Annotated in this window: 80 protein-coding genes; 64 read left to right on the top strand and 16 right to left on the bottom strand. The window is 61.5% G+C overall.

The window, feature by feature from the left end:
• Nucleotides 1-268 precede the first annotated feature (268 nt).
• The 5 genes from E6C55_RS34280 to pqqE all read left to right on the top strand — a co-directional run bounded on the left by E6C55_RS34280 (nt 269) and on the right by pqqE (nt 4,097).
• Nucleotides 269-760 carry a WGxxGxxG family protein gene (locus E6C55_RS34280; protein WP_136372524.1) on the top strand — a complete coding sequence of 164 codons (492 nt, stop codon included), beginning with the start codon at nt 269-271 and terminating at the stop codon, nt 758-760.
• Between the two features lie 303 nt (nt 761-1,063).
• Nucleotides 1,064-1,987, top strand: coding sequence for a pyrroloquinoline quinone biosynthesis protein PqqB (gene pqqB, locus E6C55_RS24845; protein WP_168735870.1), 924 nt, complete (start codon nt 1,064-1,066; stop codon nt 1,985-1,987).
• Between the two features lie 3 nt (nt 1,988-1,990).
• Complete coding sequence (gene pqqC / locus E6C55_RS24840; protein ID WP_230986843.1) at nt 1,991-2,716, top strand: pyrroloquinoline-quinone synthase PqqC; 726 nt, start codon at nt 1,991-1,993, stop codon at nt 2,714-2,716.
• Entirely contained in the window at nt 2,713-2,982 is a 270-nt protein-coding gene (gene pqqD, locus E6C55_RS24835) for a pyrroloquinoline quinone biosynthesis peptide chaperone PqqD (RefSeq protein WP_168735869.1), read from the top strand. Before pqqC ends, pqqD begins: the two co-directional genes overlap by 4 nt.
• Complete coding sequence (gene pqqE / locus E6C55_RS24830) at nt 2,979-4,097, top strand: pyrroloquinoline quinone biosynthesis protein PqqE (RefSeq protein ID WP_136372521.1); 1,119 nt, start codon at nt 2,979-2,981, stop codon at nt 4,095-4,097. Before pqqD ends, pqqE begins: the two co-directional genes overlap by 4 nt.
• Nucleotides 4,098-4,116: 19 nt before the next feature.
• Here the strand turns inward: pqqE and E6C55_RS24825 are convergent, their stop codons facing one another.
• The 6 genes from E6C55_RS24825 to E6C55_RS24805 all read right to left on the bottom strand — a co-directional run bounded on the left by E6C55_RS24825 (nt 4,117) and on the right by E6C55_RS24805 (nt 8,874).
• Complete coding sequence (locus E6C55_RS24825) at nt 4,117-5,256, bottom strand: hypothetical protein (protein WP_136372520.1); 1,140 nt, start codon at nt 5,254-5,256, stop codon at nt 4,117-4,119.
• Nucleotides 5,257-5,348: 92 nt separating this feature from the next.
• Nucleotides 5,349-7,085 carry a pyrroloquinoline quinone-dependent dehydrogenase gene (locus E6C55_RS24820; RefSeq protein ID WP_168735868.1) on the bottom strand — a complete coding sequence of 579 codons (1,737 nt, stop codon included), beginning with the start codon at nt 7,083-7,085 and terminating at the stop codon, nt 5,349-5,351.
• 316 nt (nt 7,086-7,401) lie between these two features.
• Entirely contained in the window at nt 7,402-7,563 is a 162-nt protein-coding gene (locus tag E6C55_RS33935) for a hypothetical protein (RefSeq protein WP_168735867.1), read from the bottom strand.
• A gap of 128 nt (nt 7,564-7,691) precedes the next feature.
• Nucleotides 7,692-7,949: a hypothetical protein gene (locus tag E6C55_RS24815; RefSeq protein ID WP_136372518.1), complete on the bottom strand. Its 258-nt coding sequence runs from the start codon at nt 7,947-7,949 to the stop codon at nt 7,692-7,694.
• Between the two features lie 187 nt (nt 7,950-8,136).
• Nucleotides 8,137-8,418, bottom strand: a complete 282-nt coding sequence (locus E6C55_RS24810) for a DUF2653 family protein (protein ID WP_136372517.1) — start codon at nt 8,416-8,418, stop codon at nt 8,137-8,139.
• A gap of 12 nt (nt 8,419-8,430) precedes the next feature.
• The gene (locus E6C55_RS24805) at nt 8,431-8,874 is read right to left on the bottom strand and encodes a hypothetical protein (protein WP_136372516.1); all 444 of its coding nucleotides are present in this window, start codon (nt 8,872-8,874) and stop codon (nt 8,431-8,433) included.
• A 170-nt stretch (nt 8,875-9,044) separates the two neighbouring features.
• Here E6C55_RS24805 and E6C55_RS24800 point away from each other — a divergent pair, with 170 nt between their 5' ends.
• Nucleotides 9,045-9,614 carry a DUF309 domain-containing protein gene (locus E6C55_RS24800; RefSeq protein WP_168735866.1) on the top strand — a complete coding sequence of 190 codons (570 nt, stop codon included), beginning with the start codon at nt 9,045-9,047 and terminating at the stop codon, nt 9,612-9,614.
• On the top strand, nt 9,611-10,252 hold the full coding sequence (locus E6C55_RS24795) for a DNA-3-methyladenine glycosylase family protein (protein ID WP_136372514.1): 642 nt from the start codon (nt 9,611-9,613) through the stop codon (nt 10,250-10,252). Before E6C55_RS24800 ends, E6C55_RS24795 begins: the two co-directional genes overlap by 4 nt.
• Before the next feature lie 7 nt (nt 10,253-10,259).
• Here E6C55_RS24795 and E6C55_RS24790 read toward each other — a convergent pair whose 3' ends face one another.
• The 3 genes from E6C55_RS24790 to E6C55_RS24780 all read right to left on the bottom strand — a co-directional run bounded on the left by E6C55_RS24790 (nt 10,260) and on the right by E6C55_RS24780 (nt 12,192).
• On the bottom strand, nt 10,260-11,105 hold the full coding sequence (locus E6C55_RS24790) for an SPL family radical SAM protein (RefSeq protein WP_136372513.1): 846 nt from the start codon (nt 11,103-11,105) through the stop codon (nt 10,260-10,262).
• A gap of 104 nt (nt 11,106-11,209) precedes the next feature.
• Nucleotides 11,210-11,803, bottom strand: coding sequence for a beta-class carbonic anhydrase (locus E6C55_RS24785; protein WP_211093644.1), 594 nt, complete (start codon nt 11,801-11,803; stop codon nt 11,210-11,212).
• Nucleotides 11,804-11,865: 62 nt separating this feature from the next.
• Entirely contained in the window at nt 11,866-12,192 is a 327-nt protein-coding gene (locus tag E6C55_RS24780; RefSeq protein ID WP_136372512.1) for an iron-sulfur cluster biosynthesis family protein, read from the bottom strand.
• Between the two features lie 95 nt (nt 12,193-12,287).
• Here E6C55_RS24780 and E6C55_RS24775 point away from each other — a divergent pair, with 95 nt between their 5' ends.
• The gene (locus E6C55_RS24775) at nt 12,288-13,844 is read left to right on the top strand and encodes a carboxypeptidase M32 (RefSeq protein ID WP_330999661.1); all 1,557 of its coding nucleotides are present in this window, start codon (nt 12,288-12,290) and stop codon (nt 13,842-13,844) included.
• A 43-nt stretch (nt 13,845-13,887) separates the two neighbouring features.
• Here the strand turns inward: E6C55_RS24775 and E6C55_RS24770 are convergent, their stop codons facing one another.
• Nucleotides 13,888-14,796, bottom strand: coding sequence for a helix-turn-helix transcriptional regulator (locus E6C55_RS24770; protein WP_136372511.1), 909 nt, complete (start codon nt 14,794-14,796; stop codon nt 13,888-13,890).
• A 127-nt stretch (nt 14,797-14,923) separates the two neighbouring features.
• Here E6C55_RS24770 and E6C55_RS24765 point away from each other — a divergent pair, with 127 nt between their 5' ends.
• The 19 genes from E6C55_RS24765 to glnA all read left to right on the top strand — a co-directional run bounded on the left by E6C55_RS24765 (nt 14,924) and on the right by glnA (nt 38,625).
• Nucleotides 14,924-15,697 (top strand): phytanoyl-CoA dioxygenase family protein, encoded by a 774-nt coding sequence (locus tag E6C55_RS24765; RefSeq protein WP_136372531.1) that lies wholly within the window; start codon nt 14,924-14,926, stop codon nt 15,695-15,697.
• Between the two features lie 183 nt (nt 15,698-15,880).
• Entirely contained in the window at nt 15,881-16,441 is a 561-nt protein-coding gene (locus E6C55_RS24760) for an outer spore coat protein CotE (protein ID WP_136372510.1), read from the top strand.
• Nucleotides 16,442-16,656: 215 nt separating this feature from the next.
• A complete protein-coding gene (locus E6C55_RS24755) occupies nt 16,657-18,138 on the top strand; it encodes a putative amidoligase domain-containing protein (protein ID WP_136372509.1) in 1,482 nt (493 codons plus the stop codon).
• Nucleotides 18,139-18,815: 677 nt separating this feature from the next.
• Nucleotides 18,816-19,886 (top strand): type 2 isopentenyl-diphosphate Delta-isomerase, encoded by a 1,071-nt coding sequence (gene fni, locus E6C55_RS24750; protein WP_136372530.1) that lies wholly within the window; start codon nt 18,816-18,818, stop codon nt 19,884-19,886.
• Between the two features lie 162 nt (nt 19,887-20,048).
• The gene (gene mutS / locus E6C55_RS24745) at nt 20,049-22,841 is read left to right on the top strand and encodes a DNA mismatch repair protein MutS (RefSeq protein WP_136372508.1); all 2,793 of its coding nucleotides are present in this window, start codon (nt 20,049-20,051) and stop codon (nt 22,839-22,841) included.
• Nucleotides 22,838-24,271 (top strand): S41 family peptidase, encoded by a 1,434-nt coding sequence (locus tag E6C55_RS24740; RefSeq protein ID WP_136372507.1) that lies wholly within the window; start codon nt 22,838-22,840, stop codon nt 24,269-24,271. The genes mutS and E6C55_RS24740 overlap by 4 nt, the downstream gene beginning before the upstream one ends.
• A gap of 35 nt (nt 24,272-24,306) precedes the next feature.
• Nucleotides 24,307-26,283 (top strand): DNA mismatch repair endonuclease MutL, encoded by a 1,977-nt coding sequence (mutL, locus tag E6C55_RS24735; RefSeq protein ID WP_136372506.1) that lies wholly within the window; start codon nt 24,307-24,309, stop codon nt 26,281-26,283.
• Nucleotides 26,283-27,074, top strand: a complete 792-nt coding sequence (locus tag E6C55_RS24730; protein ID WP_136372505.1) for a class I SAM-dependent methyltransferase — start codon at nt 26,283-26,285, stop codon at nt 27,072-27,074. The genes mutL and E6C55_RS24730 overlap by 1 nt, the downstream gene beginning before the upstream one ends.
• Nucleotides 27,061-28,077: a tRNA (adenosine(37)-N6)-dimethylallyltransferase MiaA gene (gene miaA / locus E6C55_RS24725; RefSeq protein WP_136372504.1), complete on the top strand. Its 1,017-nt coding sequence runs from the start codon at nt 27,061-27,063 to the stop codon at nt 28,075-28,077. The genes E6C55_RS24730 and miaA overlap by 14 nt, the downstream gene beginning before the upstream one ends.
• Before the next feature lie 27 nt (nt 28,078-28,104).
• Nucleotides 28,105-28,347 carry an RNA chaperone Hfq gene (hfq, locus tag E6C55_RS24720; protein WP_136372503.1) on the top strand — a complete coding sequence of 81 codons (243 nt, stop codon included), beginning with the start codon at nt 28,105-28,107 and terminating at the stop codon, nt 28,345-28,347.
• 158 nt (nt 28,348-28,505) lie between these two features.
• On the top strand, nt 28,506-31,082 hold the full coding sequence (locus E6C55_RS24715) for a PBP1A family penicillin-binding protein (RefSeq protein ID WP_136372502.1): 2,577 nt from the start codon (nt 28,506-28,508) through the stop codon (nt 31,080-31,082).
• Between the two features lie 78 nt (nt 31,083-31,160).
• Nucleotides 31,161-31,607 (top strand): GNAT family N-acetyltransferase, encoded by a 447-nt coding sequence (locus E6C55_RS24710; protein ID WP_136372501.1) that lies wholly within the window; start codon nt 31,161-31,163, stop codon nt 31,605-31,607.
• A 116-nt stretch (nt 31,608-31,723) separates the two neighbouring features.
• Nucleotides 31,724-32,290 (top strand): DUF402 domain-containing protein, encoded by a 567-nt coding sequence (locus tag E6C55_RS24705; protein WP_136372500.1) that lies wholly within the window; start codon nt 31,724-31,726, stop codon nt 32,288-32,290.
• A complete protein-coding gene (locus E6C55_RS24700; protein ID WP_136372499.1) occupies nt 32,263-32,949 on the top strand; it encodes a SanA/YdcF family protein in 687 nt (228 codons plus the stop codon). Before E6C55_RS24705 ends, E6C55_RS24700 begins: the two co-directional genes overlap by 28 nt.
• Before the next feature lie 52 nt (nt 32,950-33,001).
• Entirely contained in the window at nt 33,002-33,988 is a 987-nt protein-coding gene (locus E6C55_RS24695) for an AAA family ATPase (RefSeq protein WP_136372498.1), read from the top strand.
• A gap of 60 nt (nt 33,989-34,048) precedes the next feature.
• Complete coding sequence (gene hflX / locus E6C55_RS24690) at nt 34,049-35,416, top strand: GTPase HflX (protein ID WP_136372497.1); 1,368 nt, start codon at nt 34,049-34,051, stop codon at nt 35,414-35,416.
• Nucleotides 35,417-35,452: 36 nt separating this feature from the next.
• Nucleotides 35,453-36,706, top strand: a complete 1,254-nt coding sequence (locus E6C55_RS24685) for a methionine gamma-lyase family protein (RefSeq protein ID WP_136372496.1) — start codon at nt 35,453-35,455, stop codon at nt 36,704-36,706.
• 136 nt (nt 36,707-36,842) lie between these two features.
• A complete protein-coding gene (locus E6C55_RS24680) occupies nt 36,843-37,262 on the top strand; it encodes a MerR family transcriptional regulator (RefSeq protein WP_136372495.1) in 420 nt (139 codons plus the stop codon).
• Between the two features lie 31 nt (nt 37,263-37,293).
• Entirely contained in the window at nt 37,294-38,625 is a 1,332-nt protein-coding gene (gene glnA / locus E6C55_RS24675; protein ID WP_136372494.1) for a type I glutamate--ammonia ligase, read from the top strand.
• Nucleotides 38,626-39,381: 756 nt separating this feature from the next.
• Here glnA and lexA read toward each other — a convergent pair.
• Nucleotides 39,382-40,005, bottom strand: a complete 624-nt coding sequence (gene lexA / locus E6C55_RS24670) for a transcriptional repressor LexA (protein ID WP_136372493.1) — start codon at nt 40,003-40,005, stop codon at nt 39,382-39,384.
• 227 nt (nt 40,006-40,232) lie between these two features.
• Here lexA and E6C55_RS24665 point away from each other — a divergent pair, with 227 nt between their 5' ends.
• The 4 genes from E6C55_RS24665 to E6C55_RS24650 all read left to right on the top strand — a co-directional run bounded on the left by E6C55_RS24665 (nt 40,233) and on the right by E6C55_RS24650 (nt 42,569).
• Nucleotides 40,233-40,613 carry a LysM peptidoglycan-binding domain-containing protein gene (locus tag E6C55_RS24665; RefSeq protein ID WP_168735865.1) on the top strand — a complete coding sequence of 127 codons (381 nt, stop codon included), beginning with the start codon at nt 40,233-40,235 and terminating at the stop codon, nt 40,611-40,613.
• A 376-nt stretch (nt 40,614-40,989) separates the two neighbouring features.
• Nucleotides 40,990-41,181, top strand: coding sequence for a DUF896 domain-containing protein (locus E6C55_RS24660; protein ID WP_136372491.1), 192 nt, complete (start codon nt 40,990-40,992; stop codon nt 41,179-41,181).
• 37 nt (nt 41,182-41,218) lie between these two features.
• Nucleotides 41,219-41,737, top strand: coding sequence for a hypothetical protein (locus E6C55_RS24655; protein WP_136372490.1), 519 nt, complete (start codon nt 41,219-41,221; stop codon nt 41,735-41,737).
• Nucleotides 41,738-41,771: 34 nt separating this feature from the next.
• Complete coding sequence (locus tag E6C55_RS24650; RefSeq protein ID WP_136372489.1) at nt 41,772-42,569, top strand: HAD family hydrolase; 798 nt, start codon at nt 41,772-41,774, stop codon at nt 42,567-42,569.
• 81 nt (nt 42,570-42,650) lie between these two features.
• Here E6C55_RS24650 and E6C55_RS24645 read toward each other — a convergent pair whose 3' ends face one another.
• Nucleotides 42,651-43,190: a 1,2-dihydroxy-3-keto-5-methylthiopentene dioxygenase gene (locus E6C55_RS24645; RefSeq protein WP_136372488.1), complete on the bottom strand. Its 540-nt coding sequence runs from the start codon at nt 43,188-43,190 to the stop codon at nt 42,651-42,653.
• A 158-nt stretch (nt 43,191-43,348) separates the two neighbouring features.
• Between E6C55_RS24645 and metH the strand changes: the two genes are divergently transcribed.
• The 4 genes from metH (at nt 43,349) to E6C55_RS24630 (ending at nt 51,044) form a co-directional block, all read left to right on the top strand.
• Nucleotides 43,349-46,801 (top strand): methionine synthase, encoded by a 3,453-nt coding sequence (metH, locus tag E6C55_RS24640; RefSeq protein ID WP_136372487.1) that lies wholly within the window; start codon nt 43,349-43,351, stop codon nt 46,799-46,801.
• A gap of 80 nt (nt 46,802-46,881) precedes the next feature.
• Entirely contained in the window at nt 46,882-47,004 is a 123-nt protein-coding gene (locus E6C55_RS35110; RefSeq protein WP_269145559.1) for a hypothetical protein, read from the top strand.
• A 387-nt stretch (nt 47,005-47,391) separates the two neighbouring features.
• Nucleotides 47,392-49,677: a DEAD/DEAH box helicase gene (locus E6C55_RS24635; RefSeq protein WP_136372486.1), complete on the top strand. Its 2,286-nt coding sequence runs from the start codon at nt 47,392-47,394 to the stop codon at nt 49,675-49,677.
• Entirely contained in the window at nt 49,674-51,044 is a 1,371-nt protein-coding gene (locus E6C55_RS24630) for a ribonuclease H-like domain-containing protein (protein WP_136372485.1), read from the top strand. The genes E6C55_RS24635 and E6C55_RS24630 overlap by 4 nt, the downstream gene beginning before the upstream one ends.
• A 275-nt stretch (nt 51,045-51,319) precedes the next feature.
• Here E6C55_RS24630 and E6C55_RS24625 read toward each other — a convergent pair whose 3' ends face one another.
• Nucleotides 51,320-52,153: a carbohydrate-binding family 9-like protein gene (locus tag E6C55_RS24625; RefSeq protein WP_136372484.1), complete on the bottom strand. Its 834-nt coding sequence runs from the start codon at nt 52,151-52,153 to the stop codon at nt 51,320-51,322.
• On the opposite strand from E6C55_RS24625, the gene E6C55_RS24620 reads away from it, so the two are divergent.
• The 17 genes from E6C55_RS24620 (at nt 52,122) to E6C55_RS24540 (ending at nt 68,502) form a co-directional block, all read left to right on the top strand.
• Complete coding sequence (locus E6C55_RS24620; protein ID WP_136372483.1) at nt 52,122-53,804, top strand: helix-turn-helix domain-containing protein; 1,683 nt, start codon at nt 52,122-52,124, stop codon at nt 53,802-53,804. The genes E6C55_RS24625 and E6C55_RS24620 overlap by 32 nt on opposite strands.
• A gap of 136 nt (nt 53,805-53,940) precedes the next feature.
• Complete coding sequence (locus tag E6C55_RS24615; RefSeq protein WP_168735864.1) at nt 53,941-54,900, top strand: ABC transporter substrate-binding protein; 960 nt, start codon at nt 53,941-53,943, stop codon at nt 54,898-54,900.
• Entirely contained in the window at nt 54,897-55,499 is a 603-nt protein-coding gene (locus E6C55_RS24610; RefSeq protein WP_136372481.1) for a nitroreductase family protein, read from the top strand. The genes E6C55_RS24615 and E6C55_RS24610 overlap by 4 nt, the downstream gene beginning before the upstream one ends.
• A gap of 192 nt (nt 55,500-55,691) precedes the next feature.
• Nucleotides 55,692-56,516 carry an HAD-IIA family hydrolase gene (locus tag E6C55_RS24605; protein WP_230986842.1) on the top strand — a complete coding sequence of 275 codons (825 nt, stop codon included), beginning with the start codon at nt 55,692-55,694 and terminating at the stop codon, nt 56,514-56,516.
• Between the two features lie 46 nt (nt 56,517-56,562).
• Nucleotides 56,563-57,330: an Fpg/Nei family DNA glycosylase gene (locus tag E6C55_RS24600; RefSeq protein ID WP_136372480.1), complete on the top strand. Its 768-nt coding sequence runs from the start codon at nt 56,563-56,565 to the stop codon at nt 57,328-57,330.
• Nucleotides 57,331-57,335: 5 nt separating this feature from the next.
• On the top strand, nt 57,336-58,223 hold the full coding sequence (locus tag E6C55_RS24595) for a deoxyribonuclease IV (RefSeq protein WP_136372528.1): 888 nt from the start codon (nt 57,336-57,338) through the stop codon (nt 58,221-58,223).
• Entirely contained in the window at nt 58,220-58,573 is a 354-nt protein-coding gene (locus tag E6C55_RS24590) for a cyclic-phosphate processing receiver domain-containing protein (RefSeq protein WP_136372479.1), read from the top strand. Before E6C55_RS24595 ends, E6C55_RS24590 begins: the two co-directional genes overlap by 4 nt.
• Nucleotides 58,574-58,586: 13 nt before the next feature.
• Nucleotides 58,587-58,898, top strand: coding sequence for a thioredoxin family protein (locus E6C55_RS24585; RefSeq protein ID WP_230986841.1), 312 nt, complete (start codon nt 58,587-58,589; stop codon nt 58,896-58,898).
• 46 nt (nt 58,899-58,944) lie between these two features.
• Nucleotides 58,945-59,721 carry an ABC transporter ATP-binding protein gene (locus tag E6C55_RS24580; RefSeq protein WP_136372478.1) on the top strand — a complete coding sequence of 259 codons (777 nt, stop codon included), beginning with the start codon at nt 58,945-58,947 and terminating at the stop codon, nt 59,719-59,721.
• Nucleotides 59,722-59,727: 6 nt separating this feature from the next.
• Nucleotides 59,728-60,753, top strand: a complete 1,026-nt coding sequence (locus tag E6C55_RS24575; RefSeq protein WP_136372477.1) for an SAM-dependent methyltransferase — start codon at nt 59,728-59,730, stop codon at nt 60,751-60,753.
• 192 nt (nt 60,754-60,945) lie between these two features.
• Nucleotides 60,946-62,580, top strand: coding sequence for a serine/threonine-protein kinase (locus tag E6C55_RS24570; protein WP_136372476.1), 1,635 nt, complete (start codon nt 60,946-60,948; stop codon nt 62,578-62,580).
• 259 nt (nt 62,581-62,839) lie between these two features.
• Entirely contained in the window at nt 62,840-63,535 is a 696-nt protein-coding gene (locus tag E6C55_RS24565) for a response regulator transcription factor (RefSeq protein WP_136372475.1), read from the top strand.
• Nucleotides 63,532-64,893: a HAMP domain-containing sensor histidine kinase gene (locus E6C55_RS24560; RefSeq protein WP_136372474.1), complete on the top strand. Its 1,362-nt coding sequence runs from the start codon at nt 63,532-63,534 to the stop codon at nt 64,891-64,893. The genes E6C55_RS24565 and E6C55_RS24560 overlap by 4 nt, the downstream gene beginning before the upstream one ends.
• A 145-nt stretch (nt 64,894-65,038) precedes the next feature.
• Nucleotides 65,039-65,896: a carbon-nitrogen hydrolase family protein gene (locus tag E6C55_RS24555; RefSeq protein ID WP_211093643.1), complete on the top strand. Its 858-nt coding sequence runs from the start codon at nt 65,039-65,041 to the stop codon at nt 65,894-65,896.
• Nucleotides 65,897-65,933: 37 nt separating this feature from the next.
• Nucleotides 65,934-66,590: a GNAT family N-acetyltransferase gene (locus E6C55_RS24550; RefSeq protein WP_136372472.1), complete on the top strand. Its 657-nt coding sequence runs from the start codon at nt 65,934-65,936 to the stop codon at nt 66,588-66,590.
• Between the two features lie 429 nt (nt 66,591-67,019).
• Entirely contained in the window at nt 67,020-67,697 is a 678-nt protein-coding gene (locus E6C55_RS24545; protein ID WP_136372526.1) for a GNAT family N-acetyltransferase, read from the top strand.
• 28 nt (nt 67,698-67,725) lie between these two features.
• Nucleotides 67,726-68,502, top strand: coding sequence for an MBL fold metallo-hydrolase (locus E6C55_RS24540; RefSeq protein ID WP_136372471.1), 777 nt, complete (start codon nt 67,726-67,728; stop codon nt 68,500-68,502).
• Between the two features lie 41 nt (nt 68,503-68,543).
• Here the strand turns inward: E6C55_RS24540 and E6C55_RS24535 are convergent, their stop codons facing one another.
• Nucleotides 68,544-69,203 carry a thiamine diphosphokinase gene (locus E6C55_RS24535; RefSeq protein WP_407923766.1) on the bottom strand — a complete coding sequence of 220 codons (660 nt, stop codon included), beginning with the start codon at nt 69,201-69,203 and terminating at the stop codon, nt 68,544-68,546.
• A 113-nt stretch (nt 69,204-69,316) separates the two neighbouring features.
• On the opposite strand from E6C55_RS24535, the gene E6C55_RS24530 reads away from it, so the two are divergent.
• Complete coding sequence (locus tag E6C55_RS24530; RefSeq protein WP_136372469.1) at nt 69,317-69,781, top strand: low molecular weight protein-tyrosine-phosphatase; 465 nt, start codon at nt 69,317-69,319, stop codon at nt 69,779-69,781.
• Between the two features lie 73 nt (nt 69,782-69,854).
• Here the strand turns inward: E6C55_RS24530 and E6C55_RS24525 are convergent, their stop codons facing one another.
• On the bottom strand, nt 69,855-70,601 hold the full coding sequence (locus E6C55_RS24525; RefSeq protein ID WP_136372468.1) for an alpha/beta hydrolase: 747 nt from the start codon (nt 70,599-70,601) through the stop codon (nt 69,855-69,857).
• 381 nt (nt 70,602-70,982) lie between these two features.
• Between E6C55_RS24525 and pdhA the strand changes: the two genes are divergently transcribed.
• The 4 genes from pdhA to lpdA are packed head-to-tail and all read left to right on the top strand — an operon-like array spanning nt 70,983 to nt 75,902.
• Complete coding sequence (gene pdhA, locus E6C55_RS24520; protein WP_136372467.1) at nt 70,983-72,086, top strand: pyruvate dehydrogenase (acetyl-transferring) E1 component subunit alpha; 1,104 nt, start codon at nt 70,983-70,985, stop codon at nt 72,084-72,086.
• Between the two features lie 41 nt (nt 72,087-72,127).
• Nucleotides 72,128-73,105, top strand: a complete 978-nt coding sequence (locus tag E6C55_RS24515; RefSeq protein WP_136372466.1) for an alpha-ketoacid dehydrogenase subunit beta — start codon at nt 72,128-72,130, stop codon at nt 73,103-73,105.
• A 28-nt stretch (nt 73,106-73,133) separates the two neighbouring features.
• Nucleotides 73,134-74,477 (top strand): dihydrolipoamide acetyltransferase family protein, encoded by a 1,344-nt coding sequence (locus E6C55_RS24510; protein WP_136372465.1) that lies wholly within the window; start codon nt 73,134-73,136, stop codon nt 74,475-74,477.
• Nucleotides 74,478-74,480: 3 nt separating this feature from the next.
• Nucleotides 74,481-75,902, top strand: coding sequence for a dihydrolipoyl dehydrogenase (lpdA, locus tag E6C55_RS24505; RefSeq protein WP_136372464.1), 1,422 nt, complete (start codon nt 74,481-74,483; stop codon nt 75,900-75,902).
• Between the two features lie 101 nt (nt 75,903-76,003).
• Here the strand turns inward: lpdA and E6C55_RS24500 are convergent, their stop codons facing one another.
• Nucleotides 76,004-77,815 carry an ABC transporter substrate-binding protein gene (locus E6C55_RS24500; protein ID WP_168735863.1) on the bottom strand — a complete coding sequence of 604 codons (1,812 nt, stop codon included), beginning with the start codon at nt 77,813-77,815 and terminating at the stop codon, nt 76,004-76,006.
• A gap of 121 nt (nt 77,816-77,936) precedes the next feature.
• On the opposite strand from E6C55_RS24500, the gene E6C55_RS24495 reads away from it, so the two are divergent.
• The 7 genes from E6C55_RS24495 to E6C55_RS24465 all read left to right on the top strand — a co-directional run bounded on the left by E6C55_RS24495 (nt 77,937) and on the right by E6C55_RS24465 (nt 83,665).
• Complete coding sequence (locus E6C55_RS24495; protein ID WP_136372462.1) at nt 77,937-78,134, top strand: hypothetical protein; 198 nt, start codon at nt 77,937-77,939, stop codon at nt 78,132-78,134.
• A 131-nt stretch (nt 78,135-78,265) separates the two neighbouring features.
• Entirely contained in the window at nt 78,266-78,757 is a 492-nt protein-coding gene (locus tag E6C55_RS24490; RefSeq protein WP_136372461.1) for an acyl-CoA thioesterase, read from the top strand.
• 131 nt (nt 78,758-78,888) lie between these two features.
• Nucleotides 78,889-79,683 carry a thymidylate synthase gene (gene thyA, locus E6C55_RS24485; RefSeq protein WP_136372460.1) on the top strand — a complete coding sequence of 265 codons (795 nt, stop codon included), beginning with the start codon at nt 78,889-78,891 and terminating at the stop codon, nt 79,681-79,683.
• A 99-nt stretch (nt 79,684-79,782) separates the two neighbouring features.
• Nucleotides 79,783-80,271, top strand: coding sequence for a dihydrofolate reductase (locus E6C55_RS24480; protein ID WP_136372459.1), 489 nt, complete (start codon nt 79,783-79,785; stop codon nt 80,269-80,271).
• A gap of 184 nt (nt 80,272-80,455) precedes the next feature.
• Nucleotides 80,456-81,946, top strand: coding sequence for a glutamate synthase subunit beta (locus tag E6C55_RS24475; RefSeq protein WP_136372458.1), 1,491 nt, complete (start codon nt 80,456-80,458; stop codon nt 81,944-81,946).
• 115 nt (nt 81,947-82,061) lie between these two features.
• Nucleotides 82,062-82,373 carry a hypothetical protein gene (locus E6C55_RS24470; protein WP_136372457.1) on the top strand — a complete coding sequence of 104 codons (312 nt, stop codon included), beginning with the start codon at nt 82,062-82,064 and terminating at the stop codon, nt 82,371-82,373.
• A 146-nt stretch (nt 82,374-82,519) separates the two neighbouring features.
• Nucleotides 82,520-83,665 carry a glucosaminidase domain-containing protein gene (locus E6C55_RS24465; RefSeq protein ID WP_211093642.1) on the top strand — a complete coding sequence of 382 codons (1,146 nt, stop codon included), beginning with the start codon at nt 82,520-82,522 and terminating at the stop codon, nt 83,663-83,665.
• Nucleotides 83,666-84,250: the final 585 nt, after the last annotated feature.

The raw sequence follows: 84,250 nt of genomic DNA, 5'->3' as shown, positions 1-84,250 counted from the left end.
CTGGTAGATAACTCGATTTTCGACTGGGTTTGATTTGATGTGCCCTTTTTCTTGACTCATCCGCCTCATGGCCAAAAAAATTTCCAATTCTCATGAATCAGGGGCTTGACATCATACCGCTGGACTTTTTGCCCCCCGGTTAATCTTCTCTCTCTTGCCAATATATACGTCCGGGCGAATTCGTAGTACAAGCATGGTATAGGATCGCCGGAAGCGTGAGACCCTAGCCGCAAGATTGCAATTCACACTTGAAGGCGAGGGTAATCAAATGAAGAAGAAAATCGTCGGAGCGGCATCGGTCGCCCTCTTGTCGTTGACGCTTGCAGTGCCGGCGTATGCCAACCACAACGGTGCTCATAACGAGGGCTACGGCGGGGCCAATGGCGGGAACGGCGGGCTCGGCAACGGAATGGGAACGACCAGCACCGGCATGGCGGACGGAACCCGGGTTCACAGTCAGTCGTTCGATCTGCGCGACCGTTCGAACGTGAACGGCAATCGGGATGTGAGCATCTACGGAACGGGAACGGGCAATCAATTCCTGAACGGGACGGGGAATAATGCGAATACTCCCGGCACGGCGGGGCGGTATACGGGCTACAGCACGGATGATAATCGAAGGGTGACGCGGACGGACGGAACGTACCGGGCTGCGGCCACGACGGGCACCGGCAAATCCTCGAATTGGGGATGGCTCGGCTTGTTCGGTCTGCTCGGCCTGATCGGACTGCGGAGCCGCAGCCCGCAGGGCGAACGCTAAGCAGGGTAATCGGGGCGGCAACCGGTCGCCGGTCGCTTCAAGGCAAGAACCGGAGCAACGATGCGAATCCTCATCTTCACGGATGGGAGAACGCATCGTTTTTTGTGTGTCTTGGACATCCCCGTTGCGACATACAATGAATCAGGCAATCCGCCGAGATCCGGCACGGAGGGAGGTGCGCCTATGTGGGTGAAGCCGGAGTTCAAGATCATCGAGATCTGCGCCGAAGTGACGGCCTACTCTCATCGGAAGTAACCCCCCATGCCGGAGCAATCCGGCATCTTGTTTATTAGGGGGGAATCCATGTTCATCAAGGTGCTGGGCTCCGCCGCGGGAGGCGGCTGTCCGCAATGGAATTGCGGCTGTTCCAATTGTCGTCGCATCAGGGACCAAGACCCGGCCGTCAGCGCCAGAAGGAACGACTCGCTCGCGATCAGTCCGGACGGCGCTCGTTGGGCGCTGCTGAACGCCGGTCCGGACGTGTGCCTGCAGACGGAGTCGCACGCGGCTCTCCGCCCGAACCCGGCGACGCTTCGCGGCTCTCCCGTCGAAGCCGTCCTGTTGACCGATGCGGAGCTGGATCATACGACCGGCCTGCTTCAGCTCCGTCAAGGCTCGGCGATCGCCGTCTATGCGACTTCGCCCGTTCTCGGCGCGCTTGAAGGCGACTTCCCGGTACGCCGAATCGTGGAGCCGTTCGCAAGCTTTGCGTGGCAGGAGACGCGGGTCGAGGAATCTTTTCCACTATTTGGGGGACAATTATCGGTATGTCCGTTTCTGCTGGGCGACAAGCCTCCCCGGTATGTCGATTCCGGCAACGGCCGGCCCTCGTACAAGGAGTCGGCGGCATGGGTTGTCGGCTATCGCGTGACGGACCGGAGGACGGGCGGAACGATCGTCTACGCTCCGGGAATCGAGATCTGGACCCGGACGCTGGAGCGCCATCTGGCGGATGCCGATTGCGTGCTTGTGGACGGCACGTTCTGGCGGGGCGACGAGCTCATCTTGCTTGGCGTCTCCGAGCTGGATGCGGCCGACATGGGCCATCTTCCCGCAGGCGGACCGAATGGCAGCGCCGAACGTCTGTCGCTTGTTCGCGCGCGCCGCAAAGTGTATATCCACATCAACAATACGAATCCGATGCTGGCGCAAGATTCGCCCGAACGCCAAGCGGTTGAGCGGCTGGGCATCGAGATCGGGGTTGACGGAATGGAAATGGAGGTCTGAGGGTTGGAATCGTATTTGCTGTCGAACGAACAATTCACATCGCGGCTCCGGCAGGTCGGCGAGGAGCGCTATCACGACAAGCATCCGTATCATATCGCCATGCACGAAGGGAAGCTGTCGCAGGCGCAGGTCAGGGCGTGGATCGCCAATCGCTTCTATTACCAGAAGAACATTCCGGTCAAGGATGCGCTGATCCTGTCCAAGCTGCCGTCCCGGGAAGAACGCCGGGAATGGCTTCAGCGGGTCATCGACCATGACGGGCGGCAAGGCGACGAGGGAGGAATCGAAGCGTGGATTCGGCTTGGCGAAGCCGCGGGCATTCCCCGCGAGGAGATGCAGGATGAGCGTCATGTCCTGCCGTCCGTCCGGTTCGCCGTCGATGCGTACGTGAACTTCTGCCGCCTGGAGCCGTGGCCGATCGCCGTCGCCTCCTCCTTGACAGAGCTGTTCGCGCCTACGCTCGTCTCCAAGCGAATCGGCGTCTTCGAGCAGTTGTATCCATGGATTAAGCCGGAAGGGCTGGCGTACTTCGAAGCCCGGCTTACGCAGGCGCCGCGCGACGCGGATCACGGTCTGCGCCTCGTTCTGCGCGAATGCAGGGATCGGAGGGAGCAGGAGCAGGCGATCGCCGCGCTGCGGTTCAAGTGCGATGTGCTGTGGGCGCTCCTCGATGCGCTGAGCCTGGCGTACCCGGACCCGGCGAACCCGGGCGAAGAGGGACGGCGATGAGCTCCCGGGCGCTGTCGGAACGGCCGAGGCTGCGAAGTCCGGGCCGCATGAAGTACGACAAGGCCCGGAAGACGGATATGCTCCTGCTGCCGGAGCGGGTGGTTGAACTGAACGAGGCCGCCGGAGCGATTCTCTGGCTCTGCGACGGCCGGCGTTCGGTGGAGCAGATGATAGGGGAGCTTGAGGAGAGATACGGGCAGACCGGTCTGAAGGACGATATCGTCGAATTCCTTGATTCGGCGGCGGAGAGAGGGTGGCTCGAATGAAGAAGGCGGCAGATCTGCCGTACGCGCTGACGGCGGAAGTAACGCATCGTTGTCCGCTTCATTGTCCTTATTGCTCCAACCCGGTTGAGCTGCAGCGAAGAGAGAGCGAGCTGTCGACAGACGAGTGGTGCCGCGTGCTGGATCAAGCCGGCGAGCTCGGAGTCGCCCAGGTGCACTTCACGGGAGGGGAGCCGCTGCTGCGGCCCGATCTGGAGCGGCTTGTCGGCCGCGCCCGGGAGAACGGGCTCTACGTCAATCTGATCACGAGCGGCGTCGGCTTGACGGAGGAACGCGTTCGGCAATTGAAGGAGGCGGGGGTCGACAGCGTTCAACTGAGCGTGCAAGCTCCGAATGCGGAGCTGTCCGACTCGATCGCCGGCTTCCGCGCCCACGAGCTGAAGCGGCAGGCCGCGGCCCGAATTCGCGCGAGCGGCCTGCCGCTACATATGAACGTTGTGCTGCATCGCGCCAATCTGCCGCTCCTCGAGGAGATGATCGAGCTGTGCGAGGAATGGGGGGCGGAGAGGCTGGAGCTGGCCAATGCGCAATATTACGGGTGGGCCCTTCGCAACATCTCGCAACTGCTCCCGACCCGGGAACAGCTTGAAGAGGCGGAAGCCGTCTATGCTCGGGCGAAGGAGCGCATCGGGGACCGCATCGAACTGTTATGGATTCTGCCGGACTATTACGAACAATATCCGAAGCCCTGCATGGGCGGATGGGGACGATTGTCGCTGACGGTCGCTCCCGACGGGCGGGTGCTGCCCTGCACCGCTTCGTCCGACATCCGCACGCTCGTCTTCGAGAACGTGAAGGAGCGCGAGCTGGCTTGGATCTGGCACGAGTCTCCTTCTTTTAACGCTTATCGGGGGTATGATTGGATGCCGGAGCCTTGCCGAAGCTGCGAACGGAAGGAGCACGACTACGGAGGCTGCCGCTGTCAAGCCTTCCTGCTGACCGGCGATGCGCGGGCAACGGACCCCGTCTGCGTCCGTTCTCCGCATCGCTCGGCCGTCGCGGAACGGGTTCGTTCCGCCGCCGGAGCCGATGCGGCAACAGCGGACTATATTTATCGCGGGCTCGAACCGGTGGAGCTCCGCCGCTCGAGAGCTTAGTCGCCAAGAGCCTATTCGCTTACGAAGCGGAAGCGGTCACCCGCGGGTCCTTGTCTTGCGCCAGCACGAAGCCGACGGGAAGCGCGTCCCCGCCCTTCAGGAGCTTCTCTTCGCCGATGAACTTCGTGTAGCGGGTCTCGAAGAAGCGCGGCTGCTGCTCCCACGTCGTCTTCCCAACCGTAAGGACGAACCTGCCGTCGCTGTCCGGGATCGTTACGGTATAAGGAGTTGCCGGCGGAACGTCGAGTCCGGCCAGCAAGCCGGTATAAGTCGCCCCCTTCGCCGTCGTGCAGACGAGCGACGGGGGCTGGTCGTCGAGCGTCGTTCCTTCCTTCGGCAGCCGGATCTTGATGTCGACGCTCGTCTTCTGCGGAAGCTTCAGCATCTTGCCCTCCGGAAGCTCATACTTGCGCGTGCCGACGATGACGGTCAGATTCGCCGTCTCGTCCTCGGGCCAATAATACATCTCGTAGCTTCCGTCGCTGCCGGTCGGAGTCGACTTGGCGAAGCCTTCGCCTTCGTCGCGATCGATCCAGACGATGGCATCCTTCACCGGATTGCCGTCGGCGTCCGCGACCTGCCCCGAGACGCGGTACTTGTCGGCGCGGAAGTAGGAGATCTGGTCGCCTTCCCCAATCTTGAAGCGGGCGAACACCTTGACCTGATCCGGGTTATCCGCGGAAGGCTCGACGCGGGTAACCTCGATCGGGTGATAGATGCTGATAGCGGGGGAGGAGGCGGCAAGAAGGGCTGCGGCCTGACGGTCGCCGACCGGCTTGCCGGCGATCGTCGCCTCTTGGGCGGAGACGACACGGATGGTCTTCTTGGCGATCAGGCTGCGATCGACGGACAGCTTGAAGGCGCCGTCATCGTCGGTGCGAATTCTCCTTCCGTTCGAATCCGCCTGCACCTCGGCGTTCGAGACAGGCTTATCTCCCATCGTCAGCCTGCCCTTGACGAGTGCGAGATGGGAGCCGTCGAACCGCCATGCCTTGGCGTCCAGCTCCGTTCGATCCAGTTCGATTCTCACCTCCGGGACCTCCGCGGAAGTTCGAACGGCCGATCCGGACAATCTATCGAACGCGACTCCTATCGCCGTTCCTGCGAGCGCCGCCACGCCTAACAACACGAATAATCCCTTGCGGGTCCAATTGGCCACGTATGTACACTCCTTTAAATAAGGCGGTCAAGCCAGGGCGTCAACCGCTCTGTCTTGACCGCATGACTTGATCTTGCGCGACCTGGCCGCGGTCAGCCGGAATGCGCGCTGCCCGTCTCGGCTTGTCCGGCTTCGCCTTGCGTCTTGTCGCCGCCGAGCCCGAATACGTGCACCTTCGGCTTCGTTCCTCCGGTCGTGAACACGACATACTCCTTGCCGTCGACCGTGAACACCGCCGGAGCGGCCTGGATGTTGTCTCCGCTCGTCTGGAACGTCCAGATTACTTTGCCTGCCTTAATATCGAGCGCATTGATCTTGCCGTCCAGCTCTCCGAAGAAGGCCAGTCCCGACTCCGTGCTCGTCAAGCCGCCGCGCTGCGCGTCCGTCGTCTTGATCTGGTAAGCTTGCTTGCCCGTATTGACGTCGATAGCGGTAACGGTTCCGTACCCCGGCTCGCTCTCGACCGCTTCATAGATCGTGCCGAAGGCGGCGGCGCCCGGGAAGTCCGGCGTAGCGGCCTCGTCTTCGTTCGTCGCCGACTTGAACTTGGAAGGCTGCTCGATACCCGGAATCAGGACATAGTTCGTCGCGGGATCGTAAGCCTCCGGCGCGTAGTTCTCTCCGCCGAGCACGCCGGGATAGCTGACCGTGCCTTCGGGGGTCGGGTCCTTCTTGTCGATCTTGGCGAACGGAACGGCATCCCAGACGACATCGCCGGTGGCGGCATCCCAGGCGAACCATAAGCCCGACTTCCCGCCTTGAACGACCAGCTTCTTCTTCTCGTCCTTGACCGTTGCGTTGATCAGCATCGGGGAGGCCGCGGCGTCATAGTCCCACATGTCATGGCTGACTTCCTGCTTCGACCAGACGAGTTCGCCCGTCATCGCATTGACCGCCACCACCGAGTCGGTGTGCGGGTTGTCGCCGGGCCGACCGGCTCCGTAGAAGTCGGGCGACGGGTTGCCTACCGCGAAGTACATGATGTCGGTCTCTTCGTCGATCGCGGCGGGGTCCCACACCGCTCCGCCCCCCTGGAACTTGCTGTTCGCGAGCCAATCCTCGCCCTTCGGCGGGACGGTCCAGAACGGCGAATCCCAAGCCGGGGTCAGATCGCTCGCCTTGAATGCGGCGACGAAGCCGCGCACGCCGTTGTCGCTGCCGCTGCTGCCGATATAGACGTTGCCCTTGTAATATTGCGGAGCGGTCGTCTCGTAGTATCCGTTCTCAATCGTGACCCCGTCGATGTAGTCGGATAGCTTGATCATCTTGATCAGCTCGCCGGTCTTCTGGTCGAGCGCAATCAGCGAATTGTCGACCGCCAGCGTGAACACCTTGCCTTCGCCGACTGCCACGCCTCTATTCGCAATAATTCCCGCCTTGGAGAAGCCTGCGGCTTGCTCCGCATCCGGCTTCCAATGCCAGATCGTGTTGCCGGTTACGGCATCGAAGGCGAATACCTGATTGCCCGACGTCGTCAAGTAGATAACCCCGTCGACGACGACCGGATACGATTGGTTCCCGTTCTTGACATCGGCATCGAGCGTCTTCAGGTCATGGCTCCAGATGACGCCCAGCTCGTTGATGTTGTCGGCGGTAATCTCCGTGTACGGGGCATGCCGGTTGTTGGCGAGCGTGAACCCGTAGGAGCCCCAGTTCTCGAAGGAAGTGCCGGTAACGCCGGTCGCGACCGGCGAATTCGACGCGGACGGGGTGACCGACTCGGATGCGGACGGGGAAGCGTTGTTGCCGTTGTTGTTATTCCCGGAACAGTTGCTCAGAACGAGCAGCAAGGCAACGGCCGCTCCGATTTTGGCATATGGTTTTCTCACGTGCGGTAACCTCCAAGGGATGTGAATACGCGCTGATAATGGTATTTCCAAAAAGGCGCAATTTATGACAACGCAACCGCAAATCGGGGAAGGGGAAGCGGGGAAGGGGAATCTCGACGCATCGCTATCCGGCGTATCTCTATCCGGCGCATCGCTATCCGCCTCATTGGTCCTCTCTGATCGTCCTGGTTCTAGGACTTTTGCGATTTTATATGATTTTTCACATTCGTCGGCCTGGATAGGGAGGGAAACGAGGTGTTTTATGCGGTTTTTAGCATACATTCGGCAGCTTAAGCCGCAATTCTCTCCATGTATGCTATTTTTCACATAGAATCGCCCAAATCGCCTGCCATCGAGCCGCACCAATGTGATTTTTCATATAAAATCGGCAACCATGGGCAGCGACATCACCATCAACAGCCGCATCGCCACCACCGACAACAGCCGCATCGCCATCACCATCGGCAACAGCAATCATGATCGGAGGCTTCACCGGCCTTATCGCCGGCTTCCTTCGCTGCAAGACAAATAAAGCCCTTCCGACTTCCCGGCGGGAAGCGAAAGGGCTGAAGAGCAAACGGTCTGCGAGCTGCACAAGGGGCTGGGTCAGCCTTTGGGAGCTGCCGCATGGGGAAGCGCCGCGTTCTGGGGGGCCGGGTCTTGGGCCGCGGCCTTGGCTTCTTGTTGGTCGAACATCTTGCCGAGCTTCCAACCGATTCCGACGTTCACGACCGCCATGGCCGAGAACAGGACGACGTCGCCCCACGGCTCCGGAAGCAGCAGATCGGCCACCAGCCAACCGCCTGTCATCGTAACCCCGAGCAACGCGCCTTTGACGGACGATCTCAACATGGATTTCGCCATTATCGCACATCCTCCCAACGAATAATCTTGACTCTCCTATATCGATTGTATGTCGGGGAGAAGGAAGATTATGCCGCAGAGAGAGAAGGAAGGAGCGGACAGGGATCGGGCAGCAGCCTGCGATAGGAGAAACGGAGCGGCGAGCCGGTTATTCGTTCGAGAAGAGACGCTTACTCATTCGAGACGGTTACTCGTCCGAGACGCTCGCCCAGATCTCGTCGTCCACCTCCAGCGTGATCTGCGAAGGGTAGACGCGGGCCTGGTACTCGCTCATGACGTATCTTACGATCGCTTCCTTCAGGTTCGCTTCAACGAGGAAGCGGCTTCGTCCCTGCACCCACACCTCGGCGGAGAAGCCTCGCTCTTCGTCCCAGAGCAGCTCGACCTCGACGGCGGAGACGGGAACCTCATGCCTCTCGGCGAGATGCAGGCAGACGGCGTTGACGATCTCGTCCATCGTTATTCGCATCGGAGCTATCCGTTACCAGCGGCGCGAGTCGTTCGGACGTTGCTGCTCCCGCCTGCGCTTGAAGGAGGCGAAGACGGCCCGAATGACGGCGATCAGCGCGACGATGGCGAGCAAGTTCACGATAAAGCCGAGGAAGTTGCCCATGAAGCCCATTCCGCTGAACATCGAGCCGAAGAGCAAACCTGCGATGCCGCCGATCATCAGTCCCTTCATCAGGCTGCCGCCGCTGAAGAAGCCGCGGTTAGCGGCGGTCGTCGTGCCTGCCGTGCTTCCTGTCTTCGTGCTCGTGCCGGTGCTGCTGTTCGACACGTTATCTTGCGCCTTGGACGGCGTTTTGGAATACGACTTTTTGCCGGAGCTGAACGACTTGCGGGCGGCGTCCGCCGAATCGGCCGGAACGTTCACCGCGACGAACAGCGTGAACAGACTGAAGATGAGCAATGCTTTTCTCCACATGATGTTTAACTCCTCCTGAATGTATCTCTGTTTGTTGTAAGCGTACGAGCTTATATACGGGGGAGCCAATGCCGGGTTTCAGGAAAAAAGATGCCGATCCCCATAGAATCGGTTATTCTGGTTATATCGTCACCGAGGGTGGCGGACGTTATTCGGGGAGTTCGATGAATGTGAAGCAACCTGTTTATCCCGAGCCGCTGATCGATTATTTGGCGGAATATTACGGCTCAAGGGATTTCTTCGAATGCCATGAGATCATGGAGCATTATTGGAAGGAAGAGAAGGGCTCTCCTCTGGAGGGAAGCTGGCTCGTTCTCATCCGCATCGCCGTGCTTCAATACCACGCGAGAAGAGGCAATCGTGCGGGAGCGGCCAAGCTGCTGCGGAAGGCCGTTCGGGAGATCGATCCGGCAAGGATGGACGAGATCGGCTTCGACGGGGCGCGGCTCAAGGCCGAGCTGGAGGCGCTCGAACGGCGTTGGAACAGGGAAGACGACATCGCTTACGCCGAGCTGGAGCTTCCCATTCGCAGCCCCTCGCTCCTGCGGCTTGCGCAGGAACGTTGCGCGGCGCAGGGATGGACCTGGGGAACGCCGCTGGAGCGACTTAACGACGGGATCGTGAACCGTCACTTGCTTCGCGATCGAACCGAAGTGATCGAGGAACGCGAGAACGCGGCAAGAAGCAAGGCCGAGCTTAGGGATCGGACTAACGAGGAGAAGGGGACGAGCAGCCAATGACCACAATTTACGTCTACGGGCAGGAAGAGATCGATTATCTTAGCGCGGCGGACCCGGTTCTCGGAGCGGCGATTCGCGCGGTCGGCAAGGTGGAGCGGAAGGTGACGCCCGATCCGTTCGTCGCCTTGGTCGATTCGATCGTGTCCCAGCTTATCTCGAACAAGGCGGCGGAGGCGATCTGGAACCGGCTGATCGCGAAGTTCGGGGAGCTTACTCCCGAGAAGCTTGCCGCGGCGGCGCCAGAGGAAGTCAAGTCGTGCGGAACGACGATGAAGAAGGCGGAGGCGATCGTCGAGCTCGCGCGGAAAATAACGGCCGGGGAGCTGGGGGTCGAGCGGCTGCAGGAGATGGAGGACGAGCAGGTCGTCGACTATTTAATGGCGTTAAAAGGTGTCGGAAGATGGACGGCGGAGATGGTGCTTATCTTCTCGCTGCAGCGTCCGGATGTCGTCAGTTGGGGCGATGTCGCCATTCGGCGCGGCGTGATGAAGCTGCATGGGTTGGAGTCGCTGACGAAGGAACGGTTCGACGAGCTGACGAAGCCGTATTCGCCGCACGGAACGGTAGCTTCGCTCTATCTCTGGGCAATTGCCCATCTTCCGGAGGCGGCGTTCCGTCCGGAAGCGATGGGGGAGTAGCCTTCCGTCACGGCTCGAAGCCGCTCCGGCTGATCCGCACCGCCTCGGCGGGGTAAGCTTGAAGCAGGCGATCCCGCACAAGAATATAGGCGTCCGAGCGGTACCATTCGAGCAGCCCGAGCTCGCGATAGCGCTCTTCGATGCCCAGCCGCCCGGTTCTGCGTCCGCCGCTGCCGTCTCCCATGAAGTAATCGTCGAGGCAGACGCGGTCCGTGACCGGGCGCAGGAGCGAAGGGAAGCTCTCGCTGCTCGGAAGCAGGGGAGCGATGGCGGCCTGGGTCGGAATACCGGCCTCTGTCAGTTTCCGCAGCGTCGCGATGCGGGCCGCGACGGGAGGGGCGGACGGCGTGAACGCCTTGCGAATATCCTCGCGGTCGGTCTCGACGGTGACGCTGACCCTCACCCGGTCCCCGAGCTGCCGCAGCAAGTCGATGTCCCGCGTCACGAGCGGGCTTCGGGTCTGAACGAGCAGGAATTCCGGGGGCTGCTTCGTCATGGCTTCGAGCAGCGAGCGCGTGATCTGTTCCCGATGCTCGATAGGCTGATACGGATCGGTGCTGGAGGACATGAAGATCGTGACCGGCCCGCGGGCACGAGCCCTGCGGTAATCCTTCTCGAAGACCGCCGCCGCTTCTTCCTTGATGTCAACCCATTTTCCCCACTCCAGGCCCCGGAACGAAGCGACCGGTATTCCCCGCACGTAGCAGTAGGAGCAAGCGAAGGAACACCCGGCATACGGGTTCAGCGAATGGGTGTATCCCGAGAGGAAGCCCGTCCCCGCGTTCAGCATGGACTTGGGCGTCCGCCGCCGATAGATGGCGTGCTCGTCTCCGGTATCGGGCGTACTTGGCATAGGCGGCATTCTCCCTTCTTAATGAAGCAAGACCGTCCGCGCAGAAGGCGAACGGTCTTGCTCGGCGTCATGAACCCTTCCCGGGCATTGCTGCAGCAGGGGCGTTACGCTTGCTCCTCGGCCGCTTCCCGTTCCAAATATTCGTAGCCGTCGACAACCCACTCCAGGGCGCCCGTCTTCGGATCGATGATCATGCCGTGAACCGGCGTATTCGGAGGAAGCAGCGGATGATTGCGCACGATGTCGACGCTCTTCGTGACGCTCGATTGCACGTTCTCGAAGCCGGTAAGCCACTTGTCGAAGTCGACGCCGGAATGGTGCAGCGTCTTGATCGTCTGGGCCGGCACGCCGCGCTCCACCATGTGGCCGACGACCGTCTGCGGGTCGATCCCCGTCATGCCGCAGTCGTGGTGGCCGCAGATGACGACTTCATTCCCGTTCAGCTCGTAGAGAGCGACAAGCACGCTCCGCATGATGTTGCCGAACGGAGCGGTGATGATGGCGCCGGCGTTCTTGATCAGCTTGGCGTCCCCGTCGTGGATGTTGAACGCCTTGGGCAGCAGCTCCGTCAGCCGGGCGTCCATGCAGGACACGATGACGAGCCGCTTGTTCCCCGACCGCTTCGGCCAATACTTCTCGTACTCCTCGTTCTCCACGAAGGCCTGGTTATGGGCCATAATCTCTTCCAATCTTCTCATCGCGATCTCCCCCAATCCCGTTCTCGGGGCCGTTAGACGGCCCTCGTTCGACCGACGAGCGCCTATTCCCGCAGATCGCGAACCGCCAGGCGATTCGTGTAGATCTGGCTGTCGCTCGCCAGCGTGAATGTCCGGTAGTCCTGGTTGTAGGCGATGCGCATGCGTTCATCGAAGAAGATCGCATGCCGGGGCTCGTACCAGACGGGGAACGGCTCGCTGGCCGCCTGCAGATCGCCTTGTCCCGGCGCTTCCACCGCCCACAATGCGGGAACTCCGCTGACCGAACAGCCGCAGCCCTCGGAATCGGACACGAGCTTCAGCGCCGCGCCGGAGCCGCCGAACTTCTCTTGCAGCGCCTGGACGGCTTCTGCGCTCCATTCGATGATCACCCTAGCACATCCTCTCCGCGAACAGGCGCTTCGCCCGTTCGTCCATTATGTTGATTATAGATATCATGGGAGGTATGATCAAGAGGAATCGGAAGATGGCAAGGGAAGGATGGGATGGCATGGGCGAGCTTCAAGCCTCGTTCGCAGCGGAGCTGGAACGATTCCGCGAGCTGACGAGACAGATCAAGCAATACGAGGAGATTCTGGCGACGATCTATTGGGACATGAGAACGGGAGCGCCGCGCAAGGGGATCGAGCTTCGTTCCGAAGCGTACGGGACCTTGTCCGCCGAGACGTTCCGCCTGTCGACGTCGCCCGAGATGGGCGACCTGCTGGAGCGGCTCACGCAGCCGGACGTCCTCGCCGCGCTGGGAGCGGTGGATCGCAAGCAGGCGGAGGAATTCCATAAGGATTACGAGCGCAACCGCAAGCTCCCTCCGGAGCTGTACCGCGAATATGTCGTGCTGACCTCCCAGGCGGAATCGGCTTGGGAAGAGGCCAAGGCGAACAACGACTACCCCGGATTCGCGCCCTATCTGGAGAAGATTATCGAATATAACCGCAAGTTCATCGAGCTGTGGGGAATCAAGGGGTCTCCGTACGATACGCTGCTCGATATGTACGAGCCGGGAATGACAACCTCCGAGCTGGATCGCTTGTTCGGCGAACTCCGGAAGCGGCTCGTCCCGCTGGCGGACGCGATCGCGGCTCGCGGCGACAAGCCGGACACGGCATTCCTTCAAGGTACGTTCGATGTCGTCTCGCAGAAGAGCTTCAGCAAGTTCATTCTGCAGCAGATGGGATTCGACTTCGACGCGGGGCGCCTCGACGAGAGCGTTCATCCGTTCGCGACGGGGCTGAGTCCCGGCGACGTGCGCATCACGACCCGTTACTTGCCGCACGATCTGACAAGCGCCTTGTTCGGCTCCATCCATGAAGGCGGCCACGCGCTGTACGAGCAGAACATCGCTCCGGAGCTGGCGGGAACGCCGCTGTGCACCGGCACGTCGATGGGCATCCACGAATCCCAATCCCGCCTGTGGGAGAATATGGTCGGTCGCAGCCTCGGCTTCTGGAAGCGATACTTCCCCGACCTGCAGAAGCAGTTCCCCGGCCAGCTCGACGGCGTGACGGCCGAGCAGTTCTACCGGGGAATCAATGTCGTCGAGCCTTCGCTTATCCGGATCGAGGCGGACGAATTGACGTACAACCTGCACATTATGATTCGCTACGAGATCGAGAAGATGATTTTCAACGACGGGTTGACCGCCGCCGAGCTGCCTGCAGTGTGGAATGCCAAGTACAAGGAAGCGCTGGGCATCGAGCCGGGCTCCGACGCGGAAGGCGTGCTGCAGGACGTTCACTGGTCGGGCGGCTCGTTCGGCTACTTCCCGTCGTATTCGCTCGGCAATATGTATGCGGCCCAGATCATGAACAAGGCGAAGGCGCTGCGCCCCGATCTCGAGGAGCGGATCGCGGACGGCGAGCTGGCGCCGCTCAAGGAATGGCTGACCGAAGGCGTCTACAGGCACGGCAAGATGAAGAATCCGTCCGAGATTATCGAAGACATCACCGGCGAGCCGCTGAAGTCGTCGTATCTGTGCGATTATCTGGAGCGGAAGTACCGCGAGATTTATCGGTTGGGCGAATAAGCGGTTGGATGAATATGAAGAGGGGATGGGCGGCAAGCGCTGCTCATCCCTTTTGCTTCTGGCTGCGGTAGGCGGCGGGCGGTATGCCGTAGCGGTCGGAGAACACGCGGGTAAAGTAATGCACGGACTGGTAGCCCGCAAAGTCCGCAATCTCCTTGACGCTGTGGAGCGTCGTCTTCAATAGGCTCTCTGCGGCGAGCATCCGTTGCTCAGTGACATAGTCCACGAACGACTGACCGAGCTCCTCCTTAAAAATTCGGGACAAATGCCGGACGGATACGCACAAATACGCGGAGACATCCTCGAGGCGCAAAGAAGAGGACAGGTTATCGCGGATATACCGTTTGGCCAGTTGGATCAGATGAGAGCGCGAACGGGAACCGGAGTGCGAAGACGCTTTGGCTTTAAGCGCGGATCTGTCTTCGCGAAGGCCGAAGTTGCCGGGAAACGAATGCAGCAGCATGGCGCACAAGCCGCTCGTCCGCGGGTCGCCGTCCTCCGCCGGATGCTTGAGGACATGGCTGTAGAGCGCCCGCCACAGAAGCGCGGTTACCTCCTCGGGTGCAACGATGACCGGAGAGCTGATGCCGAGCAGATCGGATTCATATTGCCGCGCCTTGGGCGAGGCTTCGTCCGCAAGAACTTCGAAAGCGACAAAAAACAGCCGCAAGCCGGTCCGGCTGCGAATCTGATGCCAATGGCCGGGGAGCGAGGCGAACAAGGTACCGCCGGTCAGCGGATGGGTCACTTCGTCGTCCTCGTATTCCCCCTCTCCTTCAAGCACGTAACAAATCTCATAGAAAGAATGCCGATGCACCGGATTGTCGTAATGCTTCCAAGTCATGCCCCAGTTGTATATGAGAAAAGCCACGCCTTCTTCGCCGATGCCTCTTCTGTAGTTTGCGTTAAGCGTCTGGGTTGCGAAGAGGAAGCTCTCTTCTGTCATTGTCATCTTTGTCGCTCCTTGGCGCGATTGTGCAAACGGAGGTCCGGCTTCTGCAAATACAGTCGTTCCGAAATCACTTACACTGATCGTGTTCAAAGCGATTACAAACGAGGAGGAACTTCGTGTGACAATGCTGATTAAAGCAGAAGATGTACAATTTTACAAGGATAATGGATATTTGCTCGTTCGCGGCCTGTTCTCGGCCGAAGAAGTGGAGCAGATGCGAGAAGCCGTCGCCGGCATCATCGCCCGAGCCGCGCAGACGAAGTACGACGGCAATGCGACGTGGCAGGGAGATTATCTTCCGCCGGAGGAACTGAAGAAGCTGGTGCTCAAAGGCTTCCACGACGTGCATTACCACGACGCGTCGTTCACCCGTGCAGCCGTGCACCCGAACATGGCGGCCGTCTTGTCGCAGTTGATCGGTCCCAATGTTCAGCTTCACCACAGCAAGATGCTGGTCAAGCCGCCTGAGAAAGGCGCCGCCTTCCCGCTGCATCAGGACACCCCTTACTTCCCGCATGCCGATCATTCGATGCTCGCGGCCAGCGTCCATCTCGACGATTCGGATATGGAGAACGGCTGTCTCTGCGTTATTCCGGGCTCCCACAAGCAAGGGCTGCTTCCGCATGTGGGACGTTATTACCTGGATCACCGCGAATACCCGTTATCCGCGGCGACGCCTTGTCCGGCCTCGGCGGGAGACGTCTTGTTCTTCAATTACCTCACGATACACGGCTCCGACGTCAACCGCAGCCAGCGCAACCGGCGCAACGTTCTGTTCCAGTACCGCGATCCGACGGATCTGCCCACCGAGAACGTCCATGTGAATTGGGGGCAGGGATTGATGGTCTGCGGAGAGAATCCGATCTATAAGGCGTACCAGCCCGAATATCAATTGAAGTAGCTTGGCGGGGCAGGAAGTCGTATTCGGCTGAGCTTCCGCTAAAAAGCGCAGGTCTTCCCAACCAGGGACCAGCATACAATCATCATAAAGAAGATGTGTCAGTGCATGGATACATTTTTGTCACTCTAGACGAATGTCCTGCATAGACTTAATTGACTTGATTGTATGGAGGAGGTCTACCGAATGGCTATTGCGGATAAACGGCTCGGGCGCAGGGAAATCATCACGAAAGCGGTTTGCGGCAAAGGCCGGAAGTTCTCGACGATTACCCACACCGTGACGCCGCCGCACCATCCTTCCAGCATTCTGGGAGCATGGATCATCAACCACCAATACGAAGCGGCTAAGTCGGGGGGCGGAATCGAGGTAATCGGGTCGTATGATATCAACATCTGGTACTCGTATGACAAAAATTCGCAGACCGACGTAGCCAAGGAGACGATCTCCTACGTTGAGCTCGTGCCCCTGTCCTACGTGGATCCGCGGCATCGCGCATCGACGGTGGAAGTAGCGGCGGAAGCGACGCAGGAACCGAATTGCATCGAAGCGACGATCAGCTCCGGCGGCGGTTCCGTGCTTATTCGCGTCGAACGCGAATACGCCGTCGAGATGGTTGCCGAGACGAAGGTGACGGTCATCGTCGATCCGGCCGGTTACGACGATGACGCCAAGGATGCCGACTTCGGCCTGGAGGACGGCGACTTCGAGGATCTCGATTCGGATCTGCTGGAAGACGATCTGTAAGCGGTCCGCGATGCGGCCGGTACTTAAGTCTATGCCGATTCGGGAGAACACGCGAGGGCGGGTGCCCTGTCGTCTTATCGTAAACAGCCTATTCTATGCGGTGCGGATGATTAGCCGCACCGGGGCACTAATCGGGAAGGGTCACTCGGCTTCGGCGTATAAACGCCGGCGGGACGGCCCTTCCCGTATTTTCTAGCGACGGGGAGAGGGGACTCGTGGCAGGACGCATATGGCTTATTGAAGGGATTCGGCCTCTCGATCGGCAGCTCCGCGGGGAAGATGGGGGGAGCGGCATAAGGAACGGCTTGCCCGAGCCGGGAGAGAGGCTGCGGGGAGACGTCTTGATCCGGCTCGGCAGAGACGAGGCTCCGGCGTTCGAACGATTCGGACAAGCGCAAGGGGCATGGCTGTGGAACGGCAGGGCGGAGCAGGTATTGCAGCTCGGTCAGGCGGAGACGGCCCGGAGATTGCGTCGCGAAGGCTTCGTGACGGCGTTCTCTGCGGAGCGGGACGTCCGGCGGGCAACAGGCGGGAGACCGGCGGCGGGTCCCCGCCCATGGAAGGGGCCGACGGACGGCTTCGCCGCCGGTGGCGGGGCGAGCACGTTCCGGGTGTTCGTCTTCGGACTTGATACGGCCCATGTCGAACCGTATCCGCTGGAGTTCCGCAGGGCGAGGGAACTGGAGCGCAGGCTTGCGCGGGCATCGGCCCGAGCGCTGTATGTGCTGGGCCTGGACAGCGGCACGGTCGTCTGGCGCGTCGGCCGCGACGGCCGGCTCGGGGCGATCTCGTCGCTGAGCCCTTGGCTGGAGGACGAAGGGGAAGAGTGGCGGGAGAAGCTCGGGGAGGGGCTGGCTTCGTTCGCGAACGATTGGGCGGTAGAGCACCGGATGCCGGTCCGCGTGACGCTTGGCGCCGACCCCGAGTTCGCGCTGCTGTCCGCCGAAGGGAAGATCGTGCCGGCATCGCGGTACTTGCCGAAGCGAGGGGCCGCAGGCTGCGACTCCATGCGGGTCGGCGGGACGATCCGCTGGCCGCTCGGCGAGCTGCGGCCGACGCCGTCCGCGGACCCGAAGGAGCTGGCGGAGGCGCTCCGTCGCCTGCTCGCGCGGTCCGCCGCGCTGACGGCCGGCGCGGCCGTCAGCTTCCGGGCCGGCGCGGCGCCGGTTCGCGGGCTGCCGCTCGGCGGCCATCTGCATGTGAGCGGCGCCGCGCTCACCGGCGAGCGGCTGCGCGCGCTCGACAATGCGGTTGCGCTGCCGCTGCGGCTGCTCGAGCCGCCGGAAGCGAACCGGCGGCGGCCGCGCTACGGCTCGCTCGGGGACTACCGCCCGAAGAGCCACGGAGGCTTCGAGTACCGGACGCCGCCAAGCTGGCTCGTCTCGCCGCGGCTCGCCCGCGGCACGCTGGCGTTGGCCAAGGTGGCCGCCGAGCATTCGCGGCTGCTTGCGGACGACCGTCCCCTCGACGACGATCGGATGCGGGACGCCTTCTATGGAGGAGATCGGAGGCGACTGATGGAGGGAGCGGAGCGAATCTATCAAGCTGTGAGAGAGACGCCGGGTTACGCCGCTTACCGCGAGGAGATCGACCCGCTCTTCCGCGCGATCGGCGAAGGCCGGCATTGGGACGAGACGGTCGATCTGCGGAGAAAGTGGCGCATCCCGATCCCGTACTCCCCGCCAACTAGAAACTAACTAAAGGGATTGGCGAGCCAACAACCAGCGAGCAAACGACCAACGAATCAACGAACCAACTCCAAACCAACAAACCAACCAACAAACCAACAAACCAACAAACCAACGCCCCGTTAAACTGCCTGCCTCGCCCCCGCACGCCGCAGTTCCCCCCCGAAGAAGGTAGTTTAAATGCGTACAGATGCGGACTGCGGCGTGGAGGCGAGCGAGAGAGTAACCAATCTGACCGCCCTTCGCTGCAATAGATGTGAAATTTCACATTGGCGCCGCTCGATATCGGGCAGTTTGAGCGATTCTATGTGAAAAATAGCATAAATAGAGAAATTCCCAGCTCGAATCTCCGCATATATGCTAAAAACCGCACAAAACGCCCCGATTCCCTCCTCTGCCACGCTGACGAATGCGAAAAACCGCATAAAACCCCAAAAGGCAGCGTACCCGGGCGCGAACAGCATGGCGGTCGGGGGAGAAATTGCGGGCGGGAGAAGGAGATCACTCCCGCCCGCCCCCTTGGAGATGCTCGGGTCCATATGGTACTCTTATTCCACGATAGCACAAACGCGGGAGCGCCATGCGGCGCTTGAGGCGGCAGAGAACAGGCGGGCGAGCGGGAGATGCAGAGCAACCGGCAAGGCGAGACGCGAGACGATGATCGATTCGACACAGGTTCGGCGGCCATGGACGTGGACACGATGGAGGCAGCGACAGAGACAGCAACAGAGACAGAGACGGAGAAGCGCAAGAACGAGCACATCGATATCTGTCTGCGGGAGGATGTCGCGGGCAAGCCGGCCGGCGGCGGCTTCGGGCGGTATCGGTTCCGCCACCTGGCGCTGCCGGAGCTCGACTTTGGCAGCATCGACACCGCCGCCTCCTTCCTCGGCAGGGAGCTGCGGGTTCCGCTGCTTATCGCCTCGATGACGGGAGGCACGGAGGAAGCGGGCCGCATCAATCGCCATCTCGCCGAAGCCGCCGAGCGACGGGGCTGGGCGCTGGCGCTCGGCTCCGGAAGGGCGGCGCTCGAGCGGGAGTCGGCGGCCGCGTCGTTCCGCGTGCGGAGCCTGGCGCCGAACGTTCCGATTATCGCGAACCTGGGGGCCGTGCAGCTTAATCGCGGATACGGGCCGGACGATTGCCGCCGATTGGTCGAGCTGACCGAAGCGGACGGCCTCGTTCTTCATTTGAACGGTCTTCAAGAGGTTTTCCAGCCGGAAGGGGATACGGACTTCTCCGGCTTGCTGCGGAAGATAGAAGCGTTATGCCGCGAAGCCGAGTTCCCGGTCGGCGTCAAGGAGGTCGGCTGGGGCATCGACGGCCGAACGGCGAAGCGGCTGCTGGATGCCGGCGCCGGCTTCGTCGACGTGGCGGGAGCGGGCGGCACGTCGTGGAGCGAGGTGGAACGGAGGCGGCAGCGCGATGAGCGGAGCAGGCTGGCGGCCGAAGCGTTCGCGGACTGGGGCATCCCGACGGCGGAGTGCTTGCTGGAAGCCCGGAGGGAGGCGCCGTCCGGCTTCCTCATCGGCAGCGGGGGCGTGTCTTCCGGCGTCGACGCGGCGAAGGCGATTGCGCTTGGCGCCGACCTGGCCGGCTTCGGCCGGTCGCTGCTCGCCCCCGCGGTCCGATCCGCGGAAGCGCTGGAGCTGCGCCTCTCGGTCATCGAGCACGAGCTGAAGGCGGCGATGTTCGGCATCGGCGCCAAGGACATCGAAGCGCTCGGGACGACCGACCGAATCGCAGCGTGGGGCTGACGCTGCCGCGCACTTCACCCAGGCTCCGAATCTCCACCCGAGAAATGGCACGAGGCGCAGCATGAGCTTTTTTGCTATAATAGACAGATAGATTACGAATTCTGGGCGTTATCGCGAAGCTGTATGCGAGACGCGGCAAGAGACAGCTCTAGGAGGATCGGAATGGCCGGGTATACACCGATGATGCAGCAGTACCTCTCCGTCAAGGCGGATGCGCAGGATGCGCTGCTTTTTTTTCGTTTAGGCGATTTCTATGAGATGTTCTTCGAGGATGCCGTCACGGCGGCGCGGGAGCTGGAGATTACGTTGACCGGCCGGGGAGCGGGGCAGGAGGAGCGCATTCCGATGTGCGGGGTGCCCTATCATTCCGCGGAAGGATACATAGCAAGATTGGTAGAAAAGGGCTACAAAGTCGCGATCTGCGAGCAAGTGGAGGACCCGGCTACAGCGAAGGGCGTCGTTCGGCGCGAGATCGTCCGGATTGTGACGCCGGGCACCGTGATGGAGACGAAGAGCCTCGGCGAAGGGACGAACAACTTTATCGTCTCCGCCGCCGAGCTGAGCGGCCGCTTCGGCCTCGCGGCGTGCGACCTGACGACCGGCGAGCTGTACGCGACATCGTTCGCGTTCGCGAAGGAGACGCTGCTGAACGAATTGAACGTCTACCGTCCGGCCGAAGCGGTCGGCGATGCGGCGTCCCTCGTTCGTCTGAGGGAAGAGGCCGCCCGAACCGGAGCGGCTCTGCTGACGACGGAGCGCGGCCCGCTTGCGAACGCGGAGGCGCTGCTCAAGGAGCAATTCCCGAAGGAGAACTGGGATGCCCAGGAGCCGGTCCGCCGGGCGGCGGTCGCTCGCCTCGTCGCTTACTTGGGCGAGACGCAGAAGCGATCGCTCGGCCACCTGCAGGCGGTCAAGTTCTACGACCCGAAGCAGTATATGGCGCTCGACGCGTTCACCCGCCGCAACCTGGAGCTGACGGAGACCGTCCGCGACCGCTCGCGCAAGGGTTCGCTGCTCTGGCTGCTCGACAAGACGAAGACGGCAATGGGAACGCGCCTATTGAAGCGGTGGATCGATCAGCCGCTGCTCGACCGCGCCTCCATCGAGGAGCGGCTTGACGCGGTCGAAGCGCTTCACGGCAGATGGCTTGAGCGCGAGGAGCTGCGCGAAGAGCTGAAGGAAGTGTACGACCTCGAGCGCCTCGTCGGCCGCATCGCTTACGGGACCGCGAACGCGCGCGACCTGAACGCGCTGAAGGTGTCGCTTGACCGCATTCCGGCGATCCGGGCGATCTGCGAGCGGCTCGCCTCCGCCCCTCTCGCGAAGCTTGCGGGCGGGCTGGACGGCTGCGCCGACCTGGCCGCCGAGATCGCGGCGGCTATCGCGGACGAGCCGCCCGTGTCGGTGCGCGAGGGCGGAATTATCCGCGAAGGCTTCAACGCGAAGCTGGACGAGCTTCGCGTGGCGAGCCGAAGCGGCAAGACGTGGATTGCGGAGCTGGAGCGGCAGGAGCGCGAAGCGACGGGCATCAAGTCGCTGAAGATCGGCTTCAACAAGGTGTTCGGCTACTATATCGAAGTGACCCGGGCGAACATCGCTTCGCTTCCGGAAGCGCGCTACGAGCGCAAGCAGACGCTGGCGAACGCGGAGCGGTTCGTCACTCCCGAGCTGAAGGAGAAGGAGGCGCTTATTCTCGAGGCCGAGGATCGGATGGTCGACCTCGAATATTCGCTGTTCGCCGCGCTGCGGGACGACATCGCCGCGCAGATCCCGCGGCTGCAGGCGCTCGCGGAGCAGGTCGCTTCGCTCGATGTGCTGCAGTCGTTCGCCGAGGTCGGCTCGGAGAAGCGCTACACGCGCCCGAGGTTCGAAGGGGGCTTCGGCCTCGCGGTGAAGGAAGGGCGCCACCCGGTCGTCGAGGCCGTGTCGGAAGGCGTCGCCTTTATTCATAACGATACGTCCCTCACGAGGGACGACGGCTCCATCCTGCTCATTACCGGACCGAACATGGCCGGCAAGAGCACGTACATGCGCCAGGTAGCCATGATCTCGATCATGGCGCAGATCGGCTGCTTCGTTCCCGCGAAGCTGGCGGAGCTGCCGCTGATCGACCGCATCTTCACGCGTATAGGCGCGGCGGACGACCTGGTCGGCGGCCAGAGCACGTTCATGGTCGAGATGAAGGATATCCAGGTCATGACGGAGCAGGCGACCGACCGGAGCCTGATCATCATCGACGAGCTCGGACGCGGGACGTCGACGGACGAAGGGATGGCGATCGCCCAGGCGGTCATCGAATACGTCCACGACGTCATCGGCTGCAAGGCGCTCGTGTCCACGCACTTCCATGAGCTGGCGCATCTCGAGGAGACGCTGCCGCGCCTGCGCAACGGCTGCATGGCCGTGAAGGAGAGCGCGGACGGCGTCACGTTCCTGCGCAAGCTGGTGGCGGGAGCGGCGGATTCCAGCTACGGCATCTATTGCGCCCAGCTTGCGGGCTTGCCGCAGTCGATCGTCTCGAGGGCGTACAGCCTGCTCGAGAGCTCCGCCTCGCTTGAAGCGGCGGCGACCTCCATCGCCGCGCCTGCGAGAGAGCGTCCGGCTGCGCAGGAACTGGCCCGAAGCGTTCTCGAAGCTTCGCCGCAAGGGGGCGAGCCCGAGACGGGGCAATCGGCCGAACGCGAACAGCCCGAGAAGCCGCTGCACAACGAGCCGCCGCAGCAGGAGACGGCACCGCCGACGCGGCCGGAGGACGCCGGCATCGTGCAACTGTCGATCTTCGCGGAGCCGCCGAAGCCGGAGAAGCCGGAGAAGCCGAAGAAGGCGTCTCCCGCCGCGGAGAAGCTGGCCGACAAGCTGCTTAAGCTCGATGTGATGAGAATGACCCCCCTGCAAGCGCTGGAATGGCTTAACGATGCCCGCAATCATCTAATGGAGAACGGAGACCGTACATGAGAACAAGACGACGCAAGCTTCGCCCCGCCCTTATCCTGTTGACGCTGACCGCCATGCTGGCCGGTTCGGCTCCGGCCGCGACCGCCGCGACCGCCGAGCAGGTTCAAGACGTCAAGCAGATGCTCGAGAGCTATCATCTGACTTCCCCATCGGAGGAAGCGTTGAACGATGCGGCCATTCAAGGCATGATCGAATCGCTGCAGGACCCGTATACGGAGTACTTCACGGAGGAAGAGTGGCAGTCGTTCACCGGCAGCCTCGAGCAGCAATACGTCGGAATCGGCGTTGTGCTGACGGAGGACCAGGGCCAGGTGTACATCGAGAACGTCATCGAGGGAAGCCCGGCTTCGAAGGCCGGGCTGCAGCCGGGAGACACTCTGCTCTCGGTCAACAATGTCTCCGTTCGCGGCAGCGCGCTTGACGATGTTCTAAGCAAGCTGACGGGGGCGGAGGGCACGACGGTTCGGGTTGTGGTCGGCCGGAACGGGGCGTCCGTCACCGCGGTGCTGACGCGCAGCGGCTTCCAATATCCGCTTGTCCTCTCGCAATCGCTCGGAGAGAACGTCCAGTACTTGCAGCTCACGCAATTCTCGAGCGGAGCGGCGGCCAAGTTCAAGAGCGAGCTGACCAAGCTGGAGCAAGCCGGTCTGTCCGCGCTGGTCCTCGATCTTCGGAACAACGGCGGCGGCTACTTGAACGAGGCGCAGGGCATCGCGGAGAACTTCATCGAGGAAGGCGTGCTCGCGCATCTGACGGACAGCCAGGGAGAAGACGTGCCGATCGAGATCACGGGAACGAAGAAGAATTACCCGGTCTACATTCTGGTCAACGGGTATTCCGCGAGCGCTTCGGAGCTGTTGTCCGGGGCCTTGAGGGATTATGGCGTCGCGAAGCTGATCGGCACCCGAACGTACGGCAAGGGCGTTGTGCAGCAACTGCTTCAAGTACCTTCCGGCGGCTACCTGAAGGTCACGAGCGAGCAATACTTCACGCCGAAGGGAGTCCAGGTCGACAAGAAGGGACTTAGCCCGGACATCGCGGTCGACGGAGAGCTTCAGCAACTGCTCGCCGCCATCCGGGAGGCGGGGGGAACGAAGCTGACGATGACGGCGGGCAAGGGCTCGGTCGTCTTGAACGGGGTTCGCTCCGCGTATTCCGATTCGGTCGTACGCCAGAACGGCACGGCTTACATCAATCTGAAGCTGGCCGCCGTCTTCGTCGGAGCGACGGTCGGTTACGACAAGTCGACCTCTTCGATCGTCTTCACGCGGAACGGGCAATCCATCCAGGCGAAGCCGACCAAGAGCGGTCTGTACATCGCAGACGGAACGAGTTATATCAGTCCGGCGCTTCTGGCCCAGTGGGTTCCCGGCCTGCAATCCTCCGATGCGAACGGGCTGCTGACGCTGAACACAACGGTTGGAAAATAATCCAATAGATCACGCAGAGGAAAGGAGGAGCCGAGATGGGCATTATTAAGCTTCTGGACGAGCATCTCGCGAACCAGATCGCCGCCGGCGAGGTGGTGGAGCGGCCTGCGTCCGTCTTGAAGGAGCTGATCGAGAACGCGGTCGACGCCGGAGCGACGACCGTCGACGTCACGGCCGAGGAAGGCGGACTCGCGCTGCTTCGCATCGTCGACAACGGCCGCGGCATCGAGCCGGACGACCTGCGGACCGCCTTCTTGCGCCATGCGACGAGCAAGATCTCGACCGGCAAGGATCTGTTCCAGATCGTGACGCTCGGCTTCCGCGGCGAAGCGCTGCCGAGTATCGCGGCCGTCGCGAAGGTTCGCTGCGTGAGCTCGATGACCGACGACGGCCTCGGCCGCGCTCTGGAGATCGAAGGCGGCACGGTCAAGAAGGAGGAGGACGCCTCCGCGACGAGAGGAACCGATCTGACGGTCCGCGAGCTGTTCTTCAACACGCCCGCGCGCCTGAAGTACATGCGGACGGTGCAGACCGAGCTGGGCCACCTCTCGGACGTCATGTACCGGCAGGCGCTCGCTCGTCCGGACATCGCGTTCACCTTCAGCCACAACGGCCAGACGCTTCTTCGCACGACGGGCAGCGGGGACCTGAGGCAGGTCGTGGCGGCCATCTACGGAACGGCCGCGGCCAAGGCGATGGCCGAAGTGAACGCCGAGCATCTGGACTACCGGCTGACCGGTCTTACGGCGATGCCGCTGGAGACGCGATCCAATCGCAATGCCATTACCGTGCTCGTGAACGGCCGGTTCGTGCGCAGCCCCGCGGTCGTGCAGCCATTGCTTCAAGCGTACCACACGCTGCTGCCGATCAATCGCTTCCCGCTCTCCGTGCTGAACCTTCGCATGCACCCGACGCTTGTCGACGTGAACGTGCATCCGGCCAAGCTGGAAGTGCGCTTCAGCAAGGAGACCGAGCTTCGCGCCTTCATCGAAGAAGCGGTGCGCAAGGCGCTCGGAGAGCAGGCGTACATTCCGTCAGGCGCCGCCGTCCGGGCGCCGAAGACGCCGACCTGGGTGCAGGAGCAGATTCGGTTCCAGGTGAACCCGGAGCAGGCGGAAGCGCCGTCGGCTTCGCCGGCCGCTCCGGCCGCTCTTCCGGACATGCCGAAGCCGACGCTGGAGGAGCTGGCGCTGCGCGAGACCGCCGCACCGTTCCGCTATGAGGCCGAGCCGAAGCAAGCGCCGCCTCCTTGGGAGGAGCGGCAGAACGCTTCGGCTTCGCCGGGCGCGACAAGCTCCGGCTCATCGGCTGCCGGGTCGGCGTATTCGACCTACCGGACGTCCGCCGACCGCCAGAATGCGGAGGCGCGAATTCCGGAGAAGGTATGGCAGGCGGCTTACGCGGCTCCCGAGAAGGAGCCGAAGCCGGCGGCGTTCCCCGAGCTGTATTGGGTCGGGCAGGCGCACGGCACCTACATCGTCGCGCAGAACGAGACGGGGCTGTACCTGATCGATCAGCATGCGGCGCACGAACGCATCCATTACGAATATTTCTACGACAAGTTCGGCCGTCCCGAGGAAGCCAGCCAGGAGCTGCTGCTGCCGGTGACGCTCGGCTTCGCGCCCGACGAATACGCGATCGTTCGCTCCAAGCTGAAGCTGTTCGAGCAGGTCGGCGTATATCTCGAGGAGTTCGGGGGCAATACCTTTATTGTCCGCGCCGTTCCGCACTGGCTTCCGGAAGGGGAAGAGTCGGACATCGTCCGCGAGATGGCGGAATGGGTGCTGAAGGAGCGGGCGGTCGACCTGTTCAAGATTCGCGAGAAAGCGTCCATTCTGTGCTCGTGCAAAGCTTCGATCAAGGCGAACCAGGCGCTCTCCCGCGAAGCCGGCGAGATTCTGCTGAAGCGGCTCGGCGCTTGCCGCCAGCCGTTCACGTGCCCGCACGGCCGGCCGATCGTCATCAGCTTCAGCACGTACGAGCTCGAGAAGATGTTCAAGCGGGTGATGTAATGATCGTTACGACGATGGAGAAGCCGCCGGCGGAGACGATCGAGAGGGCGAAGGCGCTTGCCGCGGAGCTCGGCGTTCGCTGCGTGAACCGCAGGCGCGAGACGCTTCGCGGGCTCGAGCGGGCGAAGCCGGACGCGCACGACGGCATCCTCGTCGTCGGGCCGAAGGAGCTTCGCTTCGTGAACGGCGACGCTCCTCCTTTGTTTTTCCACCCGAGCATGGCGTTGATCCGGGTGAAGCGGCTGCGCGAAGGCGACACGGACGCGCTGCTGCGGGCGGCAAGCCCGCTGCCCGGCGATTCGGTGCTCGACTGCACGGCCGGCCTCGCTTCGGATTCGCTTGTGCTGTCGTACGCGGTCGGCGAGCAGGGGAAGGTCGTCGCGCTGGAAGCCTCGCGCGTGCTGCACACGATCGTGAGGGAAGGCTTGCAGGAGTACGACACGGGGATGGAAGACGTGAACGGGGCGATGCGGCGCATCGAAGCGGTTCATGCCGAGCATCTCGCTTACCTGAAGGGGCTGGCGGGCCGCAGCGTCGACATTGTTTTCTTCGATCCGATGTTCTCGAAGCCGGTCATGGAATCGACGTCGCTCCTTCCGCTCCGGTCGGTCGCGCTGGACGCGCGGCTGACGGAGGAAGCGGTGGCGGAGGCGCTGCGGGTCGCCCGCAAGCGGGTTGTGCTGAAGGAACACCGGGACAGCAAGGAATTCGGAAGATTGGGCTTCGCGAGGAGCCGGCGCACGGCAGCCTCGGTCGCGTACGGAGTGATAGAAGTTAATGACATTAAATAATGAGCATGAAGAGCGGATCGACAGGCAGGCGGACAATCGCCCGCCGCTGCTTGCGCTCGTCGGCCCCACGGCGGTCGGCAAGACCGCGCTCAGCCTGAAGCTGGCGAAGGCGCTCGGCGCCGAGATCATCAGCGGCGATTCGATGCAGGTCTATCGCGGCATGGACATCGGCACCGCGAAGCTCCCGTACGAAGAGAGGGAAGGCGTGCCCCATCACCTGATCGACATCTGCGACCCTTCGGATACGTTCTCGGCGGCGGACTTCCAGCTTCGGTGCGAGGAGACGATTCGGGACATTCAGGCGCGGGGGAAGCTTCCTTTTATCGTAGGAGGGACCGGCCTGTACGTCGAAGCGGTATGCTACGGCTACAAGTTCCAGGAGCATGGCGGCGACGAGCAGTTCCGCCGAAGCATGAGCGACTATGCGAAGCAATTCGGCGCGCCGGCGCTGCATGAACGGCTCGCCGCCGTCGATCCGGCCGCCGCTGCCAAGCTGCACCCGAACGACGAGCGCCGGGTTGTTCGCGCCCTCGAGGTGTTCGAGACGACCGGCAGGCCGTTCTCCGAGCTGCAGAGCCAGAGCCGGGGAGACGCCAAGCGGTCCCCGTACAATCTGTGCCTGATCGGCCTGACGATGGAGCGGGAGAAGCTGTACGAGCGGATCAACGAACGGGTCGACCAGATGCTCGGGCAAGGTCTGGTGGAGGAAGTCAGGGGACTGCTGGCCCAAGGCGTTCCCGCCTCTTCGGTCGCGCTTCAAGCTCTCGGCTACAAGGAGATCGCGATGTATCTCGCGGGCCGGCTCGATTACGATTCGGCCGTGACGCTGCTGAAGCGGGACACCCGGCACTTCGCGAAGCGGCAGTTGTCCTGGTTCCGCCACATGAAGGAGCTTCGGTGGGTCGACCTCGACACTCTTCCAAAAAACACCGAACTTTTCAAAGAGATCTGTGGTATAATAGCAGGAAAGTTTCCTTACGATCTCGAATATATTTGTTCATAATCTATATGGCGATGGGGGTTACCGGTAATGAATAAATCCATAAACATCCAGGATACGTTCCTCAATCAACTGCGCAAAGACAGTGTCCCTGTCACCGTTTACTTGACGAACGGCTTCCAAATCAGAGGCATTCTGCGCGCCTTCGATAATTTCACGATTATCGTCGACAGCGAAGGCCGCCAGCAGATGATTTATAAGCACGCGATCAGCACGTTCATGCCGCAACGCAGCATCTCCCTCCAGCAGCAGGATTCCGGCTCGGACGCTTAAGCGGCGCCGCTTCCTCGGAAGGATTTGCAACTTTTCCCCCTTGCCTGCGTCTAACAGAATAGACCGGCCACTCGAACAACCCTTCGAAGGGTTGTTCTTCTTTGTGACGGGGTAGATAGAGAGCAAAAGAGACATCCTGAGAGTAAAGGGGAGATTCCATGAAATCATCCGAACGTTCGCCGGCAGGGCGCCGCCCCTCGTCAGGGGCGCCGAAGCAAGGGAAAGGCAAGAAGAAGAAAAAGCGGGGAAAGGTCTGGCTGTGGCTCTTCTTCGTCGCGCTGCTCGGTGTCGTCTGCGCCGTTGTCGGTTATCTGCTTGTCATCCTGAACGGGGAAAGAATCTTAAGCACCAATCTCGACAAACTTAACGATATGGAACAAGCGTCGCGAATCGTCGACTCGTCCGGTACGGAGCTGTCCAAGCTGTACGTCACCGGCGGCAATCGCGAATATGTCATGATCAAGGACATTCCGGAGGAAGTGCAGCAGGCGTTCGTCGCCACGGAGGATAAGCGCTTCTACGAGCACAGCGGCGTCGACCTGTGGGGCATCGGCCGTGCGCTCGTGAAGGACATCATTGCCAGAAGCGCTGTCGAAGGGGCGAGCACGATCACCCAGCAGGTGGCGAAGAACATCTTCCTGAACTCCGACAAGACGCTGTTCCGGAAGGGGACCGAGGCCTCCATTGCGCTTGCGCTGGAGAACCACAAGTCCAAGGACGAGATTCTTGAGCTGTACCTGAACCGGATTTACTTCGGCAAGGGGCAGTGGGGAATCAAGACGGCGGCGAAGTATTACTTCGACGTCGACGATCTGAGCAAGCTCAAGCTGTGGCAGATCGCGACGCTGGCGGGTATCCCGAAGGCGCCGAACGTATACAACCCGGTCAACAACCCGGACAAATCGCTGGAGCGTCGGGGAGTCGTTCTGGCGCTGATGGAGGACCAAGGCCTGATTACCGAAGCGGAGAAGCAGGCCGCTCTGGCGGTCGAGTACGTGAAGCCGGCTTCCGCGACAACCAGCTCGGATTACACGACCTATATCGATTATGTCGTCGAAGAGGCGCAGGAAGTGACGGGCCTCGAGGAAGAGAAGCTGCTGACCGGGGGCTACACGATCGTCACGACGATCAATACGGCCGCCCAGAAGGCGATGGAGAAGGAATTCGCTGACGATTCCAACTTCGAGGAGAGCAAGGACGAGACGCAGATCCAGGGTGCGATGGTCATCATGGACCAGCACGACGGCTCGCTGATCGCGATGGTCGGCGGTCGGGATTACCAGCAGAAGGGCTGGAACCGCGTAACGAAGGGACGGCAGCCGGGCTCGTCGTTCAAGCCGATCGTCTCCTACGGGCCGGCCATCGAGTCGGGCGACTACTTCCCGTGGTCGGAGCTGCGAGACGACAAGATCTGTTATAACAACGGCAAGTATTGCCCGACCGACTCGAACTCGAAGAAGTACATCGGGGCGGTCACGATGGCCGACGCGATCAAGGAGTCGCGCAACCAGCCGGCCGTCTGGCTGCTCAACGAGATCGGCGTGAAGACGGGCGTGAACTTCGCGGCGAAGCTTGGCATCGAGCTCGGCTCGGAGGACCGCAACCTGGCGATTGCGCTGGGCGGCTTGACGAACGGCGTCTCGCCGCTGCAGATGGCGACGGCGTACAGTGCGTTCGCCAGCGGCGGCGCGTTGCCGAAGGCGCACAGCATCGCGAAGATTACGAACTCGTCCGGGGAGACGGTGTACGAATTCAAGGCGAAGCCCGAGCAGGTCATGAAGGAGACGACGGCCTATTATGTCACCGATATCCTGAAGGGCGTCGTCTCCGGAGGAACCGGCACGAAGGCGAAGATCAGCGGCCGAACGGTAGCCGGGAAGACGGGAACGACGCAGCTCGGCATCGAGGGCGTCTCCTCGAGCGGCAACCGCGACGTCTGGTTCGTCGGGTTCACGCCCGAATGGACGGCGGCCGTATGGATGGGCTACGACAAGACGGACCAAACCCATTACGTGCAGAAGAGCAGCGGTCAGGCCGCCGCCTTGTTCTCGAAGATCATGTCCGCCGGCCTTAAGAACGTGAAGAAACAGAGCTTCCCGACGCCGTCGAGCCTGCAAGAGGAAGAGCAGCCGACCGCGCCGGACGCCGTAACGGGCCTGATCGGCGAATACAACAGCCAGGACGTGTCGGTCGAGCTGACCTGGACGAGTGCCGGCGAAGGGCTCACCTACAAGGTTTACCGCAAGGACGACACGGGCGCCGGAGACTTCGCGTTGCTCGCGGAAGCCGCGGAGACGTCGTTCACCGACCTGGCGATTCTGCCGGACGTGACGTATACGTATTACGTGACGGCTTACGACGCCAAGGAGAAGCAGGAGAGCGAGCCTTCTCCGCAAGTGAAGGTCACGGTGACGACGGAGCTGGAATCGTCCCCTCCTCCGGAGGAGAGCCCGCCGCCGTCGGAAGAGCCGTCCGAGCAGCCGTCGGAAGCGCCGAGCGAATCGCCGGGAACGGGAACGAATCCGGGAGAAGGCGGCAACGGAGGCCAGCCCGGCGGATCGGAAGCGCCGAGCGAATCGCCTCCTCCATCTTCGTCGCCAAGCTCGGGGCCGTCGGTTCCGGCGGGCGCCGGAGAGAACGGGAATGCGAACGGAGGCGCGAACGGGGGTGCCAACGGGGGCACGAACGGCGCGCCCAACAACGGAGGCGTCGTCGACGTTCCGGCAGCGCCATAACACGAAGAGGGACGGCCGACTCGGCGCGTCCCTCTCGCTTATCTATCCAATATGCGAATAGGCGAAGGAGCGAAGTCCATGAACTGCAAGCGCATCACGACCGAAGATCAATTGGAGCAAGCGAGAGCCGTGCGCTTCGAGGTGTTCGTCAAGGAACAGCACGTCTCGCCGGAGCTGGAATGGGACGAGTACGACGTCTCTCCCTCGGCCTGCCGCCATTACCTCGCGACGGACGCGGACGGCACGCCGATCGGGGCGGCGCGGTGGAAGGAATATGAACCGGGCATCGCCAAGCTCCAGCGCATCGCGGTATTGAAGCCGCATCGGGGCCGTTCCGTCGGGCGGCTGCTCGTCGAAGCGATGGAGAAGGGCGCGAGGCAGGAGGGCTTCTCCGGAGCTGTCCTGGACGCTCAATGCTCGGCAGAAGCTTTTTACCGCAAGCTCGGCTACGAGACGCTCTCTCCGGATATCTTCCTCGATGCGGGTATCCCCCATGTCCGAATGGGCAAGAACTGGAAGGAGTAACCGCGGATGGAGAGGCCAACCTAACAACATCGGACGGATTCCCTGCCGTTTACTGGTGAGTTGCGGAAACTTGTGGTAAGCTTTGTGTAAATCTTTTTCCGGAGACGAACTAAGTCATGAAACGTAAATTCTCAGATAGGGCGAATTGGCGCCGAATTCTCAAGAAGAGCTATGCTTGCATTCCGTACGACGATCCCGCCTTCAAGGGCTTCGTGACCTTGTACCGAATCCATGAGCTGCGCGACCCTCTGTGGAAAGAATACAACGGGAGAAGAATGTGTCTCGCGGACAAGGGCTACCTGTGGATGCAGCACTTCCCAAGGGGCGAGCACTTCGTCGTAACGACGATGTTCGACGACAAGGGACGAGTGGTGCAGTGGTACATCGACATCTGCAAGACGCAAGGGCTTACCGACCAGCAGGTTCCCTGGTTCGACGACCTGTATCTCGACATCGTCGTGCTTCCGACCGGCGAGACGCTGCTGCTCGACGAGGACGAGCTGGAGGAGGCGCTTGACGACGGGCACATTACGGCGCGCGACTCCGCGATGGCCCAGAAGACGGCGGGCCGTCTGCTCTCCCTCATCCGGCAGAAGCGCTTCCCTTACTTCGACATGAGCCTTCAGCATCGCAAGACGCTGCTTGAGCAGCTCGGATGGGAGCAAGGAACGAGGGGCTCGTGAACATCCTGACTCCGCGTTCCCGCGCCGGCCGGCTGCTGCGCCTCGCATTCCTGCTGGTCGCGGGCGGGGCGTTGGCGCTATTGCTCTGGTGCGGGTACTGGTTGTGGGTAATCAACCGTTACGACGGCCTGCCGGCGGATGGAGACGTTCGTCCTGCTGACGTCGGCATCGTTCTCGGCGCCAAGCTATGGGAGGACGAGCCCAGCCCCGCGCTTGAGGAGCGGCTCGATCTGGCGCTTGAGCTGTACCGGTCGGGCGCCTACGATCATCTGATCCTGTCGGGCGGACTCGACGTGGAGGGCGACTCGACGCTGACGGAAGCCGAAGGCATGCGCGACTATCTCGTGCAGCAGGGCGTTCCGGCAGCGGCGATCAAGCTCGATTCGGCTTCCCACAGCACGTACGAGAATCTGCTCTACAGCGCCCGCATCATGAAGGAAGAAGGCTGGGCGCGAGCCGTCATCGTGACGCATCAGTATCACGGGGCGAGAAGCGAGGACATCGCCGACTTCCTCGGATACGAGGACGTTCAGGTTCAGGTGGCGGACAGCAAGGTGCTGAACATGGCATACCATCGGACAAGAGAAGTGCTTGCTTACACGAAGTGGCTCGGAGAGAAGTGGTTGGTGCATGGCGGCCGCAATCCCGGAATAGATTGAGGTAGCGGCCCCGCGCCTAACGGGCATCGGCCGACTTCAGCTATGCGGGGTGATGGCGTTGAACGTTGGCGCAAGGAATTCCGATCCAGGGAACCGGGCGGGGGCCCGGCCCTCCAGGCAGATTAACGTCGTGCTTCGAACAAGCGACACGGTCGGCGCTTCGGCGGCGGCCTCTTCGGAACAGGCGACAAGATCGATACCGGCCACCGGGCCGTGGCTGGAATGGCAGCGCGAGCTCGACAAGATGACGGGTCTGGACAACGTGAAGGCGCTCGTGTACGAGATTTACGCGCTTCTGCAGGTGACGCAATTCCGCAGCGATGCGGGACTGGCGTGCCAGTCGCATGTGTATCATATGATTTTCAAAGGGAATCCGGGAACGGGCAAGACGACGGTGGCGAGGCTGCTGGCGAGGCTGTTCCAGGGAATGGGGCTGCTTGCCAAGGGCCATCTCGTCGAGGTGGAGAGGGCCGATCTGGTCGGCGAGTATATCGGGCATACCGCCCAGAAGACGCGCGATCTGGTGAAGAAGGCGCTGGGCGGCGTGCTCTTCATCGATGAGGCGTACAGCCTCGCGCGCGGCGGCGAGAAGGACTTCGGCAAGGAAGCGATCGACACATTGGTGAAGGCAATGGAGGACTACAAGAACCAGTTCGTGCTCATTCTCGCCGGGTACACGATGGAGATCGACTTCTTCCTGATGACGAATCCGGGGCTTCCGTCGCGCTTCCCGATTCAGATGGAGTTCACGGATTACACGACCGATCAGCTTATCCTGATTGCCGAAGGGATGGCGAAGGATCGCGAATACACCTGGCATCCGCAGTCGCTGCAGCGAATTCGCCAGTTGATCGTGCAGGAGCGCAACGATTCGCCGTTCCACTTCAGCAACGCCCGTTACGTGCGCAACCTGCTCGAGCGGGCGATCCGCAACCAGGCGGTGCGGCTGCTGCATCAATACCCGGAAGCGTCGCCGAGCCGGCTAGAGCTCATGGCGCTGAAGCCGGAGGACCTGACGGCCGACGAGAAGAGAGGCTGAAGGGCGCGGGCAGTCCGGGGGAAAAAGACGGAGAGAGCATTGGAGGAAAGCTGGCAGACGATGAGAGGTTATACGTATGATACCGAAGCCCGGCGCGAAGAGAGGGCGTTGCTGGTCAGTCTGGTGACCGACGAGAGCCGCCGCTCGGGCGTCGATCCGAGGATTTCCTTGGAGGAGCTTGTGCAGCTCGCCGAGACGGCGGGAGTGACCGTGGCGGGGACGGCGATGCAGAATCGGGACGTCCCCGATTCGAAGTGGTTCGTCGGGAAGGGCAAGGCGCTCGAGCTGAAGGAGCTCGTGCGCGCGGAGGAGCTGTCTACGGTCATCTTCGACCAGGAGCTGTCCGGGGCGCAGGTGCGCAACCTCGAAGAGGCGCTGGACGCGAAGATCATTGATCGCACCCAGCTTATTCTCGATATTTTCGCCGGGCGGGCGAAGACGCGCGAGGGCATTCTTCAGGTCGAGCTGGCGCAGCTCACCTATCTGCTGCCGCGGCTGTCCGGGCAAGGGAAGAACCTGTCCCGGCTCGGCGGCGGCATCGGCACGAGAGGGCCGGGCGAGACGAAGCTGGAGACCGATCGCCGTCATATTCGCGGCCGGATCGGGGAGCTGAAGCGGCAGCTTGAGACCGTCCAGGCGCATCGGCAACTGCACCGGGAGAGAAGGCGGAAGAACGGAGCGGTTCAGGTCGCTCTCGTCGGTTATACGAACGCCGGCAAGTCCACGCTGCTGCGTCAGTTGACGCGCGCGGACGTGCTGGCGGAGGATAAGCTGTTCGCCACGCTCGATCCGACCTCGCGGCAGTTGCGGCTTCCGAGCGGCAAGGAAGTGCTGCTGACCGACACGGTCGGCTTCATTCAGAACCTTCCCCACGATCTCGTCGCTGCATTCCGGGCGACGCTGGAGGAGGCGAACGAAGCCGATCTGCTTCTGCATGTCATGGACGCTTCCTCGCCGATGCGCGATCGCCAGCGGGAAGTCGTCGACGAGGTGCTCGGCGAGCTCGGCGCATCCGGCAAGCCGACGCTTCTCGTCTACAACAAGATCGACCTGCTGCCGGATGCGGACGAGGAGCTGCTCGCGGGCGGCCCGGAGACGCTGCGGATCAGCGCCTTCCGCGAGGCGGATATGGAGCGGCTGCTTCGAAGCATCGAGGACAAGCTGCTCGGCGGCGTGGCCAAGCTTAAGCTGCCGGCCTCGCGCGGCGATCTTGCCGCGCTCGCCTACCGGGTGGGCGAGGTGCTCTCGCAGATGACCGAGGACGACTGGCTTGTGCTGACGATTCGCCTGAATGCGGGCGACATGGAGAAGCGCGGGCGGCCGCTCCTGCCTTACTTCGCGGAGAGCGAGAGTTCGGCGGGCGCTGGCGGTGCGGGGGCTGCGGATGGCATGGCAACCGCGAATGCGGCGAAGACAAGCGATAATTAATGAGGTTAACTAAGAGGGGAACGGGATTGGAAGACGATGAGTAGCTGGGACGGGAATTGGGCAAGCTTCGCGAGAGAAGCGGAGATGGCAGCGAGAGAACGGCTGGACGAGACGGACCGGATTGCCGAGCGGAATCAATGGAAGGTGATCAAGGCGTTCCAGAAGAGCCGCGTGAGCGACTTCCACTTCAATTCGTCGACGGGCTACGGCTACAACGATCGCGGCCGCGAGGTGCTGGACGAAGTCTATGCGGACGTCTTCGGCGCGGAGGCCGCGCTCGTGAGGCCGCACTTCGTGTCCGGCACGCACACGATCGGCATCGCGCTGTTCGGGGCGCTGCGTCCGGGAGACGAGATCGTATTCGTCACGGGCAAGCCGTACGACACGCTCCATAAAGTTCTCGGGAAGCCGGGGGACGGAACGGGATCGCTCGCCGACTGGGGCGTCGGCTTCACGTTCGTGCCTCTGCTGGCAGACGGCGGCATCGACTGGGAAGGCGTGAAGGCGGCCGTAACTCCCCGCACGAAGCTGTTCGCGCTGCAGCGCTCCCGCGGGTACGACTGGAGACCGTCGTTCACGATCGATCAGATCGAAGCGATGGTCGGCAAGCTTCGGTCGCTCAAGGAAGACGCGATTATTTTCGCCGATAATTGTTATGGAGAATTCACCGAGGAGCGGGAACCGACGGACGTCGGCGTCGATCTGATCGCGGGCTCGCTGATCAAGAACCCGGGGGGCGGCATCGCCGCCAGCGGAGGCTACATCGCGGGTCGCAAGGAGCTGGTCGAGCTGGCGGCTTACCGCTTGACGGCGCCGGGAATCGGCGGAGAGGTCGGCGCGATGCTCGGCACGACCCGATCGATCTTCCAAGGGCTGTACCTCGCTCCGCTTCTCGTCGGACAGGCTGTTAAAGGGAGTATTTTCGCCGCTTCCGCCTTCGAACGGCTCGGCTTCGAGACTCATCCCAGGCAGAATGATCCGCGCACCGACTTGATCCAGGCGATCCGCTTCCGGTCGGCGGACCATCTCATTACCTTCGTCCAGGCGATCCAGCGCGCAGCCGCGGTGGATTCGCATGTCGTGCCGGAACCATGGGACATGCCGGGGTACGAGAACCCTGTCATCATGGCGGCGGGAACGTTCATCCAGGGCGGCAGTCTGGAGCTGTCCGCGGACGCGCCGATTCGGGAACCTTACATTGCGTTCATGCAGGGAGGACTTACTTACGGCCATGTTAAATTGGCGGTACGTCAGGTGATAGAGGATATGCAGCGCAAAAATTTACTGTGACGTCCCGCACCGAAAAATCGACGAAAGTCGGCAATCAATTCCGTAATTAAACCTTACATTCATTGACACGTTTGTGGAATGAAGTTACAATGGAAGAGGTTACAAAACAAAGTGTCTTCATGGAAGGTTGATACGTATGGCTGGCGATGAGATAAGAAGGAATATGGCGTTATTCCCAATTGGAATCGTCATGAAGCTGACGGACCTGACAGCCCGGCAAATTCGATATTACGAACAGCACGAGCTTATCCAACCGGCGCGGACGGCGGGTAACCAACGGATGTTCTCTTTTAACGACGTAGAGCGACTGCTCGAGATCAAGGCTCTGATCGAGAAGGGCGTGAATATCGCCGGCATCAAGCAAGTGATGAATCCGGTCGGCGACGGCGCCGATGACGGCACGATCATTAGCGAGCAATCCGAGGTCAAGCGCCGCGAGATGACCGATTCGCAGCTCCATCGCTTGCTCAAGCAGCAACTGATGGCCGGCAACAAGCGTCCGGGCCAAGTATCCCTGATTCAAGGGGAGCTGTCGCGCTTCTTCAAGAACAAATAATCCGGGTTCCGCCTATTTCAAGGAGGATGTCATGAGCAACTACACTCGCGAAGATATTATGAGGATTGCCAAGGAGCAGAACGTTCGCTTCGTTCGGCTGCAGTTCACGGACTTGATGGGAATCATCAAGAACGTCGAGATTCCGGTCAGCCAGCTTCCGAAGGCTCTGGACAACAAGATGATGTTCGACGGCTCTTCGATCGAAGGGTACGTGCGGATCGAGGAATCGGACATGTACCTGTATCCGGACCTGGATACATGGGTCGTGTTCCCGTGGGTGACCGAGGATCGCGTCGCTCGCCTGATCTGCGACATCTACATGCCGGACGGCACGCCGTTCGCCGGCGACCCGCGCGGCATCCTCAAGCGTGCGCTGCAGGAAGCGGAAGAGATGGGCTTCAGCACGATGAACGTCGGACCGGAGCCGGAATTCTTCCTGTTCCAGACGGACGACAAGGGCAACCCGACGATGGAACTGAACGACCAGGGCGGCTACTTCGACCTGGCTCCGACGGACCTCGGAGAGAACTGCCGCCGCGATATCGTGCTGATGCTCGAAGAGATGGGCTTCGAGATCGAGGCTTCGCACCACGAAGTCGCTCCCGGCCAGCATGAGATCGACTTCAAGTATGCGGACGCGATTCGCGCCGCCGACCAGATTCAGACGTTCAAGCTTGTCGTCAAGACGATCGCAAGGCAACACGGCCTGCATGCGACGTTCATGCCGAAGCCGCTGTTCGGCGTGAACGGCTCGGGCATGCACTGCCACTTGTCGCTGTTCCGCGGCAGCGAGAACGCGTTCTTCGAGCCGAGCGACAAGCTTGGCCTCAGCGTAGTCGGACGCCAATTCATGTCCGGCATCCTGAAGCATGCGCGCGGCATGGCGGCGATCACGAACCCGACGATCAACTCGTACAAGCGTCTTGTGCCGGGCTACGAAGCTCCGGTATACGTCGCTTGGTCCGCGAGCAACCGCAGCCCGATGATCCGTATCCCGGCGTCCCGCGGGCTCAGCACGCGCGTCGAAGTCCGCAACCCGGACCCGGCCGCCAACCCGTACCTCGCTCTGGCCGTCATGCTGAAGGCCGGCCTGGACGGCATCCAGAAGAAGACTCCGCTGCCGGCTCCGGTCGACCGCAATATCTACATCATGACCGAGGAAGAGCGCGAAGAGGCTGGCATCCCGAGCCTGCCGGGCGACCTGCACGAGGCTCTCGGCGACATGCTGCGCGACGAAGTGGTCTGCGAGGCGCTCGGAGACCATGCGCTGAGCCACTTCTACGAGATGAAGGAGATCGAGTGGGATATTTATCGCACCCAGATTCATCAGTGGGAACGCGATCAGTACATGACGACCTACTAAGCTTGGAACAAGCCAACCGCCGCGGAAGCCCCTCTTGAAGGGAGCAGCCGCGGCGGTTGTGCTGTGCGCTTTGATTCGCGCGCGACGAATCCGGCGCCTTACAGGCACGGGCATGGGGGACGACGTTTTATGCGGTTTTTCACATTCATTGCGCCGCAAAGCCCCTCATCAGCACGATTGTATGCGAAATTTCACATATATACCGCGAATTCGGCTCCGCATAGACGCGTTTTATGTGGTTTTTCACATTTATTGCTTCCAAAAGCGCCTTATCGGCACCAGTGAATGTGAAAAATCACATTCATATCGAGAATTCCTCATGCCTTCGCCGCTCCGCCTGGCCTATGTGCGCAGTTTGGTTACTCTTATTCGCCATCCGCCGCTCCGTCCCGCCCAAGTGCGCAGTTCAACCACGCTCATCCCGCCTTCGCCATCCGTATAGCCTATGCCGCAGTTTGGTTACTCTCATTCGCCATCCGCCGCTCCGTCCCGCCCAAGTGCGCAGTTCAACCACGCTCATCCCGCCTTCGTCGCTCCGCCTGGCCTATGCCGCAGTTTGGTTACTCTTATTCGCCATCCGCCGCTCCGTCCCGCCCAAGTGCGCAGTTCAACCACGCTCATCCCGCCTTCGCCGCTCCGTATAGCCTATGCCGCAGTTTGGTTACTCTAATTCGCCATCCGCCGCTCCGTCCGCTCAAGTGCGCAGTTCAACAAAAAAAAGCCCCGGCAGATGGGAATCTGCGGGGCCTGCGTTCGTTACCGGATGCTGCGGATGAGACCGATGACCTTGCCGAGGATGCTGACCTTGGTGAGGCGGAGGGGCTCCATGCTGCTGTTCTCCGGTTGGAGGCGAATATGGTCGCGTTCCTTGTAGAATGTCTTGACGGTCGCTTCGTCGTCTTCCGTCATCGCGACGACGATATCGCCGTTGCTTGCCGCTTGCTGCTGGCGGACGATCACGAAGTCGCCGTTCAGGATTCCGGCTTCGACCATGCTGTCGCCCTGGACGGAGAGCATGAATACGTTCTGTTCGCCGACCATGCTGGCCGGCAACGCGTAATATTCTTCAATGTTCTCTGTCGCGGTAATCGGTACGCCGGCCGTCACCTTGCCGACGAGCGGTACCCTGCGAACGGAATAGTCGTATTGGGCGAAGTTGTCGTCCTCTTCACCGAGAATTTCGATTGCGCGAGGTTTGGTCGGGTCGCGGCGGATCAGCCCCTTCTTCTCGAGACGGTCGAGATGACCGTGGACGGTCGAGCTGGAAGCCAGGCCTACCGCTTCGCCGATCTCGCGGACGGAAGGGGGGTAGCCCTTCTCGCGCACTTCGCTCTTAATAAATTCCAGAATCGCAGTCTGGCGATTGGACATCTTGGACACGCGGCAGTCCTCCCAAATTAGGAATCATACATGATGACAAATTATAACACAGAACCGGAGTTCGTACAAACATTCGTTCTCGGGGAACGAATGTTCTAAATAATGGTTGATTCAAACGTATGTTCGTGTTATGATCGTACCAGAACAAACGTTTGGAGCGTGAGAACATGGAACATGTTGTATGGGTTTTAGGTTCGGGCACTCAATCGCAAGCGGGGCGTAGGACGATGAGAACGAAGTCTGCGGCATCCGGGCGAACACATAATGGATATTTATCTTCTCGGGAGTCGACCTCGAGCGGCGGATGGAAGCTGCTCAGGACGCTTGTCGTCGCTGCAGCATTCCTTATCCTGTTCGCAGGTTTCTCCTTCATGAGATCGTTCGCCGACGAGCCGGTCTCTTCCGTTCCGTCTGCCGGAGAGACGGTCGTTATCGTGGATACAGGCGACACGCTGTGGAGCATCGCGGCGGAGGTCAAGGCGGGCGGCATGGATACGCGGGAGGCCGTTTATTCGATCATGGAGCGCAACGGGTATCATTCGGCAAGCCTGAGCAGCGGCGATCGTCTCATCATCCCGGTAGAGGTTCTTGGCGAACCAGGGGAATGAGGCGAGAGATGCGAGGGCAGCAACGAAAGTAAGAGAAACAGGTCAAGCAAGGGAAGGGAAGTTCGCTTCCGATTATGTATGGTTACGTACTGAATTTGTTCCCGTTCGCACGGCGGCGGTACCTATATGGACTCCCATCTCAAACTCGCTGCGGCGAGTGCGAGGAGGGGGTCTTTGCGATTTGATGAACCCTTTTTGCCCTGGGAACGTATTAGGCAAGGTGAGCGGTGAGAGCAGGGCAGGCACGCGGGATGGAAGGCTTCTTGACAATGCCCGTCGCTTAATGTCAAAGTAGAAGAAGATGGGCTTAGGCCGCAGCAAAAAAGATCTTGTTGCCGAAGACGCTTTGGCTAGAGGAAGGGGAGTGAATGCAGATATGGACAAACTGGTTGAGAGAATTAATGAGCTCGCCCATAAACATAAAACCGTGGGGCTCTCCGAAGAGGAGCAGGAGGAGCGCGCGAAGCTTCGCAAGCAATATCTCGAACGGTTCCGGCAAGCCTTCCGTCAACAGCTCGACAATATCGAGATTGTGGACGAGCCGCCGCCGCCGAGCATTACGCATTAATTCAAACTTGGGACAATAATTCGAGGAGGCTCCATTCATGTCGCGTTCCTGGGAGCGTATGGTAGAGAAAAATCAAAAGCAAATCAACGCGCGCCGCAAGAAGGAAGGCAAAGGCAAGATCGCGGCTCCCGCCCAGCAGGTTGAACGATTCAAGGGACGCAGCTATATCGTGCCGATCCTTCTCGTTCTGCTGATGGTCTTCTTCGTGACCGTATCGCAGCCTTGGTCGGATGACTTCGGTCAGAATCGTTCGCTGTTCTGGGTAACTGTCGGCTGTTACTTCCTGCTGTCGATCTTCTACTACCTTCGCCGACCGTTCCTGTCGGTCTCGAAGGATACGCTGGAGACGCGCCGCTTCTCCGGCTACAAGAGATTGAAGCCGACCGAGATCCGGAAGATCACGGTTCAGCCCGGATTTGTCATGATCGAGACGGTCAAGGGAACGAATTGGGTGTTCTCCAAGCTGATGAACCTTTATCCAATCGGCACGATGGGCGAGCGCCTTCAAGCGTTCGCAACCGTCAACCACGTCGAATTTGAGAAAAAGAGCAAATAATCGAGACGCTGTACGAAGCGAAGAGGAGAACGGAATGACGATCAAGGCGGTATTGTTCGATTTGGATGACACTTTGCTGTGGGACGACCGCAGTGTTAAGGAAGCGTTCCGGAATACGTGCCAAGTGGCCGCGGAAGCGACCGGAATCAAGGAAGAGGCTCTCGAAGAGGCGGTTCGCCGCGAAGCGAGGGCGCTCTACGAGAGCTATGAGACGTTCTCGTTCACCCAGATGATCGGGATCAATCCGTTCGAGGGGCTGTGGGGCAACTTTACGAAGGGCGAACACCCGATGTTCCGCAAGATGGAAGCGATTGTGCCCGATTATCGCAAGAATGCCTGGACGAGAGGTCTTGCGGCGCTTGGCGTGGACGATCCCGAGCTCGGCGCGAGACTGGCGGAATGGTTCCCGGCGCAGCGCCGGAAGCTGCCGTTCGTCTATGACGAGACGTTCGCCGTGCTGGACGAGCTCAGCGGCTCGTACCGCCTGCTGCTGCTGACGAACGGCTCGCCCGATCTTCAGCAAGAGAAGCTAAGCGGCGTTCCGACACTTATTCCGTACTTCGACGCGATTGTCATCTCCGGCGACTTTGGCGAAGGCAAGCCGTCACCGCGGTTGTTCGCCCATGCGCTGGACCGGCTCGGCGTAGCTCCCGAAGAGGCCGTCATGGTCGGGGACAAGCTGACGACGGACATTCTGGGGGCGAACGGCGCGGGCATCGCTTCGGTCTGGGTTAATCGCCATGGGGCGGTTCGCTCGGACGAGATCGTACCGAAGCACGAGATCGCCGATCTCAAGGAGCTCATTCCTTTATTAAATAAACTCAACGGCTAACAAACCCAATGGATAGACAAATCCCCGGTTCCGACGAACGCGTTCGCGTTAGGGAACCGGGGATTTCGGTATGCGGGCCGTTTACTTGGCGAACTCAGGGTCCGAGTAAGGATGGGCGACCCAGCCTTCGGTCTCGATGAACAGGCGAACCGCAACGACCTTGCGCACATCGGTCAGCGTGAAGAAGTGCGGATTGCCTTCCGGAACGGAGATGACGTCGCCGGGGGAGAGAACGACGTCGAAGTAGCCGACTTCCTCGTTGCCCTTGATGACGAAGATGCCTTCGCCGGCCGTGATTGCCCGAACCTCGTCTTCGGAATGGGTATGCACGTTCTCGAACTTCTTCAGCAGCTCCTCGATGTTCGGAGTGGCGTCGGAGAGAACGACGATATCCCATGTCTTGTAGCCGCGGCGAGCGGCGAGATCCGTGATCTCGGCGTTATACGTATCGAGAATCTCTTGTTTGTTCTCGTCGCTGAGGCTGAAGTTCTCAACCAGGTGAGCCGGAAGCTTGCTCGTATCCCAGTGTTCGTACAGCACTTCGAATCGATCCAGGAACGAACGAACATTTTCTTCGCCGGTAATCAACTCGCCGGTATTGCGTACCCGAATTTGTGCCATTAGGTTATTCCTTCTTTCCCAATATGAATTAGTGAATTAATTATAGCCCAAATTCCGCCTTGTGTCGACCGTTCCTCGCTGGAACACCTTTTCGACCTACCGGGATTCTGGTAGTATAAAGGTTAACGATTTTGCAGACGAAAGATGAGGCCGCTAAAATGACTTTAACGTATTCGAAACCGTCTTTGCAAGAGCAGTTAGGCAAGCGCATCCTGTTCCTGGATGGCGCGATGGGCACGATGATTCAGCAAGCGGATCTGACAGCGGCCGACTTCGGCGGAGAAGAGCTGGAAGGCTGCAACGAGATGCTTGTGCTGACGCGGCCGGATGTCATTCAAGGAATTCACACCGCTTATCTGGAAGCGGGCTCCGATATTATCGAGACGAACACGTTCGGCGCGACTGCGGTTGTCCTCGCCGAATACGATATCCCGGAGAAGGCCAGGGAGATTAATCTGGCGGCGGCAAGGCTCGCGAAGGAAGCGTGCGACCTATATTCGACGCCGGAGAAGCCGCGTTATGCCGCCGGCGCGCTCGGACCGACGACGAAGACGTTGTCGGTGACCGGCGGCGTGACGTTCGATCAGCTCGTGGACGATTATTACGAGCAGACGATTGCGCTTATCGAAGGCGGCGTGGATGCGATTCTGATCGAGACATGCCAGGATACGCTGAACGTGAAGGCGGCGGGCATCGGCGTGCGCAACGCGTTCGAGAGCACGGGCCGGACGCTGCCCGTGATGATCAGCGGGACGATCGAGCCGATGGGCACAACGCTTGCCGGGCAGAACATCGAATCGTTCTATGTGTCGCTCGAGCATCTGAAGCCGATCTCGGTCGGCCTTAATTGCGCGACGGGGCCGGAATTCATGCGCGATCACATCCGTACGCTGTCCGGCATCGCGGACGTGGCGGTCAGCTGTTACCCGAATGCGGGTCTGCCGGATGAGAATGGCAAGTATCATGAGTCTCCGGAATCGCTGGCGATGAAGCTGAAGGCGTTCGCCGACCAGGGCTGGCTGAACATCGCCGGCGGCTGCTGCGGCACGACGCCCGCGCACATCAAGGCGATGGCGGAAGCGATGAAGGACGTCGCCCCCCGCAAGACGGAAGGAACGCATCCGCCGGCCGTCTCCGGCATCGATACGGTCTACATCGAGAACGATGGACGGCCGTACATGGTTGGGGAGCGGACGAACGTGCTCGGCTCGCGCAAGTTCAAGCGTCTGATCGCGGAGGGCAAGTACGAGGAAGCGGCTGAGGTTGCCCGCGCGCAGGTGAAGACGGGAGCTCACGTCATCGACGTCTGCGTGCAGGACCCGGACCGGGACGAAGCCGAGGACATGAAGCTGTTCCTCGAATTCGTGACGAAGAAGGTCAAAGTGCCGCTTGTCATCGACACGACCGATCCCTCCGTCATCGAGATGTCTCTCAAGTATATTCAGGGCAAGTCGATCATCAACTCGATCAACCTTGAGGACGGGGAAGAGAAGTTCGAGAAGGTTGTGCCGATCATTCACCGCTACGGCGCGGCGGTTGTCGTCGGCACGATCGACGAGCGCGGCCAGGCGATCTCCCGCGAGGATAAGCTCGAGGTCGCGCAGCGGTCGCACGACCTGCTCGTGAACAAGTACGGGTTGAAGTCCGAGGACATCATCTTCGATGCGCTCGTCTTCCCGGTCGGCACCGGCGATGAACAATACATCGGCTCCGCGAAGGAGACGATCGAGGGCATCCGCCTCATCAAGCAGGCGCTGCCGAAGTGCCAGCAGATTCTCGGCGTCTCGAACATCTCCTTCGGCTTGCCTCCGGCCGGCCGCGAGGTGCTTAATTCCGTCTTCCTGTACGAGTGCACGAAGGCGGGGCTCGATTATGCGATCGTCAACACCGAGAAGCTGGAGCGCTATGCTTCGATTCCTGAACACGAGCGCAAGCTGTCGGAGGAACTGCTGTACAACACGAACGACGAGACGCTCGCCGCATTCGTCGCCGCGTTCCGGGACAAGAAGGTCGAGAAGAAGGTCAAGGTCGACAATCTGACGCTCGAAGAGCGGCTGGCGAATTACGTCGTCGAGGGCAGCAAGGACGGCTTGCTGCCGGACCTGGACCTGGCGCTGGCCAAGTACGCTCCGCTCGATATTATCAATGGCCCTCTAATGGCGGGGATGACGGAAGTCGGCAGGCTTTTCAACAACAATGAGTTGATCGTCGCCGAAGTGCTGCAGAGCGCGGAAGTGATGAAGGCGTCCGTCGCCCATCTGGAGCCGCACATGGAGAAGGCGGATTCCGCGGTGAAGGGCAAGATTATGCTCGCGACCGTCAAGGGAGACGTGCACGACATCGGCAAGAACCTTGTCGAGATCATTCTCTCGAACAACGGCTACAAAATCGTGAATCTCGGCATCAAGGTGCCGCCTGATCAGCTCATCGAAGCGTATCGCAACGAGAAGCCGGATGCGATCGGCCTCTCCGGCCTGCTCGTCAAGTCCGCGCAGCAGATGGTGCTGACGGCGCAGGATCTGCGCAGTGCGGGCATCGATGCGCCGATTCTCGTCGGCGGCGCGGCGCTGACGCGCAAGTTCACGAAGACGCGCATCGCTCCGGAATACGACGGCGTCGTGCTCTACGCGAAGGATGCGATGGATGGGCTCGACCTCGCGAACAAACTGAGCGACCCGTCGCAGCGCGCGGTCATCGAACAGGAGCATCGGACGGCCCTCGCAACGCTCGAGCGGGAAGGGGACACGAAGAAGCCGCTGCCGGAGCTCACGCGCGCCCGCCGTTCGAACATCTCGCAGGATGCCCCGGTGTTCAAGGCGCCGGACTTCGACCGCCACGTGCTGCGCGATTACCCGATCGCCCATGTGATGCCGTACGTGAACATGCAGATGCTGCTCGGCCACCATCTCGGCGTGAAGGGCAAGGTAGACGAACTGATTGTCGCGGGCGACGAGAAGACCGTTCATCTGAAGACGACGGTGGAGGAGATTATGCGCGAAGCCCAGACGACGGGCTGGCTGCGCCCGCAGGCGATGTACCGCTTCTTCCCGGCGCAATCCGACGGCAACGATATTGTTATATACGACCCGGAGGACCAAGCGAAGGTGCTGAAGCGCTTCTCGTTCCCGCGCCAGCAGGTCGAGCCGTTCCTGTGCCTGGCGGACTTCCTGAAGTCCGTGGACAGCGGCATTATGGACACCGTCGGCTTCCTCGTCGTCACGGCGGGCCAAGGCGCGCGCGAGCAGGCGGACAAGTGGAAGGAGAGCGGCGACTACTTGCGCTCCCACGCGCTGCTGTCGACCGCTCTCGAGGTGGCGGAAGGAATGGCGGAGCGCGTTCACCAGATCATGCGCGACAATTGGGGCTTCCCGGACCCGGCCGAGATGACGATGAAGCAGCGGTTCGGCGCCCGTTATCAGGGCATCCGCGTCTCGTTCGGCTACCCGGCGTGTCCGGACCTCGAGGACCAGGGCCCGCTGTTCGAGCTGATGCGTCCGGAGGATATCGGGGTGGTGCTGACCGAAGGCTTCATGATGGAACCGGAGGCGTCGGTGTCGGCCATGGTATTCGCTCATCCGGAAGCGCAATACTTTAACGTGGATAAAGGTTAACGGCATTAATAATTGCAATTGGGCCGGCGGCAAAAAAGGGTGCGGGAGAAGGAAACGGACGAAGCGGACGGAAGAGGAAGTTGAAGAGGGAAGCTGCAGAGGATGTGGAGGAGAAGCGCCGCGAGCAGGCGCTTCTCTTGTTGTTCCGGCCGAGCTGCCGGGCATTGGCGGGGAGAAGGGAAGCGTCCGGACGGCGCCAGTAGAACAACTCGGATACCCCTGCCCCGTATGTTTTGCCGCGCGCCGCTCGTTATCGCCGCTATCTCTTTTGCGCAAAAGGGTGCCTTATCCCCTCTGATCAGTATCCCAATTAATGGGAATTTCGCGGGAGCCTGAACAGCAGGGATAAGGCACCCTTCTTGGAATACCGGATGGGACACATGGCAGGGGAATCGTCCGACGGGATGCGATGCCGCTTGCTGCACCAACTTGTGCTCCAACCTTGGCTTCGTATTGCGCAATAATCTTTTCCCGGGAAAGCGCAGAGGTCGACATTCGTGTCGACGGAACGACAATCGCAATCTGCCGTTGATTCAGCGAACATATATTCTGTACAATGGAAGAAACGAATGTTCGGAGGCGGTACATAAATGAATCCACTTACGGGCAAGGCGGCGACGATGGACGAGTGGCTGCAACTGCTCAAGGGGCACCCCGAGATCATGGCGAACGTCACGCACTGGCAGACGCTGCCTGCCAAGGAGGCGAGGACGGTTCCGCTGCCGGCCGAGATGGACGAGAGACTGAAGCAAGCCCTTGGGCAAAAAGGCATCAGCGAGCTCTACACCCACCAAGCGGCGTCTTACCGGGCGGTTCGCGAGGGCAGGCACGTGGTGACCGTGACCCCGACCGCATCCGGGAAGACGCTCTGCTACAATCTGCCGGTCGTCGAACATCTGCTTCGGGATGACAGCGTGCGGGCGCTCTACTTGTTCCCGACAAAGGCGCTTGCGCAGGACCAGGTGGCCGAGCTGCAAGAGCTGGCCGACCGGATGGACGCGGACATCAAGACGCACACGTACGACGGCGACACGTCGCCCGCCGTGCGGCAGGCGATCCGCAATGCCGGCCACATCGTCGTGACGAATCCGGACATGCTGCATTCCGCCATCCTTCCACATCATACGAAGTGGGTTAAGCTGTTCGAGAATATCAAGTATATCGTGATCGACGAACTGCACTCGTACCGGGGCGTCTTCGGCAGCCACGTGGCGAACGTCATTCGCCGGTTAAAGCGAATCTGCCGCTTCTATGGAAGCGAGCCGCAGTTCCTGTGCGCGTCGGCGACGATCCGCAACCCGCGCGAGCACGCGGAGCGGCTGATCGGGGAGCCGGTGCAGCTCGTGGATGACAACGGCGCGCCGTCGGGCGAGAAGCACTTCGTGTTCTACAACCCTCCGGTCGTCAACCAGCAGCTCGGCATCCGCCGCTCGAGCGTGCTGGAATCGCAAAAGCTGGCCGCGCTGCTGCTTCGCAGCGGCATCCAGACGATTGTGTTCGCCCGCAGCCGCGTGCGCGTCGAGATTCTGCTGACGTACCTGCAGGATCTCGTCAAGGGAGAGCTCGGCAAGAAGACGATCCGGGGCTACCGCGGCGGCTATCTGCCGAAGCAGCGGCGCGAGATCGAGCGGGGGCTGCGCAGCGGCGAGATTCGCGGCGTCGTCAGCACGAACGCGCTTGAGCTCGGCATCGACATCGGCCAGTTGCAGGCTTGCGTGCTCAACGGCTACCCCGGCTCGATCGCGAGCACGTGGCAGCAGTCGGGGCGGGCGGGAAGAAGGCATACGAGCTCGGTGACGTTCCTCGTGGCGAGCAGCAATCCTCTCGATCAATATTTGATCCAGAACCCGGATTATTTCTTCGGCCGGCCGCCGGAGGAGGCGAGAATCCACCCGGACAACCTGCTGATTCTGCTCGACCACGTGAAGTGCGCCGCGTACGAGCTGCCCTTCGAGGACGGCGATACGTTCGGCGAAGAGAAGCTGAGCGATCTGCTCGAATTCCTCGCGGAGGAGAAGGTGCTTCATCGGGCGGGCAGCCGCTGGTACTGGATGGAGCAGGCGTTCCCGGCCCACAACATCTCGTTGCGGTCGGCCGCGCAGGAGAACTTCGTCATCATCGACATGTCGGACGGCTTCCGGGTCATCGGCGAGGTGGATCGCTTCGGCGCGCCTACGCTGATCCACGAGGAAGCGATCTATCTGCACGAAGGTGTCCAATACCAGGTCGAGAAGCTCGATTACCCGGAGAAAAAAGCTTTTGTCCGCCAAGTGAACGTCGATTACTTCACGGACGCAAGCCTGGCGGTGGAGCTTAAGGTGCTGCATGCGGACCGGGAACGGACGACGGGGGCGATTCAGCGCGAATATGGAGACGTCAGCGTCACGGCCAAGCCGACGATCTTCAAGAAGATCCGGTTGCGGACTCACGAGAACATAGGTTCCGGTCCCATTCACCTGCCGGAGGAGGAACTGCACACGAGCGCCTACTGGTTCTCGTTCTCCGAGGAAGCGGCGGAGGGCAGAAGCGCGAACGACATGCAGATGGCGCTGCTCGGCCTTGCGAACGTGCTGATCCACCTCGCGCCGCTGCGCCTGATGTGCGACCCGCTCGATATTCGCGTTTTCCCGCAGGTGAAGTCGCCTCACACGAAGCGGCCGACGATCACGTTCTACGATCGTTATCCGGGCGGTATCGGCCTCAGCCAGCGGCTGTTCGAGCAGCATGACGAGCTGCTGGAGGAAGCGGGACGGCTCATTGTCGGCTGCGGCTGCATGAGCGGCTGTCCGGCTTGCGTCGGCCCGATCGAAGAGGTCGGCCTGCTCGGCAAGGATCTGGCGCTTGGCCTGCTGAACAAAGCGAGGGGAATGGAATGAGCGGCGGGCTGCGCGAGAGGCTGGCGCGGCTGAAGGCGCAAGCGAGTTCCGCCAAGCCAGCGGAGGACAATGGCGATGGAAGCGGGCAAGAGGGCGGCGGCGTTCCGAATTCGTTCAGTCAAAGGGAATCGGCCGGTGCCACTCGGAGCCCAGCGGACGATCATGCGCTGCACCCCGCCTTCGAACGGATCGGAGTGAGGCAGGTCGACAACTCGCACGGCAGCTTCCTGCTCCGCACGATCCCTTACCCGCTGCATTACGCTCACGGGCTGTACGAGCTTGGCGCCCTGATGCGGAGCGCGACTCGGCTTGGGCCGGTTGCGCTTAGGCAGAACAAGAAGGAGGAGGCCGATCGCGAGCCGGAGCTCGACGTCGGCAAGCTGCTGTTCCTCGATACGGAGACAACGGGGCTCGGCGTCGGGGCAGGCAACGTGCCGTTTATGATCGGCATCGGCTTCTTCGACGAGGAGGGCGAGGCATTCGTCGTCGAGCAGACGCTCATCCGTCACCCGGGCGAGGAGCGGGCGATGCTGTTCCATCTGCTGGGCCGGATGGATGGCCGGACGCATCTGGTCACGTACAATGGGCGCACGTTCGACTGGCCGGTGCTCGTCAACCGTTATATTTTGAACGGCTGGCGCTCGAACGGGAAGGAGCCGGGGCATCTCGACTTCCTGCACCCGTCGCGCGCGCTGTGGCGCAACACGCTCGAATCGTGCCGGCTTAGCCGGATCGAGGAGGATCGCCTCGGCATCGCCCGCGGAGAGGATGTGCCCGGTTCGCTTGCGCCCGAGCTGTACATGCGGTACTTAAGCGACGGCGATGCCGGCCATCTGGAAGGCGTCTACCATCACAATGAGCGGGACATTCTGACGCTTGTGTCGCTGGCGGCGCACTTCGGCGCGTTGCTCGGCGGGGATGAGCCTGCCGTCTCGCCGCCGGAAGGGGCGGAGGAGCTGTACCGGACGGCGGCATGGCTGGACGTCCACGGCCAGAGCGAACGCTCCGAGCGGCTGTTCGAGGCGCTGATCGGGCGGGAGGATGCCGCTGCATGGCGCTGGTGGCTGCCGGCGGCGGCGCGCTACAAGCGGCTGGGCCGCTATGAGACGGCGCTGCCGCTCTGGGAGCGGGCGGCTGTGCGCGCGGAACGGGCGGCGCTGCCTTCGACGGAGGCGCACGTCGAACTGGCGATGTACTATGAGCATCGCGCGAAGGATTACGGTGCCGCTCTGGGGTATGCCGAGGCGGCGCTGGACCTGGCGCTGCGGCGGCCGAGTTCGCCCCGCGAGCCCAAGCGGGTTCGCGAGGAGCGGGACGAGCTGCGCAAGCGGGTGGAACGGCTGCGGCGCAAGCTGGCGCGAGGATGATGGATAGAGGATGATGGATATATGGAGGATTCGCACCAAGACTGCACCTGGCCCTCACCAAGATTCGCACCAGGACCCGAAGCCGCGCGCCATATTCGCAATTTTATATGATTTTTCACATTCATTTGGCGCCAAGGGCCGCTTTTTCTCAAATGAATATGGTTTTTCACATAAAATCGGTCGTCGGTGAAGGCCGAGCGGCGATTTTATGCGATTTTTAGCATAGAACGGTCGCCCGAGGCGGTTTGTCGGCGAATGAATGTGGTTTTTCACATTTATGGTGGCGGAGGAGATGAACCCTCCCGATCGGCGAAGATCAGCAGCCCGAAGCGATCGGGCTTGTGGAATTGCACCTCTCCGGTCGGGGACCAGGCGGAATATTCGTCCGGCGAGCCGTCCTGCGGCCGATCGATCCGGTACAGGTTCATTCGCCATTCGTCCCCGGGATGGGGCGGACTGCGGCGGGCGGCGACGAATTCGGTGAACGGAATGGCGATCTCCGCCGTCCAGCGCCGCTGCTCCGGATCGAGCCTGACGGCCGTCGTCAGCCGGCAATCCGTTCGGGCGAACGCGAGGCTGTGTCCGTCCGGATGGTTGTGAATCGCATAGTGCAGGACGGCGTTCAGCGGGTTCACTTCGATCTCGATATACGTGCGAAGATCGTTGTCGTCGTCCACGAAGATCTCGACGACTTCCTCTTCGTACAGCTTGTCGTTGAAGCCGGTCATCGTCGCGTTGGGGGCGTCGTCCTCGCAGGCGAAGGCGACATACAGGAAGCGTTCGCTCCAGAGCAGCTTGGCCGTCGTCGGCTGCACGGGAACAGCTCCCGTAACCGTATCCAGAAGCGAAGCCCCGGGAGCAAGGAGCCACTCCGGCTTGGCCAGGTTCCCGTCGATCGCAAGCTCCGTATCGATTCTATGGCAGGTATACCGTAATATAGCGAGCACCTCTCTCGTTGGATCGTCAAGTCGTCTTGAGCATAGCGCCGTTCCGCCGGAATCGTCAAGCGGGACGGCCTTTCGAAGAACGATCGAGACGGCCGCGGGCCGGTGCTGCGGGAAGGGGAAGGAACCGGACATGCGCGACAACGGCAGCATTCGTTTTCTCATGGGGGAGATTCATTATCGGTCAACCGGCGACTGGACGACGCTGGGCGGCCTTGCAACAGGTCACAGCCTCGTATGGATCGTCGAGGGCAAAGGCTGGATCGAGGTCGACGGCTCCGCCCTGTATGCCGTTCCCGGAAGCTGCCTTGTCTTCGTGCCCGGCATGGTCTCGGATTGGCGGAATTCGGAGGCCGGCGGGCTGAAGGGCTACGAGCTTCGCTTCGACACGCTCAAGCTGTCGGAAGGGGAGTTGCCGCCCGATTCGGGAACGGGCGTGGTTGCGCAACGGGCGGAATGCCCGTTCCGCGGCGAGATCGCCTTCCGCGATACGGAAGAAGCGGAACGGCTCATTCGTCAACTGTACCGCCGGCGCTTGAAGACGGGCGCGCTGGCGCGGCTGGAGACCGAGCTGGCTTTTATGAGCCTGATCTGCCTTGTATGGAAGGAAGCCGAGCTTCCGCGGGAAGACGGGACGAGCCGAGCGGGCGGCATCGAACGCACGATTGCTTATATGAATCACCGATACCGCGAACCGATGACGCGGGAGAAGCTTGCCGCGATAGCGGGCATGAGCCTGTGGAGCTACGCAACAGCGTTCAAGAAGAGCTGCGGAGTCGGTCCGATGGAATATTTGACGGCCATTCGGATGGCTCGCGCCAAGGAGCGGCTGCTGCTCGGACGAGGCAAGCTGCGGGAGATCGCCCGCGACGTCGGGTTCAACAGCGAGTTCTACTTCAGCAGCAAGTTCAAGCAGCATGTCGGAATGCCGCCGATCGACTATGCCAATCGACACCGCGGACGCTACATCCGTTCGGGCGAGCTCGGCCGGCCGCTCGCCGCCGCCGCCGTTGAACGGCCGGCTGGCGCTGCCGCGCGAATTATCGGGCTCTATCTGGAGGACCATCTGTGTTGTCTGGGAATCCGGCCGGTTCTGCAGTTCGCGATGGACGATTATACGCAGCGTTACTTGCAGCCGTACATGGAAGCCGTCCCCGAGCTGGACGTGAAGCGGTTCGACTGCGAGGCGATTCGGGCGAGCGAGCCGGATTTGATCTTGCTGGGCATCTCCGACTTCGCGGTTCAGGGGCGTTACGACGAATGCTCCGGCATCGCTCCCACCTATGTGATGGAGGCCGGTCAAGACGGCTGGCGCTCGACGCTTCGTGCGATAGCGGGGCTGCTGGACAAGACGGAGCCGGCGGAGCGGGCCATCCGTCGCTGCGAGGAGCAGGCCGGGGAGGTGCGGCGGCACTTGCAGCGCACGGTCGGCACGCAGTCGGTCGCGCTGGTTCGCGTATGCATGCACAAGCACCTCTGGCTGTACGGGAACGGAAGCGACAACGGCTCTCTGCTATACGAAGAGCTGGGACTGCGAATGCCAACTTTTGTGCAGCAAAGGGTTCGGGGAGATACGGCGGAATGTGTGGATCTTCGGGAGTTCGAGACGCTCGACGCGGATATCGTTCTGCTGATCGTCGATCCGCTGGGGGAAGGGCGGCAGCGCGCCGACCGATTGATGAGCGATCCGCTCTGGCCCTCCGTGTCGACCGGCCGGACCGTGCGGCTTCACGAGCTGACATTCGATTGCTGGACAAGCTCCGGCGCCATCGCCCAGACCGCCAAGCTGGAGGAGCTGTCGAGGCTGCTATCCTGACGAAGCCGTTCGCTCCGCTTCGCCAACAAAGTTGCAAATGCGAGCCATCGTTTGTATATGGAATCGCCGAGAGGCATTTGCTACACTTCTCGTTGATAACAATTATCAATGTCAACGGAAGGTGGATTATCCATTCATGCACAACCGGAAGACCAGCCTGGGGCTGCTGCTCGTCTTATTATTAATGCTATGCGCAACCGCGGCCTGCGGCAACGCCTCCTCGCCCGCAGCCGGGAACAAGTCCGATGCGGCGGCGAGAACGTTCACGGACGCGTACGGAACGATCGAGGCGCCCGAGCATCCGAAGAGAGTCATCGGATTATACTTGGAAGACGCGCTCGTCGCGCTTGGCGTCAAACCGGTCATGCAGTTCGCGATGGGCAATTTTACGATCGGCTACTTGCAAGACGAGCTGAAGGATGCCGCGAAGCTCGATATTCAAGCTTACGACTTCGAAGCCGTCCTTCAGGCGAAGCCGGACTTGATTCTGCTCGGCTTCCCTTCCTTCGCGATGGATGAGCGCTACAACCTCTTCAGCAAGATCGCGCCGACCTACGTGTTCGAAGACGCCGCCTCCGATTGGCGCAAGACGCTGCGCGAGGTCGGCAGCTTGCTGAACAAGTCGGACGAAGCCGAACAAGTATTGGCCGCCTACGAGGACAAGGCCGCCCAGGCGAGAAGCCAGTTGGAGCAATCCGTCGGGCGGGAGACGGTTGCGCTGCTGCGGATCGATATGGACAAGGTGCTGCGCCTGTACGGAGGGCCGAACAACTACACCGCTCCCGTCCTCTACGACGATCTGAACCTGGAGCCTGCGCCGATCGTCAAGAAGCTGGTGTGGGGGGAAGAATCGTTCAAGGACATCTCAATGGAGCTTCTGCCGGAGATCGACGCCGATCACCTGTTCCTCGTGGTCAACGATGACGGCAAGGAGCTGGCGGAAGAGATGATGGCGACCTCGCTGTGGCACAATATTCCCGCGGTTAAGGCGGGGCATGTGCATCAAGTGAGCGAGGATGTCTGGATGACCTTCGGCGTGCTGGCCCAACAGCGGAAAATCGACGACGTGCTGAACGCGCTGGCGAAGCCGCAATGAGCGATGCGATGATTCGGGTCGTCCGCGAGCGCAGAACGGTCCATCGCTATGCGCCGCGCCCGATTGCCCGCGAGGTGCTGCTGGAGCTGCTGAACGATGCGGTATGGGCGCCGTTCCACTCCGCCAAGGAGCCTTGGCGATTCATCGTCTTCGCCGACGAAGGCCGCCGCGCATTCGCGGATGCGGTGCTGGCAACGTACCCGGACGATAAGCGGGCCAAGGTCGGAGGCCATGTCGCGCGATGCTATTGCGAGGACGTGCCGGTGCATCTCCTTGTCGTGATGGCGGAGGAGCCGAGGCCGCATCAATGGGAAGAAGCCTATGCCGCCTGCTGCTGCCTGATTCAGAATTTGCAGTTGCTGGCATGGGAACGCGGAATCGGCTTCTGTTGGAAAACAAACGATTACAACTGGAATCCCAAGTTCCGAGAAGCGGTCGGCGTCCGGCCGGGCGAGCATGTGGTCGGCACGCTGCATATGGGCTATCGCGATCCTTCCGCCCGCATCGCAAGCCCGAAGCCGCGCACCCCCGCCGAGGAACTGACGGTGTTCCGCGACTCGGCGGACCAAGCGCCGGGACCGCACGAACGCTCCCGATAACCCACGAACGCTCCCGATAACCAGCGAACGCCCCGAATGAAGCCGATGCGGCCTCGTTCGGGGCGTTTGCAGTTGCGCGGCCGGGAATGCCCTGATTTTCCACGGCTGTGCTTGCCATTCGGGGGTGTACAGAGTATTGTTGAATAATGACAGTTCACCTGATCCTCCAGTACTAGAAAGCGAGTGGAACTCATGTACAGATGGCCCTTGAGCCCGCCCGCGATGAACAAGCCGCAAGCGCTGCTGTTCGATCTGGACGGGACGCTGTACCGGGGGGACGAGCGCATCCCCGGCGCGGACGAGATGATAGCGACGATGTACAGGCAGGACATGCCTTGCTGGTTCGTGACGAACAATTCAACGCGCACTCCGTCGCAGGTGGCGGAGCATCTTCATACATTAGGAATTCCGGCGACCACGCACCAGGTGATCACTTCGGCGGAAGCGGCCGCGTACTATGCCGGAGAGCGATTCCCGGGAGCGGCGGTCTGCGTGATCGGCGAGCACGGCCTGCAGGAAGCGATCCGGGAAGCGGGGCTCGTCCCGGCCGGCGACGGCCGCGCCGAACTCGTGATCCAAGGCTTGGACCGGCAGCTTACTTATGCGCAGTTGACCGAGGCCGTTGCGCATCTGCTGGCGGGGGCAGACTACTTGCTGACGAATCCCGACCGCCAACTGCCCGTGGCCGGCGGCGTTCTGCCCGGCGCGGGAAGCATCGCCGCGGCTCTGCAAGCGGCCGCCGGCGTCGAGCCGACGGTCATCGGCAAGCCTTCGCCGATTCTGATGAATTACGCGCTGGCCCGCGCCGGCGTGGATGCGGCGAACGCATGGGTCATCGGCGATAATCCGCGCACCGATATCGCGGCGGGACTTGAGGTCGGGTGCAAGACCGTGCTCGTGCTGACCGGATTGTGCACGGAGAGGGATTGGCGCCGGCGGTGCGAGGAAGCGGGAGCGATGCCGGATGCGGTGTGCGACGGCCCGGCCGAATTGACCGCGTGGCTGACTTCTTTATAGACGAGATAAACAACAGGAGAACATTCAACGAAGGGATGAGCGAGACATGTCGGATTGGCCGGAAATAGACGCCTACAGGCGGCAATTGTCGCCGCTGTTGTGCGGGCTTGCGATTCGGGAGGTTGAGGTCGGCCGCGAGCAGGCGATCAACGAACCGATTGACGAATTCGCGAGTCATCTGAACGGAAGGAAAGTGCTCTTCGTCGAGCGAAGAGGAAGGCAGCTTCTGCTTCATCTCGATGACGGCAATCGCGTGCTGTTCGCCCTGCCTCCGGGCGGCTGGCTGCATCTCGGCCCGTCCGCTCCGGAAGGGGAACGGGCGCAGATCGCGCTGTCGTTCGAGGACGGCGAGACGCTGTTCGCCGGAGGACCGCGAGCGGTTGCCTGCCATCGCCTGAGCGCGAAGAGCGTCAATGAGATGTGGAGGGGGCTTGGCCCCGACCCGTTCGACGCGAGGCTGACGGAGGAGGCGTTCGTCAAGCGCCTGTCGGCCAGACGCGGCAAGCTGAAGGCGACGCTGGTCGACCAGAAGCTCGTGTCGGGCATCGGCGGCGCCTATGCGGACGAGATTTGCTTCGAAGCGGAGGTGCTGCCGGCCGCTCCGATCCCGGAGCTGGCCGACGAGACGAAGCGGCGAATCTATCGCTCGATGCGCAAGGTGCTTGAAGAAGCCGCGGCGGACCCCGCGGGCTTCCCGTTCCGCGTGCACGGCCGCGAGGGCGAAGCCTGCCCGCGCTGCGGCGGAACGATTCGGCAGGAGGCTCTGTCATCGAAGAAGATGACGTTCTGCCCTTCCTGCCAGAAGGAAGCGTAACCTTGATCGTCGTCGGAAGCCACCTGAGCACGAGAAGAGGTTACGCGGAGGCGGCCAGGACCGCGGTTCGGATCGGCGGGAACGCCTTTCAATATTTTCCGAAGAATCCCCGCAGCCTGCAGCTTAAGTCGTTCGATCGCGCGGATGCGCAGCGCTGTGCCGCATGGTGCCGGGAGAACGGCGTTGTCTCGGTCGCGCATGGTCCTTATCTCGTGAACCCTGCCGCAGAAGGCGAGGAGGCTCGGCGGATGGCGGCGTGCACGCTGAACGACCTCGAGATTGCGGAAGCCTGCGGTTCGATCGGCGTTGTTGTCCACTTCGGCGTCTATCGCGGTTCCGACCCGTTACAGGGCTATCGAAATGTTATACAATATATCAATAATGTGCTGTCGAGCTGGAAGGGCGAAGCGAGAATTCTGCTGGAGAACCAGGCGGGGGACCACGGTCCGACGGGAACGACGTTCGAGGAGCTGACGACGGTCCGGTCGCTGTGCGCAAGGCCGGAAGCCGTCGGCTTCTGCCTCGATACGTGCCACCTGTTCGCGAGCGGGCAGTGGGACGGCTCGAATTGGCAGCGTCTTCTCGAGCGCGGCCGCGAGCTTGGCTTCTGGGAATCGCTTGCGGCGGTCCATCTGAACGACTCTCGTTACCCATCAGGGGCAAGAAGAGATCGCCATGCGAGAATCGGGGAAGGTCACATCGGCGAAGCGCGGATCGCGGAAGCGATCGCCTCGCGCGAACTCGACGGGGTGCCGCTCATTATGGAGACGCCCGCCGGTCCGGACGGAACGCATGCGGATGAGATCAGACAGGTGCTGCTTGCCGCTCGCACGGCTGCTCGTTCGGAGGAGAACCGGCCGGACGAGACTCGCTTGGAGGAGGAGAACGGATGATCAACGTTTACCTGGATGATCTGCGTCGCTGCCCGGAAGGCTTCGTTGTCGCCCGCACGGCGGCGGAATGCCTGCTGCTGCTGCAATCGGAGGACGTCAACATTCTGTCGCTCGACTTCGAGCTCGGCATCGGCGAACCGAACGGCCTCTACGTCGTGCACGGCCTGATCGCCGGCGCCCGCTATCCGAAGCAAGTATTCGTGCATTCCTCGAGCATGTACGGGAGGGCCCAGATGGTGAAGGCGCTTCGCGATGCGAACCCGGAAGGAGTCGTCATTCACGACGGCCCGATGCCTCCGTCCGTTCTGAGCGAGGTCGCGGCGGAGCGCACCGGGGAGTCCGGACGATGAAGGAGCCTGAACGATGATGGAATGGGAAGGCGGCGATTGGGAGCGGCTGCTGGCGGAGCTGACGGATGGCGACCTGCTGTACGTGTACACTCCGCTCTGCGGCACGTGCGCCCTCGCCCGCAGAATGCTGGAGATCGCCGAAGCGATGATGCCGGAGCTTCGCATTCGCGCCGCCAATCTGAACGCGATGCCGGGCCTGGCGCAGCGGCTTCGGATCGAGAGCGTGCCCTGCCTGTCCCTTCCGGACGGCGAGTCCGGGGAGCGGCGCAGCCTGTATCGGTTCGGCTCCGTCGTGGAGCTGACCGAGGCGATTCGCCCATCTTGAGCGAGGCCGCCGATCGCAGCCAGATCACAGAAGGGAAGAGACTACGGTGAGCGTAATCGCGTTAAACGGATTGACCCTGCGACGCGGGGAGAGACAGATTCTTCGGGGCGTCGACCTCGACGTGAAGGGCGGCGAGCACTGGGTGCTGCTCGGCCGCAACGGCTGCGGCAAGACGACGATTCTGGAGATGATCAACGGTTATCTGTTCCCGACGACCGGGACGGTGGACGTGCTCGGTTATCGGTACGGCACGGTCGACCTCCGCGAGGTGCGGAAGGAGATCGGCTACATCGGCGCGTCCCTGATCGAGAAGTTCACGCTTCGCGATCCGGTATGGGAGATCGTCGTCGGGGGCTACGACGCGAAGCTTCGCATCTACGAGGAAGTGGCGCCGGAGGTGCGGGACAAGGCGATGGGCGAGCTGGAGCGCATCGGCTTCGCGCACATGGCCGAGCAGCCGTTCGGGACGCTGTCCCAAGGCGAGCGCAAGAAGGTGCTGCTGGCGCGGACGATGATGGCAGGCCCGAAGCTGCTTATTCTGGACGAGCCTTGCGCCGGTCTCGACCTGTACGAGCGCGAGAAGTTCCTGGACGCCCTGGAGGAGTTATCTTCTGGGAAAATGACCATGTTGTACGTGTCGCACCATATCGAGGAGATCGTTCCGCTCTTCACCCATGTGGCGCTTATGGCCGATGGGGCGATCGTCGCCGCCGGCCCGAAGCGGGAAGTGCTGACGCCGGAGCTGCTGCACTCGGCGTACGACGTGGACATCCGGGTGGAGTGGCAGCGGGAACGGCCTTGGATTCAGATCGGGAAGGAATAACGACGAATGGCTGATTTTATTGCAACCGCGAACCCGGGCTTCGCCCCGTTCGCGATGGAAGAATTGAGAAGAAGCTTCCCCGGCATTCAGCAATCTGGGCTTGCTCCGGGAGAGACGTTCAAGGTGTCTGCGGGAGAGGCGTCCGAAGAGGAATGGGTTGCTCTTCTGAAGAAGAAGGAGCCGATCTTCCTGCGGCATGTGTTCCCCGTCGGCGCGGAAGAGCCGATCTCGGACTCGCAGGAAGAGACGGCGGCGGCTCTCGCCCGGTTCGCTTCGTTGGTTGCGGACAAGCTCAAGGGGAAGAAGGTTGCCGTGCAGGTGCGCAAGTCGCCCAGCAGCATCTTCCCGTTCTCGAGCGCGGAAGGCCGCGATGCGGTCGCTCCCGTCCTGCGCGAGCTGGGAGCGGAAGTGACGGCGCGGGACGCGGATTGGATTCTGTCCGTTTATGCAGCGAAGAGATCGCTCTATCTCGGCTTGTCCCGTCCGGACGACAATCTGTCGGACTGGCCGGGCGGCGCGGTGCGGTTCCGCCGCGACGAAGGGCTTGTCTCGCGCGCGGCGTTTAAGCTGCTGGAGGCGGAGAAGGCGTTTAACCTGCCGCTCAAGAGCTTCATGCACGCGCTCGATCTCGGGGCGGCGCCGGGCGGCTGGACCTCCGTGCTGTTGGAGCGCGGCGTCAAGGTGACGGCCGTCGACCCGGCGGAGATGGACGAGTCGCTGCTGCTTCATCCGCATCTGCGCCATCTGAGGAAGAACGCCGCCGAGGTCAAGTTCGCGCCGGGCTCGTTCGATCTGCTCGTCTGCGACATGAGCTGGGACCCGCACCATACGTGCCGGATCGTCTCCGAGCTTGCTCCGGCGCTGTCGGCGGGCGCCTCCGGCATCATCACGCTGAAGCTGATGTACCGCAAGCCGATGCAGACGATTCAGGACCTGCTCGCCGAATACAAGAAGCACTTCGAGATTCGCAAGGTGAAGCAGTTGTTCCACAACCGCGAAGAAGTTACAATATGGGTGAAGCGACGGCCTTAATGTTTATTGTGAGCGCCGTTTCGCCCAGAGGACCGCACGGGAAAGCATCCCGCGTCGGCAGACGAGCCGCATCAGGCTCTCTGCTTGCGCGGGATTTTTTTTGGCTGGAATGGATGATCGACGGACGCAAATCCGGGGCCGTCTCCGAATGCTGTAAGGAGACCTGCCCTTCCTCGGGGGAGATGAAGGGATATGGAGATCAGACAAGAGCGGCCGTTCGCCGGGCTTCCGGCCGCAGGCGAGCTGTTCGCGGAGCGCTATCGCGTGCGGATGCCGATCGGGCGGGGCGGGATGGGAAGCGTCCTGCTCGCCGAGGACGAGCGGCTGGGCGGCAAGCTCAGGGCGCTCAAGTTCGTCGGGCCGCTGCCCGGCGAGGAGTCGCCGGCGGAGGAACGGTTCCTTGCCGAAGCGCGGCTGCTGAGCCGGCTTCAGCATCCGAACCTTCCGCAGATCGTCGATTATTACCGGCCGGACGGCGGGCTGCCGGCGTGCATCGTCATGGATTACATTGCCGGAGAATCGCTGCAGCAGCGCTGGCTTAATCAAGGACTGCGCCTGCCGTTCGCCGAGATCGTCCATTACCTGATCGAGCTGTGCGACGTGCTTCGCTACCTTCACGCGCAGCGGCCGCCGATCGTGTTCCGCGACCTGAAGCCCGCCAATGTCATGATCGACAGACAGGGCCGGGCGATTCTTGTCGACTTCGGCATCGCCAGAACCTACCGGGAGAGCGCCGCTTCGGATACGATGCGGCTGGGCACGCCCGGCTTCGCGTCTCCGGAGCAGCTTCGCGGGCTGCAATCGGACGAGCGAACCGACCTGTACGGGCTCGGCGCGCTCGCCTATTACTTGCTGTCGGGAGGCGAGCTTGCTTCCCGCGGGTATCGCCCGGACGCCTGCCGCGAGGACGTGCCGCGCCGGTTCCGCGACTTGCTGTCGCGGCTGCTTGCGCCGCTGCCGACCGATCGTCCGGGCAGCGCTCAACTGCTGTACCGCGAGCTTCAAGGCTTGGCAGCCGGGAGCGGCGGCGCGGGAGGGACGATGCGGGAGGAGAAGCGGGGTGCGGCCGAGGGCGGCGAAGCGAAGCCGGCTCGCGCGGGAAGAGGCGGCGGTCCGGAGCTTGTGGCCGTCGTCTCGGCTTATCCGGGCGCGGGCGCCACCTATGTCGCGCTCGCGCTCTCCGCGCGGCTGACGGCGCTCGGCGCGCCGCACTCCGTCGCGGAATGCCCCGGCGGCGAGCCCGAGCTGTTCGCCTGGCTGGACGGGGAGCGGCGGAAGCCGCCCCGCTGCGCCTATTGCGATCCTGCCGGCATGCTGCCCGCCGCCCCGGCCTGGAAGCGCGGCCGGGCGGCCTGTTATCCGCTCGATCCGGAGGACGGTTCGCGCCGCCCGCCGGAAGCGGCGTTCGCGGCTTGGCTGCGGCGGCTGGACGGACGGATCGTCCTGCTTGACGTGTCGAGCCGCTGGGAGCATCCGGCCGTCGAGGATTGGGTCGCGCGCCATGCGGACCGGATTCTGTTCGTCGCGGATTCGCTGCCGCTCCGCTGGAGCGGACGGCGGCAGCAGGCGGCGCTCCGCCTGATGGAGGCCGCCCGTTCCCGCGGAGCGGAGACGGGCTGGCTCGCGAACCGCGATTATCCATTCGCGGGCCGGGACGAATGGCTCGGCATGCTGCCCGAAGCGCCGCTGCTGTCCATCCCGCTCGTCCCGTACGCCGAAGCGGCAAGCAGGCTATGGAGCGGCGAGCTGCCATCGATCGGCGGAGCGGCGGAAGCCGCCTGCGACCGTCTGCTCGAGCGGCTGTGGGAGAATCGGCCCATGCGATAGCAGGGTACTTCGGGCCAGGCAAAGGTTGGCATCGAACAAACGGGACAAGCATGATACAATGGAGTGTAGAGACGGCATCCATAGTTGGGAATGGAAGCGCATCTACTCTTGCCCGTCGGCTTCGCGTAGGACTTGTTGCCCAGATGGGCATCCTGTATGCGCAGGACCGCTCGGGAAGATCCGGTATAGATAAACGCGAGGAGCCCTGTCGGGGATAACCGCTTCGAAGACGGAGCAAACGAATGCGATGAGGTGAATCATGAGCGAGAATATATTGATTATCGAAGACGAGGATGGCATCGCCCGCATTCTTCAGCTTGAGCTGGAGCATGAGGGCTATACGGTGAAGCGCGCCAAGGACGGGCGCACGGGCCTTGAGATGGCCGCGGCCGGGGATTGGGATCTGATGCTGCTGGACGTCATGCTTCCGGGGCTCAACGGCATCGAGGTGCTGCGGCGCGTCCGCCAGAACGACCAGGCGACGCCGGTGATCCTGCTGACGGCGCGCGATACGGTGCCGGACAAGGTGAGCGGGTTCGAGCACGGCGCGAACGATTATGTCACGAAGCCGTTCGCGATGGAGGAGCTGCTTGCCCGCGTGAGGAACCTGCTGCGAATCTTCAAGGCTTCGCGGGAAGGCGAGAACGAGGACGTGCTGCGCATCGGCGATCTGACGATCGAACTGATGACGCGCAAGGTGTTCCGCAAGGACCACGCGATCGACCTGACGCCGCGGGAATTCGAGCTGCTCCTGTACCTCGCCAAGCACAAGAACGAGGAGAAGACGCGCGAGGAGATTCTCTCGGACGTCTGGGGCTACGAGTATATCGGCGACACGAACGTCGTGGACGTGTATATTCGATACCTGCGGCAGAAGATGGACAAGGGGTATCGGCATAAGCTGCTCCACACGGTCCGGGGCGTCGGCTACATGGTGAAGGAGCCCGATGCATGACTCTCCGCTCGCGCTTCACGCTTTTCACCGTATTCTGGTTGATCTTCATTCTTATTCTGTATAACATCTTCGTTTACTTCTTCGTCATCCGCGTCACGACGCGGGGAGAGATGCAGATCATGGCGAACAAGACCGATCTGATCGTGGAGACGCTGCGCAAGAGCGACATGGAGGGCATCGACGACCCGAAGCTGCTGAGCGACATGTACAACGCCAACGAGATGATGCGCATCGTCAATAAGGACATGGAAGTCGTCAACAGCGTCGGCATCGACAAGGAGCTGAAGTCGATCACGCCGGTCATCGCGAACGTCGGGCGCTCCGAGACGGTGCGGATCAGCGGACAGCGCGTCCTCGTCTATTCGCAGCCGCTCTATAATCATAATGAGCTGATCGGCGTTGTCGAAGGCATCAGGCGGCTTACCGTGCTCGACGGTTATCTGCAGATTCTTGTCGGCGCGCTGAGCGCAACAAGCGTCGGCGCGGTCGTCTTCGCGATCTTCGGAACGTATTGGTTCACCTCCCGGCTCACCGGGCCGATCGGTCAGATGGTTCAGACGATGAAGGAGATCGACCGAAGCGGGAAGCTGCACCAGGTGAAGCTTGGGCGGGAGGAATCGATCGAGCTGCAGCAGCTCATTCGCGCGTTCAACCAGATGATCGACCGGCTGGACCGGACGATCGAACGCCAGAAGCAGTTCGTCGCCGACGCTTCCCACGAGCTGAAGACGCCGCTGACCGTCATCAGCAGCTATGCGGACATGCTGAAGCGATGGGGCAAGGACAACGACGAGGTGCGCGACGAGGCGATCGAAGCGATCGGCAGCGAGACGGAGCGGCTCAAGAAGCTGACCCATTCGATGCTGACACTTGCGGAAGCCGAGCAGGACGAATGGCTGCAGGTCGAGCGCTTTAACGTCGTCGCGGTGCTGAGAGAGCTTGCCGGCGTGCTCGGCACAACGTTCCAGCGCGAGATTCGCGTTCACGCTCCGAACCCCAACGTGCACATGCTGGGGGACAAGGACAAGATTCGCCAGCTCGTGCAGATTCTGATCGACAACGCGCTGAAGTACAGCAAGGAGCCGGTCGACGTGCGCGTCCGGCTCGACCGCAACCTCGTGAAGCTCGAGGTGACCGACTACGGAATGGGCATTGCCGAGAGCGAGATTCCGTTCCTGTTCGAGCGGTTCTACCGGGTGGACGAGGCGCGCCATCGCTCCACGGGCGGCAGCGGGCTCGGGCTCTCGATCGCGAAGAAGATCGTGGACGTGCACGGGGGCCACGTGGAAGTGTTCAGCAAGATCGGCGTCGGAACGACGATCGTAATCCAGTTCCCCCGCAACCTGCATCTGACTTAAGCGGGCAACCGGCTTCCCCGGACAACGGGAAGGCCGGTTGTTGCCGTTCTGAGCTGGCGACGGCGTCGAGAAGCGTGCGGCGGAAGACGCTTGCTCCTTGAGCGTATCTCCTTATAATAAGGGGAGAGAAAGGATGGATGATCGCTTGAGAATGAGAGTTTCTTCCGTGCAATTCGCCCTTCGCGATGCCGATAGCTTCGAGGAGTGGGCGGAGCAGGTTGTTCACTACGCAAGGAACGCCTCCGAATACGGCGCGAAGTTCGTGCTGTTCCCGGAATTCATCACGACGCCGCTGCTTGCCATCGGCGATACGAGCGGCAAGGGACGGCCGATTGCCGAGCTTCCGGCTTATACGGACCGCTACGTCGAGCTGTTCTCCGGGCTGGCCCGCGAGTACGGCATGTACCTTATCGCCGGCACCCACGTTACGAGCCTTGGGGACAAGCTCCGGAATACGGCCTTCCTGTTCCTGCCGGACGGACGTTATCGCACGCAGGACAAGATTCATATCACGCCGTCGGAGCGGGACGAATGGAAGGTGACCGGAGGAGACGGAGTCGCCGTCTTCGATACGGAATACGGCCGCATCGCCGTCCTGACGTGCTATGACATCGAATTCCCCGAGATCGTTCGCATGGTGCGGGCGAAGGGGGCGGACGTCATCTTCTGTCCTTCGTGTACGGACGACCGGCACGGCTTCTACCGGGTTCGCTACTGCTGCCATGCGCGGGCGGTGGAGAACCAGGTGTACATCGTGACGACCGGCACCGTCGGATCGTTGCGCAAGGTCGACTTCATGCGCGCGAACTACGGTCAGGCGGCGGTCATCGCGCCGAACGATATTCCGTTCCCGCCGCGCGGCATCCTGTGCGAGGGCGAGATCGGCGAGGATATGCTGATCACGGCTGACCTGGATCTGTCGCTTCTCGAGGACGTGCGTCGGGCGGGCTCGGTGACGACATGGCGCGATCGCCGCACCGACCTGTATCCGGATTGGAATTGAACGGATTTGATATTAAACGATGCAGGGAGGAAAAGTCATGTATAAGCGCTGGATCGCCACTGACGGGAATCGCTGCGCCCCGGCTGTCATTCGCAATTATACGAGGGAGGACTTCGCGGGGCTGATCGAGGTGCAGAAGCTGAGCTTCCCGCCTCCGTTCCCGTCCGAGCTCTGGTGGAGCGAGGAGCAGCTCGGCGAGCATGTCTCCCGGTTCCCGGAAGGGGCGCTCTGCGCCGAGATGGACGGGCGAATCGTCGGCTCGATGACGGCGCTGCGCCGTACGTTCCGCGACGGGGACCGCCACGATTGGGCGAGCGTTACGGATGACGGCTGCATACGCAATCACGAACCGGACGGGGATACGGTATACGTCGTCGACATCTGCGTCGCGCCCGGCTATCGCCGCTTCGGCTTCGGCAAGTGGCTTATGCAGTCCATGTACGAGACAGTCGTTCATCTCGGCGCGGACCGGCTGCTTGGCGGGGGGAGAATGCCGGGCTACCATTCGGAATCGCCCGGGCTGACCCCGGAAGAGTATGTGGAGCAGGTGGAGGCGGGGGAACGAACCGACCCGGTGCTGACGTTCCTGCTGCGCTGCGGGAGAGTGCCGGTCGGCGTCGTCCGCAATTATCTCGAAGACGAGCAGTCGGGGAGCAACGCCGCGCTGATGGAATGGCGGAATCCTTTTAAATAACGGATGCGAGCCGGAGCATAAGAGCATTGGGAACAAGAACGGTATAGTTGAACGAATGGACTTAACCTGGCAAGTTAAACCCGTAAATGAATACCGTATACAATGGCGAACCGGAAGCTCTTGACCCGTGGCCAGGTTGAGCGAACCAGCACGAAATTTCGACTATATCTCGCGGACTGCGCCTTAAACGAGCGAACCAGCACGAAATTTCGACTATAACTCGCGGACTGCGGCCTAAACGAGCAAATAAGCACGAAATTTCGACTACAATTCGCGGACTGCGGCCTAAGAGAATGAATAAGCATGAAATTTCGACTACATTTCGCGGCCAGCGGCGGTCTGCATCCCAATCGGCCCATTTCGAAACGGGCAAGCTCGTTGGAGTCTCTAAATTTAACTTATACGGAGAAGGAGAGGACGACAATGGCATTGCGCTATCACCATATCGCTTCGATCGAGGACCCGTTCTTCGCGAAGATGCACCGCTTGATGGGGGAGGTTTTCCCGCCGGAGGAGGTGCTGGCCTATGAGCTGTGGAGGGAGCCGCTGCTCGATCCGACGATTCAGGTCTGCGTGGCGATTCACGAGGACGAGGTCGTCGGAGCGACCGAATACCGCTATCGCCCGGAGCTTCAGGTCGCGATGACGGACTTCACGATTATCGGCAGAACCGGCCTTGGCATCGGACGGTTCCTGATGGTCGAACGCGAGAAGCATCTGAAGCGGCTCGAGCGGGAGTCTGGCGTGCCTTCGCTCGGCATGTTCGCGGAGATCTACAATCCCGAAGCGGATGCGACAAGCGCGCTCTCGTTCGGCAAGGTTGCCCCGATGCATCCGTCGGTTCGCCGCGAGGTGCTGTCGCACGTCGGCTACAAGAAGCTGGACCTTGCGTACGTCCATCCGTCCTGGGACCATGAGGGCAAAGCCGTTCAAGGGCTGGACTTCTGCTTCCGCCCGGCGGACGAAGACGCGGAATCGCTGCCGGCCGAGCTTCCCGTGCGATTCCTGCGGTGGTACTACTCGGCGCTGCCGAACAAGCCGCGCGAATGGGAAGAGATGATGGCGAGCCTTGAGGAGAAGGGCACGGTGGCGCTGCTGCCTCTGTAAGCATAAGCAGGATGGGATTGAGTAACGGATGAGAATAACGGTGCTGGGCAACGGGGATTCGCTTGGAACTCCCCGGGTGTATTGCGAATGCGCGGTGTGCGAGGAAGCAAGAAGCGGCGGGCGGAACGCGCGGCTGAGGCCGTCCGTCTGGCTCGAGTGCGACGGTGAGGCTCCGATGCTGCTCGATTGCGGGCCGGATTGGCGGACCCAGATGGAGAAGCTTGGGGTCCGTCGCGTCGGGCGAGGGCTGCTCACGCATGCGCACTTCGATCATATCGGCGGGCTTGTGGAATGGGCGGACGCGTGCCGCTGGCTTGACACGACGGCCGCCGTGTACGCTCCGCGCGAGGTTATCGGCGAGGTGCTAAGCCGCTTCCCCTGGATCGGCGCGCGCCTCCGCCTGACGGAGAACGATGGCGGCATCGCGTACGGGGGATGGTCGGTCAAGCCGTGGCGAGTCAACCATGGGAAAAACGGCTATGCTTACGCCTATCGCTTCGATCACCCGACAAGCGGCAGCAGTTGGGCGTACTGTTCGGATTCGTTCGACTTGAGCGAGGCGGAGAAGCGGCCGCTGCGGGGCGTCGACCTGCTCGTGCTCGGAACGAGCTATTACAAGGAGCCGTATGCGCGCGAGACGAGATCCTTGTACGACGTAACCGAAGGGCTGGAGCTGGTCCGGGAGGTCGGGGCGAAGATGGCGGTGTTCACGCATCTGTCGCACGACATCGATGTTCGCAAGGACTACGGGCTGCCTCCGAACGTGAGGCTGGCGCAGGAAGGGCTTGTTCTGACGATCGGTTAGCAGGGCGCGGGTTGGCGAAGCGCTTGCGGAGCGCCCCGCGCTCAGTCGCGCGAGCGGATGACGAGCAGGCGGCCTTCGCCGAGGCGAATCGTGCCGGAACGGCCGGCGAGCTCGTTGCTGACTCCGAGCGACATGCCGATCCGCAGCGTCGCGTCGTTTAACGGATAGACGAACCCGTCAAGCGTAATTCCGCTCGCCTCCGGCGTCAGCGGGAGCAGCGAGACGACGGGGAAGCTGTCGTCCGCTTCCAGCGCTTGGCTCGAAGGGCCGGTCAGCAGGCCGATCTCGTTGTGCTCGTCCCGAAGCCGCGCTTCGCAGCCTTCGGAGGCGGCGAGAGCGAGCAGATGGACGTTCGCGAGGCTGTGGTCGAAGCGGCTGCCGAGACCCCCGACGATCAGAATGCGGCGGTACCCCCGGTCGATCGCTTCGCGGACGGCAAGCTCGGTGTCCGTCCAGTCCTTGTCGACGGGGTCGAAGCCCAATGTCTCGTCCGACATCGCCCGCACAAGCGCAAGCTCGCGTTCGTCGATCGAGTCGAAGTCGCCGAGCGCAAGATGCGGGCGGATGCCCCGCTCGGCGAGGAAGAGGGCTCCGCTATCGGCGCCGATCCGGTAGTCGTCTTCCGCGATGATGTCCGCGGCCCATTCGCCGAGACGGCCTCCCGTAACAATAATTGCTCTATTCCAAGGCGAATTCGCCATCATGTCGTCACTCTCCACCTATTCGGGCCGCCATCGCGAAGCGCCTAGGACGCGCTTCCGAGTTGACGGCGAAGATTCAAACTACAGTATACCTTATGGAAGGAGGACTGCCCATGTCTTATTCGGTATTGTTCGTGTGCTTGGGCAATATTTGCCGGTCCCCGATGGCCGAAGCGGTATTCCGCGAGCGGGCGGCGAAGGCGGGTCTTGCGAATGTGACGATCGACTCGGCCGGAACGGGAGACTGGCATATCGGCAAGCCGCCGCACGAAGGAACGCGGGCGGTGCTCGATGCCAACCGCATCTCGTACGACGGTATGAAGGCGCGCAAGCTGAAGAAGGAGGACGGGGAGGCGTTCGACCTCATCGTTGCGATGGATTCCAACAACGAGCGGGACATTCGCTCGGTCGTCGGAGCGAACTCGCGGGCGGAGGTCATCCGCTTCTTGTCGCTCGTGCCGGAGAGAGGCCTCGACGATGTGCCCGACCCGTATTATACGGGCAACTTCGACGAGGTTTACGAGATGGTAGGAGAAGGCTGCGATCGGCTTGTCGAACGAATCGCCGATTTAAGGTGATTGTTCGCATCAGCGCCGCTTCCGATGATACACCGAACACCCGCCGGCTGCTCTTGGCCGGCGGGTGTTCGCGTTACATATGCGCGTCCGGACCGAGGAACGCGCCGAGCGCTTCGGGCAGCTCGGATTGCCAGAAGCCCCACTTGTGCTCGCCGTCCTTCTCGCGGTAATCGACGTAGGCGCCGCGCGCTTCGAGCGTCGTCCGGGCGGTCCGGTTCAACTCGACGAAGTTGTACGTGCCGTGATCGGTCTCGTACAGCGTCTCGCGAAGCCCGACGGTCATCCACAGCGACAGCGCCGACAGATCCTGGTACGACTGCATCTCGCGGAGGATCTCGTCGTAGTAGGCGCCGGACAGCGACAGAATGCGGGTGAACAACTGGGGGTAACGCAGAGCGAGCGAGAGGCTGACGGCCCCTCCCAGCGAATCTCCGGCGAGCAGGCGTTCCTCGGGAACGCGGCGGACGGAGAAGTTATTTTCCACATAGGGAAGAAGCTCTTCCGCGACGAAGCGGACATAAGCCGAGTGGCGCTCGCCGTCCGTGCGGTATTCCGAAGTCCGGTGATGTTTATCGACATCGATGCCGACAATAATAAAGGGGTCCCAGTCGCTCTCGAGGATCAACCGATGGGAGATCGTCGCGACCCGGCCGAAGTTGAAGAAGTCCTCGCCGTCCTGACAATAGACGACGGGATAGCTGAGCAATTCCTGGTAGCCTGGGGGAAGATAGACGCGAATCGTGCGAACGCCTTCCTTCAATAATTGGCTTGGCACCTCGTGCCGTACGATCGTTCTCTTGGTGACGGATATGTCGCTCATTCTGGCGGATACTTCCTTTCATTGGAGATGATTCTACGTATGGCGAACCATTGGCATGGGTACACCATAGGGAAGAGTGGAGGGATTTGTCAATAGGATCGGACTGTGTTTGCCAATCTGCGGCGCGAATTCGAATCATGACGAACGCTGATCTTATCTGCCGCAAGCCTTGCGGGGGAACGGCATGTAAGCTTTTTCATGAGGCATTGTATTACTGTGTTACCTATAAAAATTTAATCTGTACTACAAACATTGCGAGGGACAAAGTGAAGAAAAATCAATGAAAATGGCTATTTTTCTTTGACCTTCCGAGTCATACAGGTTTATAATAATCCTATAACAGAAACTCCCCTTCCACAATTCCAGACGAGGTGAGCGATAATGAGTAAAGGTTCTTTGGACGCTCCGGCGAAGCCGGTTAACTCTCTTACGCACGAGGTGCACTCGGAAGATGTAGCCCCGTTGCAGGTATTGTCTCCGGAAGGAGAAGTCATCAATCCGGATTACATGCCGGATCTGACGGACGAACAGCTTAAAGAAGTCATGTACCGCATGGTCTTCACCCGCGCGTGGGACGATCGCGCCATCAACCTGGGACGTCAAGGACGCCTGGGCTTCTATGCGCCGGTATCCGGTCAGGAAGGCACGATGGTCGGCAGCGAATACGCTCTGACCAAGGAAGACTTCGTCTGCCCGGGCTACCGCGACATGCCGCAGATCGTCTGGCACGGCTTGCCGATGTACCAAGCGTTCCTGTATTCGCGCGGCCACCAGCACGGCGGCCAGATTCCAGAAGGCGTCAACGTTCTGATGCCGCAGATCATCATCGGCGCGCAGATCCTGCACGCGACGGGCATCGCCATGGGCTTCAAGCTGAAGGGCGAGAAGCGCGTCGCCATCACGTACACCGGCGACGGCGGCTCCTCCGAGGGCGACTTCTACGAAGGCCTGAACTATGCCGGTTCGTTTAAGCTGCCGGTTATCTACTTCGTGCAGAACAACGGTTATGCGATCACGACTCCGTTCGCCAAGCAGACGGGCGCCCAATCCATCGCCCACAAGGCGCTGGCAGCCGGCATCCGCGGCCTGCAGATCGACGGCATGGACGTGCTCGCCGTCATCTACGCGGTGCAGCAAGCGGCGGCAATCGCCCGCGACGGCGGCGGCGCTACGCTGATCGAAGCGCTGACGTACCGGTTCCGTCCGCACTCGATGTCCGACGATGCGACGAAGTATCGCACGAAGGAAGAAGAGCAGGAGTGGAGCCTCCGCGATCCGCTGATCCGCTTCGGCAAGTTCCTCGAAGCGAAGGGCCTCTGGTCGGATGAAGACACGGCGCGCGTTCGCGAAGAAGCGAAGAACGCGGTGAACGAGCACATCAAGAAGGCCGAGCAGACCGAGAAGATGACGGTTGCGGGCCTGATCGACAGCATGTTCGAGAACACGCCGGCTCACCTCGAAGAGCAAAAAGCGGACTTCCAATAAAACGCAGCAGCCGATAAACCATAGATGGGAGAGTTAGCAGCATGGCACAAATGAATATGATTGAAGCCATTAAAGACGCGATGCGAGTCGAGCTTCGCCGCGACCAGAACGTGCTGATCTTCGGTGAAGACGTCGGCCACGTCGGCGGGGTCTTCCGTGCGACCGAAGGACTCCAGGCCGAGTTCGGCGAGAACCGCGTATTCGACACCCCGCTCGCGGAATCCGCGATCGGAGGTCTTGCGGTCGGTCTTGGCACGCAGGGCTTCCGCCCGATCGCCGAGATTCAGTTCGTCGGGTTCATCTACGAAGCGCTCGACCAGATGTTCGTTCAAGCGGCTCGCTTGCGCTTCCGTTCCGGCGGCCGCTACAACGCGCCGATCGTCTTCCGCACGCCGTTCGGCGGCGGCGTCAAGGCGGCCGAGCTTCATACCGACTCGCTCGAAGGTCTGGCCATCCAGACTCCCGGCATCAAGGTCATCGTGCCTTCGAACCCTTACGATGCGAAGGGATTGCTGATCTCGGCAATCCGCGACAACGATCCGGTCTTCTTCATGGAGCATCTGAACTTATACCGCGCTTTCCGCGACGAAGTGCCGGAAGGGGAGTACACCGTTCCGATCGGCAAGGCGAACATCGTTCGCGAAGGAGCGGACGTAACGATCATCGCTTACGGCCTTATGGTTCATACCGCGAAGAAGGCGGCAGACGAGCTGGCGAAGGAAGGCATCAACGCCGAGATCATCGATCTGCGTACGCTTATGCCGCTTGACATCGAGACCATCGTGGAATCGCTCAAGAAGACGAATCGCGCGATCGTCGTTCAGGAGGCGCAGAAGACTTCCGGCGCCGCAGCCGAAGTCATCGCCCAGATCAACGAGAAGGCGATCCTTCACCTCGAAGCTCCCGTGCTTCGCGTTGCCGGTCCGGATACGGTTTATCCGTTCGCCCAGATCGAAGATACCTGGCTGCCGACGCCGGCCCGCATCGTGAAGGCGGCCAAGCAAGTGCTGGAGTTCTAATCACGCGCATAAGACAGGAGGATTCGACGTGGCTCGATTCGAATATCGGTTCCCCGAGCTCGGAGAAGGATTGCATGAAGGCGAAATCGTCAAGATGCACATCGCTCCGGGGCAGTCGGTAACAGACGAAGATATTATTATGGAAGTGCAGAACGACAAGGCGATTGTTGAAGTGCCTTGTCCGGTCAACGGCAAGATTCTGGAAGTGTTCGGCAAGGACGGCCAAGTGATGCACGTGGGCGAAGTCGTCGCCGTCATCGAAGCGGAAGGCGAACTGCCGGAATCGATTCATGCGTCTGACGCCGGCTCCGCCAGCACGGACAACTCGGCCAAGGGCGGCGCCGACACGCAAGGTCAGCCGGCTCAAGCTGCCGCCTCCGCGCCGGCAGCCGAATCGGCAGCTCCAGCCCCTGCGGCGGCAGCTCCGGCGCCGAACGCCGTCGTTCTGGCGACGCCGAGCATCCGCAAGCTGGCCCGCGAGAAGGGCGTCAACATCGCGAGCGTCGGCGGCACCGGCAAGAACGGCCGCATCACTCGCGAGGATGTGATCGCCTTCGCCGAAGGCGGCGCCGCTTCCGCAAGCGCGGCTCCAGCCGCAGCCGAAGCGCCGGCAGCCGCCGGACAAGCCGCTGCAGCTCCTGCCGCGAAGACGGCAGCGCCGGCAGGTCCTGGCGTCGAAGAGCGCGTTCCGTTCAAGGGCATCCGCAAGGCGATCGCGAACGCGATGGTCAAGTCGGTCTACACGGCTCCGCATGTGACGCTGATGGACGAGGTGGACGTCTCCGCACTCGTGGCGCTGCGCTCCCGCGCGAAGCCGGTCGCCGAGAAGAAGGGCGTCAAGCTGACGTACCTGCCGTTCATCGTGAAGGCGCTCGTCGCCGCGTGCCGCGAGTTCCCGGTCATGAACGCGATGATCGACGAGGCGGCCAACGAGATCGTCTACAAGAAGTATTACAACATCGGCATCGCAACCGATACGGAGAACGGCCTGATCGTTCCGGTCGTCTTCGATGCGGATCGCAAGAACATCTGGAACATCGCGAACGAGATTCGCGACCTGGCCGGCCGCGGCCGCGACGGCAAGCTTACCGCGGGCGAGCTGAAGGGAAGCACAATCTCGATCACGAACATCGGCTCCGCCGGCGGCATGTTCTTCACGCCGGTCATCAACTTCCCGGAAGTGGCGATTCTCGGCACGGGACGCATCTCCGAGAAGCCTGTCATCAAGAACGGCGAGATTGTCGCGGCTCCGATGATGGCTCTGTCGCTCAGCTTCGATCACCGTATCGTCGACGGCGCTACCGCTCAGAATTTCATGAACTACATCAAGCAGTTGCTCGCAGATCCCGAGCTGCTCGTTATGGAGGTATAAGACATGGTCGTAGGAGACGCTTCTCTTGATATCGATTTGCTCGTCATCGGTGCAGGCCCCGGCGGATATGTCGCCGCAATTCGCGCCGCACAGCTCGGTCAGAAGGTTATTATCGCAGATAAAGGCAACTTCGGCGGCGTCTGCCTGAACGTGGGCTGTATCCCGTCCAAGGCGCTGATCAACGCAGCTCACCATTACGAAGAGATGCTTCACGGCGACAAGTACGGCCTCAAGGCCGAAGGCATCAGCGTGGACTTCGGCAAGGTGCAGGAGTACAAGGGCTCCGTCGTCAACAAGATGACGAGCGGCGTCGAGATGCTGCTGAAGGCGAACAAGGTCGAGATGTTCCGCGGCGAAGTTATGTTCATCAACGAGACCGAAGCCCGCCTGTTCAACGATCAGGAAGCTCCGCGCTACCGCTTCAAGAACTGCATCATCGCGACGGGCTCCCGTCCGATCGAGCTGAAGGCGTTCCCGTTCGGCGGACGTATTCTGTCCTCGACCGAAGCGCTGTCCCTCGCGGAAGTGCCGAAGAGCATGATCGTTATCGGCGGCGGCTACATCGGCGCCGAGCTCGGCCAGATGTATTCGAAGTTCGGCACGCAGATCACGATCCTTGAGGGCGCGGACACGATCATTCCTGGCTTCGACAAGGATATGAGCCAGCTCGTCGTCAAGAAGATGAAGAAGAACAACGTCGAGATCGTGAACGGCGCGCTGGCGAAGAGCGCCGAGCAGACCGACAAGGACATCACGGTTACTTACGAAGTGAAGGGCGAGACGAAGACCGTTACCGCCGAGTACCTTCTCGTTACCGTCGGCCGTCGTCCGAACACGGACGGCGAGCTGGGCCTCGACCTCATCGGCGTCAAGGTCGGCGAACGCGGCCTGATCGAAGTCGACGACCAATGCCGCACGAACATCAAGCACATCTTCGCGATCGGCGACATCGTTCCGGGCGCGGCTCTGGCGCACAAGGCTTCCTATGAAGCGAAGGTTGCGGCGGAAGCGATCGCCGGACTGCCTTCCAAGGTCGACTACAAGTGCATCCCGGCCGTCGCATTCACCGATCCGGAGTGCGCAAGCGTTGGCTACACCGAGAAGGAAGCGAAGGACAAGGGCCTGAACGTCAAGTCCAGCAAGTTCCCGTTCGGCGGCAACGGCCGTGCCGTTACGCTTGACGGAGCCGACGGCTTCATGAAGATCATCTCCGACGCGGAGACGGGTCTTGTGTACGGCGCGCAGATCGCCGGCGTCGAATCGTCCAACATCATCGCCGAGCTTGGCCTGGCGATCGAGATGGGCGCGACGGTCGAAGACATCGCGCTGACGATCCACGCTCACCCGACGCTGGGCGAGATCACGATGGACACGGCGGAACTCGCGCTGGGTCATCCGATCCACACGCTCGCTCCGAAGAAGTAAGGGGCCTTCCCCTACGCACCAGGATCAGCATAATCAAGGAAGAACCCGATCCAAGCAGCTAACGCTGCAGGGATCGGGTTCTTCCGCTTGTGCGCAAGCGCTCATTCATGCGGCTCCAGCCAGATGTCCTCGAAGTCGATCCAGCCGAGCGAATTGAGGCTCGCTCCGCGTATCGAGGAGGGAAGCGTGCGATTGTTGCGTTCGTGGAACAAGAACAGGAGAACGGCCTCGTCCCGCAGGCGCTGCTCGACTTCCCGCAGCATAAGCCGGCGCTCAGGCTGCGTGTCGGCAGCCAGGGAAGCGTCGATGCGCCGGCGAATCCAGCCGTCGCGCTCCGGGTCCAGATAAGCCTTGACGACGCATTGTCCATGCTCGTAGAACTCGACCTCGCACACCTCGTCCTCGGCGAACCCGATGGAGAACAGCGTCATGTCCGCATCCAGCAAGTGCGCGCTGGTCGACGTATCCGCCCAGGAGGAATACGTTACCTCCGCCCGAACGCTCCAGTCCGCTAAGCGGCGAACGATCCAATCGGCGTCGTTCCGATACTTCTCCGAGACCCGCAGTATTACCGGAGAACCGTCGTAACGGCTCTCCCGAAGCGCGGTCCGCACCCGTTCCGGATCGAGCTCGCCGACAGGCATCGCCATGCTGTCCTCGGGCCGGAAGCTGCTCGCCGGCAGCGCGCGATCGCCGGCCAGCTCCCCGATCAGGTCGAGCGGGTTCAGAATCATTCGCACGGCGCGGCGGAACGCCTCGGACTGGTGGGGGCCGTCCCGGTTCATGTTCCAGCAGATAAGCGTGCTGCCGTTGCACAAGCGGATAAGCTGCTGCCGCTCGCTGTCCGCCGCGTCGTCACTTGGCGGGTCCGCCCGGTTGGATTGCACGTTGTGCACAATCTCCGGCATGGCGGAGAACGCCTCCTGGCACTCCTCCGGCATGCGGACGATGCGAACGCCGTCAAGGTAGGGCCTTCCGGCATAATAGCTCGAATGGGCGGCAAGCAGCACGCTGTGCGACGAATAGCTGTGCAGGCGGAACGGCCCGCAGCCGATCGGCAACGACCAGAAGGCGGCCTCGTTCTGCCCGCCCGGGTCTCGCGGAAGGATGGAGGCGGCTGCAGCGCACAGGAAGCGGTCGAAGATCCGGTTCGGACGCTCCAGCCGGAACCGGACGACACGCGGGCCGATCGTCTCGACGGCCGACACCCCGCGAACGATCCAACTGTTCGCCTTGCCGCTTCCGAGTCTCTCGAACGTATATTGGACATCGCTTGAGGTCAGCTCGCGGCCGTCGTGGAACAGCACGCCCTTGCGCAGATAGAACACCCATTCCATCGCATCGGGGGTGCTTGTCCACGTATGGGCGACAGCCGGAACAATCTTCCCTTGCTTCTCGTCGAACTGCACAAGCCGGCCATAGATCTGGCGGATGAGATGGGAGTCGAACGAGAAGTTGACCTCGGCGGGGTCGAGCGTCATGATCGGCCGGAAGATGGGGAATCGCAGCAGATCCTTCGCGTTTAAGTTGTCCGGAGCGATTTTCTGATAGCCGAAGTGTCCGTTCAGCCATTCCATGAACGCTTGCCTGGCGTTCGTGCCGCGGGCGAACCGGTCGAGCAGCTCCAACGCCTGCTTGTAATCGCCGCGTTCCGCGAGGCTGCGGCCCGCCTCAAGCAAGTAATCTTCCTTCTCCCGGCGGAAAGCGATGCGGGACCGATTGCCGCGCCCGCGGCCGGGAGTCCAAGCGACGAGCCGCTCTTCTTCGAGCTTGCGAAGGACGAGCTTCGCGTTCCTGGGCGTGCAATAGAGCGCCGCGGCCGCTTCCTCGACCGTGGCTTCGAAGAACGTATCGCGCGGCCCCTCGCCAGCGAAGCGATCGTATAACGTCAAGTACCTCTCGGCAGTCAGCATAAGTACCTCCGGCGCTGTTGAAGGAATAAAAGGTGAAGCGACATAAGGCGATTCTACTCTTTTTATCCCCTTTTGAGAACCCCATAATGGAGTCAACAGGAGCCGCACAGGAGGAGAAGCCATGATGGATCAAGCGTATATGGTGGCCCAGAAGGTCGAATTCCAATACCGCGAGCTGCAAGCGGAGATGAGGCGGCCGGGCGCGCCGGACGGGGAATGGAACCTTCGCTGTTCGCGCCGGGCGGGAAGAAGAGCCGATCTGCCGGCGACGCTTGCCCGGACGTTGTTCCGGAAGCTGTTCCGCACGTTGCCGCGTTAAGATTTCCCCTTTTGGCGGCGGCCTTCGGGCCGCTTCTTTATATTTTGTTGCCGATTCGACTCGCCCTGCCGGCTTGGGCAAGACTATAATGGTAAAGAGACAGACAGCACGAAGAGAGGGGCACAACCAGCATGAGCGCAGAAGCGAAACCGACGAGCGTCTCCCGCTCGATCAAGACGATGCTTGTTTTTCCGGGGGATACGAATTACCATGGCACGATGTTCGGCGGCAATCTGATGAAGTACATAGACGAGATCTGCGTGATCGCGGCGATGAGGCATTGCGGCAGAAGGGTCGTTACCGCATCGACGGACAGCCTCGACTTCAAATCTCCGGTCTACATGGGCGAGGCGGTCGAGCTCGAGGCGTTCGTCTCCTGGACGGGGCGGACTTCGATGGAGATTTATTGCATCGTGCGGGCGGAGAACCTCGAGAGAGGGGAGCGGCGCACAACCGTCACCTGCTTCAACACGTTCGTCGCCGTCGACGAGAACGGCAAGCCGGCGGAGGTGCCGAAGGTCGTGCCGGAGACCGAGGTGGAGAAGAAGCTGTATGCAAGCGCTCCGGAACGCGCGGAGAGGCGCAGGAACCGCCGCGAGGAGCAATTCTACATCGACGAATAAGCGACGGGCGCTCGTGCGGAAGGGCGCCGTTCCGACCGGCAGGGCCGACAGGAGCCGCCGCGCGTCTCATCGACAGATAAACGGGTTCCATGTAAAATAAGCTGTAAATAACGACAGAAGGTGTGTAGAAATTGCGAAATTATTTGGATTTGCTCCAGGACGTGCTCGATCACGGCGTCAAGAAGGAGGACCGGACGGGAACGGGGACGCTGAGCGTATTCGGCCGGCAGCTTCGCTTCGATCTGAATGAAGGCTTCCCGCTCGTGACAACGAAGCGGCTGCATCTCCCGGCTATTGTGCACGAATTGCTGTGGTTCCTGAGCGGCGAGACGAATATTCGTTATCTGAAGGAGAACGGCGTTACGATCTGGGACGAATGGGCCGACGAGAACGGAGATCTGGGGCCTGTCTACGGCTCGCAATGGAGGGCGTGGGAGACGGCGGACGGCCGCACGATCGACCAGATAGCGGACGTCGTGGCCGCGATCAAGCGCAACCCGGACTCGCGCAGGCACCTGGTCAGCGCCTGGAACGTCGCCGAGATCGACAAGATGAAGCTTCCGCCCTGCCACTTCGTGTTCCAATTCTATGTCGCGGAAGGCAAGCTAAGCTGCATGCTGACGATGCGTTCAATCGATACGTTCCTTGGCCTTCCGTTCAACATTGCATCCTACGCGCTTCTGACCCACATGATCGCCCAGCAATGCGACCTCGGCGTCGGCGAGTTCATCTGGTCGGGCGGCGATACGCATATTTACAGCAACCATGTGGAGCAGGTGAAGCGCCAGCTTGAGCGCGAGCCGTTCCCGCTGCCGCAGCTCGTCATCAGGCGGAAGCCGGACAGCATCTTCGATTACCGTTATGATGACTTCGAATTCGTCGATTACCAGCACCACAAGGGGATTAAAGCGCCGGTAGCCATCTGAATATCCGAACATTCTCCGATGGTTGTGTCGGAATGTTCGGTAGTCAGCTTCGGGGACGATATGGTATGATAGGTGCACACTTGGGGAAAAGGTGATGATATGACGATTACGCTTATCGCGGCGGTGGCGCGGAACGGGGTTATCGGAGCGGACAACGCATTGCTGTGGAGGCTTCCGGCCGACATGAAGTTCTTCAAGAGCCGGACGGTCGGCAAGCCGGTGCTCATGGGCCGCAAGACGTTCGAATCGCTGGGCAGGCCGCTGAAGGACCGCACCAACATCGTCCTGTCGCGGACGCTCGCCGAGGCGCCCGAGGGCTGCATCCTCGTGAGGACTGCGGAAGAGGCGATCGATGTCTACGCCAAGGAAGAGCTGATGGTCATCGGCGGGGCGGAGCTGTATCGTCAGCTTCTCGGCAAGGCGGATCGGCTCGTCCTGACGGAGATTGACGAGAGCTTCGAAGGCGACGCCTTCTTCCCGGCATTCGATCGTGCCGAATGGAACCTCGTCTCGAGCACCGACGGAGTCCTGGATGAGAAGAACAGGCACCCTCATGTATTCTGCATCTATGAACGAAAGCGTGTGTAGACAATTCGTACAAATAATACGGGGAATAGTCCATTCTAGCTTCCAAGGTTGTCTGGTAGGATGATCTATTATTAACGAGGATAGCCGCGAAGCGGCTGGTTCTGGAGTTTGTCGACCAGATACACTTATGCAAGCTGGAATGAGCGCCGCGCGTTCGAAACACCGATAGATGGGGGAAATGAAGATGTCGACGCCTACGGGATTTATGGAATATCAACGCGAGCTTCCGAGTGACCGCGATCCATTGGAGCGAATCAAGGACTGGAACGAGTTCCACCGGATGTTCTCTGAAGAGCAATTGCGCACCCAAGGCTCCCGCTGCATGGACTGCGGAACGCCCTATTGCCATACCGGAATGGAGCTGGCCGGAAGTGCATCCGGCTGCCCGATCAACAACCTGATTCCGGAATGGAACAATTTGGTCTACCGCGGCTTGTGGAGAGAAGCTTACGAACGGCTGTCGAAGACGAACAACTTCCCCGAATTTACGGGACGCGTGTGCCCGGCTCCTTGCGAGGGTTCCTGTACGGTGGGCCTGATCGGCGAACCCGTCACGATCAAGACGATCGAGCAAGCGATCATCGACCGCGCCTTCGAAGAAGGCTGGGTCGTTCCGCAGCCGCCGAAGGCGCGCACGGGCAAGAAGGTAGCCGTCGTCGGTTCCGGCCCCGCGGGACTCGCGGCTGCCGCGCAACTGAACAAGGCGGGACATACGGTAACGGTCTATGAGCGTGCCGACCGTCTGGGCGGCCTTATGATGTACGGCATCCCGACGATGAAGCTCGAGAAGAACATCGTCGAGCGCCGCATCGAGCTTCTTCGCGCCGAGGGCATCACCTTCGTGACGAACACGGAGATCGGCAAGGACATCTCCTCGGAGCAGTTGCTCGCCGAATTCGATTCGGTTGTCCTGTGCGGCGGCGCGACGAAGGCTCGCGGTCTCGGCGATATCGAGGGCGCGAAGCTGAAGGGAATTCATCCGGCGATGGACTTCCTGAATGCGTCCATCAAGAGCTACCTGGACAGCAACCTGGCCGACGGCAACTACATCGATGCCAAGAACAAGCACGTCATCGTCATCGGCGGCGGCGACACCGGCACGGACTGCGTGGCGACGAGCCTGCGGCTTGACTGCACGAGCGTTACCCAGTTCGGCACGCACGCCAAGGCGCCGGACGTGCGCGATTCGGTGAGCAACCCGTGGCCTCAATTCCCGAACGTCTACACGCTCGATTACGCGCATGAAGAGGCGAAGGCGCTGTACGGAGAAGATCCGCGCGCGTTCTCCGTCCTGACGAAGAAGTTCGTCGGCGACGAGAACGGCAACGTGAAGGAGCTTCACACGGTTCAGATTCGCCGTTACGTCGACGAGCAAGGCCGCAAGATTTACGAAGAGATTGCGGGAACCGAGAAGGTATGGCCGGCCGATCTCGTTCTGGTCGCCGTCGGCTTCGAAGGGCCGGAGCGGACAATCATCGATCAGCTCGGTCTTGAGACGGATCGCCGCTCGAACGTCAAGGCTGCATACGGCAAGTACAAGACGAGCGTCGACAAGGTGTTCGCCGCCGGCGACATGCGCCGCGGACAGAGTCTTATCGTCTGGGCCATCAATGAAGGCCGCGAAGCGGCTCGCGAAGTCGACAAGTATCTGATGGGCTCCTCGATGCTTCCGTAAGACGCGCGAGCTCGTGCGAACAAGCTGTTACGAATACGTGGGCAGAGGGTTGTCTGCGGCCGGGAATTGCCGGTCGCAGGCAGCCCTCTTGTCCCGTTCGAAGGAGGAATGCGGAATGATCAAATACGGAGACGACCGGATCACGCAACTGCAGTTCGCGCAATTCATCCCGAGAATCGAGCGCCGCGACGAGCAATGGGTGGACGTCGAGCTGCGCTTCGAGACGAAGCCGGGGACGGATGAGATGCCCTCCGATGTCATCGACCTGACGGCGCTTGCGATCTGCACCCGCGCGGGTCATCCGATCCAGATCGAAGCGCAGGATGAAGGCTGCGACAGCGAATATCAGTTCACGGTATTCGAGAAGGAGCAGATCGAAGCGTATTTGCGCAGCGAAGCGATGCAGGCAGCGATTCGCAACGCGTGACGTTCGGTTCCTCGGGCGTTCCTTGCGACTCGTCCATTCTCCAAAACTTCCCTCTATGGTAAACTAGACGATAGAGCAAGAGATTCGTTCGGTTGCCGATCGGAGCGCAAGCTGAGCGGAGAAGCCGAGGAGAGGACGGGGAGCGAATGGAGCCAGCCGTGTTGCTGTCGCCGTCGGACGTCTCGGTCATACGCCGATATGTCCAGACGAAGTATGCCCCGTTGCCGAAGGCAAGGCAGGCGGAGATCGTGGCGGAAGCGGTTCGAGGAACGATCGAGCGCCGTCTGCCCGAGCTGGATTCGCTCCTTAAGCAGCGAATTACCCGCGAGCTGATCCGCCGCTGCCTGATCGGCGAGAGCCGCGAGGTCGTGCCGGAGGACGTGCTCGATGTGTGCGCGGACCTGGCTCCCGGCGAGGCGGAGCGGCTGCTGGATCTGGACCGGCTGCATACGTGGCTGGAGGAGCGCGAGCGGGGACGATGGAGCCGGGAGCAGCTCGCCTCCCGGCTTGCTGGAAGCCGCCCGGGGCCGGGGATGAGGATGGGATCGGGGACGAATATCGCGGATTTTCCCGGCGAGTCCCTTGCGATGGCATCAAGCGATGATGCCGCCGCGTCGGCCCGCCTGCGCGGAAGCAGGGGGCGAAGGTTAATATGGGGACTGTTGTCCGCTCTGCTCGCGGCGGGAATGGCCCTCTGGGCGCTTCCGGCGCCGGAGCGAACGAACGCCGATCCGCCGGACGAGTTGAATGCGGGAATCGTCCGGGAGAGCGCTGCGACGGAAGCGGACGCGAGCGGGATGCCGGCGCTGCTGCGATTCCGCGAGTTCGAGGAGGAGCCGGTGCTAGGCTACCTGCACAGCCGCGATTCGTTGCTCGCCGAGGAGCCGTACTTCTCGGCCATCGTCGCGAGCGCGGAGGAATACGACGTGAACCCGCTGCTTCTGCTCGCGATCACCGGGCAGGAGCAAGGCTTCGTGCCGAAGTCCGGCCTGCATGCGGAACGGATTGCGAACAATCCGTTTAACGTGTTCCACAGTTGGGAGGAGTACAACACCGACATCCGGGATTCCTCGCGGATCGCCGCGAAGCTGATCGCCAAGCTGGCCGGCTCCGTCCCCAAGGGCGAGGAGCCGATCGCCTGGATGAACCTCAGTTATGCCGAGGACCCGGCCTGGTCAACGGGCGTACGGCTGCTGTTCGAGAAGCTGACCGAGCTATCAGAGCTGTCAGAACTGTCGGAGCCGTCATCGTCGTTATCGTCGTTGTCGTCGGAGGAGGCCGATCTTCCCTAGAGGGAGCCGGATGGACATCGAATCGGGAATAGAGAGAGACGCGAACACGCTGCTGTGTTCGCGTCTTTGGCGTGTTCGGTGTGTTTGGCCTGCGTATGCGGTTATCCGAACCGTGCCTTGTCTATCCCCTTCGGCGGCATTAGGTCTCCTCTCCCGTTCGTTCAGGATAGGGAACATGCGGGGGATTGGGATTACCCGGTGGCAGTGGGGGGACGGCGATGGACGATGCAACGATGGTCGATGGTTGATGGTCGGTAAGGGGAGGTTCCTGAGCCGCGGGGAGAAGAGGCATAAGCGTTCAAACGGGGGATAGTCATCTCGCGAGGACCATAATATGGAATTTATCCAGGCGGATGTTTGGGGCGGCGGGCTTTTGTCGCATTGCGTTACAGAGTCGCCGAATTTTATGCGAAAAATCACATTGGCGCGGCTCGGTAACGGGACATTTGGGCGATTATATGTGAAAAACCAGAGCGACCGAGCATAGGTTGAGTAACTTAGCAGGTGGAAACCCTGCTTGGAAAAGGCGAAGCCACGCCACCAATAGCGAGTCTTGGAGCGAAGCTGGCAACAGAGTCGTTTAAG

The organism is Cohnella fermenti, from assembly GCF_004801405.1.
GTDB classification, from domain to species: Bacteria; Bacillota; Bacilli; order Paenibacillales; family Paenibacillaceae; genus Cohnella; species Cohnella fermenti.
Note: the sequence above shows the minus strand (reverse complement) of the source record. Positions and strands in the feature narration are given on the sequence as shown.

Bases quoted from the DNA above. Each gene is read 5' to 3' on its own strand.
- pqqD (WP_168735869.1), top strand. From the start codon at position 2,713: ATGAGCTCCCGGGCGCTGTCGGAACGGCCGAGGCTGCGAAGTCCGGGC.
- E6C55_RS24530 (WP_136372469.1), top strand. From the start codon at position 69,317: ATGTCTTATTCGGTATTGTTCGTGTGCTTGGGCAATATTTGCCGGTCC.
- E6C55_RS24760 (WP_136372510.1), top strand. From the start codon at position 15,881: ATGGCTATTGCGGATAAACGGCTCGGGCGCAGGGAAATCATCACGAAA.
- E6C55_RS24700 (WP_136372499.1), top strand. From the start codon at position 32,263: ATGGGAGCAAGGAACGAGGGGCTCGTGAACATCCTGACTCCGCGTTCC.
- E6C55_RS24600 (WP_136372480.1), top strand. From the start codon at position 56,563: ATGTCGGATTGGCCGGAAATAGACGCCTACAGGCGGCAATTGTCGCCG.
- E6C55_RS24475 (WP_136372458.1), top strand. From the start codon at position 80,456: ATGTCGACGCCTACGGGATTTATGGAATATCAACGCGAGCTTCCGAGT.
- E6C55_RS24535 (WP_407923766.1), bottom strand. From the start codon at position 69,203: ATGGCGAATTCGCCTTGGAATAGAGCAATTATTGTTACGGGAGGCCGT.
- fni (WP_136372530.1), top strand. From the start codon at position 18,816: ATGGACGTGGACACGATGGAGGCAGCGACAGAGACAGCAACAGAGACA.
- mutL (WP_136372506.1), top strand. From the start codon at position 24,307: ATGGGCATTATTAAGCTTCTGGACGAGCATCTCGCGAACCAGATCGCC.
- E6C55_RS24515 (WP_136372466.1), top strand. From the start codon at position 72,128: ATGGCACAAATGAATATGATTGAAGCCATTAAAGACGCGATGCGAGTC.
- E6C55_RS24620 (WP_136372483.1), top strand. From the start codon at position 52,122: ATGCGCGACAACGGCAGCATTCGTTTTCTCATGGGGGAGATTCATTAT.
- pqqB (WP_168735870.1), top strand. From the start codon at position 1,064: ATGTTCATCAAGGTGCTGGGCTCCGCCGCGGGAGGCGGCTGTCCGCAA.
- E6C55_RS34280 (WP_136372524.1), top strand. From the start codon at position 269: ATGAAGAAGAAAATCGTCGGAGCGGCATCGGTCGCCCTCTTGTCGTTG.
- E6C55_RS24470 (WP_136372457.1), top strand. From the start codon at position 82,062: ATGATCAAATACGGAGACGACCGGATCACGCAACTGCAGTTCGCGCAA.
- E6C55_RS24495 (WP_136372462.1), top strand. From the start codon at position 77,937: ATGATGGATCAAGCGTATATGGTGGCCCAGAAGGTCGAATTCCAATAC.
- pqqE (WP_136372521.1), top strand. From the start codon at position 2,979: ATGAAGAAGGCGGCAGATCTGCCGTACGCGCTGACGGCGGAAGTAACG.
- miaA (WP_136372504.1), top strand. From the start codon at position 27,061: ATGACATTAAATAATGAGCATGAAGAGCGGATCGACAGGCAGGCGGAC.
- E6C55_RS24810 (WP_136372517.1), bottom strand. From the start codon at position 8,418: ATGCGAATAACGATGGACGAGATCGTCAACGCCGTCTGCCTGCATCTC.
- E6C55_RS24565 (WP_136372475.1), top strand. From the start codon at position 62,840: ATGAGCGAGAATATATTGATTATCGAAGACGAGGATGGCATCGCCCGC.
- E6C55_RS24490 (WP_136372461.1), top strand. From the start codon at position 78,266: ATGAGCGCAGAAGCGAAACCGACGAGCGTCTCCCGCTCGATCAAGACG.
- E6C55_RS24625 (WP_136372484.1), bottom strand. From the start codon at position 52,153: ATGAGAAAACGAATGCTGCCGTTGTCGCGCATGTCCGGTTCCTTCCCC.
- E6C55_RS24465 (WP_211093642.1), top strand. From the start codon at position 82,520: ATGGAGCCAGCCGTGTTGCTGTCGCCGTCGGACGTCTCGGTCATACGC.
- E6C55_RS24795 (WP_136372514.1), top strand. From the start codon at position 9,611: ATGACCACAATTTACGTCTACGGGCAGGAAGAGATCGATTATCTTAGC.
- E6C55_RS24665 (WP_168735865.1), top strand. From the start codon at position 40,233: ATGAGAACGAAGTCTGCGGCATCCGGGCGAACACATAATGGATATTTA.
- E6C55_RS33935 (WP_168735867.1), bottom strand. From the start codon at position 7,563: ATGATTGCTGTTGCCGATGGTGATGGCGATGCGGCTGTTGTCGGTGGT.
- E6C55_RS24550 (WP_136372472.1), top strand. From the start codon at position 65,934: ATGTATAAGCGCTGGATCGCCACTGACGGGAATCGCTGCGCCCCGGCT.
- E6C55_RS24650 (WP_136372489.1), top strand. From the start codon at position 41,772: ATGACGATCAAGGCGGTATTGTTCGATTTGGATGACACTTTGCTGTGG.
- E6C55_RS24655 (WP_136372490.1), top strand. From the start codon at position 41,219: ATGTCGCGTTCCTGGGAGCGTATGGTAGAGAAAAATCAAAAGCAAATC.
- E6C55_RS24695 (WP_136372498.1), top strand. From the start codon at position 33,002: ATGGCGTTGAACGTTGGCGCAAGGAATTCCGATCCAGGGAACCGGGCG.
- E6C55_RS24680 (WP_136372495.1), top strand. From the start codon at position 36,843: ATGGCTGGCGATGAGATAAGAAGGAATATGGCGTTATTCCCAATTGGA.
- E6C55_RS24715 (WP_136372502.1), top strand. From the start codon at position 28,506: ATGAAATCATCCGAACGTTCGCCGGCAGGGCGCCGCCCCTCGTCAGGG.
- E6C55_RS24740 (WP_136372507.1), top strand. From the start codon at position 22,838: ATGAGAACAAGACGACGCAAGCTTCGCCCCGCCCTTATCCTGTTGACG.
- pdhA (WP_136372467.1), top strand. From the start codon at position 70,983: ATGAGTAAAGGTTCTTTGGACGCTCCGGCGAAGCCGGTTAACTCTCTT.
- E6C55_RS24645 (WP_136372488.1), bottom strand. From the start codon at position 43,190: ATGGCACAAATTCGGGTACGCAATACCGGCGAGTTGATTACCGGCGAA.
- E6C55_RS24525 (WP_136372468.1), bottom strand. From the start codon at position 70,601: ATGAGCGACATATCCGTCACCAAGAGAACGATCGTACGGCACGAGGTG.
- E6C55_RS24575 (WP_136372477.1), top strand. From the start codon at position 59,728: ATGGCTGATTTTATTGCAACCGCGAACCCGGGCTTCGCCCCGTTCGCG.
- E6C55_RS24590 (WP_136372479.1), top strand. From the start codon at position 58,220: ATGATCAACGTTTACCTGGATGATCTGCGTCGCTGCCCGGAAGGCTTC.
- E6C55_RS24630 (WP_136372485.1), top strand. From the start codon at position 49,674: ATGAGCGGCGGGCTGCGCGAGAGGCTGGCGCGGCTGAAGGCGCAAGCG.
- E6C55_RS24585 (WP_230986841.1), top strand. From the start codon at position 58,587: ATGATGGAATGGGAAGGCGGCGATTGGGAGCGGCTGCTGGCGGAGCTG.
- E6C55_RS24615 (WP_168735864.1), top strand. From the start codon at position 53,941: ATGCACAACCGGAAGACCAGCCTGGGGCTGCTGCTCGTCTTATTATTA.
- E6C55_RS24570 (WP_136372476.1), top strand. From the start codon at position 60,946: ATGGAGATCAGACAAGAGCGGCCGTTCGCCGGGCTTCCGGCCGCAGGC.
- E6C55_RS24540 (WP_136372471.1), top strand. From the start codon at position 67,726: ATGAGAATAACGGTGCTGGGCAACGGGGATTCGCTTGGAACTCCCCGG.
- E6C55_RS24710 (WP_136372501.1), top strand. From the start codon at position 31,161: ATGAACTGCAAGCGCATCACGACCGAAGATCAATTGGAGCAAGCGAGA.
- E6C55_RS24775 (WP_330999661.1), top strand. From the start codon at position 12,288: ATGGCAAGGGAAGGATGGGATGGCATGGGCGAGCTTCAAGCCTCGTTC.
- E6C55_RS24605 (WP_230986842.1), top strand. From the start codon at position 55,692: ATGTACAGATGGCCCTTGAGCCCGCCCGCGATGAACAAGCCGCAAGCG.
- E6C55_RS24815 (WP_136372518.1), bottom strand. From the start codon at position 7,949: ATGGCGAAATCCATGTTGAGATCGTCCGTCAAAGGCGCGTTGCTCGGG.
- E6C55_RS24705 (WP_136372500.1), top strand. From the start codon at position 31,724: ATGAAACGTAAATTCTCAGATAGGGCGAATTGGCGCCGAATTCTCAAG.
- E6C55_RS24480 (WP_136372459.1), top strand. From the start codon at position 79,783: ATGACGATTACGCTTATCGCGGCGGTGGCGCGGAACGGGGTTATCGGA.
- glnA (WP_136372494.1), top strand. From the start codon at position 37,294: ATGAGCAACTACACTCGCGAAGATATTATGAGGATTGCCAAGGAGCAG.
- E6C55_RS24770 (WP_136372511.1), bottom strand. From the start codon at position 14,796: ATGACAATGACAGAAGAGAGCTTCCTCTTCGCAACCCAGACGCTTAAC.
- hflX (WP_136372497.1), top strand. From the start codon at position 34,049: ATGAGAGGTTATACGTATGATACCGAAGCCCGGCGCGAAGAGAGGGCG.
- E6C55_RS24790 (WP_136372513.1), bottom strand. From the start codon at position 11,105: ATGCCAAGTACGCCCGATACCGGAGACGAGCACGCCATCTATCGGCGG.
- E6C55_RS24560 (WP_136372474.1), top strand. From the start codon at position 63,532: ATGACTCTCCGCTCGCGCTTCACGCTTTTCACCGTATTCTGGTTGATC.
- lpdA (WP_136372464.1), top strand. From the start codon at position 74,481: ATGGTCGTAGGAGACGCTTCTCTTGATATCGATTTGCTCGTCATCGGT.
- E6C55_RS24610 (WP_136372481.1), top strand. From the start codon at position 54,897: ATGAGCGATGCGATGATTCGGGTCGTCCGCGAGCGCAGAACGGTCCAT.
- E6C55_RS24685 (WP_136372496.1), top strand. From the start codon at position 35,453: ATGAGTAGCTGGGACGGGAATTGGGCAAGCTTCGCGAGAGAAGCGGAG.
- E6C55_RS24785 (WP_211093644.1), bottom strand. From the start codon at position 11,803: ATGAGAAGATTGGAAGAGATTATGGCCCATAACCAGGCCTTCGTGGAG.
- E6C55_RS24635 (WP_136372486.1), top strand. From the start codon at position 47,392: ATGAATCCACTTACGGGCAAGGCGGCGACGATGGACGAGTGGCTGCAA.
- E6C55_RS24500 (WP_168735863.1), bottom strand. From the start codon at position 77,815: ATGCTGACTGCCGAGAGGTACTTGACGTTATACGATCGCTTCGCTGGC.
- mutS (WP_136372508.1), top strand. From the start codon at position 20,049: ATGGCCGGGTATACACCGATGATGCAGCAGTACCTCTCCGTCAAGGCG.
- E6C55_RS24805 (WP_136372516.1), bottom strand. From the start codon at position 8,874: ATGTGGAGAAAAGCATTGCTCATCTTCAGTCTGTTCACGCTGTTCGTC.
- E6C55_RS24730 (WP_136372505.1), top strand. From the start codon at position 26,283: ATGATCGTTACGACGATGGAGAAGCCGCCGGCGGAGACGATCGAGAGG.
- E6C55_RS24660 (WP_136372491.1), top strand. From the start codon at position 40,990: ATGGACAAACTGGTTGAGAGAATTAATGAGCTCGCCCATAAACATAAA.
- metH (WP_136372487.1), top strand. From the start codon at position 43,349: ATGACTTTAACGTATTCGAAACCGTCTTTGCAAGAGCAGTTAGGCAAG.
- hfq (WP_136372503.1), top strand. From the start codon at position 28,105: ATGAATAAATCCATAAACATCCAGGATACGTTCCTCAATCAACTGCGC.